Annotated in this window: 99 protein-coding genes, 1 tRNA gene and 4 pseudogenes (1 of these 104 only partly in view); 56 read left to right on the top strand and 48 right to left on the bottom strand. The window is 67.4% G+C overall.

From position 1 onward, the window contains the following. Window positions 1–6 carry the 3' portion of an RES family NAD+ phosphorylase gene (locus LGN10_RS13385; protein WP_060311330.1) on the top strand. Its footprint begins 696 nt before the window's first position, so the window shows 6 of its 702 coding nt (coding positions 697–702); its start codon lies off the left edge, out of view; it ends in the stop codon at window positions 4–6. A gap of 55 nt (window positions 7–61) precedes the next feature. Here the strand turns inward: LGN10_RS13385 and LGN10_RS13380 are convergent, their stop codons facing one another. Continuing rightward, window positions 62–793, bottom strand: coding sequence for a metallophosphoesterase (locus tag LGN10_RS13380; protein WP_099317217.1), 732 nt, complete (start codon window positions 791–793; stop codon window positions 62–64). A 133-nt stretch (window positions 794–926) separates the two neighbouring features. Here LGN10_RS13380 and LGN10_RS13375 point away from each other — a divergent pair. Then, window positions 927–1,578: pseudogene (locus tag LGN10_RS13375) on the top strand (DUF1345 domain-containing protein). 6 nt (window positions 1,579–1,584) lie between these two features. Here LGN10_RS13375 and LGN10_RS13370 read toward each other — a convergent pair. Next, on the bottom strand, window positions 1,585–2,253 hold the full coding sequence (locus tag LGN10_RS13370; protein ID WP_226223945.1) for a glutathione S-transferase: 669 nt from the start codon (window positions 2,251–2,253) through the stop codon (window positions 1,585–1,587). A 97-nt stretch (window positions 2,254–2,350) separates the two neighbouring features. Further along, window positions 2,351–3,058 (bottom strand): class I SAM-dependent methyltransferase, encoded by a 708-nt coding sequence (locus LGN10_RS13365; RefSeq protein ID WP_124860714.1) that lies wholly within the window; start codon window positions 3,056–3,058, stop codon window positions 2,351–2,353. Between the two features lie 320 nt (window positions 3,059–3,378). Between LGN10_RS13365 and LGN10_RS13360 the strand changes: the two genes are divergently transcribed. Next, the gene (locus tag LGN10_RS13360) at window positions 3,379–5,031 is read left to right on the top strand and encodes a DUF3459 domain-containing protein (RefSeq protein ID WP_124657392.1); all 1,653 of its coding nucleotides are present in this window, start codon (window positions 3,379–3,381) and stop codon (window positions 5,029–5,031) included. A 69-nt stretch (window positions 5,032–5,100) separates the two neighbouring features. Here LGN10_RS13360 and LGN10_RS13355 read toward each other — a convergent pair whose 3' ends face one another. The 5 genes from LGN10_RS13355 to LGN10_RS13335 all read right to left on the bottom strand — a co-directional run bounded on the left by LGN10_RS13355 (window position 5,101) and on the right by LGN10_RS13335 (window position 9,797). Next, window positions 5,101–5,685, bottom strand: coding sequence for a thiamine phosphate synthase (locus tag LGN10_RS13355; protein ID WP_226223816.1), 585 nt, complete (start codon window positions 5,683–5,685; stop codon window positions 5,101–5,103). Between the two features lie 22 nt (window positions 5,686–5,707). Beyond that, entirely contained in the window at window positions 5,708–7,051 is a 1,344-nt protein-coding gene (locus LGN10_RS13350; protein WP_059639118.1) for a hemolysin family protein, read from the bottom strand. 77 nt (window positions 7,052–7,128) lie between these two features. Further along, window positions 7,129–7,908: a sensor histidine kinase gene (locus LGN10_RS13345; RefSeq protein WP_226094087.1), complete on the bottom strand. Its 780-nt coding sequence runs from the start codon at window positions 7,906–7,908 to the stop codon at window positions 7,129–7,131. A 67-nt stretch (window positions 7,909–7,975) separates the two neighbouring features. Beyond that, window positions 7,976–8,899, bottom strand: a complete 924-nt coding sequence (locus tag LGN10_RS13340) for a DMT family transporter (RefSeq protein WP_226223813.1) — start codon at window positions 8,897–8,899, stop codon at window positions 7,976–7,978. A gap of 40 nt (window positions 8,900–8,939) precedes the next feature. Continuing rightward, complete coding sequence (locus LGN10_RS13335) at window positions 8,940–9,797, bottom strand: LysR family transcriptional regulator (protein ID WP_124860710.1); 858 nt, start codon at window positions 9,795–9,797, stop codon at window positions 8,940–8,942. A 113-nt stretch (window positions 9,798–9,910) separates the two neighbouring features. Here LGN10_RS13335 and LGN10_RS13330 point away from each other — a divergent pair, with 113 nt between their 5' ends. The 3 genes from LGN10_RS13330 to LGN10_RS13320 all read left to right on the top strand — a co-directional run bounded on the left by LGN10_RS13330 (window position 9,911) and on the right by LGN10_RS13320 (window position 12,936). Beyond that, entirely contained in the window at window positions 9,911–10,294 is a 384-nt protein-coding gene (locus LGN10_RS13330) for a tautomerase family protein (RefSeq protein WP_226223811.1), read from the top strand. A gap of 139 nt (window positions 10,295–10,433) precedes the next feature. Then, window positions 10,434–12,053: a CHAD domain-containing protein gene (locus tag LGN10_RS13325; protein WP_226223809.1), complete on the top strand. Its 1,620-nt coding sequence runs from the start codon at window positions 10,434–10,436 to the stop codon at window positions 12,051–12,053. Window positions 12,054–12,099: 46 nt separating this feature from the next. After that, entirely contained in the window at window positions 12,100–12,936 is an 837-nt protein-coding gene (locus LGN10_RS13320) for a TOBE domain-containing protein (protein WP_226223943.1), read from the top strand. Between the two features lie 188 nt (window positions 12,937–13,124). Here the strand turns inward: LGN10_RS13320 and LGN10_RS13315 are convergent, their stop codons facing one another. The 4 genes from LGN10_RS13315 to LGN10_RS13300 form a co-directional block, all read right to left on the bottom strand. Next, on the bottom strand, window positions 13,125–13,826 hold the full coding sequence (locus tag LGN10_RS13315; protein WP_089465461.1) for a sulfate/molybdate ABC transporter ATP-binding protein: 702 nt from the start codon (window positions 13,824–13,826) through the stop codon (window positions 13,125–13,127). A gap of 64 nt (window positions 13,827–13,890) precedes the next feature. Continuing rightward, entirely contained in the window at window positions 13,891–14,568 is a 678-nt protein-coding gene (gene modB, locus LGN10_RS13310; protein ID WP_089465462.1) for a molybdate ABC transporter permease subunit, read from the bottom strand. Window positions 14,569–14,578: 10 nt separating this feature from the next. Then, window positions 14,579–15,373: a molybdate ABC transporter substrate-binding protein gene (gene modA, locus LGN10_RS13305; protein WP_060311310.1), complete on the bottom strand. Its 795-nt coding sequence runs from the start codon at window positions 15,371–15,373 to the stop codon at window positions 14,579–14,581. Window positions 15,374–15,501: 128 nt separating this feature from the next. After that, entirely contained in the window at window positions 15,502–16,200 is a 699-nt protein-coding gene (locus LGN10_RS13300) for a phosphatase PAP2 family protein (RefSeq protein WP_226094082.1), read from the bottom strand. A 259-nt stretch (window positions 16,201–16,459) separates the two neighbouring features. On the opposite strand from LGN10_RS13300, the gene LGN10_RS13295 reads away from it, so the two are divergent. Further along, entirely contained in the window at window positions 16,460–17,566 is a 1,107-nt protein-coding gene (locus LGN10_RS13295) for a PHB depolymerase family esterase (protein WP_226094081.1), read from the top strand. Window positions 17,567–17,646: 80 nt separating this feature from the next. After that, window positions 17,647–17,823, top strand: a complete 177-nt coding sequence (locus LGN10_RS13290) for a DUF3563 family protein (RefSeq protein ID WP_069618521.1) — start codon at window positions 17,647–17,649, stop codon at window positions 17,821–17,823. A gap of 164 nt (window positions 17,824–17,987) precedes the next feature. Here LGN10_RS13290 and LGN10_RS13285 read toward each other — a convergent pair whose 3' ends face one another. The 5 genes from LGN10_RS13285 to LGN10_RS13265 all read right to left on the bottom strand — a co-directional run bounded on the left by LGN10_RS13285 (window position 17,988) and on the right by LGN10_RS13265 (window position 21,454). Beyond that, window positions 17,988–18,353 (bottom strand): organic hydroperoxide resistance protein, encoded by a 366-nt coding sequence (locus LGN10_RS13285; protein ID WP_226223807.1) that lies wholly within the window; start codon window positions 18,351–18,353, stop codon window positions 17,988–17,990. A gap of 154 nt (window positions 18,354–18,507) precedes the next feature. After that, entirely contained in the window at window positions 18,508–18,960 is a 453-nt protein-coding gene (locus tag LGN10_RS13280) for a MarR family winged helix-turn-helix transcriptional regulator (protein ID WP_059582960.1), read from the bottom strand. A 185-nt stretch (window positions 18,961–19,145) separates the two neighbouring features. After that, complete coding sequence (locus LGN10_RS13275; protein WP_226223805.1) at window positions 19,146–19,955, bottom strand: BPSS1780 family membrane protein; 810 nt, start codon at window positions 19,953–19,955, stop codon at window positions 19,146–19,148. Further along, entirely contained in the window at window positions 19,946–20,944 is a 999-nt protein-coding gene (locus tag LGN10_RS13270) for a homoserine kinase (RefSeq protein WP_059582956.1), read from the bottom strand. The genes LGN10_RS13275 and LGN10_RS13270 overlap by 10 nt, the downstream gene beginning before the upstream one ends. A gap of 99 nt (window positions 20,945–21,043) precedes the next feature. Continuing rightward, window positions 21,044–21,454, bottom strand: coding sequence for a hypothetical protein (locus tag LGN10_RS13265; protein ID WP_059582953.1), 411 nt, complete (start codon window positions 21,452–21,454; stop codon window positions 21,044–21,046). A gap of 129 nt (window positions 21,455–21,583) precedes the next feature. Here LGN10_RS13265 and LGN10_RS13260 point away from each other — a divergent pair, with 129 nt between their 5' ends. Continuing rightward, window positions 21,584–23,110: an AMP nucleosidase gene (locus LGN10_RS13260; RefSeq protein ID WP_011548157.1), complete on the top strand. Its 1,527-nt coding sequence runs from the start codon at window positions 21,584–21,586 to the stop codon at window positions 23,108–23,110. 114 nt (window positions 23,111–23,224) lie between these two features. On the opposite strand, the gene LGN10_RS13255 is transcribed toward LGN10_RS13260, so the two are convergent. Continuing rightward, entirely contained in the window at window positions 23,225–23,515 is a 291-nt protein-coding gene (locus LGN10_RS13255; protein ID WP_059582944.1) for a hypothetical protein, read from the bottom strand. Between the two features lie 380 nt (window positions 23,516–23,895). Then, on the bottom strand, window positions 23,896–24,657 hold the full coding sequence (locus LGN10_RS13250; protein ID WP_059582942.1) for a TIGR00730 family Rossman fold protein: 762 nt from the start codon (window positions 24,655–24,657) through the stop codon (window positions 23,896–23,898). A 1-nt stretch (window position 24,658) separates the two neighbouring features. On the opposite strand from LGN10_RS13250, the gene polA reads away from it, so the two are divergent. The 3 genes from polA (at window position 24,659) to LGN10_RS13235 (ending at window position 30,260) form a co-directional block, all read left to right on the top strand. Further along, window positions 24,659–27,412, top strand: coding sequence for a DNA polymerase I (polA, locus tag LGN10_RS13245; RefSeq protein ID WP_226223798.1), 2,754 nt, complete (start codon window positions 24,659–24,661; stop codon window positions 27,410–27,412). Window positions 27,413–27,689: 277 nt separating this feature from the next. Further along, window positions 27,690–29,024, top strand: a complete 1,335-nt coding sequence (locus LGN10_RS13240; protein WP_060967768.1) for an NAD(P)/FAD-dependent oxidoreductase — start codon at window positions 27,690–27,692, stop codon at window positions 29,022–29,024. A 360-nt stretch (window positions 29,025–29,384) separates the two neighbouring features. After that, on the top strand, window positions 29,385–30,260 hold the full coding sequence (locus tag LGN10_RS13235) for a dienelactone hydrolase family protein (RefSeq protein WP_059582935.1): 876 nt from the start codon (window positions 29,385–29,387) through the stop codon (window positions 30,258–30,260). Between the two features lie 99 nt (window positions 30,261–30,359). On the opposite strand, the gene LGN10_RS13230 is transcribed toward LGN10_RS13235, so the two are convergent. Next, a complete protein-coding gene (locus LGN10_RS13230) occupies window positions 30,360–31,229 on the bottom strand; it encodes a sulfurtransferase (protein ID WP_059582932.1) in 870 nt (289 codons plus the stop codon). A gap of 116 nt (window positions 31,230–31,345) precedes the next feature. Continuing rightward, a complete protein-coding gene (locus LGN10_RS13225; RefSeq protein WP_059582927.1) occupies window positions 31,346–32,452 on the bottom strand; it encodes an aromatic ring-hydroxylating oxygenase subunit alpha in 1,107 nt (368 codons plus the stop codon). Window positions 32,453–32,722: 270 nt separating this feature from the next. Between LGN10_RS13225 and LGN10_RS13220 the strand changes: the two genes are divergently transcribed. The 4 genes from LGN10_RS13220 to folE2 all read left to right on the top strand — a co-directional run bounded on the left by LGN10_RS13220 (window position 32,723) and on the right by folE2 (window position 36,847). Next, on the top strand, window positions 32,723–33,016 hold the full coding sequence (locus LGN10_RS13220) for an exodeoxyribonuclease VII small subunit (protein ID WP_006479428.1): 294 nt from the start codon (window positions 32,723–32,725) through the stop codon (window positions 33,014–33,016). Beyond that, entirely contained in the window at window positions 33,013–33,897 is an 885-nt protein-coding gene (locus LGN10_RS13215) for a polyprenyl synthetase family protein (protein ID WP_050011336.1), read from the top strand. Before LGN10_RS13220 ends, LGN10_RS13215 begins: the two co-directional genes overlap by 4 nt. An 81-nt stretch (window positions 33,898–33,978) precedes the next feature. Continuing rightward, window positions 33,979–35,883, top strand: a complete 1,905-nt coding sequence (dxs, locus tag LGN10_RS13210) for a 1-deoxy-D-xylulose-5-phosphate synthase (RefSeq protein ID WP_059582921.1) — start codon at window positions 33,979–33,981, stop codon at window positions 35,881–35,883. 154 nt (window positions 35,884–36,037) lie between these two features. Continuing rightward, window positions 36,038–36,847: a GTP cyclohydrolase FolE2 gene (gene folE2, locus LGN10_RS13205; protein ID WP_226223797.1), complete on the top strand. Its 810-nt coding sequence runs from the start codon at window positions 36,038–36,040 to the stop codon at window positions 36,845–36,847. An 87-nt stretch (window positions 36,848–36,934) separates the two neighbouring features. On the opposite strand, the gene tsaD is transcribed toward folE2, so the two are convergent. Further along, the gene (gene tsaD, locus LGN10_RS13200) at window positions 36,935–37,975 is read right to left on the bottom strand and encodes a tRNA (adenosine(37)-N6)-threonylcarbamoyltransferase complex transferase subunit TsaD (protein ID WP_059582919.1); all 1,041 of its coding nucleotides are present in this window, start codon (window positions 37,973–37,975) and stop codon (window positions 36,935–36,937) included. Window positions 37,976–38,105: 130 nt separating this feature from the next. On the opposite strand from tsaD, the pseudogene LGN10_RS13195 reads away from it, so the two are divergent. The 7 genes and pseudogenes from LGN10_RS13195 (at window position 38,106) to LGN10_RS13165 (ending at window position 46,751) form a co-directional block, all read left to right on the top strand. Next, window positions 38,106–39,322 (top strand): annotated as a pseudogene (locus LGN10_RS13195) (NAD(P)/FAD-dependent oxidoreductase). 105 nt (window positions 39,323–39,427) lie between these two features. After that, on the top strand, window positions 39,428–39,640 hold the full coding sequence (gene rpsU / locus LGN10_RS13190; protein ID WP_006479415.1) for a 30S ribosomal protein S21: 213 nt from the start codon (window positions 39,428–39,430) through the stop codon (window positions 39,638–39,640). A 194-nt stretch (window positions 39,641–39,834) separates the two neighbouring features. Next, entirely contained in the window at window positions 39,835–40,281 is a 447-nt protein-coding gene (locus tag LGN10_RS13185; RefSeq protein ID WP_006479409.1) for a GatB/YqeY domain-containing protein, read from the top strand. Between the two features lie 70 nt (window positions 40,282–40,351). Beyond that, a complete protein-coding gene (gene dnaG / locus LGN10_RS13180) occupies window positions 40,352–42,229 on the top strand; it encodes a DNA primase (protein ID WP_089465474.1) in 1,878 nt (625 codons plus the stop codon). Window positions 42,230–42,317: 88 nt separating this feature from the next. Beyond that, window positions 42,318–44,735, top strand: coding sequence for an RNA polymerase sigma factor RpoD (rpoD, locus tag LGN10_RS13175; protein WP_081066417.1), 2,418 nt, complete (start codon window positions 42,318–42,320; stop codon window positions 44,733–44,735). A gap of 140 nt (window positions 44,736–44,875) precedes the next feature. Beyond that, window positions 44,876–44,954: transfer RNA gene (locus tag LGN10_RS13170), tRNA-Ile, on the top strand. 246 nt (window positions 44,955–45,200) lie between these two features. Continuing rightward, window positions 45,201–46,751 carry a phospholipase D family protein gene (locus LGN10_RS13165; protein WP_226223795.1) on the top strand — a complete coding sequence of 517 codons (1,551 nt, stop codon included), beginning with the start codon at window positions 45,201–45,203 and terminating at the stop codon, window positions 46,749–46,751. 7 nt (window positions 46,752–46,758) lie between these two features. Here LGN10_RS13165 and LGN10_RS13160 read toward each other — a convergent pair. Beyond that, a pseudogene (locus tag LGN10_RS13160) lies at window positions 46,759–46,943 on the bottom strand (PLP-dependent aminotransferase family protein); the annotation flags it as partial. 122 nt (window positions 46,944–47,065) lie between these two features. Continuing rightward, window positions 47,066–48,898: a protease pro-enzyme activation domain-containing protein gene (locus LGN10_RS13155; RefSeq protein ID WP_059582906.1), complete on the bottom strand. Its 1,833-nt coding sequence runs from the start codon at window positions 48,896–48,898 to the stop codon at window positions 47,066–47,068. Between the two features lie 174 nt (window positions 48,899–49,072). Between LGN10_RS13155 and LGN10_RS13150 the strand changes: the two genes are divergently transcribed. After that, a complete protein-coding gene (locus LGN10_RS13150; RefSeq protein WP_226223791.1) occupies window positions 49,073–49,384 on the top strand; it encodes a hypothetical protein in 312 nt (103 codons plus the stop codon). A 158-nt stretch (window positions 49,385–49,542) separates the two neighbouring features. On the opposite strand, the gene LGN10_RS13145 is transcribed toward LGN10_RS13150, so the two are convergent. The 10 genes from LGN10_RS13145 to LGN10_RS13100 form a co-directional block, all read right to left on the bottom strand. Continuing rightward, on the bottom strand, window positions 49,543–50,166 hold the full coding sequence (locus LGN10_RS13145) for a histidine kinase (RefSeq protein ID WP_226223790.1): 624 nt from the start codon (window positions 50,164–50,166) through the stop codon (window positions 49,543–49,545). Continuing rightward, entirely contained in the window at window positions 50,163–50,855 is a 693-nt protein-coding gene (locus LGN10_RS13140) for a response regulator (protein ID WP_059582901.1), read from the bottom strand. The genes LGN10_RS13145 and LGN10_RS13140 overlap by 4 nt, the downstream gene beginning before the upstream one ends. Before the next feature lie 100 nt (window positions 50,856–50,955). Further along, a complete protein-coding gene (locus LGN10_RS13135) occupies window positions 50,956–52,386 on the bottom strand; it encodes an efflux transporter outer membrane subunit (protein WP_226223788.1) in 1,431 nt (476 codons plus the stop codon). Window positions 52,387–52,390: 4 nt separating this feature from the next. Beyond that, complete coding sequence (locus LGN10_RS13130; protein WP_226223786.1) at window positions 52,391–55,534, bottom strand: multidrug efflux RND transporter permease subunit; 3,144 nt, start codon at window positions 55,532–55,534, stop codon at window positions 52,391–52,393. A gap of 20 nt (window positions 55,535–55,554) precedes the next feature. Continuing rightward, window positions 55,555–56,715, bottom strand: coding sequence for an efflux RND transporter periplasmic adaptor subunit (locus tag LGN10_RS13125; RefSeq protein WP_059582893.1), 1,161 nt, complete (start codon window positions 56,713–56,715; stop codon window positions 55,555–55,557). A 347-nt stretch (window positions 56,716–57,062) separates the two neighbouring features. Further along, the gene (locus LGN10_RS13120) at window positions 57,063–57,674 is read right to left on the bottom strand and encodes an ankyrin repeat domain-containing protein (RefSeq protein ID WP_226223784.1); all 612 of its coding nucleotides are present in this window, start codon (window positions 57,672–57,674) and stop codon (window positions 57,063–57,065) included. A 77-nt stretch (window positions 57,675–57,751) separates the two neighbouring features. Beyond that, a complete protein-coding gene (locus LGN10_RS13115; RefSeq protein ID WP_226223783.1) occupies window positions 57,752–59,287 on the bottom strand; it encodes a catalase in 1,536 nt (511 codons plus the stop codon). A gap of 234 nt (window positions 59,288–59,521) precedes the next feature. Continuing rightward, window positions 59,522–61,009, bottom strand: a complete 1,488-nt coding sequence (locus LGN10_RS13110; RefSeq protein ID WP_226223777.1) for an efflux transporter outer membrane subunit — start codon at window positions 61,007–61,009, stop codon at window positions 59,522–59,524. 13 nt (window positions 61,010–61,022) lie between these two features. Beyond that, complete coding sequence (locus LGN10_RS13105) at window positions 61,023–62,609, bottom strand: MDR family MFS transporter (RefSeq protein WP_059582883.1); 1,587 nt, start codon at window positions 62,607–62,609, stop codon at window positions 61,023–61,025. Beyond that, the gene (locus tag LGN10_RS13100; RefSeq protein WP_226223775.1) at window positions 62,602–63,726 is read right to left on the bottom strand and encodes an HlyD family secretion protein; all 1,125 of its coding nucleotides are present in this window, start codon (window positions 63,724–63,726) and stop codon (window positions 62,602–62,604) included. Before LGN10_RS13100 ends, LGN10_RS13105 begins: the two co-directional genes overlap by 8 nt. Before the next feature lie 91 nt (window positions 63,727–63,817). Between LGN10_RS13100 and LGN10_RS13095 the strand changes: the two genes are divergently transcribed. Continuing rightward, complete coding sequence (locus tag LGN10_RS13095) at window positions 63,818–64,654, top strand: CerR family C-terminal domain-containing protein (protein WP_226223773.1); 837 nt, start codon at window positions 63,818–63,820, stop codon at window positions 64,652–64,654. 33 nt (window positions 64,655–64,687) lie between these two features. Here the strand turns inward: LGN10_RS13095 and LGN10_RS13090 are convergent, their stop codons facing one another. Both LGN10_RS13090 and LGN10_RS13085 read right to left on the bottom strand, forming a co-directional pair. Continuing rightward, window positions 64,688–67,135, bottom strand: coding sequence for a mechanosensitive ion channel family protein (locus tag LGN10_RS13090; RefSeq protein ID WP_226223771.1), 2,448 nt, complete (start codon window positions 67,133–67,135; stop codon window positions 64,688–64,690). Between the two features lie 349 nt (window positions 67,136–67,484). Further along, window positions 67,485–68,444 carry an LLM class oxidoreductase gene (locus LGN10_RS13085; RefSeq protein WP_226223764.1) on the bottom strand — a complete coding sequence of 320 codons (960 nt, stop codon included), beginning with the start codon at window positions 68,442–68,444 and terminating at the stop codon, window positions 67,485–67,487. Between the two features lie 1,062 nt (window positions 68,445–69,506). Here LGN10_RS13085 and LGN10_RS13080 point away from each other — a divergent pair. The 4 genes from LGN10_RS13080 to LGN10_RS13065 all read left to right on the top strand — a co-directional run bounded on the left by LGN10_RS13080 (window position 69,507) and on the right by LGN10_RS13065 (window position 73,099). Continuing rightward, window positions 69,507–70,409, top strand: a complete 903-nt coding sequence (locus LGN10_RS13080) for an NAD-dependent protein deacetylase (protein ID WP_319001229.1) — start codon at window positions 69,507–69,509, stop codon at window positions 70,407–70,409. Beyond that, window positions 70,406–71,047, top strand: a complete 642-nt coding sequence (locus tag LGN10_RS13075) for a DUF938 domain-containing protein (RefSeq protein ID WP_226223752.1) — start codon at window positions 70,406–70,408, stop codon at window positions 71,045–71,047. Before LGN10_RS13080 ends, LGN10_RS13075 begins: the two co-directional genes overlap by 4 nt. 97 nt (window positions 71,048–71,144) lie before the next feature. Beyond that, the gene (gene gndA, locus LGN10_RS13070; protein WP_226223750.1) at window positions 71,145–72,557 is read left to right on the top strand and encodes an NADP-dependent phosphogluconate dehydrogenase; all 1,413 of its coding nucleotides are present in this window, start codon (window positions 71,145–71,147) and stop codon (window positions 72,555–72,557) included. A gap of 197 nt (window positions 72,558–72,754) precedes the next feature. Next, window positions 72,755–73,099: a DUF4148 domain-containing protein gene (locus LGN10_RS13065; protein WP_059582861.1), complete on the top strand. Its 345-nt coding sequence runs from the start codon at window positions 72,755–72,757 to the stop codon at window positions 73,097–73,099. Window positions 73,100–73,209: 110 nt separating this feature from the next. Here the strand turns inward: LGN10_RS13065 and LGN10_RS13060 are convergent, their stop codons facing one another. After that, the gene (locus tag LGN10_RS13060; RefSeq protein WP_011694691.1) at window positions 73,210–73,530 is read right to left on the bottom strand and encodes a hypothetical protein; all 321 of its coding nucleotides are present in this window, start codon (window positions 73,528–73,530) and stop codon (window positions 73,210–73,212) included. A gap of 414 nt (window positions 73,531–73,944) precedes the next feature. Between LGN10_RS13060 and LGN10_RS13055 the strand changes: the two genes are divergently transcribed. Next, a complete protein-coding gene (locus tag LGN10_RS13055) occupies window positions 73,945–74,679 on the top strand; it encodes a peptidoglycan DD-metalloendopeptidase family protein (RefSeq protein ID WP_226223748.1) in 735 nt (244 codons plus the stop codon). A gap of 66 nt (window positions 74,680–74,745) precedes the next feature. Here the strand turns inward: LGN10_RS13055 and LGN10_RS13050 are convergent, their stop codons facing one another. Then, window positions 74,746–75,384: a Pr6Pr family membrane protein gene (locus LGN10_RS13050; RefSeq protein ID WP_124860666.1), complete on the bottom strand. Its 639-nt coding sequence runs from the start codon at window positions 75,382–75,384 to the stop codon at window positions 74,746–74,748. Window positions 75,385–75,608: 224 nt separating this feature from the next. Between LGN10_RS13050 and LGN10_RS13045 the strand changes: the two genes are divergently transcribed. The 5 genes from LGN10_RS13045 to LGN10_RS13025 all read left to right on the top strand — a co-directional run bounded on the left by LGN10_RS13045 (window position 75,609) and on the right by LGN10_RS13025 (window position 81,236). Next, window positions 75,609–76,145 (top strand): cytochrome b, encoded by a 537-nt coding sequence (locus LGN10_RS13045; RefSeq protein ID WP_059582855.1) that lies wholly within the window; start codon window positions 75,609–75,611, stop codon window positions 76,143–76,145. A gap of 155 nt (window positions 76,146–76,300) precedes the next feature. Continuing rightward, entirely contained in the window at window positions 76,301–76,669 is a 369-nt protein-coding gene (locus LGN10_RS13040) for a DUF2946 domain-containing protein (RefSeq protein ID WP_226223746.1), read from the top strand. A gap of 83 nt (window positions 76,670–76,752) precedes the next feature. Further along, a complete protein-coding gene (locus LGN10_RS13035; protein WP_226223744.1) occupies window positions 76,753–78,882 on the top strand; it encodes a TonB-dependent copper receptor in 2,130 nt (709 codons plus the stop codon). Window positions 78,883–79,103: 221 nt separating this feature from the next. Next, window positions 79,104–80,198, top strand: a complete 1,095-nt coding sequence (locus LGN10_RS13030; RefSeq protein ID WP_060311245.1) for an esterase/lipase family protein — start codon at window positions 79,104–79,106, stop codon at window positions 80,196–80,198. Between the two features lie 3 nt (window positions 80,199–80,201). Next, window positions 80,202–81,236 (top strand): lipase secretion chaperone, encoded by a 1,035-nt coding sequence (locus LGN10_RS13025; protein WP_226223742.1) that lies wholly within the window; start codon window positions 80,202–80,204, stop codon window positions 81,234–81,236. A 27-nt stretch (window positions 81,237–81,263) separates the two neighbouring features. Here the strand turns inward: LGN10_RS13025 and LGN10_RS13020 are convergent, their stop codons facing one another. Then, complete coding sequence (locus LGN10_RS13020; RefSeq protein WP_226223740.1) at window positions 81,264–82,784, bottom strand: PLP-dependent aminotransferase family protein; 1,521 nt, start codon at window positions 82,782–82,784, stop codon at window positions 81,264–81,266. Between the two features lie 107 nt (window positions 82,785–82,891). Here LGN10_RS13020 and LGN10_RS13015 point away from each other — a divergent pair, with 107 nt between their 5' ends. From LGN10_RS13015 to LGN10_RS12995, 5 genes are all read left to right on the top strand, one after another. Further along, window positions 82,892–83,998, top strand: coding sequence for an ABC transporter ATP-binding protein (locus LGN10_RS13015; RefSeq protein WP_059582835.1), 1,107 nt, complete (start codon window positions 82,892–82,894; stop codon window positions 83,996–83,998). Between the two features lie 76 nt (window positions 83,999–84,074). Further along, window positions 84,075–85,121 carry an ABC transporter substrate-binding protein gene (locus LGN10_RS13010; RefSeq protein ID WP_060967745.1) on the top strand — a complete coding sequence of 349 codons (1,047 nt, stop codon included), beginning with the start codon at window positions 84,075–84,077 and terminating at the stop codon, window positions 85,119–85,121. Between the two features lie 111 nt (window positions 85,122–85,232). After that, complete coding sequence (locus tag LGN10_RS13005; RefSeq protein ID WP_226223941.1) at window positions 85,233–86,498, top strand: ABC transporter permease; 1,266 nt, start codon at window positions 85,233–85,235, stop codon at window positions 86,496–86,498. A gap of 37 nt (window positions 86,499–86,535) precedes the next feature. Continuing rightward, window positions 86,536–87,372: an ABC transporter permease gene (locus tag LGN10_RS13000; protein ID WP_059583143.1), complete on the top strand. Its 837-nt coding sequence runs from the start codon at window positions 86,536–86,538 to the stop codon at window positions 87,370–87,372. 257 nt (window positions 87,373–87,629) lie between these two features. Beyond that, complete coding sequence (locus LGN10_RS12995) at window positions 87,630–89,048, top strand: MFS transporter (protein WP_226223738.1); 1,419 nt, start codon at window positions 87,630–87,632, stop codon at window positions 89,046–89,048. 64 nt (window positions 89,049–89,112) lie between these two features. On the opposite strand, the gene LGN10_RS12990 is transcribed toward LGN10_RS12995, so the two are convergent. Further along, window positions 89,113–90,846 carry a protease pro-enzyme activation domain-containing protein gene (locus LGN10_RS12990; RefSeq protein ID WP_226223736.1) on the bottom strand — a complete coding sequence of 578 codons (1,734 nt, stop codon included), beginning with the start codon at window positions 90,844–90,846 and terminating at the stop codon, window positions 89,113–89,115. 647 nt (window positions 90,847–91,493) lie between these two features. On the opposite strand from LGN10_RS12990, the gene LGN10_RS12985 reads away from it, so the two are divergent. From LGN10_RS12985 to LGN10_RS12975, 3 genes are read left to right on the top strand one after another with little or no spacing between them, the layout of a single operon-like run. Then, window positions 91,494–91,817 (top strand): ArsR/SmtB family transcription factor, encoded by a 324-nt coding sequence (locus LGN10_RS12985; RefSeq protein ID WP_059582824.1) that lies wholly within the window; start codon window positions 91,494–91,496, stop codon window positions 91,815–91,817. Beyond that, entirely contained in the window at window positions 91,817–92,248 is a 432-nt protein-coding gene (locus LGN10_RS12980; protein WP_226223734.1) for an SRPBCC family protein, read from the top strand. Before LGN10_RS12985 ends, LGN10_RS12980 begins: the two co-directional genes overlap by 1 nt. Further along, a complete protein-coding gene (locus LGN10_RS12975; protein ID WP_226223733.1) occupies window positions 92,245–92,682 on the top strand; it encodes a DUF1801 domain-containing protein in 438 nt (145 codons plus the stop codon). Before LGN10_RS12980 ends, LGN10_RS12975 begins: the two co-directional genes overlap by 4 nt. Before the next feature lie 103 nt (window positions 92,683–92,785). Here LGN10_RS12975 and acnA read toward each other — a convergent pair whose 3' ends face one another. The 5 genes from acnA to LGN10_RS12950 form a co-directional block, all read right to left on the bottom strand. After that, on the bottom strand, window positions 92,786–95,503 hold the full coding sequence (gene acnA / locus LGN10_RS12970) for an aconitate hydratase AcnA (RefSeq protein ID WP_059582818.1): 2,718 nt from the start codon (window positions 95,501–95,503) through the stop codon (window positions 92,786–92,788). Between the two features lie 52 nt (window positions 95,504–95,555). After that, the gene (locus LGN10_RS12965) at window positions 95,556–97,007 is read right to left on the bottom strand and encodes a bifunctional 2-methylcitrate dehydratase/aconitate hydratase (protein ID WP_059582817.1); all 1,452 of its coding nucleotides are present in this window, start codon (window positions 97,005–97,007) and stop codon (window positions 95,556–95,558) included. 29 nt (window positions 97,008–97,036) lie between these two features. Further along, window positions 97,037–97,552, bottom strand: a complete 516-nt coding sequence (locus LGN10_RS12960) for a hypothetical protein (protein WP_059582813.1) — start codon at window positions 97,550–97,552, stop codon at window positions 97,037–97,039. Between the two features lie 229 nt (window positions 97,553–97,781). Continuing rightward, window positions 97,782–98,789, bottom strand: a complete 1,008-nt coding sequence (locus LGN10_RS12955) for an HpcH/HpaI aldolase/citrate lyase family protein (protein ID WP_226223940.1) — start codon at window positions 98,787–98,789, stop codon at window positions 97,782–97,784. Between the two features lie 183 nt (window positions 98,790–98,972). Beyond that, the gene (locus tag LGN10_RS12950) at window positions 98,973–99,959 is read right to left on the bottom strand and encodes a malate dehydrogenase (protein WP_006487742.1); all 987 of its coding nucleotides are present in this window, start codon (window positions 99,957–99,959) and stop codon (window positions 98,973–98,975) included. Between the two features lie 297 nt (window positions 99,960–100,256). Here LGN10_RS12950 and LGN10_RS12945 point away from each other — a divergent pair, with 297 nt between their 5' ends. From LGN10_RS12945 to gltA, 7 genes are all read left to right on the top strand, one after another. Continuing rightward, window positions 100,257–101,072 (top strand): GntR family transcriptional regulator, encoded by an 816-nt coding sequence (locus tag LGN10_RS12945; RefSeq protein ID WP_059583137.1) that lies wholly within the window; start codon window positions 100,257–100,259, stop codon window positions 101,070–101,072. 168 nt (window positions 101,073–101,240) lie between these two features. Beyond that, the gene (gene sdhC, locus LGN10_RS12940) at window positions 101,241–101,657 is read left to right on the top strand and encodes a succinate dehydrogenase, cytochrome b556 subunit (protein WP_059582807.1); all 417 of its coding nucleotides are present in this window, start codon (window positions 101,241–101,243) and stop codon (window positions 101,655–101,657) included. A 4-nt stretch (window positions 101,658–101,661) separates the two neighbouring features. Further along, window positions 101,662–102,030 carry a succinate dehydrogenase, hydrophobic membrane anchor protein gene (gene sdhD, locus LGN10_RS12935; protein ID WP_006487767.1) on the top strand — a complete coding sequence of 123 codons (369 nt, stop codon included), beginning with the start codon at window positions 101,662–101,664 and terminating at the stop codon, window positions 102,028–102,030. A gap of 3 nt (window positions 102,031–102,033) precedes the next feature. Continuing rightward, window positions 102,034–103,809 carry a succinate dehydrogenase flavoprotein subunit gene (sdhA, locus tag LGN10_RS12930; protein WP_059582803.1) on the top strand — a complete coding sequence of 592 codons (1,776 nt, stop codon included), beginning with the start codon at window positions 102,034–102,036 and terminating at the stop codon, window positions 103,807–103,809. A gap of 21 nt (window positions 103,810–103,830) precedes the next feature. Next, window positions 103,831–104,532 (top strand): succinate dehydrogenase iron-sulfur subunit, encoded by a 702-nt coding sequence (locus LGN10_RS12925; protein WP_006479352.1) that lies wholly within the window; start codon window positions 103,831–103,833, stop codon window positions 104,530–104,532. Between the two features lie 6 nt (window positions 104,533–104,538). Then, window positions 104,539–104,811, top strand: a complete 273-nt coding sequence (locus tag LGN10_RS12920; protein WP_059582797.1) for a succinate dehydrogenase assembly factor 2 — start codon at window positions 104,539–104,541, stop codon at window positions 104,809–104,811. Window positions 104,812–104,877: 66 nt separating this feature from the next. Beyond that, window positions 104,878–106,179 carry a citrate synthase gene (gene gltA, locus LGN10_RS12915; protein WP_011881720.1) on the top strand — a complete coding sequence of 434 codons (1,302 nt, stop codon included), beginning with the start codon at window positions 104,878–104,880 and terminating at the stop codon, window positions 106,177–106,179. A gap of 90 nt (window positions 106,180–106,269) precedes the next feature. Here the strand turns inward: gltA and LGN10_RS12910 are convergent, their stop codons facing one another. Continuing rightward, window positions 106,270–107,247: a helix-turn-helix domain-containing protein gene (locus tag LGN10_RS12910; RefSeq protein WP_226223731.1), complete on the bottom strand. Its 978-nt coding sequence runs from the start codon at window positions 107,245–107,247 to the stop codon at window positions 106,270–106,272. 71 nt (window positions 107,248–107,318) lie between these two features. On the opposite strand from LGN10_RS12910, the gene LGN10_RS12905 reads away from it, so the two are divergent. The 5 genes and pseudogenes from LGN10_RS12905 to LGN10_RS33670 all read left to right on the top strand — a co-directional run. Next, a complete protein-coding gene (locus tag LGN10_RS12905) occupies window positions 107,319–107,708 on the top strand; it encodes a VOC family protein (protein WP_226223730.1) in 390 nt (129 codons plus the stop codon). 111 nt (window positions 107,709–107,819) lie between these two features. Further along, window positions 107,820–109,070 (top strand): DUF1479 domain-containing protein, encoded by a 1,251-nt coding sequence (locus LGN10_RS12900; protein ID WP_226223722.1) that lies wholly within the window; start codon window positions 107,820–107,822, stop codon window positions 109,068–109,070. 175 nt (window positions 109,071–109,245) lie between these two features. Then, window positions 109,246–110,004 (top strand): dimethylarginine dimethylaminohydrolase family protein, encoded by a 759-nt coding sequence (locus tag LGN10_RS12895; protein ID WP_059639859.1) that lies wholly within the window; start codon window positions 109,246–109,248, stop codon window positions 110,002–110,004. 101 nt (window positions 110,005–110,105) lie between these two features. Beyond that, window positions 110,106–110,570 carry an Lrp/AsnC family transcriptional regulator gene (locus LGN10_RS12890; protein WP_226223720.1) on the top strand — a complete coding sequence of 155 codons (465 nt, stop codon included), beginning with the start codon at window positions 110,106–110,108 and terminating at the stop codon, window positions 110,568–110,570. Window positions 110,571–110,769: 199 nt separating this feature from the next. Then, a pseudogene (locus LGN10_RS33670) lies at window positions 110,770–111,046 on the top strand (hypothetical protein); the annotation flags it as partial. A gap of 13 nt (window positions 111,047–111,059) precedes the next feature. Here LGN10_RS33670 and LGN10_RS12880 read toward each other — a convergent pair. Then, window positions 111,060–111,785 (bottom strand): glutathione S-transferase, encoded by a 726-nt coding sequence (locus tag LGN10_RS12880; RefSeq protein ID WP_226223719.1) that lies wholly within the window; start codon window positions 111,783–111,785, stop codon window positions 111,060–111,062. A gap of 435 nt (window positions 111,786–112,220) precedes the next feature. Between LGN10_RS12880 and LGN10_RS12875 the strand changes: the two genes are divergently transcribed. After that, window positions 112,221–112,826: a TetR/AcrR family transcriptional regulator gene (locus LGN10_RS12875; RefSeq protein WP_226223717.1), complete on the top strand. Its 606-nt coding sequence runs from the start codon at window positions 112,221–112,223 to the stop codon at window positions 112,824–112,826. Here LGN10_RS12875 and LGN10_RS12870 read toward each other — a convergent pair. After that, window positions 112,823–113,331, bottom strand: a 509-nt coding sequence (locus LGN10_RS12870) for an IS630 family transposase (RefSeq protein WP_226223716.1), incomplete at its 5' end; no start/stop codon positions are given. The two genes, LGN10_RS12875 and LGN10_RS12870, sit on opposite strands and share 4 nt — an antisense overlap.

Raw genomic sequence — 113,331 nt, 5'->3', positions numbered from 1 at the left:
GGCTAGCGTTCGCCCGGCTTGGCCGAGCTTGGCGCGGTGTGCCGTTGCGCGGCCCGGCGCGTCAGGGCAGCGGCCAGTCGCCCGCGTGGCGTTCGCGCGCTTCGGCCTGCGTCATCGACCACGTGCGGCCGGTGCGCGGCTCGGCGAGCGTCAGCCGCCCGGCCGGCGCGAACGCACCCGTGTCGATGAACCATTGGGCGCCGATCCGCTGCGGCGCACGCACGGGCGTGTGCCCGGTGCACGTCAGCGACAGCCCGGCCTGCCACCCGGGATCCGCCAGCCCCTGCACGAGATCGCGCCCCCAGATCAGCCGCTCGCGCACGTCGTGCGCATAACTGCCCGTATCGAGATCCGCATCCGAGCCGAAGAATTCGGCATGCAGCACGTTGAAGCGCGCCGGGCCGTCGCCGATCACGCGCACGAGCGGCAGCGCGTCGACGCGCGCCGCATGCGCGCGCAGCCGCTCCGGCGGCAGCTCGGCCCCCCAGTCGCCGCCGATGCCGCGCCACGCGTCGAGTGGCAGCTTGCCGTGCGCGACGAGGCTCAGCACTGCCTCGTGATTGCCGCGCACGACGTGGCACCACGGCCGGTCGAGCAGGTCGAGCGCGGTTTCGGAGGCCGGGCCGCGGTCGACGAGATCGCCGACCGAGAACAGCCGGTCGCGGGCCGGATCGAAGCGGACGTCGTGCAGCAGCGCGCGCAGCACGTCGACGCAGCCGTGCAGGTCGCCGACGACGAAGTCGCGGCCGGCCGTGTTCGCGGGATGGCGGCAGAGCAGGGCGGTGGCGGTCATCCCCTTATCTTAGGCGCTCGCGCCCATCGCCACGCCACGATGGAATGAGGATAATCGGGGCGCGTTACCTGCCGGCGCCGGGGCTCTCCCGCGCACCGGCCGAATCCTTTCCATCCGCTTTCGGAATCACACGATGACGTTTTATCCGCAGGTATTACGCAACCGGCCGCGCATGGTCGCGGCATTCGTCGCCGGCGTGCTGTGCGCGGTGGTGCTGCCATTTCCGCTGCGTCCGACCGCGCGCGCTGATCGGCTGGGATTGCGCGGTCTGGCTGTATCTGGTGCTGATGTGGGTGCGCATGGTCACCGCGCATCATCACAAGGTGCGCGAAGTCGCGATCCGCGAGGACGAAAACGCGACGACCGTGCTGACCGTCGTGTGCCTCGCCACCGTCGCAAGCGTGGCGGCGATCGCGATCGAACTCGCGACCGCCAAGAGCGTCGGCTTTAGGGCGGGGCTCAGCCACTACGCGATCACGGGCGCGACGCTGTTCGGCGCTTGGTTCCTGATCCCGACGATTTTCACGCTGCACTACGCGCGCCTCTATTACGGCTCGCCGAGCGGCGATCGTGCGCTCCGTTTCCCGGACCAGCACCCCGAGCCCGATTACTGGGATTTCCTGTATTTCGCGTTTACGCTCGCGGTCGCGTCGCAGACTGCCGACGTGTCCCTCGCGAACCGTTCCGCGCGCCGATCGGTGCTCGCGCAGTCGATCCTGTCGTTCTACTTCAACATGGCCGTGCTCGGCTTGTCGATCAATGTCGCAGCGGGGCTGCTGAGCTGACGCCGGTTACTTGAGCAGGTCGTACCGGCCGCCGCGTTCCAGCGCACGCCGGTACGCGGGCCGTGCATGGATCGCGTCGAGAAAGCGCGCGATCGCGGGATACCGGCTGCCGCCGCCGCGTGCGGTCGCGGCTTCGAGCGGAAAGCTCATCTGGATGTCGGCCGCGCTGAAGCGGTCGCCGACGAACCAGCCGGTGCGCGCCAGCGCGCTGTCGACGTGGCCGAGATGCAGGTCGATCTGCGGATCGACGAAACCCGACTGCAGCGTCGCGGCGATCTTGCGTGCGATCGGCCGCGCGAAGAACGGCATCGGCGCATGCGCGATCCGCAGCGCGACGAGCTTGAGCAGCAGCGGCGGCATCGCCGACCCTTCCGCGTAGTGCAGCCAGTATGTGTAGTCGTGCCGCTCCGGCGAGCCGGGCGGCGGCGCGAGGCGCTCGTCGCCGTAGCGTTCGACCAGGTATTCGATGATCGCGCCCGATTCGGCGAATGTGCGCCCGTCGTCGGTCACGACGGGCGACTTGCCGAGCGGATGGATCGCGCGCAATTCGGCCGGCGCGAGCATCGTCTTCGGATCGCGTTCGTAGCGCACGATCTCGTACGGTACATCCAGTTCTTCGAGCAGCCAGAGCACGCGCTGCGAACGCGAGTTGTTCAGGTGATGGACGGTAAGCATGTCGAGGCCGGAAGGGGGCGGGAACGACATCATACCGAGCGCGGGCGGCGCGTTCGCGAATGGCGTGACGCGTGCCGTCGCACGTCGCGTCGAACCGTCACGCGCGCCGCACCGCGATCCACGCGCCCCAGAACAGGCTCGCGAAAAAACGCAGCGGCGCATCGAAGCCCGCGTCGCGCAGCAGCGCGAACACGGCTTCCTCGGACGCGGGCGGATCGGCGCCCTGCAGGATCTTCGCGAGTTGCGCGCGCACGGCGTCGGGCGTGGCGCCCTTCATGCGCCAGCGCTGCTGCCACGCATCGAGCAGGCGCGGGTGATCCGCGTAGCGGCGATGGTTGCCGGCGAGCACGAGCGGCGCGCCGGGCTTCAGGCGTCGCGCGATCGCGCGCAGCAGCGCGGCTTTCGCGTCGTCGCCCGGTACGTGATGCAGCACGCCGATCAGCGTCGCGCCGTCGAACGCGGGTGCGTCGGGCAACGCGTCGACGGCATCCTCGACGAACGTCGTCCGCGCGCCGAAACCCGCGGCTTCGACGTTCGAGCGCGCGAGCGCGAGCATCGGCGCCGACGGGTCGACGGCCGTGAATTGCCAGCCCGGTTCCAGCGCGGCCGCGACGCAGATTTCCTGGCCCGTGCCGCCCGCGCCCGCGACGAGCATCCGTGCATCGGCCGCACCGATCGCCGACGCGAGCATGCAGGCGGCGAGTTCGTGGCAGGCATCGTAGCCGGCGAGCGCGATGCGCGATTGCTCTGCATATTCGTGTGCGCGTGACGGATCGAATTTCGCGGCGCTGGCGGGAAGCGACATGGCGGAGTCCTCGGGTCGGGGCGGACGACGTGTCCGCGAACGTGACGCAGAGCGTAGGTGCGCGAGGCCGGCGCAACAAGGCGAGCAGTCATTCCGGTATGCCGACTACCCGACTCGCCGGCGCGTGCCGGCCGGCGGTTACGACCGCTGGTTTGCCGGGGTCGATTCGCATTTAAAAATGTCTGACCACGCCGCATCGCGGCGGCAAATCCGGCGCATACTCGTTTCTCCCCCCCCCCCGCCTGGCCTTCGCATGCCGGGCCTCGATGCGCTGCGCCATTGGCGCGGCCATGCCGCTCGGTACGCACGAGGAGCGCATGATGTCCGATTGTCCGCACGATCCGTACGCGCAGCACTACATCCACTGCTTGCCGTTTGGCGCGCAGCCTTGCGGCGCGCTCTGCACGACGCCGCGCACGCATTTCCGCGTGTGGGCGCCGGGCAGCACGCACGTCGAGCTCGAACTCGATACCGGCTACGGCCCGACGCTCATCCCGATGACGAGTGCCGGCCCGAACTGGTTCGAAGTCTTCGTCGATTGCGGCGCGGGCGCGCGATACCGCTATCGTCTCGACGATACCGTGTCGATTCCCGATCCCGCGTCGCGCTCGCAGCCCGAAGGGCTCAACGGCCCGAGCGAGGTCGTCGATCCGCGCGCGTTCACGTGGCGCAATACGTTCTGGCACGGGCGCGCGTGGGAGGACATCGCGCTCTATGCGATCCGCCCGCACGCGGTGGGCGGCTTCGACGGCGTGCGCCGCCGCCTGCCGCGGCTCGCGCGCCTCGGCGTGACCGCGCTGGAGCTGCTCGCGTCGCCGCACGACAGCCTGCCGTTCGCGCCGCTCGCGGCCGAAGGCGGCCCGGCCGCGTTGAAGGCGCTGATCGACGACGCGCATGGCTACGGTCTCGCGGTGCTGCTCGAGCTCGACTATGCGCGCTTCGGCAGCGGCACCGATGCGCTTCGCCACTACGCGGGGCCGTTCTTCCATACGCGCGACGATCCGTTGCAGGCCGCGCCGCTCGCGCTCGATCATCCGGAAGTGTGCGATTTCTTCTGCGACAACGCGCTGTACTGGATCGACGAATACCGCTGCGACGGGCTGCGCCTGCGCGAAGCCGACCGGATCGGCGTGTCGTGGCTGCGCGAGATCGCGGATCGCGTGCGCGCCGCCGTGCCGGCCGACCGGCTGATCCACCTCGTGCTCGGCAGCGAGCGGCATCCGGCGCATCTCGCCGATACCCATTTCGATGCGCAGTGGAACGGGTGCGGCGAGCGGGCGCTGCACCGGCTCACGGGGCGCGACACGTCGGCGCATGAAGGCATTTCCACGCATCAGTCGATTCACACGCTCGCCCGCGCGCTGACCGCGGCCGGCGCGGCGTACCAGCCGGCCGCATCGGCGGACGGAATGGCCGCCGAAGGCGGCCTGTCGCTGACGTCGCTCGTGCTGTCCGATGGCGCCTGGCGCGACACCGACCCGGGCGACAGCGGGCAGGCGGCCGGCCTGGCCGCGCTCGCGCTGTCGCTCCTCACGCCGCAGATCCCGCTGATCTTCGACGAAACCGCGCGCGACATCGATCGTGCGCATTTCGTGCAGTCGGCGCTCGCGGTACGCGCGAAGCTGATCGCGCCCAGGCTGTCCGATTGCCGGCCGCAGGAAGCCCATGCGCTGAAGGCGAACGGCGACGGCGATGCCGACGCGCTGTGCGCATCGTGGCGGCTCGCCGACGACGAGACGTTGACGATCGCGTTGAACCTGTCGCCCGATGCGGTGCCGTTCGACGCGCCGGGCGGGCGGGTGGTGTTCGAGACGCCGGCGCGCGCGCGCGACCGGGTCGATGAAGGGGAGTTGCCGCCGTATTCGCTGGTCGCGTGGCTGACCGGCGACGTCAACCACTATGCGCTGACGCACGACGTGCGTCGCATCGACGACGGTTCATGGCGCGCGATGCGTCCGCACCTGAACGCATGAGCGCATGAACGCCTGAGTCGATGAACGTGTGAAGCGGCGGGGCCGGCAGCGCTGCCGGAGGGGGCCGAATTACCAGAACCCGCGAATGCCCGCGATCCCGTACGCGCCGTGACGGCGCGCGTCGTCGAGGTGTGCATGCGTCAGGCCGCCGAGCGCGAACACGGGCATCGCGGCCTGTGCGGCCAGCATGCCGAATTGCGCCCAGCCGAGCGTCGGCGCGCCGGGATGACTCAACGTGGGCAGCACCGGCGACAGCGTGACGAAATCCGCGCCGGCGCGCGCGGCCAGCAGCAGATCTTCCGGTGAGTGGCACGCGGCGGACACCCATCGTCCGGCCGGCAGCGGCCGTTGCGCGACGGCGCGCAACGCGGCGCCGTCGAGATGCCAGCCGGCGCCGTCGAGCCGCATCACGCCGGCTGCCTCGATCGGGCCGTTCAGCATCAGGTGCGCGCCGGCCGCGTCGCAGCGCGCGAGCGCCGCGGCGGCCAGCGACGCGAACGCGGCCGCGTCGAGCGATTTGACGCGCAGTTGCACGAGCGTTTCTCCGCGCGCGAGCACGGCCGACAGCCGGTCGAGGAACGCGGCCCGATCGGCCGCCGACGCGGACGGCGGTTCCGGCGTGATCACGCAGCAGCGCGGCAGCGGCGCGTTCATCGCGCGATGCGACGCGCGGCCGTCATTCGTCGGCCTCCTTCGCGATTTTCGGATAGACGCGCACGAGCACGATGCGCGGCCCGTTCATCTTCTTCACGACGATGTCGAAGCGGTCGAACGACACGCGCTGCCCTTCGGTCGGCAGGTCGCTGAGTGCCTGGATCACGAGGCCGCCGACCGACTCCGCGCGGCCTTCGTCGATGTCGATGCCGAGCGCCTGCTCGAGCGACACGACGGGCAGGCTGCCCTTGCCCATCAGCGTGCCGTCGTCGAGGCGGCTCCAGTCGGCGTCGCCCTGGCGGAATTCGTCGTGGATCTGGCCGACCAGCGCGCCGAGCAGGTTGTCGAGCGTCAGGAAGCCGATCGGCTTCTCGCCCTTGCTGCCGACCAGCGCGAAGTGCGGGGCGCCCTTGCGGAAGCGGCGGAACAGCTCCAGCGCCGGCGTATCGGGCTTCACGTACTGGACCGGGCGCACGTAGTCGGAGAGATCCTCGAGCGCGGCGCCCGCGTGACGCGCGAGCAGCAGGTCCTTCAGGTGGATCAGCCCGCTCACCTGTTCGCGCGACGCATCCTCGAACAGCGGATAACGGCTGAAGCGGTGCCGCGCGACGATCTCCATGTTGTCGGGCAGCGGCAGGTCGCGCCGCAGGCCGATCATTTCATGGGCCGGCCGCATCAGGTCCGACACGGTCATCGACGAAAAATCGAGCGAATGCGCGAGCGTGTTCCACTCGTCGTTGCTGTACGTGCCGCGCGCCGGCTGCGCTGCATTGCCGGCCGCGCTGCGGCGGCTGCGCAGGATCAGCTTCAGCTCGTCGGTCGAATAGTGCGCGTCGCCGCCGTGGTCGGCCGACAGCCCCGCGAGCCGCAGCACCGCGTTGGCGCTGGTGTTGAGCACCCAGATCGCCGGATACATCGCCCAGTAGAACGCATAGAGCGGCAGCGCGACCCACAGGCCGACCTTCTCCGACTGGCGGATCGCCATCGATTTCGGCGCCAGTTCGCCGACGACGATGTGCAAAAACGAGATCAGCGAGAACGCGAACACGAGCGAGATCAGGTGCACGATGCGTTCGGACTCGACGCCGATCAGGTCGAGCAGCGGGCCGATCAGTTGCGCGAACGCAGGTTCGCCGACCCAGCCGAGGCCGAGCGACGCGAGCGTGATGCCGAGCTGGCACGCGGAAAGATATGCGTCGAGCCGGCCGTGCACGAGGCCGAGGATGCGCCCGCGCAGGCCGTGCTTGCGGGCGAGGGTCTTGACGCGCGTTGCGCGGAGTTTGACGAGGCCGAATTCGGCCGCAACGAAGAACCCGTTCAGGGCCACCAGGAACAACGCGCCGATGAGCGCGAAGATCTGTAACAAAGAATCGCTCCGGTTATGACAGGCCCGTCAGTATAGGGCGCGGAAAGGAAGTTGTAATGTATCGGGCGGCCGATCGCTTACACCGGCGCCTCGCACGGAATCGAGAACGTGATGGTGGCGGGCGCGCCGTCGGCGAACGCGTCGTGCGCGAGCGTGCCGCCGTGCGCGAGTGCGACGCGCTGGCACAGCGCCAGCGTCCACGCGCTGCGTTTCGCGTCGCGCTCGCGCAGCATCTCGCGCCGCGCGAACGATTCGAATACGTGCGGCCGCGCGGGATCGACGAGCACGTCGGCGTTCACGGTGCACGTGGCGCGCGCGGTGAACTGCGCGCCGTCGCGCGTGCATGCGAACGCGACGCGGCTGCCCGCGGCGCTGGCCTCGACGGCTGTCGTCAGCAGGGTCCAGAGCGCCTGCGCGACGCGTTCGCGATCGACGGCGAGCGACGGCTCGCCGTCCGGCAGCGTCGCGTCGAGCGCGACCTCGCGTGCGTCGGCGAGCGCGAAGCGCACGAGCGCCAGCGTGTCGTCGAGCAGCGCGCGCAGCGCGAACCGCTGCGGCGCGAGCGCGAGCGTGCGCGTTTGCGCGCGCGGCGCGTCGAGCACGTCGTCGATCAGCGCGACCTGCTGGTCGATGCCGGTGCGGATGCCCGCGAGCGCGCGCTGCAGGTTCGGATCGGCATTGGCGAGCTGGCGTTCGAGCACGTAGGCCCAGCTGTGCATCGCATTCAGCGGGCTGCGCAGGTCGTGCGACGCGGTGGAGAGCGCCTGGTCGCGCAGGAACAGCGCCGCCTGGGCGGCGTAGTGCGCTGCGCGTTCGCGCAGCAGGTCGGCGGCGGGATCGACGGAATGGGGCGTCACGGAGCTGGCCTGTCGGAAACGGTTGGCGTAAGGGTCACGCGAATCGTCATTATAGGGACGGTGGCGATCACGCCGGCAGCGCGTCCTCGTCCTTTTTCCGCGCGGCGCCGTTCGGCAGCAACTGGCACGCGAGCAGGCCGGCCAGCATCAGCGCGCAGCCGACGAGCGCGCGCAGCGTCAGCGTTTCGCCGAGCGCGGCCCACCCGGCGATCGCCGCGAACACGCCTTCCATGCTGAAGATCACGGCTGCGTGCGCGGGCGCCGCGTCGCGTTGCGCGACGACCTGCAGCGTATAGCCGACGCCGACCGACAGCAGCCCGCCGTACAGCAGCGTGGGCAGCGCGCCGCGCAGCATCGCGACGCTGACCGGCTCGACCGCCAGGCCGACGGCGAGGCACGCCACGCCGCACACGGCGAACTGCAGGAACGCGAGCACGAGCGGATCGTGGCGTTTCGCGAGATGGCCGACCGCCATCACGTGCGCGGCGATGATGACGGCGCCCGCGAGCTGGAACCAGTCGCCGTAGAGCACCGAGAAGTGCTCGTCGATGCTCAGGAAATACAGGCCGATCGCGGCCAGCAACGCACCGAACCACGTGCCCGCGCCGATCCGGTGCCGCGCGAATACGCCCATCAGCGGCACGATCACGACGTACAGCGAGCTGATGAAGCCGGCATTGGCGATCCGCGTGTATTGCAGGCCGACCTGCTGCAACGAGATCGACACGGCGAGCAGCCCGCCGAGCGCGAGGCCCGGCAGCAGCCGCGCCGGGCGGCGGCGGATCGCCGCGAGCTGCGCGCGCGACGCCGGATTCAGCATCAGCAGCGGCGCCAGCACGAGCGCGCCGAGCAGGAAGCGCAGCCCGGTGAAAAGGAACGGCCCGATCACGTCGAGGCTCAGGCGTTGCGCGACGAACGCGGAGCCCCAGATCGCGGCGGCGCCGAGCATCAGCAGGTTGGCGCGGAGGTGCTTGCGGGCGTCGGGCTTCATCGGCATTCGTCTGGAGATTACGGGCGGCGGGGCCGCTAGTTTACGCCGAGATTGCCAGGCTGTCGGCAAACCTGCGCAGCGCGGCGGCGGCGCGGGCGTCGCGGACGCGCGAATACAGCACGACCTGCGATTGCGGCAGCGCCGGCAGCCCGAATTTCGCGCCGACGTCGACCAGCGTGCGCGGGGCGACGCGCCGCGCGAGCGGGCAGACGGCCAGCCCCGCCGCGGCGGCGGCCGAGACCGCCGCGACTCCGCCGCCCGTGAAGCGCTCGCGCCACGGCAGCCCCGCGCGGTCGAGCGCGCGCAGCGCGGCGGCCCGCACGCCGCAGGGGCCGGCCAGCACCGCGAGCGGCAGCGGCTCGCCCGCGCGCGGGGCCCAGTCGGGCGCGGCGAGCCAGGCCAGCGGCTCGGTGAACAGCGGCGTGCCGTCGTCGCGCGGCGGATCCTCGCCGGGCTCGTGCCGGACGATCACCGCGTCGAACCGCCGTTCGTCGTATTGCGGGAGCAGGCTCGTCGACGCCCCGAGATGCATTTCCAGCGACAGCCCCGGATCCTGGCGGTGCAGGCTCGTGAGCACGGCCGGCAGGTCGGGCACCGCGACGTGCTCGCTGACGCCGAGCGACAGGCGCACCGTGCCGGTCGAGATCGCGCCGAGCGCATGCTCGTGCGCGTCGAGCAGCGCGCGGGCGGCCGGCAGGAAATGCTCGCCGTCGGCGGTCAGCTTGACGATGCGCGGCGTGCGCGCGAGCAGCGGCTTGCCGAGATGCGCCTCCAGCCGCTTCAGCTTCAGGCTGACGGCCGATTGCGTGGTGCCGAGCGCATCGGCGGCGCGCGTGAAGCTCGCGAGATCGGCGACCAGCACGAACGCGCGCACGGCATCGAGATCGAGTACTTTCATTTCCAATGAAAATGGATGAAATATTGATCAATGACTGTTCATTATAGATCGGCGGGCCTAACCTGACGCCGTGTTTTCGTTCTTCAACGTCATTCACCGACAGGAGCAGGACCATGCCATTCACCCGTATCGCCGTACGCGAAGGCAAACCGGCCGCCTACCGCGCGGCACTCGTCGACGGCGTGCATCGCGCGCTGATGCAGACGTTCAACGTGCCCGAGGACGACATCTTCATGGTCGTGACCGAGCATGCGCCCGAGAACTTCGTGTTCGGCCGTCATTACTACGATATCGAACGCAGCGACGATCTCGTGATGATCCAGATCACCGCGAACAACACGCGCACGCTCGAGCAGAAGCGGGCGCTGTACCGGACGATCGCCGAGAACCTCGCGCAACAGCCGGGCGTGCGGCAGGAAGACGTCTTCATCAGTCTTGTCGAGGTGCTGAAGGAGAACTGGTCGTTCGGCAACGGCATCGCGCAATACGCGGTCTGACGCGCCGGCTTGATCCGCCACGGCGCGACGGGGCCGGATCGGCGCCTGCGCGTTTGGGCGGCGTGTACTATGGAAGCTGCTTCACGAGCGACGCCGGCGCGGTCGATGCGCCGGCGATCCTTGATGTGCGGGAGCCTCCATGTCGCGTGCGCTGGAAATCGTGTTGTCGTTGTCGCTGGAAGGATGGCCGGGAAAGGGCGCGGGCCGCACCCGCGGTGCGCAGCGCGACTTCGGCGCCGAGCTCGTGCGTGCGTGGCGGATCTGCCCGCCGGTCCGGATGCGGCGCGGCCACGAGCGCGTGACGATCGAGCCGTGCCAGATCGACGAGGCCGAGCGTAGCCCCGGCGCGAGCTGGTGGACCTGGGTCGAATCGAACGCGCATGGCACTCGGGTCGTCGCGTCGCGCACCGAAACGTTCGCCCCCGGCGTCACGCAGCGCGAGCTGTTCGACGCGGAGCACGCGGGCATCGTCGTCGCGGCGCCGCTGCCGATACCCGCGACGCGTGCCGCAGCCGATGCCGACGCGCCGGCTGCCGACGTGAACGGCGTTGCACCGGACACCGACGAAGCGCGATCCCAGGCATCGGCGCCGCGCATCGTCAGCGAACGGCGGCGCGGGCGCTGGGCCGACGACAGCGGCGTCGTGGTCGAAATGACGCTCGACGACATCACGCTGCACGGCGGCGGCGAGCCGCCGCGCCGCTACGTCGAGCTGCGCCTGGCCGCGCCCGACTGGGACACCGTTGCCGCGCGCACGGCCGCGCTGCACGCGCTGTTCGCCGCGGCGCGCGAACTGAGCGGCGCATGGCCCGCGTTCGTGCAACTGACGAGCGTGATCGACCGCGCCTGTGCGGGCGGCCCGGTGGCCGCCATGCTGGTCAAGGCGCAGCCCGTCGACCTGACCGGCATCCGCACGCAGCGCGCCGCGCTGTTCGCGCTGTCCGGCGACATCACCGCGCAGTGGCTCGGCAACGAGCGTGGCGTGCTCGATCGCGACGATCCCGAATTCGTCCACCAGATGCGCGTCGCGCTGCGCCGCCTGCGCACGCTGATGCGCTTCTTCCCGCGCTTCACCGATCGTCGATGGAAGGACACGCTCGGCGTCGACCTGCGCTGGCTCGCCGCGCTGCTCGGCACGGTGCGCGACTGGGACGTGTTCGCGACCGAGAGCCTGCCTGCGCTGATCGCGGCCGACGGCGGCGGCGGCGACTGGGACGGCACGCTCGACGCGGCCCGCGCGCAGTCGATGGCCGCGCGCGTCGAGCTGCGGCAGGCGCTGCATTCGGCCCGCTATGCGCGGCTGACGCTCGGCTGGCTCGAATGGCTGGGCACGCTCGCGCTGCCGGCGGCCGACGGCGACGACGCGCCGTCGCTGCGGCGTCACGCGACCAAGCGCGTGCGGCGGCTGTTCGGTCATCTCTACGGCTCGCCGTCGCTCACGTCGCTCGACACGGCGGCACGCCATCAGGTGCGGATCGATGCGAAGCGGCTGCGCTACGCGCTCGAATTCTTCGCGTCGCTGGCGTCGCGCCGCACGCGCAACGAGACGGTCAAGACGCTGGCGCGCGTGCAGGGCGTCCTTGGCGAGGCGAACGACGCGATGGTCGCGCTTCACCATCTCGAGCAACTGGGGGCACCGCCGTATCAGCTCGGTTTCGTGCGCGGCTACGGCGCCGCGCTCGAACAGCGCGCGGCGCGCGACGCCGAGGCGCTGCTGGCCAGCCTGCGGCCGCCGAAGCTCGACGGCAAGCCGGGCTGAGCGCCGCCTCTATAATGGCCGCCCGTTTTCCATACGCATGCCGATGATGACCGACGCCCCGCATTCTTCCTCGTCCACCGGACCGCTCGAACTGGGCGGCGAGCTGTGGTTGCGCGCCGGCGAACAGACGCTCGGCGGCGCGACGCGCATCGCGCTGCTCGCGGCGATCGGCGACACCGGTTCGATCACGCGCGCGGCCAAGGCCGTCGGCCTCAGCTACAAGGCCGCGTGGGACGCGGTCGACACGATGAACAATCTCGCCGGCGAACCGCTCGTCGCGCGTGCGACGGGCGGCAAGGGCGGCGGCGGCACGACGCTGACGCCGCGCGCGACGTCGCTGATCGCCGCGTTCCGCGCGATCGAGCGCGAGCATCGCCGCTTCATCGAGGCCGCGAGCGCGGCCGTTGCCGGCTTCGACGTCGACTGGGCGCTGATCGGCCGGATCGGGATGAAGACGAGCGCGCGCAACCAGTGGTTCGGCAAGGTTGCGTCGATCGTGCGCGGCACCGTCAACGACGAGGTGACGCTTGTGCTGCCTGGCGGGCAAGCCGTCGTCGCCGTGCTGACGCACGAAAGCGCCGACGCGCTCGGGCTGCGGGAAGGCGAGCACGCGTGCGCGCTGGTGAAGGCGTCGTGGGTCGTGCTCGCGGTCGACGATGGCGGGCCCGACCTGAAAGTTTCCGCGCGCAACCGGCTGCACGGCAGCGTGGAAGCCGTCGCGGCGGGTGCGGTGAACAGCGAGGTGACGCTGGCGCTCGACGGCGGCGGAACGCTGACGGCCGTCGTGACCAACGACAGCGTCGATGCGTTGCAGCTCGACGCGGGCCGGCGGGCCATCGCGCTGTTCAAGGCGTCGAGCGTGATTCTGGCGGTGACGGGCTGACCCGGCGGGCAGCGCGAGCGCGGCACTCGCTTGCCGGCGCCCGTCGTGCGAGGAACGGGGCGAAGCCGCTACCGCCCGCGTGCGCATCGCACCGGCTTCGTTTTCCGCTATCGGCATGTGTCGCGACGCGGCTTCTCCCGGGTTCCAACGTGGCGGCAAACGCCACGATCACGGCCACGGCCGCGTGCTCACGAGACGCGCGTCTGCCACTCCGCGTGCGGCGAGTTCGCCTGCACGCGTCCTTCGCTCAACTGCACGACCTGGTCGCCGAACGCGGCGACGTCGTCGGGGTCGTGCGAGATCAGCACCATCGGGATGTCGAGCCGCGCCTGCAGTTCGGCGAGCTCGTGACGCATGCGCTGGCGCATCGCGCCGTCGAGCGCCGCGAACGGTTCGTCGAGCAGCAGGATGCGCGGCTGCGCGACCAGCGCGCGCGCGAGCGCGACGCGCTGCTTCTGCCCGCCCGATAGCTGCGACGGATATTGCCCCGCGAGCGATTCGAGGTCGAACGCGCGCAGCCAGTACGCGACTTCCGGCGGCACCGTCCTCGCGCGCGGGTTGCGCAGCCCGGACGTGAGCCCGAACGCGATGTTCTGCCGCACGTTCAGATGCGGAAACAGCGCGTAGTCCTGGAACAGGTACGCGACACGGCGTTCGCGGGTCGGCACGTCGATGCGGCGCGCGGCGTCGAACAGCGGCTCGCCGTTCAGCGTGATCGTGCCTGCGTCGGGCGTCAGCAGCCCGGCGATCGCCTGCAGCGTCATGCTCTTGCCCGCGCCGGACGGCCCGAACAGCACGACGCGCTGCATCGCCGCCGTGAACGACACATCGAGCGTGAAGCGGCGCTCGGCGTTCGCGTAGGTCTTGCGGATGTCGACGACGAGGCTCATGCGGGCCTCCGCCGAAGCGGGCCGGCTGCCGGGCGGCACCGGTGATGCGGACAGCACACGCGCGTCATGTCGGTTGGCTCCGCCGTGCGCGCGACGGTACGAGCCAGCCGGTCGCGAGCAGCACCAGCACGCAGGTGATCGACGTCACCAGCACGAGGAAATTGGCCGTGTTGTCGTCGCCGGCCTGCACGGCCGCGTAGATCGCGACCGACAGCGTCTGTGTGCGGCCGGGCAGGTTGCCGGCGATCATCAGCGTCGCGCCGAATTCGCCGAGCGCGCGCGCGAACGCGAGCAGCGCCCCCGCGAGAATCCCGCGCGTGGCGAGCGGCAGCGTCACGCGGAAGAACACCGCCACTTCGCCGAGCCCGAGCGTGCGCGCGGCGCGCTCGAGATGCGGATCGACGCCTTCGAACGCCGCGCGCGCCGATTTCAGAATCAGCGGAAACGCGACGACCATCGACGCGATCACCGCGCCTTGCCACGTAAACACCAGCTCGATGCCGAGCGTGTCGAGCCACGCGCCGAACACGCCGCGCCGGCCGAGCAGCACGAGCAGGTAATAGCCGAGCACCGTCGGCGGCAGCACGAGCGGCAGCGTCAGCACGGCATCGACGACGTCGCGCAGCGGCGAGCGCCAGCGCGCGAGCACGAACGCGGCCGCGACGCCGAGCACGACGTCGAGCGCGGTCGCCCAGCCGGCAACCTTCAGCGACAGCAGCAGCGGGACCCAGGCGTCTTGCATCGCGAGTCGCTCACTGGGCGGGCTTGAAGCCGAACGTCGACAGCACGGCCTGGCCCTGCGGCGACGCGACGAAATCGATGAACGACTGCGCCTGCGCGGCGTGGCGGCTGTCCTTGACCACCGCGATCGGGTAGGTGATGGCCGTCCGGGTCGGCACCGTCAGCGCGACTTTCACGCGGCCCGGCATGATCGCGGCGTCGGTACCGAACACGAAGCCCGCGTCGACCTCGCCGCGCGCGACGTAGTCGAGGCTCTGGCGCACGTTGGCGGCCAGCACGCCTTTCGCGCTGACCGCCTCCCACACGCCGGCCGCGCGCAGCGCGCCCTCGGTGTAGCGGCCGACCGGCACCGATGCCGGGTCGCCGTACGCGATGCGTTTCACGCCGGGCGCGGCCAGGTCGTTCAGCGACGTCGGCGCGGCCGCGTGGCTGTCGGCCGGCACGATCAGCACCAGCGAGTTCGCCGCGAAATCGCGGCGTGTGCCGGGCGCGATCACCTTTTCGTTCACCGCGCGATCCATCGCCTTCTGGTCGGCCGATGCGAACACGTCGGCCGGCGCCCCCTTGGCGATCTGCTGCATCAGCACGTCCGATGCGCCGAAGTTGAGCAGCACCCTGGTGCCCGGATGCTGCTTCTCGTACGCGTCGCCGACGGCCTTGAACGCGTTCGTCAGGCTGGCGGCGGCCGACACGACCAGTTCGTCGGCGGCCGAAGCGGGCGCGCTGAACGCGAACCCGGCGGCAAGGGCGGCGAGCGGCAGCAGGCGAAGCAGGGTGCGGCGAAGCGGGCGGACGGTTGAGCGCATGGCGGATTCGTTTTGAACGGGAGGAAACCGTAATCGTAATATAGGGCGGGTTATAACGCTCGGCATACTGCTCATGCGGCGGTGTGCATGAAATGGTCGGACGTGAAAAGGAGCGGCCCGGCAGCCGGTCACGCGTGAAGCGTATGCGGCGCCGATTCGGTGCGCTGCAGCGACGACGGCTGCGACGCGGGATGGTAGTTCGGGTTGGCCTTCCAGCGCGCGCGGACGAACGGGCGCTCGTGCCCCGACAGTTCCAGCGCGACCTTGGTGACCCAGCGGTGTGACGGCACCGCGATGCCGTGCAGCGCCACGGTGACGAGCGCGAGGCTCGCGACGACCGCGGGCACCGACCAGCGGTGCGGCACCGCGCGCCACGAGCCGGCGATGAACGTGAGCGCGGCGAGCGCGCCGACGATGCAGCCGGTGATCGATTCGGACGGCGAATGCGCGTCGAGCGCGACGCGCGACACGCCGACCGCGATCCCGGCCGTCAGCCCGAGCGCGATGCCGGCGAGCCGCAGCGGCGTGCGCGTGCGGATCAGCGCGAGGAAAATCGCAACCGGATACACCGACGTCGACAGCATCGCATGGCCGCTGAACCCGGTGAAATCCCACGCGCGGATGCCGATGCCCCAGCCGAGGAACGCGATCTTCGTGAGCGCCACCACGCCGATCGCGGCCGCGAGCACGCCGAGCCATGCGGCCGCACGTTGCCACGAATAGCCGAGCGCGAGCCACACGGCAATCGTGATCGCGAGCGGCAAGGTCAGGCCGGCGCCGCCGAACGCGGTGATCATGATCCACAGGTGAGAGGGCAGGTCGAACATCGGGAAGGGGACGAACGAGGGCGGGGAGGATGCTTAAATCAACGCGCGAGCCGGGCGGAACGACTACAACGGATACAAGCGGCGAAACCCCAGTATAGCGCCGCGTCCGCATGAGGCCCGTTTTTTGCGCCGCCGGGAACTATCGGCGCGCAGGAAAAATCCCAGAAACAATGTTATGGTGCATTGCACAAAGTTAAACGGTGCACCCATTGCGGCGCTTTCATGGCGCCCCTATTTTTCCTGACTGCGAGCCCGATCGATGACCAAAAGTCTGACCAAGGTGTGGCTTGGCGGCATGAAACGCATGCTGTCTCCGGCCACCAAGCGCGGCGCGCGCGATGCGCAACGCATCGCACGCGACGCACTCGAGGCCGCCTCTCCCGCCGTGTCCGATCTGTCCCCGCCACGCGAATCGCGCGTACGGCCGCGCGCGGCCGCATGGGCGGCGGGCGAGTGGACACGCGGCGAACATCCGATGACGCCCGCGCTCGGGCGGCTGGTCCAGAACCTCGCGTACGGGCTCTACGTACCGCCCGGCCGGCGGCGCGGCGCGATGCCGCTCGTCGTGATGCTGCACGGATGTCAGCAGTCGGCGGATGAATTCGCGCAGGGCACGCGGATGAACCTGCTGGCCGACAAGCACGGCTTCGCGGTGCTGTATCCGGAACAGTCGCTGCGCGCGCACGCGCACGGCTGCTGGCACTGGTATGAAGACACCGACCGCGCGGGGCGCGGCGAGGCGGACACGGTGGCGTCGCTGGTCGACGCGCTGGTCGACGAGCACGGTTTCGACGCGTCGCGCGTCTACGTCGCCGGGCTGTCGGCCGGCGCGGGGCTCGCGTCGCTTCTTGCACTGCACCATCCGGAGCGCTTCGCGGCGATCGCGTTGCACTCGGGCCCCGCGCTCGGCGAGGCGAACTCCGGCATTACCGCGATGGACGTGATGCGGCGCGGCCTGCGCCAGAACCCGGCCGCGGCGGTCGATGCGCTGGTCGATACCGGTGCGTATCCGGGCATGCCCGTGCTAATCGTCCAGGGCGACGGCGATCATGTCGTCGCGCCGAAGAATGCCGATCAACTGACCGTGCAGTTCATGCGCCTGAACGGGCTTGCCGACAGCCGCGGTGCGCTGCGCGGCGGCGAGCGCGTCGAGACGCGCGAAACGGGCGTGCAGATCACCGATGTATGCCGCGACGGCGAGCCGGTCGTGCGGCTGTGTCACGTGAAAGGGCTCGCCCACGCGTGGGCCGGCGGCGACGAAGCCGTGCCGTTTCACGCGGCGGTCGGCCCCGACGCAAGCGCGATGATCTGGTCCTTTTTCGAAACCTATCGCCGCACTGTGGCGACGGAACGACGCACCGTCTGATCGATGCTGGTCAAAGCCTAGGGTTTTCCCTATAATTCGGGAAAACCCTAGTCCAGAACCTTTGAACAGCGAGATCGACCATGTACCTGCTGAGCCACCTCTTCCTGATGCTGACCAAGAACGCCGAAAAGGCCGCGAAAGAGCGCGCCGACGCGTACCTGGCCGAAGCCACCGACATCTACGATCTCGAATTCCGCATGCGCAAGATCGATCGCGACGCGGCAATGAACCGCCCGTATTCGATCGGCGCGCGCTAAGCAGCGCGCGCGGGCCTTGCCGGCCCGCCAGTTCGACGAATCGCGCAAAAGGGCGCGTGCGGCACGATGCCGCACGCGCCCTTTTTGCATCCTGCCGGAACCCGCGGCCGTCAGACGAGCGTCAGGCGCACCGGCACGTTGTTGCGCGTGGCGTTCGAATACGGTCACACGTGGTGCGCCTTGTCGACCAGCGCCTGCGCGTCGGCCTTGTCGAGCCCCGGCAGCGACACGCGCAGCTCGATGTCGAGCCCGAAGCCGCCTGCGTCGTTCGGGCCGATGCCCACCTCCGCCGTGACTTGCGTGTCGGCCGGCAGCGTCTGCTTGTTCTGGCCCGCGACGAATTTCATCGCGCTCAGGAAACAGGCCGAGTAACCTGCGGCAAACAGCTGCTCCGGATTCGTGCCTTCCGCACCCGTGCCGCCGAGTTCGCGCGGCGCGGCCAGCTTTACTTCCAGCTTGTGGTCGGCGGATACCGCGCGGCCGTCGCGGCCGCCCGTGCTCGTGGCGCTGGTCTTGTACAGAATGTTCATCGTGCTGCTCCTGTCGGGAAGAGAGGGAGAAAGCGGTCCGGTCCAACGGGGTGTCGCCGGCCACGAAGCAAATATAGAGCACAAATCATTAGTGTGCAAATTAAATTTCGAAGAAAAAGCCCGGCACGCCGGGCGGTCGATCCGAGCTCGAGCGTCAGCGTTCGTTGGCCGCCGACAAAGCGTCGCGCAACTGCTGGAGATCGGCGCGCAGCCTGATCAGGAATTCGGGTGTCTGTTGCATCGCGCAAAAGAGGTCGGCGGGCACCGAGCGCGCGCGCTCCTTTAGCGCACGGCCTTCCGGCGTCACGCGCACGTTGACGACGCGTTCGTCGGTCGCGCTTCGCGCGCGCTCGACGTAGCCGAGCGCCTCCAGTCGCTTGAGCAGCGGCGTGACCGTGGCCGGATCGAGGTCGAGCCGCGCGGCGATGTCCTTCACGGCCATGTCGTCGCGCTCCCACAGCACGAGCATCGCGAGATATTGGGGATAGGTCAGCGACAGCTTGTCGAGCAGCGGCTTGTACGCCTTCGTCATCGCGTGCGAAGTCGAATAAAGCGCGAAGCAGAGTTGCTCGTCGAGTGTCTGGGGCAGCGCGGGCAGGCGATCCATGGTTCGGAAAGCGCATCGGATGCGCGAACGATTTGCACACGAATTATTTTGCGCGCAAAAGGTTTGGCTGAACAGGGGGGCCGGAGAGCAGTCGATATGGAAAAAGGGGAGACCAGAAGCGCGCCGGCGACGACCGGGGGCCGAACAGCGGAGCGGCCGGCGACATGCGCCGGCCGGAAGCAGGATCAGCGGCCCGGCATCGTCGTCGTCGCACCCGGTTCCTGCACGCCGAAGCAGCCGCGATAGGTCGCGTAGAACGAGCAGTACAGCATCGTGACGATGATGATCGTCACCGGCATCATGATCGTCAGCGCATACGCCCCCGCGCCCAGCGCTTGCAGCAGCAGCGACAGCGCGAGCGACGTGCCGAGCGCGACGGCGAACCACAGCACGCCGTACACGACGAACGCGCCGCGATTGCGCCAGCAGCTGACGACGCTGAAGAACAGCGCCTTCGCGGGCGGGACGTCATGCCATGCGACCAGCACCGGCGCGAACCAGAACAGCATCGCGACCGGCAGATAGAGCAGCGTCGCGAAGAACAGCGCGCCGAGCGCGCCTTGCGCGGCGAGCGTCTCGGGCGTCGTGTTCGCTTCGTCGGCCGCGCCCATCATCATGTGGAACAGCGCGCCGCCGTCCACGAACGACGAAGCGGCGAACACCAGCACCATCGACGCGACGTAGATCACGCCGAGCGCGAGCAGCCGCTGGGTCGCGATGGTGCCGTACGAGCGAAAGCCGTCCACGAGGATCGTCGGCATCACGGTCTTGCCGGCCACCGTGTCGCGGCATGCGGCCATGAAGCCGACCGCGATGCCGGGAATGAACACCAACGGCAGCGCCGAGCCGATCACGGGCACCATCGACACCAGCGTGATCGCGAGCAGGTACGTGAAGAACAGCGTGATGAACGCGAGCGGATTCCGGCGGAACAGCCAGATGCCTTGACGGAACCAGACATAGCCCGTTTTGGCGGGCACTTCGATCAGTTGCATGCGGTTTGGATCTCGGGAAGCGCGGGCGTATGCGCGATACGCTCACGCAGAATGCGTTCGAAATGGCCGGGGTCGTGCGGCTTGAGCATCTCGGCCGCGCGCGGCAGGTAGAAGTCGTACAGGCGCGACACCCAGAAGCGGTACGCGCCGGCGCGCAGCATGTCGCTCCAGTGGCGGCGCTCCTCGGCCGTGAACGGCCGAACCGTCTGGTACGCGCGCAGCAGCGCATCGGCGCGTGCGACGTCGAGCGCGCCGGTCGCGAGGTCGACGCACCAGTCGTTGACGGTGACCGCGACGTCGAACAGCCACTTGTCGCAGCCCGCGAAATAGAAGTCGAAGAAACCGCCGAGCCGGACGTCGTGGCCGGTGCCGGGCGCTGCGTGCGCGAACAGCACGTTGTCGCGGAACAGGTCGCAATGGCATGGGCCGGCCGGTAGCGCCGCATAGTCGTCCGACGCGAAGAAGCCGGCCTGGTGCGCGAGCTCGCCTTCGAGCAGCGTGCGTTGCGCGTCCGTGATGAACGGCACGATGGCCGGCACGTTCTCCTGCCACCACGGCAGGCTGCGCAGGTTCGGCTGGCTGCGCGGATAGTCGCGCCCCGCGAGATGCAGGCGCGCGAGCATCTGCCCGACCTCGATGCAGTGTTCGACCCGGGGCGCGAGTTCGGCCGCGCCGTCGAGCTTCGTGACGATCGCGGCCGGCTTGCCGTGCAGCTCGCCGAACAGCGCGCCGTCGTCACGCGGGACCGGGTCCGGCACCGGCACGCCGTGGGCGGCCAGATGGCGCATCAGGTCGAGGTAGAACGGCAACTGCTGCGCCGTGAGCTTTTCGAAGATCGTGAGGACGTATTCGCCGCGCGTCGTCGTCAGGAAGAAATTGCTGTTTTCGATACCGGACGGAATGCCGCGGAACGCCAGCACGTCGCCCAGTTCGTAGTGGCGCATCCATTGCGCGAGATCGGAGTCGGAAACAGCGGTGAAAACGGCCATGCGGGATGCGTCAGGTCAGGGTGTCGGCACGCGGGCGGCGTGCAGCGCGACAGCAGGTGAAGGGGCGGCGCGGCGCGATCGACGCGCCGCGCCACGGAATCAGTAGCGCAGGTTCAGCGACGGCAGGCGCGTAATCGGGATGCCGGCGTCGTGCGGCTTCGGCGACGTGTCGGGCGTCGAGCTCATCTGGTAGCGCGTGCCGAAGTTCGACTTCACGTCGATCTCGACCGGCTTGCCGCGGTCGCGGTACTCGGTGACTTCGGTGCCGTTCTTGCTCTTTTCGTGGAAGCTCGGCGTGCGGCGGATGTCCGCGAAGTCGACTTTCGACGTGACTTCGGCGCCGGGCCGGTTGATCTTGCGGAGATCGGGCAGGCCGGCGGCTTCGTTGGCCTCGGCCCGGGCCTGCGCGTCGGCGCCCGGCGCGTCGGCCTCAGGCGTGCCGCCGGCGGCGTGAGCGACGCTGGCGGCGGCAAACGCGACGGCAGCGGCGACGAAAATGAGCGGCTTCATGATGAGTCTCCAGTGAACCCACCGATTTTAGCAAATACTGCGCGCCATCCGGCCCCTGCGTGCGCGTGGGCGGCCATAAAGGCGCCCGGGTTCCGTGGTAATGTCGTCGGATCAGACGAGGTGATGAAAATGAAGAACGATTTGAGCCGCCGGCACCGTGTGCTGTCGCCCGAAAGCCCGTCGGTCGAGGCTTTCGACGATCCGATCGCCGCGGTCGCGCGGCTGTCCGCCATCTACGACACGAACACGGGCTTCCTGCGCGATGCGTTCGCGCGCTATCGCCGCCACGAAGCGATTACCGAGCACGTGCGCGCATGCTATCCGTTCGTGCGGATCCGCACCGACGTCAACACGCACGTCGATTCGCGCCGCTCGTACGGCTTCGTCGCGGGCCCCGGCGTATTCGAGACGACGGTCACGCGCCCCGATCTCTTCGCGAACTACTACCGCGAGCAACTGCGCCTGTTGGCGAAGAACCACCATGTCAAGATCGAGATCGGCGTGTCGTCGCAGCCGATTCCGATCCATTTCGCGTTTCCGGAAGGCATTCATCTCGAGGGCGAACTCGATCGCGACCGGCTGCTCGCGATGCGCGACATCTTCGACACGCCCGACCTGTCGTATCTCGACGACCGCATCGTCAACGGCACGTTCGAGCCGGCGCCCGGCGAGCCGCATCCGCTCGCGCTGTTCACGGCCGCGCGCGTCGACTTCTCGCTGCACCGGCTGCGCCACTACACGGCGACGTCGCCCACGCACTTCCAGAATTACGTGCTCTACACGAACTACCAGTTCTACATCGACGAGTTCGTGAAGCTTGGCCGCACGATGATGACGGAAAGCGACGATCCCGAGGTGCGCGCGTACCGCAGCGAGTACAGCGCGTTCGTCGAGCCGGGCGACGTCGTCACGTACAACGCGAACCTCGGCGGCGAGCCGGCCGAGGGCACCGCGCCGCCGCGCCTGCCGCAGATGCCCGCGTATCATCTGAAGCGCGCGGACGGCAGCGGGATCACGATGGTCAACATCGGGGTCGGCCCGTCGAACGCGAAGACGATCACCGACCACATCGCGGTGCTGCGTCCGCACGCGTGGGTGATGCTCGGCCACTGCGCAGGGCTGCGCAACACGCAGCGTCTCGGCGACTACGTGCTCGCGCACGGTTACGTGCGGGAAGATCACGTGCTCGACGCCGACCTGCCGCTGTGGGTGCCGATCCCGGCGCTGGCCGAAGTGCAGCTCGCGCTCGAGCGCGGCGTGGCCGAGGTCACGCGGCTGGAGGGCGTGGAACTGAAGCGCGTGATGCGCACGGGCACGGTCGCGAGCGTCGACAACCGCAACTGGGAGCTGCGCGACCATCGCGAGCCCGTGCAGCGGCTGTCGCAGAGCCGCGCGATCGCGCTCGACATGGAAAGCGCGACGATCGCCGCGAACGGCTTCCGCTTCCGGGTGCCGTACGGCACGTTGCTGTGCGTGTCGGACAAGCCGCTGCACGGCGAGCTGAAGTTGCCGGGCATGGCCGACACGTTCTATCGCGGGCAGGTCGACCAGCATCTGCAGATCGGCGTGAAGGCGATGGAGATCCTGCGCACGAACGGGCTCGACAAGCTGCATAGTCGGAAGCTGCGGAGCTTTGCGGAAGTGGCGTTCCAGTAACGGCACGGCGCAACGGCATCCATCACGACAAAGGCCGCATGCGAACTTGCGTTCACGTGCGGCCTTGTTCTTTTCGTTTCGGTGCGAAGGCCGGGCGGCCCCGCGCCCGGGCGCTCAGCATTCGCCCTTTTTCGCGTGTCCCGGCGGGCAGTGATAGCCGCCACGCCCGCGATAGTGCTGGTGCTCTTCCCATTCGCGGCGTTCCCAGTAGCGGCGGCCGTCCCAGTAGCGATCGCCGTGCCAGCCGACGATGACCGCCGGTGCGGGGGCGACCACGACGGGGGCGGGCGCGACGACGACCGGCGCGGGCGTGCCGATGTTGACGTCGACGTTGACGGCGTGAGCGAGGCCGGACAGCGAAAGGCCGAGGCCGGCGAAAGCGAGGGCGATCAGCGAGCGTTGCATGTTCTTTTCCGTGGTGTCGTGATGAATAGGCCGACGCGACGCGATGGAAGCGAGGGGGCCGCTCCACCGGGGGAACGCCGCGCCGACAGAATGCAGTGTGCTGCCGCGCGACGGAAAAGGCGAGTCGTGATTATTACGGAGGATTGGCGGTGCACAGGCGCGCGAAGGGCCATCCATTTGACATTGGCGGGCCGCCGGTGCGGCTGATCCCGCCGCATGACGCAGCGCCGACTGCGGGATTTGACATTCGACCGCGCGCGGCGGCGAACGGGCATTAACAGCGCGTTACAAAGTCCCGCCCGGCGGGCCACCGGATCGCGCTGCCCTTTGCGTGCAAAGCACGACAGCCGGCCGTCGGGCCGGCTGTCGTCACTGACCGGTTACAGATAGAACATCCGGTCTTCTTCAGGCCGCGGCGGTTGATCGTCGCCGTCCGAACCTTCTTCTTCCTCGCCGCTGTCCTCGTAGAACGCGAGCACCGCGTCGAGCACCTGGTCGGGATCGTCGATCACCTGCATCAGGTTCATGTCTTCCGGATTGATCAGGCCCATCGGAATCAGTTGATCGCGGAACCATTGCAGCAGCCCCTGCCAGAATTCGCTGCCGACCAGGATGATCGGCACGAGGCGCGACTTCTTCGTCTGGATCAGCGTGAGCACTTCGGACAGTTCGTCGAGCGTGCCGAAGCCGCCCGGCATCACGATCACGGCATCCGAGTTCTTCACGAACGTGACCTTGCGCGTGAAGAAATGGCGGAAGCGCAGCGAGATGTCCTGATAGTGGTTGCCGGCCTGCTCGTGCGGCAGCTCGATGTTCAGGCCGACCGACGGCGCCTTGCCGGCGTGCGCACCCTTGTTCGCGGCTTCCATGATGCCGGGGCCGCCGCCGGAGATCACCGCGAAGCCGGCGTCCGACAGCTTGCGCGCGATCTGCGCGGCAAGTTTGTAGTGCGGGTTGTCGGGTTTGAGGCGGGCAGAACCGTAGATGCTGACAGCCGGGCGGATCTCCGACAGGTACTCGGTCGCCTCGATAAACTCTGCCATAATCGTGAACATCTGCCACGATGCGCGCGCCTTCTTGGCCGTCGCGCGTTCTTGATCTGCGAGCGAACGCAGACTCGGAATCACTTTTCTCTTGTTCATAATGCCTGAAGAACGAAATCTGGAAGGTAAGACCCTGCTATTGGTTGACGGTTCGAGCTATCTGTATCGGGCTTACCATGCGATGCCTGATTTGCGTGGCCCTGGCGGGGAGCCGACCGGAGCGCTCTACGGAATCATCAACATGCTGCGCCGTATGCGCAAGGAAGTCAGTGCAGAGTATAGCGCTTGCGTGTTCGATGCAAAGGGCAAGACGTTCCGCGACGACCTTTATGCCGACTATAAGGCAAACCGCCCGTCGATGCCGCCCGATCTCGCGTTGCAGGTCGAGCCGATCCACGGCGCGGTGCGCGCGCTCGGCTGGCCGCTGCTGATGGTCGAAGGCGTCGAGGCCGACGACGTGATCGGCACGCTCGCGCGCGAAGCCGAACGGCACGGGATGAACGTGATCGTGTCGACCGGCGACAAGGATCTCGCGCAGCTCGTGACCGATCGCGTCACGCTCGTCAACACGATGACCAACGAAACGCTCGATCGCGACGGCGTGATCGCGAAGTTCGGCGTGCCGCCCGAGCGGATCATCGACTACCTCGCGCTGATCGGCGACACCGTCGACAACGTGCCGGGCGTCGAGAAGTGCGGGCCGAAGACGGCCGTGAAGTGGCTGTCGCAATACGACAGCCTCGACGGCGTGATCGAACACGCGGGCGAGATCAAGGGCGTGGTCGGCGACAACCTGCGCCGCGCGCTCGATTTCCTGCCGCTCGGCCGCAAGCTCGTGACCGTCGACACGTCGTGCGATCTCGCGCCGCATCTCGAGTCGATCGAGGCGTCGCTGAAAACGGACGGCGAAGCACGCGAGCTGCTGCGCGACATCTTCGCGCGCTACGGCTTCAAGACCTGGCTGCGCGAAGTCGACAGCGCACCCGCGGAAGGCGGCGGCGCCGATGCGCCGGAAGGCGATCCCGCACCGGTCGTCGCAGCGGACATCGCGCGCGAATACGACACGATCCAGACCTGGGCGCAATTCGACGCGTGGTTCGCGAAGATCGACGCGGCCGCGCTGACCGCGTTCGACACCGAGACGACCGCGCTCGATCCGATGCTCGCGCGGCTCGTCGGGCTGTCGTTCTCGGTCGAGCCGGGCAAGGCGGCCTATCTGCCCGTCGCGCACCGCGGCCCCGACATGCCCGAGCAGCTTCCGCTCGACGAAGTGCTCGCGCGCCTGAAGCCGTGGCTCGAATCGGCCGATCGCAAGAAGGTCGGCCAGCACCTGAAGTACGACGCGCAGGTGCTCGCGAACTACGACATCGCGCTGAACGGCATCGAGCACGACACGCTGCTCGAATCGTACGTGCTCGAATCGCACCGCACGCACGACATGGACAGCCTCGCGCTGCGTCATCTGGGCGTCAAGACGATCAAGTACGAGGACGTGGCGGGCAAGGGCGCGAAGCAGATCGGTTTCGACGAAGTGGCGCTCGACCAGGCCGCTGCGTACGCGGCCGAGGATGCGGACATCACGCTGCAGCTCCATCACGCGATGTATCCGCAGGTCGCGCGCGAACCGGGCCTCGAGCGCGTGTACCGCGACATCGAGATGCCGGTGTCGCTCGTGCTGCGCAAGATGGAGCGCACCGGCGTGCTGATCGACGATGCGCTGTTGCAGGCGCAAAGCAGCGAGATCGCGACGCGCCTCATCGAGCTCGAGGGGCAGGCGTACGAGCTGGCCGGCGGCGAATTCAATCTCGGGTCGCCAAAGCAGATCGGGCAGATCTTCTTCGAGAAGCTGCAGTTGCCGGTCGTGAAGAAAACGCCGAGCGGCGCGCCGTCGACCGACGAGGAAGTGCTGCAGAAGCTGGCCGAGGACTACCCGCTGCCGAAGGTGCTGCTCGAGCATCGCGGGCTGTCGAAGCTGAAGTCGACCTATACCGACAAGCTGCCGCGCATGGTGAATCCCGTCACCGGCCGCGTGCACACGAACTATGCGCAAGCGGTCGCGGTCACGGGCCGGCTTGCGTCGAACGACCCCAATCTTCAGAACATTCCGGTGCGCACGGCCGAAGGTCGGCGCATCCGCGAGGCATTCATCGCATCGCGGGGCCACCGGATCGTGTCGGCCGACTACTCGCAGATCGAGCTGCGGATCATGGCGCACATTTCCGGCGACGCGTCGCTGCTGCGCGCGTTCTCGCAGGGCGAGGACATCCATCGCGCGACGGCCGCCGAAGTGTTCGGCGTGACGCCGCTGGAGGTCAATTCCGACCAGCGCCGGATCGCGAAGGTGATCAACTTCGGGCTCATCTACGGGATGAGCGCGTTCGGGCTTGCATCGAACCTCGGCATCACGCGCGACGCGGCGAAGCTCTATATCGACCGCTATTTCACCCGCTATCCGGGTGTCGCGCAGTACATGGAAGACACGCGCGCGACCGCGAAGGAGAAGGGCTACGTCGAAACCGTTTTCGGTCGCCGCCTGTGGCTGCCCGAGATCAACGGCGGCAACGGCCCGCGCCGCCAGGCGGCCGAGCGCGCGGCGATCAATGCACCGATGCAGGGCACGGCGGCCGACCTGATCAAGCTGTCGATGATCGCGGTGGACGACTGGCTGACGCGCGACAAGCTCGCGTCGCGGATGATCATGCAGGTGCACGATGAACTGGTGCTCGAGGTGCCGGAACGCGAGCTGCCGCTCGTGCGCGAGAAACTCCCGGAAATGATGTGCGGCGTCGCGAAGCTGAAGGTGCCGCTGGTCGCCGAGGTGGGCGCCGGCGCGAACTGGGAAGAGGCACACTGACGCACCCCCGCGCGGTTCCCGTTTCCCGCGGCATATTGTTGCAGGGATGCCAAATATCGAGATGGTTTGCTTGTGGTCAACGCGCAAGCTCCCGGACAATGCATGTGAGTCATGTCATTGACGCGGGGCGGCGCGCCCTGCGTTCCGGATCGGACGCATCGAAGTGCTTCGAACTGCACATCGATGACGTCCGAACCGGTTAATCCACCGGGCGGCGCGCGTATAGGCGTTTGCTTCATCCGGCGGCAGCAGTTTCGAATCGCAAAGGGGGAATCAGATGCATCGGATCATCATCGTAGGCGGAGGCGCCGGCGGCCTGGAACTGGCGACGCGGCTCGGCGACCGTTACGGCGCGCGCGGCAATCGTCCCGCGCGTGCGCTTGTCACGCTCGTCGACCGCAATCCGACGCACATCTGGAAACCGTTGCTGCACGAGGTCGCGGCAGGCAGCATGGACCCGTTCACGCAGGAGCTCGAGTATGCGGCGCAGGCGCGCTGGCACGGCTTCGAGTTCCAGCAGGGCGAGCTGACCGGGCTCGATCGCGCGGCGAAGCGCGTCACGCTGTCGCCCCTCAACGACAGCGACGGCGCGGAACTGTTGCCGGCGCGCGAGCTGGAATACGACACGCTCGTGATCGCGATCGGCAGCACGACCCACTTCTTCGGCGTGCAGGGCGCACCGGAAAACGCGATCGCGCTCGACACGGTCGGGGAGGCCGAACGGTTCCGCAAGCGGCTGATCGCGGCGTGCATGCGCGCCGAGCACCAGGCGCCGGCGCCGAGCGCGCCGGGCGAGTCGGCCGAACCGCGCATCCAGGTCGTGATCGTCGGCGGCGGCGCGACGGGCGTCGAGTTGTCCGCGGAACTGCGCAATACCGCGCAGGTGCTGTCCGCGTACGGGCTGCACAAGCTCGATCCGCGCCATGACGTCGGCATCGTGCTGATCGAATCGGGGCCGCGGATCCTGCCGGCACTGCAGGAGCGCGTGTCGGCGGCGACGGCCGAACTGCTCGAGAAGCTCGGCGTGCGGCTGATGCTCGGCGAGCGCGTGACCGAGGTGGCGCCCGGGTTCGTGCATACCGCGAGCGGCAAGGCGGTGCGCGCGGACCTGACGGTCTGGGCGGCGGGCATCAAGGCGCCGTCCGTGCTTTCGCACCTCGACGGCCTCCAGGTCAACAAGCTCGGGCAGCTCGACGTGCGCCGCACGCTGCAGACCTTCACCGACGACAACGTGTTCGCGCTCGGCGATTGCGCGGCCTGCGCATGGCCCGGCAACGAACGCAACGTCCCGCCGCGCGCGCAGGCGGCGCACCAGCAGGCGAGTTTCCTGCTCAAGGCGATCGGCTGCCGGCTCGAGGGGCGCCCGCTGCCCGAGTTCACGTATCGCGATTTCGGTTCGCTCGTGTCGCTCGGCCACTTCAGTGCGGTCGGCAACCTGATGGGCGGGCTGATCGGCGGCAACATGCTGATCGAAGGGCTGTTCGCGCGCTTCATGTACATGTCGCTGTATCGGCTGCACATCGCGGCGCTGCACGGTTATCCGCGGATGATGCTCGACACGGTCGCGCACTGGTTGCGGCGCACGACGCTGCCGCGCGTCAAGCTGCACTGATCGCACGCTTGCGCGCGGAGCGGGCGGGGATGCGCCTGTCGAGCGTGTTCGCCGCCCGTTTTTCGTTTCGATTTGCAACGATTCGGCCGCGCGACGAACCGCGATACGGGCCGCCGCACGGTCGCTCGGCGGCCCGTCGGCAGGCCGCCGTGCGATGATCGATTCGATCGCCTCAACGCGTCGTAATCGAGTCTTACACATCCGACAGTTGACGCGACAACGGATTATTGGGCATCTTGTCCGGGTTTTCGTTTGCGGCGGGGTGCCAACCGCCGCGACATCCGCGCCGTGCGCCGGTGCGATGCCCCGTCATGCCGTATCCGCGATCGTGACGGCGGCGCCCAATCGAGGAGTGCATTCATGTTGAAACCCGAAGTCGACAGCCTGGTCCCCCATGTCCCGTTCTCGCGCCGCAAGTTCATGCAGGCTGCGCTGGGCGGCACCTTCGCGGCGGCCGTGCTGCCCGTGTCGGCGCAGACGGTCACGACCGACAGCGCCGGGCTGGACGTCGACACCATCGAGATCCGCTCGGGCGATGCGAGCGTGCCGGCATATCGCGCGCAGCCGGTCGACAAGACGAACCTGCCGGTCGTCATCGTGATTCACGAGATCTTCGGCGTGCACGCGCATATCGCCGATGTGTGCCGGCGCTTCGCGAAGCTCGGCTATCTCGCGATCGCGCCCGACCTGTTCGCCCGGCAGGGCAACGCGGCGAAGTATCCGACGATCCAGGCGCTGGTCGACAACATCGTCAGCAAGGTGCCGGACCGGCAGGTGACGGAGGATCTCGACGCGACGGTCGCGTGGGCCGGCAAGAACGGCGGCGACCTGACGCGCCTCGGTGTGACCGGGTTCTGCTGGGGCGGCCGCCAGGCGTGGCTGTATGCGGAACACAATCCGCACGTGCGGGCCGCGGTGGCGTGGTACGGGTTCGTCGAGGGCAAGACCGACGAGATGACGCCGTTCAACCCGGTCGATCACGCATCGTTGTTGAAGGTGCCGGTACTCGGCCTGTACGGCGAGAAGGATCAGAACATCACGCAGGCGTCGCTCGCGGACATGCGCAAGGCGATCCAGGCGAGCGATTCGAAGCTCGCGCGCGAATCGGAGATCGTCGTGTATCCGGATGCCGGCCACGCGTTCTTCGCCGATTACCGGCCGAGCTATGTGAAGGCCGATGCCGAGGATGGCTGGAAGCGCGCCATCGAGTGGTTCCACAAGTACGGCGTGATGTGAACGACGAGCGGCGGCATCGGCCGCCGCGGCACCGGCCGCCGCGGCATCGGCCGCCGCGGCATCGGCCGCCGCATCATCCTCATCGCGTCGCGTGGGTGCTCAAGGGTTCGGGCCGGTCGCGATCGGCCGCGACGGATCGGCGCTCCATTCGCTCCACGAGCCCGGGTACAGCGACGCGCCGTGCAGGCCCGCCACTTCCAGCGCCAGCGCGTTGTGGCATGCGGTGACGCCGGAGCCGCATTGCAGGATCACGCGGTTCGGCTCGGTGCCGGCCAGCACGGCGGTGAATGCCTCGCGCAATTCATGACCGGTCTTGAAGCGGCCGTCGGCAGTCAGGTTGTCCTTGAAGAAGCGGTTGCGCGCACCGGGAATGTGGCCGCCTACCCGATCGATCGTTTCATTTTCGCCGCGATAGCGGTCCGGTGCGCGTGCATCGATCACGACGCGCGCGGGCGACGACACGTTCGCGAGCACGGCAGCTGCATCGACCGTCGATTCGAGTGGCGTTGCCGTGCGGAAATCGCCGGCGGCCGGTTGCGGCACGTCGGTCGTCAGCGGCTGGCCGGCCGCTTCCCACGCCTGCAGCCCGCCGTCGAGCACGGCAACCGAATCGTGGCCGAGCCAGCGCAGCAGCCACCACAGGCGCGCTGCATAGGCGCCGCCTTGCGCGTCGTACGCGACGACCTGCTGACCCTGCTTGAGGCCGCGGCTCGCGAGCAGCGTGGCGAGCGCGTCGCGGGTCGGCAGCGGATGGCGGCCGTTGGTGCCCGTCTTGCGGCCGGACAGGTCGCGATCGAGATGAAGATATTGCGCGCCGGGGAGGTGGCCGGCCGCGTAGGCGGCCTCGCCGGCGCCGGGATCGGCGAGATCGAAGCGGCAGTCGAACAGCGCGACGCTGCCGGGCGCCGCGGCCAGGCGCTCGGCGAGATTGGCGGCGGAGATGAGCGTGGTGTAATGAGTGTGTGGCATGACGGCTCCCTGGAGTGCGAATGGCCTGACACTCCAAGTCTAAACAAAAAAGACGGGCCGAAGCCCGTCTTTTCGCTTGCCGGCGGCCGGGCGGCGTCGAGGCGCCGCGGCCGCTGTCAGAGGTCGCCGAGGTGGCGGCGCAGGAACTCGTGGAAGTGCTGCATCCCGTCTTCCATCGGGCTCTGGTACGGGCCGACCTGCGACTCGCCGCGGGCCATCAGCGCTCGGCGGCCTGCGTCCATCCGCATCGCGATCTCGTCGTCCTCGACGGCCGTTTCCATATAGGCGGCGCGCTCGGCCTCGACGAATTCGCGTTCGAACAGCGCGATTTCCTCGGGGTAATAGAACTCGACGATGTTGGTGGTTTTCTGCGGCCCGCGCGGGATCAGCCACGACACGACCAGCACGTGCGGATACCACTCGATCATCAGGCCCGGGTAGTAGACCATCCAGATCGCGCCGAACTCCGGCGGCACGCCGTTGCGGAACTTCAGCACCTGCTCGTGCCATTTCTGGTAAGTCGCGCTGCCCGGTTTCGCGAGGGCGTTGTGCACGCCGACCGTCTGCACGCTGTACCAGTCGCCGAACTCCCATTTGAGATCGTCGCACGACACGAAGCTGCCGAGGCCCGGGTGGAACGGGACGACGTGATAATCCTCGAGGTAGACCTCGATGAACGTCTTCCAGTTGTAATCGCACTCGTGCACTTCGACGTGATCGAACAGGTACTCGGAGAAGTCGAAGTGATGCTTGGTGCCGAGGTTGGCGAGGTCGCGCGCGACGTTGCGGCCCTCGGCCTCGAACAGCAGCCCCTGCCAGTTCTGCAGCGGGCTCTTGCCCAGGTTCAGGCACGGCTTGTCGGGGAAGTGCGGCGCGCCAAGCAGCTCGCCTTCGAGGTCGTACGTCCAGCGGTGCAGCGGGCACACGATGTTCTGCGTGTGGCCGCGCCCGTTGAGCATGATCGCCTGCCGGTGGCGGCACACGTTCGACAGCAGTTCGATCCGGTTCGTCTGGTTACGGACCAGCACGCGGCCTTCCTTCTCGGACGGCAGCGCAAAATAATCCCCCGCCTCGGGCACCATCAGCTCGTGCCCGACGTAACGAGGTCCTTTCTTGAAGAGGGTTTCGATCTCGCGCTCGAGTAGCGCCTCATCGAAATATGCAGTGACTGGAAGCTGGCTGTGGGCCGACTTCAACTGAAGCGCATCGCTCAGATTGGACATTCCCACTCCCGGTGTTAGCGTGAAAGCAGTGAACAACCCAACCATCGAAAAATCGATTTAGGGAAACGGAGAATTATACCCGGTTCGCCTCGCAAGGCTAGGATTAAGTGCCTGATTTGTGTCAATTTTTTGTCGGGCTACCCTCGAAAGGCGCACACTGTGCGTCGAAGATGGGGCCGGAATTGTGCGCGGGCGCCTAAGACGGCAGGTCGGAAAATTCTCTTTTGCCGTAGAATGTCCGACTTGTTTTGAAATTTGACACCCTCGTCCATGGCGAAAACCGCATCCCCAGGCGCCACGCCGCCCGGCAATGGCACCGAACCGTTGCCGGACAATTACGAGATGGCGCTCGCGGAACTCGAGACGCTGGTTGCCCGGATGGAAGGCGGCGCGTTGAGCCTCGAGGATTCACTGGCGGCGTATCGTCGCGGTGCGACCCTCGTTGCGTTTTGCCAACAGCAGCTCGAGAAAGTGGAGCAGCAGGTCCGCGTGCTCGACGGCGCGACGCTGAAGCCGCTTTCGTCCGGAACGGCCGCCACGGACGGCGAAGACGACGATCTATGACATTCGAACAATGGATGCGGTCCGTGCTTGACCGTGTCGAGGACGCACTCGGCCACTATCTGCCGGCCGAAACCGCGACGCCCGCGAAACTTCACGAGGCGATGCGCTACGCGGTCCTCGGTGGCGGCAAACGCGTTCGCCCGCTGCTGTGCCATGCGGCAGGCGAGCTGACCGGTGCGACGGAGGCGGCCCGCAACGCCGCGGCGGCGGCGCTGGAGATGATCCACGTCTACTCGCTCGTGCATGACGACATGCCGTGCATGGACGACGATGCGCTGCGTCGCGGCAAGCCGACCGTGCACGTGCAGTACGACGAGCCGACGGCCCTGCTGGTCGGCGACGCGCTGCAGTCGCAGGCGTTCGTGGCGCTGACCGACGCCGATGCGCTGTCGCCGGTGCAGCAGGCGGCGCTCGTGCGCGAGCTGGCGCTCGCGAGCGGCTCGATCGGCATGGCCGGCGGGCAGGCGATCGACCTGGCGAGCGTCGGCCTGAAGCTGACGCGCGAGCAGCTCGAAACGATGCACCGGATGAAGACGGGCGCATTGCTGCGCGCGGCCGTGCGAATGGGCGCGCTGGCGGGCGAGACGCCTTCGGCGGAAACGATGGCTGCGCTGGACGTGTACGCGGGGGCCGTGGGTCTGGCCTTCCAGGTCGTCGACGACATTCTCGACGTCACGACCGATTCGGCGACACTCGGCAAGACGGCCGGCAAGGACGCGGCGAACGACAAGCCGACCTATGTATCGATCCTCGGTCTCGAGGCGTCGCGCGAGCTGGCAGCGCAGCTGCGCGCCGAAGCGCACGACGCGCTGAAACCGTTCGGCGCACGCGCACAGCGTCTCGCCGAACTTGCCGACCTGGTGGTGAACCGGGTCAGCTGACGCGAAAGCCCGCCGCCGCGCACACGCTACGGTGCGTGCAAAAGAATGCGGGCGCGTTTGATTTCCTACAATGGAACGACGATGTACGACTTGCTGAAAACCATCGACGACCCGGCGGATTTGCGCCGCCTCGATCGTCGCCAACTGCAACCGCTCGCGGATGAACTGCGCGCGTTCGTGCTCGACAGCGTGTCGAAGACGGGCGGCCATTTGTCGTCCAACCTCGGGACGGTCGAGCTGACGATCGCGTTGCACTACGTGTTCAACACGCCGAACGATCGCATCGTCTGGGACGTGGGTCACCAGACCTACCCGCACAAGATCCTGACGGGCCGCCGCGACCAGATGCATTCGCTGCGTCAGTACGACGGCATCTCGGGCTTCCCGCGCCGCAGCGAATCCCAATACGACACGTTCGGCACCGCGCACTCGAGCACGTCGATTTCCGCCGCGCTCGGCATGGCGATCGGCAGCCAGCTGAACGGCGACGACCGCTTCTCGATCGCCGTGATCGGCGACGGCGCGATGACGGCCGGCATGGCGTTCGAGGCGATGAACAACGCGGGCGTGTCGGAGGATGCGAAGCTGCTCGTGATCCTGAACGACAACGACATGTCGATCTCGCCGCCGGTCGGCGCGCTGAATCGCCATCTCGCCCGCCTGATGTCGGGCCGCTTCTACGCGGCCGCACGCGCGGGCGTCGAGCGTGTGCTGAGCGTCGCGCCGCCGGTGCTCGAACTCGCGCGCAAGCTCGAGGAGCACGCGAAGGGCATGGTCGTGCCGGCCACGCTGTTCGAGGAGTTCGGCTTCAACTACATCGGCCCGATCGACGGTCACGATCTCGATTCGCTGATCCCGACGCTGCAGAACATCCGCGAACTGCGCGGCCCGCAGTTCCTGCATGTGGTGACGAAGAAAGGCCAGGGCTACAAGCTCGCCGAAGCCGATCCCGTGCTCTATCACGGCCCCGGCAAGTTCAATCCGGCCGAAGGCATCAAGCCGTCGACCACGCCTGCGAAGAAGACGTACACGCAGGTGTTCGGCGAGTGGCTGTGCGACGAAGCCGAGCGCGATACGCGCGTGGTCGGCATCACGCCCGCGATGCGCGAAGGCTCGGGCATGGTCGAATTCGAGAAGCGCTTCAAGGATCGCTACTACGACGTCGGTATCGCCGAGCAGCACGCGGTGACGTTCGCGGGCGGTCTCGCGACCGAAGGGCTGAAGCCCGTCGTCGCGATCTACTCGACGTTCCTGCAGCGTGCGTACGACCAGCTGATCCACGACGTCGCGCTGCAGAACCTGCCGGTCGTGTTCGCGATCGATCGCGCGGGCCTCGTCGGCGCGGACGGCGCGACGCATGCGGGCGCGTACGATCTCGCGTTCATGCGCTGCATCCCGAACATGACGATCATGGCCGCATCCGACGAGAACGAATGCCGCCAGATGCTGCACACGGCGCTCCAGCAGCCGAACCCGACCGCGGTGCGCTATCCGCGCGGCGCGGGCACGGGCGTGGCGACGGTGAAGGAATTCACCGAGATCCCGCTCGGCAAGGGCGAAGTGCGTCGCCGCACGTCGCAGCCGGAAGGCAAGCGCGTCGCGATCCTCGCGTTCGGCACGATGGTCGCGCCGTCGCTCGCGGCGGCCGACGAACTCGACGCAACGGTCGCGAACATGCGCTTCGTGAAGCCGATCGATGCGGCGCTCGTGCGCGAGCTCGCCGAAACGCACGACTACGTCGTCACGGTCGAGGAAGGCTGCGTGATGGGCGGCGCGGGCTCGGCCTGCGTGGAAGCCCTGATGGAGAGTGGGGTTATCCGACCCGTACTACAATTGGGCCTCCCTGACCAGTTCATCGATCACGGCGACCCCGCGAAGCTGCTGTCGCAATGCGGCCTCGACGGCGCGGGCATCGCGAAATCGATTCGCGAACGCTTCCTGAACCCGGCGGCCGACGTCGCCGGTCAGGCGAAGCGCGTCGCATAAGCTGACGCCGCCTGCGGGCGGCGTCGGTGCGACTGGCGCAACCGGTCTACATTGATGCGGAAAACATGGGCCTGCGGGCCCATGTTGCTTTTCCGGCTGCCGCATGACGCGGCGTGCGCGTCGTCGAACGCGCGGCTTACAAGGATTGAACAAGATGAACCAGATGAATCCCGCCTTCGTGATGCCCGACGTGCAGAGCGCGGTGGATACCCGTCAGATTCCGATTCAGCGCGTGGGCGTGAAGGCGGTCCGGCATCCGTTGACGGTGTGTACCGAAAGCGGCGACGTGCAACCGACGGTCGGCGTCTGGAACCTCGATGTCCGTTTGCCGGCCGATCAGAAGGGCACGCACATGTCGCGCTTCGTCGCGCTGCTCGAAGAGAATCGTGCGCCGCTGACGGTCGAGCGTTTTCGCGCGATGCTCGCGTCGATGCTCGAAAAGCTCGAAGCCGAAGCCGGCCGCATCGAAGTCACGTTTCCGTATTTCGTCAACAAGACGGCGCCGGTGTCCGGCGTGCAAAGCCTGCTCGACTATGAAGTGACGCTCGCGGGCGAAAGCCGCAACGGCGATACGCGCCTGTTCCTGAAGGTGCTCGTGCCGGTAACGAGCCTGTGCCCGTGCTCGAAGAAGATCTCGCAATACGGTGCGCACAACCAGCGCTCGCACGTGACGATCGATGCGGAGCTGGCTGCCGATCTGCCGGTCGAGGCGCTGATCCGCATCGCGGAAGAAGAGGCGTCGTGCGAGCTGTGGGGGCTGCTGAAGCGTCCGGACGAGAAGTTCGTCACCGAGCGTGCATACGAGAACCCGAAGTTCGTCGAGGATCTCGTGCGCGATATCGCGCAGCGCCTCGATGCGGACGAGCGCGTGGCCGCTTACGTGCTCGAAGCCGAGAACTTCGAGTCGATCCACAATCACAGCGCGTATGCGTTGATCGAGCGCGACAAGCGGCTGGCTGCATAACGCCGCGGCGTCTTGTCGCACCCATGAGAAAGGCCGCTCGTTCGAGCGGCCTTCTGTTTTCCGGCTGACGGTGTCGCGTGGTGCGATTCAGCGTGCGAGCGACGCGAGATCCCAGCGCGGCTTCACCGTGAACGCGTAGTCGGCATTCGCCTGTTCCGGCCAGCGGCCGAGCCGCAGTGCGCCCGCGAGCGCGATCATCGCGCCGTTGTCGGTGCAGAGCGCGAGATCGGGGTAGTGCACGTCGAAGCCGCGCTTGGCCGCAGCCGCCGACAGTGCCGCGCGCAACTGGCGGTTCGCGCCGACGCCGCCCGCGACCACGAGGCGCTTGAGCTTCGTCTTCTTCAGCGCGGCGAGCGACTTCGCGACGAGCACGTCGACGGCCGCATCGACGAAGCCGCGCGCGAGGTCGGCCTTCGCGCGTTCGAGCGCTTCGCCTTCCAGCTTCGCCGCTTCGAATTTCTTCATCTGCGTGAGCACGGCCGTCTTCAGGCCGCTGAAGCTGAAGTCGAGATCGCCCGAGTGCAGCATCGGGCGCGGCAGCACGACCGCGCCCGGCGTGCCCGTTTCGGCCAGCTTCGATACTTCAGGGCCGCCCGGGTAGCCGAGGCCGATCAGTTTCGCCGTCTTGTCGAACGCCTCGCCGGCCGCGTCGTCGAGCGTTTCGCCGAGCGTCTCGTACACGCCGACGTCGGTCACGCGCATGAGTTGCGTGTGGCCGCCGGACACCAGCAGCGCGACGAACGGGAACGGCGGCGGCTCGTCGACCAGCAACGGCGACAGCAGGTGCCCTTCGAGGTGATGGATGCCGACGGTCGGCTTGTTCCATGCGAGCGCGAGCGCATTCGCGATGCTCGCGCCGACGAGCAGCGCGCCGGCGAGGCCGGGGCCTTGCGTGAATGCGATTGCGTCGATGTCGTCGCGGCGCGTGCCGCTTTGCGCCATCACTTCCTCGAGCAGCGGCAGCGCGCGCCGGATGTGGTCGCGCGACGCGAGCTCCGGCACGACGCCGCCGTAGTCGCGGTGCATCGCGATCTGCGAATGGAGCGCGTGCGCGAGCAGGCCGCGCTGCGTGTCGTAGAGCGCGAGGCCGGTTTCGTCGCAGGAGCTTTCGATGCCGAGAACGAGCATGGGTGAGGGCAGGACGCGCCGTTTCGGACGCGCCTCGGGTAGGTCAACGTAACCGGAAAGTATAGCAGGCGAGGGCGGGCCGCCGCTGGCGGCGGCCCGGGCCCGATGCCGGGCAGGTACAATCCGCGCCATGGAAACTTATGACATCGCCGTGATCGGCGCGGGCGCCGCCGGCATGATGAGCGCCGCGGTCGCCGGGCAGCTCGGCCGTCGCGTCGTGCTGATCGATCACGCGCCGCGGCTCGCCGAGAAAATCCGCATCTCGGGCGGCGGCCGCTGCAACTTCACGAACCTGTATGCCGGGCCCGACAACTACCTGTCGTCGAATCCGCATTTCGCGCGCTCGGCGCTGGCGCGCTATACGCCGCGCGACTTCCTCGGGCTGCTCAAGCGCCATCGCGTGACCTGGCACGAAAAACACAAGGGCCAGCTCTTTTGCGACCACGGCAGCGACGCGATCATCGACGTGCTGAAACACGAGTGCGACGCGGGCGGCATCGCATGGCGCCGGCCCGTCGTCGTCGACGCGGTGCGCCATGCGCCGTCCGACGGCTTCGTGCTCGATACGCAGCAGGCCGGGCCGATCGGCGCGCGCTGATCATTGCGACCGGCGGCCTGTCGATCCCGAAGATCGGCGCGACCGACTTCGGCTACCGGCTCGCGAAGCAGTTCGGTCACAAGCTCGTCGATACGCGGCCCGCGCTCGTGCCGCTGACGTTCGCGCCGCAGGACTGGGCGCCGTTCGCGCCGCTGTCTGGCGTGTCGCTCGAAGTGCGCGTATCGACCGGCGACAGGAAGCGCGGCGGCGAATTCGTCGAGGACCTGCTGCTGACCCATCGCGGCCTGTCCGGGCCCGGCATCCTGCAGATCTCGAGCTACTGGCAGCCCGGCGACCCGATTCGCATCGACCTGCTGCCGCAGCGCGACACGGTGGCCGACCTGCTCGAGGCGAAACGCACGTCGAAGCGCCAGATCGGTTCGCTGCTCGCCGACTGGGTGCCGGCGCGCCTCGCGCATGCGTGGCTCGACACGCATCGCGTCGCGGCCGACGCGCGGCTCGCCGATCTGCCCGACAAGACGCTGCGCCAGATCGGCGACGCGCTGTCGGGCTGGACGCTGACGCCGAACGGCACCGAAGGCTACAGGAAGGCCGAAGTGACGAAGGGCGGGGTCGACACGCGGGAGCTGTCGTCGGCGACGATGATGAGCGCGCGCGTGCCGGGGCTGTTCTTCGTCGGCGAGGCGGTGGACGTGACGGGCTGGCTCGGCGGGTACAACTTCCAGTGGGCGTGGGCGTCCGGCACGGCGGCCGGGCAGGCCGCGGCCGAGTATGCGCGCGGCGCCTGACGCGCCGGCCGGCGCCGTTCCGGCGGGGCCCGGCCCCGTGCCTTTGAGCAATCGCTCTGCTATACTCGGTAGTCTTTCCCTGCAAACCTTTATTCGTGTCGGATCATGACGATCATTCGCGTTAAAGAGAACGAGCCGTTCGAAGTTGCAATGCGTCGCTTCAAGCGCACGATCGAAAAGAACGGTCTGCTGACCGAGCTTCGTGCGCGCGAGTTTTACGAGAAGCCGACCGCGGAACGCAAACGCAAGAAGGCTGCTGCGGTGAAGCGTCATTACAAGCGTATCCGCAGCCAGACGTTGCCGAAGAAGCTGTACTGAACGATTGGGCGCCGCGCGGTTCACTGAGCGGCGCACCGGCGATTCCGTGCGATCGGGTGCGATCGCGCAGCCGATCAGGCGGCGAGTCGCCGATGCCGGATTCGAGCAACCCGCTTGAGACAATGTCCCAAGCGGGTTTTTGTGTTGACGCCCGTTTGCGGGCGTCGGATTCACGTTTCCATCCCGGGTGAAAGATGAGTTTGAAAGAGCAGATCAGCGAAGACATGAAGGCCGCGATGCGCGCGAAGGAAAGCGAGCGCCTGGCAACGATTCGCCTGCTGATGGCCGCGATCAAGCAGCGCGAGGTCGATGATCGGGTCACGCTCGACGACGCCGGCATCACGGCCGTGATCGACAAGATGATCAAGCAGCGCAAGGATTCGATCAGCCAGTTCCAGGCGGCCGGCCGCGACGATCTCGTCGCGAAGGAGCAGGCCGAGCTGACCGTGCTGGGCGGCTACATGCCCGCGCAACTGTCGGACGCCGAAGTGGCGGCCGAAGTCCAGGCGGCGGTCGCGCAAACGGGCGCGGCGGGCCCGCAGGACATGGGCAAGGTAATGGGCGTGCTGAAGGGCAAGCTCGCCGGCCGCGCCGACATGACGGCCGTTTCCGCGCAGGTCAAGGCCGCGCTCACGAAGTAAAACCCGTTCCCGGCGCGCCCAGCGATGCGTGCGCCGGGCGTCGTATCGTCCTTTTTCGCTCGATCCCACGGTGATTCCGCATTCGTTCCTGCAGGATTTGCTGAACCGCGTCGATATCGTCGACGTGGTGGGCCGGTACGTGCAGCTCAAGAAGGGCGGCGCCAACTTCATGGGGCTGTGCCCGTTCCATAACGAGAAGAGCCCGTCGTTTACCGTCAGCCCGACCAAGCAGTTCTATCACTGCTTCGGTTGCGGCGCGCACGGCACGGCGATCGGCTTCCTGATGGAGCACGCGGGGCTCACGTTCCCGGAAGCCGTGCAGGAACTCGCGCAATCCGTCGGGCTGACCGTGCCGCACGAGCCGTCGATGCGCGGCGGCGGTGGGGGCGGAGGCGGTGGCGGCGACTATCCGGCGCCCGTGTCGAAATCGGTGGCGACCGCGCTGTCCGACGCGATGACGGCGGCGTGCGACTACTACCGCAAGCAGTTGCGCGGCGCGACCGTCGCGATCCAGTATCTGAAGAACCGGGGCCTGACCGGCGAGATCGCCGCGCGCTTCGGTCTCGGCTATGCGCCGGACGGCTGGCAGAACCTCGAGGCCGCGTTCCCGGATTATCGCGACGAGTCGCTGGTCGAAGCGGGGCTCGTGATCGTCAGCGAGAAAACCGACGCGCAGGGCGTCGCGCGCCGCTACGACCGGTTCCGCGAGCGGATCATGTTCCCGATCCGCAACGTGAAGGGGCAGGTGATCGGTTTCGGCGGCCGCGTGCTCGGCAGCGGCGAACCGAAGTACCTGAACTCGCCGGAAACGCCGCTGTTCAACAAGGGCAGCGAGCTGTACGGGCTGTTCGAGGCGCGGCTCGCGATTCGCGAGCGCAAGTACGTGCTGGTCGTCGAAGGCTACATGGACGTCGTCGCGCTCGCGCAGCTCGGCTTTCCGAACGCGGTCGCGACGCTAGGCACCGCGTGCACGCCGATTCACGTGCAGAAGCTGCTGCGCCAGACCGACACGGTCATTTTCAGTTTCGACGGCGATTCGGCCGGGCGGCGCGCGGCCCGGCGCGCGCTCGAGGCCTGCCTGCCGCATGCTGGCGACAACCGGACGATCCGGTTCCTTTTTCTCCCGCCCGAGCACGATCCGGACAGCTATGTGCGCGAGTTCGGCGCGGATGCGTTCTCCGACCAGGTCGAACGCGCGATGCCGCTGTCGCAATTTCTGTTGAACGAAGCAATTGCCGGCAAGGCGCTCGATCAGCCGGAAGGCCGCGCGAAGGCGCTGTTCGATGCGAAGCCGCTGTTGCAGGCGCTGCCCGCGAATGCATTGCGCGCGCAGATCATGCACATGTTCGCCGACCGCCTCGATATCCCGTTCGAGGAAGTCGCGGGGCTGTCGGAAGTCGATACGCGCATCGCGGCGGCGCCGCGCCAGGCGCCCGCGCGCAGCGAGCGGCGACGCGTGACGGACAGCGAAAAGCGCGCGTTGCGCACGCTGGTGATGCATCCGCGCATCGCATCGCAGCTCGACGACGAACAGATCGCGACCCTGCGCGCGCTGCCGCGCATCGGCGAATTGTTCGCGGAAGTCGTCGATCATGCGCGTGCGCTGGGCGACGGCGCGGAGTTCCGGCTGCTGTCGGATGTCCTGAGGGCGTCCTCGAACGGGGCGACTTACGAGGAAATCTTCCGCGAAATTCTGGACTATGATGAAAACGTCCGCGATCTGCTGTTACAGAATCCGGAAGACGAGACGGTGCTCGAGCGGCAACGCGAGCAGGAGCGGATCGCGGGGGAGGAACTGCAGGCAGCGGTGCTCAAGATGCGTTATGACGCCTGCTGCGACCGGCTGGACAGGCTGGCGCGGCAATCCACCTTCACCCCCGAGGAGTTGGCCGAATTGACGGAATTGAACCAGCAGCGAACCGACATGAAGCGTCGGCTCGGGCTGTAGGCGGCCGGGGCGCTTAGAGAGGGCTCCCCAGCGTGCTATAATATAAGGTTTCCAGCGGTTTGTTTTCCAAGCAGAGGCGAGAATCGCGATGGCAAAGACGACAGGCGGAAAGAAAGCAACAGGCAAGGGCTCGACGGAGCCGACCAAGAAGGTCACAGCGGCCAAGTCTGCTTCTTCCACCAGGACAACGTCTTCAGCCACGTCAGCCCCTGCAGGAAAGAAAACCGCGGCCGGCACCGCTCAGGCTGCGCCGGCACCGGCAGCCAGAACACGGGCTGCCGCCAGACCCGACTCCGGGCCGGCCAAGCCGGCGGCGAAGCGGGCAAGTGCGAAAAGCGCAAGGGACACGACTGCCGCCGCGGACGAAACGGCAGTACGTACTACTCATGCACCCACGGTTCAACCGGCTGTCGTCCAGCAGCCGCGAGTCGATATAGCCGGTACGGCGAACTCCATGACCAAAAAGCTGAACGAAGTATCCGTCGAAGACGACGCAAATCAGAGCGACGAGCAGCCCGCAGCCGCGGCTGCACCGGGCAAGTCCAAGGTGCGTGATCGTCGCGCCAAGGAAAAGGCGCTGCTGAAGGAAGCGTTCGCGACGAGCACGCCGGGCACGGCCGAGGAGCTCGAAGAGCGCCGCGTGAAACTGCGCGCGCTGATCAAGCTCGGCAAGGAGCGCGGCTTCCTCACGTACGCCGAAATCAACGACCACCTGCCGGACAACTTCACCGAGACCGAAGCCCTCGAGGGCATCATCGGCACGTTCAACGACATGGGCGTGGCGGTTTACGAGCAGGCGCCGGACGCGGAAACGCTGCTCCTGAACGACAACGCGCCGGCCGCGTCGTCGGACGATGAAGTCGAGGAGGAAGCGGAAGTCGCGCTGTCCACCGTCGATTCGGAATTCGGCCGCACGACCGATCCGGTCCGGATGTACATGCGCGAGATGGGCACGGTCGAGCTGCTCACGCGCGAAGGCGAAATCGAGATCGCGAAGCGGATCGAGGACGGCCTGCGCCACATGGTGATGGCGATCTCCGCATGCCCGACGACGATCGCCGACATCCTCGCGATGGCCGAACGCGTCGCGAACGAAGAGATCCGCGTCGACGAGCTCGTCGACGGCCTGCTCGATCCGAACGCCGCGGATGCCGCCGATACGGACGGCTTCTCCGCGAAGGAAGCGGAAGCCATCGAGAACGAGGACGAGGAAGCCGAAGAGGAAGAGGAAGAAGAGGAAGAGGAGGAAGACGACGGTGCCGCGCAGGCATCGGCGAACGCCGCCCAACTCGAAGCCCTCAAGCGTGCGTCGCTCGAGAAGTTCTCGCAGATCAGCGAGTGGTTCGACAAGATGCGCCGCGCGTTCGAAAAGGAAGGCTACAAGTCGAAGGCCTACCTGAAGGCGCAGGAAACGATCCAGAGCGAGCTGATGACGATCCGCTTCACCGCGCGTACCGTCGAACGCCTGTGCGACACGCTGCGTGCGCAGGTGGACGAAGTGCGTCAGGTCGAGCGCCAGATCCTGCACATCGTCGTCGACAAGTGCGGCATGCCGCGCTCGGAATTCATCGCACGCTTCCCGGGCAACGAGACGGATCTCGACTGGGCCGAGAAGATCACCGCGGAAGGCCATCCGTACAGCGCGGTGCTGTCGCGTAACGTCCCGGCGATCCGCGAACAGCAGCAGCGTCTGCTCGACCTGCAGGCGCGCGTCGTGCTGCCGCTGAAGGACCTGAAGGAAACCAACCGTCAGATGGCGGCCGGCGAACTGAAGGCGCGCCAGGCGAAGCGCGAAATGACCGAGGCCAACCTGCGTCTCGTGATCTCGATCGCGAAGAAGTACACGAACCGCGGCCTGCAGTTCCTCGACCTGATCCAGGAAGGCAACATCGGCCTGATGAAGGCGGTGGACAAGTTCGAATACCGTCGCGGCTACAAGTTCTCGACCTATGCGACGTGGTGGATCCGTCAGGCCATCACGCGCTCGATCGCGGACCAGGCGCGCACGATCCGGATTCCGGTTCACATGATCGAAACGATCAACAAGATGAACCGCATCTCGCGGCAGATCCTGCAGGAAACCGGTCTCGAGCCGGATCCGGCCACGCTCGCCGAGAAGATGGAGATGCCGGAAGACAAGATCCGCAAGATCATGAAGATCGCGAAGGAGCCGATCTCGATGGAAACGCCGATCGGTGACGACGACGATTCCCATCTCGGCGACTTCATCGAGGACACCAACACGGTCGCGCCGGCGGATGCCGCGCTGCATGCCAGCATGCGCGACGTCGTGAAGGACGTGCTCGATTCGCTGACGCCGCGCGAGGCGAAGGTGCTGCGGATGCGTTTCGGTATCGAGATGAGCACCGATCACACGCTCGAGGAAGTCGGCAAGCAGTTCGACGTCACGCGCGAGCGGATCCGTCAGATCGAGGCCAAGGCGCTGCGCAAGCTGCGTCACCCGAGCCGTTCCGACAAGCTGAAGTCGTTCCTCGAAGGGAACTGATTTCCGGCGTTTCTCTTGCGAACGCCGCCGGTATCCGCATGATGCCGGTGGCGTTCGTTCCCTTTGTCGTCTTTGTTGTTACAATGCCGGCCCGGCTTCGTTGCCGGGGGGGGGCGTGTAGCACGCCGTGCTTCTCGTCTGGGCCCCTAGCTCATGCTTGGTTAGAGCAGCGAACTCATAATTCGTTGGTGCCGGGTTCGACTCCCGGGGGGCCCACCAGATTCCATGCCGCGCCGCGCTGTGTCGCGGTATGCCGAAAACCCGCGATCGCGTCATGCGCCGCGGGTTTTTCTTTGGGCGCACGCGCAGCAACAACGAAGCCCTGCCGCGCCGATGGCAATCGAAGTATGCTGTGGCGCGGCCGGCCTCGGCGCGATACTCGCGCACGTCGGGACCGCCGATCGATGCCGCCTCCATCCGGCGGCCAGAACAAACGGATTTCACCCGGGAGCGGGGACGGCGATCATGATCAGGCTGCGTTGGTGGGGTGCGATTCTGTCGTTGCTGATGCTTGCCGCGTGCGCAAGCCTGCCGCCGCAGGCCGATCGCGCGCCGACGCATGCGTACACCGATACCGACGATACGCGGCTGGGCGCCGCGTTTCAGCAGCAGGCCCGCACGCACCCGGGGCAGGACGCCTTTCATTTGCTGACCGATCCGGTCGATGCGCTGGACGCACGCGTGCTGCTTGCCGACCGCGCCGACCGCTCGCTGGACCTTCAATACTACATCTGGCACGACGACCTGACCGGCCACGAACTGGCCGACGCGGTCATTCGTGCGGCCGACCGCGGCGTGCGCGTGCGCGCGCTGCTCGACGATCTCGGCACCAACGCGGACGACCGCAAGCTGCTCGAGATCAGCGCGCATCCGAACATCGAGATCCGGCTGTTCAATCCGGTGGCTACGCGCCGGTTCAAGAAGATCGGCACCGTGTTCGAGTTCTCGCGCGTCAACCGGCGCATGCACAACAAGGCGATGATCGCGGACAACCAGGCGGCGATCGTCGGCGGCCGCAATATCGGCGATGAATACTTCGGCGCATCGTCGATGCTGGAGTTCGGCGATCTCGACGTCGTCGTTCACGGCCCGGTCGTGAAGGACATCTCGACCGAATTCGATACGTTCTGGAATTCGCCGTATGCGTATCCGATCGATACGCTCGTCGGACACGATGCGGCGCCGGGCGGCCTCGACCGCGAGCGCGAACGGTTGCGCGACTACCTGCGGGCCATGGAGGACAATCCATACGTGCTCGAGGCACGGCAGCGGCTCGACCGGATCGTTCACGGAGAGGGCACGGCGCTGTCGTGGGGGCATGCGACGGTGCTGTACGACGATCCGTCGAAGATCGCGCACCCGCCGAAGGACAGCGACGGGCACCTGATGCCGCAACTGCGTGCGCTCGCGTTGCAGCCCAGGCACGACCTGCTGATCGTGTCGCCGTATTTCGTGCCGGGCAAGGAGGGGATCGAGCGGCTGCGCGCGCTCACGGCGCGCGGCGTGCGCGTGACGGTGCTGACCAATTCGCTCGCGTCGACCGACGTGGCGGCCGTGCATGCCGGCTACCGGCGCTATCGAAGCGATCTGGTGAACGCCGGCGTGCGGCTCTACGAGCGCCGGCCATCGGGCGACAAGAGCATTTCGAAGCAGGTCATCATCGGCTCGTCGCGCGCGTCGCTGCATGCGAAGACCTACGTGTTCGATCACACGAGCATCTTCATCGGGTCGATGAATCTCGATCCGCGTTCGCTGAACCTCAATACGGAGATCGGTGTTTACTGCGAGAGCCCCGCGATTGCGTCGCAGGTGGCCAACGATCTGGAAGCGCGGCTCGACCAGATCGCGTGGCGTGTCGAGGCGAGCACCGACGCGGCCGGCAACGGGCGGCTCAAGTGGATTCAGACCGATGCGGACGGGAAGGTCACCGAGATCGATCACGAGCCGGAGGTATCTGCCGGGCGGCGGATGGAAGTCTGGTTCCTCGGGCTGTTTCCGATCGAATCGCAACTGTGAGCGACGCTCAGCGTCGCGCGCGGCGGTGCGGCTCGATGACGTTCGCGAACTGTGTCGCCGCTGTCTCGATCGTCGCGTCGTTCAGCCCCGAATAGCCGAGCACGAAGCCGTCGTAGCGGCGGCCGTCGCCGCGAGATCCGCGCAGAGAGGCATGCCGCCCGGGCTCTCCCGCACGCTCAGCGACGTACCGATCGGCAGAGGCGAGATGACGCGGCATGCAGACAACCCGCGCAGGCTTGGCAGCCTTCGCGGGTCGTCAGACGCGGTTGCGTACGATACGTCGCGCTTGCGCAACCGCAACGGTCAGCAGCGCGTCAACGCGCGAAATCCGACGTGCTCTGGATGAACGCGTTCAGCTTCGAGATGTTCACGCTGCCGAAGCCCGTCGTCGCATCCCAGCCGGCCTTTGCCTTGTAGCCGTAAGTGCCGCTGCCGTTGTTCCCGGACGTGACGTCGTGCAACAGCGCGGCGTTGGTCGGGAAGTACTTGTAGATGCTCGACGCGGGGAACCCGAGCGCATTGTTGTTGGCCGATTGCAGCCGCGCCCAGATGCCCGTGAAGATCGGCGCGGCGAGGCTCGTGCCGCCTTCGTTGTTCAGGTAGCCCGAACCCCACAGCGTGTCGGACGTCTGCCCGTTCACGACCAGAATCGCACCCGTGCGCAGGTCGGCGTCGAAGCCGACGTCGGGCAGCGCACGCTTGGTCGAGCCGGTGAGCGTCGACGACTGCCACGCCGGCGCGGCCTCGTACTTGCTGTACCCGCCGCCGGTCGACCACACGGTGCCCGACTGCCAGCTCGGATCGTTCCAGACGATTTCGCTGTTGTACGCATTGGTCGACGTATTCGTGAACAGCGTCGTGCCGCCGACCGCGATCACGTACGGCGACGTGGCCGGCTCGCTCACCGTGTAGGTCGAGCGCGACGGCTTGCCGCTCGCGCATTCGTACGCGCCGTGGTCGCCGGCGGAAACCGAGAAGGTTTGCCCTTGCGCGACCGCCTGCTTGAAGATGGTGTCGTCGGTCGCCTGCGAGCCCGTGCTGTACGCGGACGATTCGCACACGCCGAGCGACACGTTGATCACCTTCGCGACGTTGTCGGTCACGGCCTTGTTGTACGCGGCCGTGATCGCGGTGAGCGTCATCGACGGCGCGGTGTAGAACACGACCTGCTTCACGCTGCCGCCGGCCGTGCCGACGATCGACTGGCTGTCGAGGTTCCACTCGACGGTGCCGTCGGTGTCGGTGTACGAACTGCCGGCCGGGCCCGTCTTCACGATGCTGCTGCTGATCGTGCCGAGGCCGTTGTTCGCGGCGAACGTATTGAGGTCGCTCACCGTCTGCGACAGGTCGCCTTCGGAGATGATGCCGACGGTGGTCTGCGAGGCCGTCGGCGTGCCGTCGCCGCCGTAGATCGACGAGAATTCGGTCGGGTTGTGCGGGACCGCCGACGCGCCGGCCGGGATCGTCAGGTTGCTGGTGTTGCCTTGCGGCTTGCCGCCCGCACCCGTATGCATCAGCTCGACGTTCTGCAGGCCGAGTACCGCGCCGACGATGTTGCCGATCGCGTTCGGCACTTGCGCGGCGTCGGTGTTCGCATAGACGCTGCGGCCGTTGCGGGTGAAGCGCTTGAGCGTCGTGCGGAACGCGGACTGGACGGTTCCCGCGGTGCCGGATGCGGAGACGAGCAGCCGGTTGGGTGCGACCACGATGTTCACGAAGCCTGCCTTGCGCAGGTGGGCGACGACGGAGGCGACCTGCTGATCGGTCGGCGCATATTGCGCGGCGAATTGCGCAGGCGTGAGGAACTGCCGGTAGTGCGGCGAGCCGGGCGTATGCAGGTCCCGCAGGTACTGGTCGAGTTGAGCTTCGTTGCGCAGGTTTAGCCCGAGCACGATGTCCACCGATTCGCCGGGCGCCATGTCGATGGCAGAGGCGGCAGCGGCCGCCGTGCTCGCGGCGGGCGCGCCGGCCGTACCGGCTTCGTTCTGCTGCACGAGCGGCAGGAATCCCTTGGTGCGTGTTTCCGTCCAGCCGGCCGCGGGCGCGGCATGGGCGGTCGCCATGCCGAACGAAGCGGCTGCTGCGGCGGCGAACGCGAGTTTGACGATGCGAATGTGCTTGTGTTTCTTGTTTGCAACCTGATTCATTTGAATTACCCCTCCGGTTGAACATCGAACGGCACGAACAACGACGGTCGACAGCGGTGCGGGTCATGCACCGCCGCTTTCTGTCGCATGCGGGCGGATGGCACGGACGCGACAGGGCCTTTCACCCGATCCGGAAAGCGGTTTTTTCTCCGGGGGCGAAATACGGAAAACACGATGACGGGAAGGCTGCGCCGCGGGGCGGAGCAGTCGCGCCGGATTCGGCGCGGGCGGATTGCTAGAGCAACAGCTTCGTTGTCCTGCTCATTTGATTCGATCCTTCGGCCCGCTGCCGAATGGCAGCCGTCCAGTGAAATGCATCGGGATGCCGCGCGCGCCGGCGTGCGAACGAATCGTTCGGCGGCGCGTACTTCGGTGCAGCGGAAGCAAAAAAACGTGGAGCGGAATCGATTGCGTGGCGGGCAAACCGTCGGATTGCTTGCATCGGACGGTATCAAGAACGAAAGCGCGGTGTCAAACTTTTTTTGATTATATGAAATAAAATTAAACCGAATTAACCGCAATGGTTTTGAAAAGATCGGCGGCATTTTGTAATGTTCGAAACCCGCAACGCAGGTAATGCCGAATGCGATTCGCCGATCATTTCCGATGCGTGTTGAAACGGCCCGGGGTTAGACGGCCAATCGTCATCGAGGAAATGCTCGAATCGTCGCGGCCTGTCGTTCGGCCGCCTGAAGGTCGTCGACGAACCGGAACAGCGCGTCGACATGCTGAAGCAGCGCGTCGCGCGAGGGCGCATTCGTATCGGCGGCAAGCGCCTTGATCGTGTCGAGCCGGGTTGCGAGTTCGGCGAGCTGGGTGCGCGTGACGTGACTGCTGGTGGCGACGGTGGCCGTCGCATCGGATGGATTTGCCGGTTTCATTGAATGAGTGATCGCGTTGAAGTGCTCGATGAAGCGGGACAGGTCGGCCGAGCAGCCGTCGACGGAAACCGCGCGCGCCGACGGATCGCCGGCCACGATCCGGCCAACGGTGTCCGCCATCGCGTCGAGCGTCGCGAGCATGCGGCGGATCAGCCTGATCAGGTCGAACGCGGCGGCCAGCAGGCAGACGGACAGCGCCGCCGCGAGCACCACGTAAGTAAACGCATTGCGGAGCATCGCTTCGGCCGTCGCGTCGTGCGGCAATGCGGCCGGCGCATGCAATGCATGGACGAAGAACGCGACGGTGCAGGCGGGCAGCACGACGACGATCGCGGCGACGCCGATCGCCCGCCCGATTTGCCGGCCGGGCCGTGCCGGGAGCGTCACTGCACGCCCCGCAGCCGGTAGCCGACGCCGCGCATCACTTCGGGCATGCCTGGCGCGCCGGCCCGTTCGAGTTTCTTGCGCAGCCGGCAGATGTGGCTGTCGACCGTGCGCTCCAGCGCGCTCACGTCGGCCATGCACGCATCGAGCAGCTCGCCGCGCGTGAACACGCGGCTCGGCGATCTCGCCATGTGCGCGAGCAACCGGAACTCCGTCAGCGTCAGTGGGATCGGCACCTCGGCGCCCGCCGTGCGCACGCGGGCCAGATAGCTGTCGGTATCGATCTCCAGGTCGCCGACGCGCAGCATGCGCGTGGTGGGCGGCGCGGCCGACCGGCGCAGGATCGCGCGCAATCGCGCGACGACCTCGGCCGGGTTGAACGGCTTGACGATGTAGTCGTCGGCGCCGGCGTGCAGCGCCTGCAGCCGGTCGAGGTCGCGGTCGAACGCGGTGACGACGACGACGGGCGTATTGTCGCGCCGTCGCAGCTCGGCGAGCACGTCCCAGCCGTTTTTCCGCGGCATCTTCACGTCGAGCAGGATCAGGTCGGGCTTCAGGCGCGGTTGCATGTCGAGCGCCGCTTGCCCGTCGGCGACGCGGTAGGTGCGAAAGCCGTCGTGCTTCAGGTACGCATCGAGGATGTCCGAGATGTCGGGCTCGTCTTCTGCAATGAGTATCAGGGAATTCGTCATGGAGTGTGCCGTGCGATGGCGAACAGTCGGGGCGGCCCGTCGCCGGGCCGGGGCGCGCCGTTCCGCCACGCTGCCGCGCGGGCGGAACGGCGCCGTTCGTTCAGTTCTGCGCCACGCGCTTCGACGGTGCGACGTCCTGATCCGTCAGGCCGCCGCCGAGCGCCTTGTACAGCGCAACGGCATTGCTCAGTTCGCTGCGGCGCAGGTCGAGCAGCGCTTGCCGTGCCGCATAGAGTTGCCGCTGCGAATCGAGCAACTCCAGCCGTCCCTCGACGCCCGCGCGATAGCGCAGGGTCGACAGGTCGGTGCGGCGTTCGGCCGAACCGACCACGCGGGTCTGCGCTTCGATCTGGCGGCCGAAGGTTTCGCGTCCGGCGATGCCGTCGACCACTTCGCGGAACGCGGCCTGAATCGCGCGTTCGTATTCGGCGACCGCACCGGACTTGCGCACTTCCGCGAGGCGCAGCTCGGCACGCAGCCGGCCGCCCTGGAAGATCGGTACCGTGACCTGCGGCGCGAAGCTCCACACGCGCTGGCCGCCGTCGAACAGGCTGCCCATCGCGGGGCTGAGGAAGCCGATCGACGACGTCAGCGACAGGCGCGGGAAGAACGCGGCGCGCGCGGCGCCGATGTCCGCATTCGCGGCGACGAGGTTTTGTTCGGCCTGCTGGATATCCGGGCGACGAAACAGCAGCTCCGACGGCAGGCCGGCCGGCAGTTGCGTCATCACCGGTTGCTGCTGAAGCGGCAGCGGCTCGGGCAGATCCTTCGGCAGCTCGGCGCCGACCAGTAGGCGCAGCGCATTGCGCGCCTGCTCGACGGCGCGCGTGCGCGCCTCGAGATCGGCCGTCGCGCTCGCGACCTGGCCTTCGGCCTGCGCGATGTCGACGCCGCTCGCCTGATGCGCGTCCTTCAGGCGGCGCGCGAGATCGAGCGACTGCCGCCAGTCGGCGAGCGTGCGCTCGGACAACTGGCGTTGCTCGTGCGCGAGGCGTTCCGCGAAGTACGCGTCGGCCACGCCGCCGACGAGCGAGATCTGCACCGCACGGCGGCCGTGATCGGTCGCGACGTAGCGCGCGAACGCGGCATCCGACTGCGACTTCACGCGGCCGAACAGGTCGATCTCGAACGCGCTGATGCCGACGTTCACGCCGTACTGGTTCTGCGTCGTGCCGAACAGCGGCGGATTCGACTGCGTGTCGTCCGACGTACGCTGACGCGTGAAGTTCGCGCCCGCGCCGATCGACGGCAGGCGCGCGGCGCGCTGGATGCCGTACTGCGCTTCCGCGGCCTCGACGTTCAGCGCGGCCACGCGCAGGTCGCGGTTGTTGTCGAGCGCGAGCTCGATCAGGCGCTGCAGGCGGCGATCGCCGAACATCGTGCGCCAGCCCAGATCGGCGGCGTTCGCGTCGAGATCGGCGGCAGCGGCGGCGGTGTAGGCCGTCGGCACCGGCATCGCGGGTTTGACCAGCGTCGGCGCGAGCGAGCAGGCCGACAGCGCGAGGATGAGGGGAAGAACAAGCAATCGCATGGCATCAACCTTCCTGTTCGCGAGTCGGGGTAGCCGGCTGCTTGCGGGACGCCCGCCATGCGCCGATGCGCTCCTGGATGCTCATCACGAACACAAAGAAAACAGGGACGAAGAAAATGGCCAGCACCGTGGCGGTCACCATGCCGCCGAACACGCCGGTGCCGATCGCGTGCTGCGTTTCGGCGCTGGCGCCGGTCGCGATCATCAGCGGCACGACGCCGAGGCCGAACGCGAGCGAGGTCATCAGGATCGGGCGCAGGCGCAGCTTCGACGCCTGCACGGCCGCCTCGATCAAGCCCTTGCCTTCCTCGCGCAACTGCTTCGCGAACTCGACGATCAGGATCGCGTTCTTCGCGGACAGGCCGATCACGGTGATCATCCCCACCTTGAAGAACACGTCGTTCGGCAAGCCGCGCAGCAGCACCGCGCCGATCGCGCCGATCAGGCCGAGCGGCACCACGAGCATCACCGACAGCGGAATCGACCAGCTTTCGTACAGCGCGGCGAGCACCAGGAACACGACGATCATCGACAGCACCATCAGCATCGGCGCCTGCGACGCCGACTGGCGTTCCTGCAGCGACTGGCCGGTCCACTCGACCGCGAAGCCCGGCGGCAGTTGCGCGGCGAGCCGCTCCATCTCGGCCATCGCCGCGCCGCTCGATTGGCCCGGGGCGGCGTTGCCCGAAATCCGCGCGGACGGGTAGCCCTTGAAGCGCACCATCTGCAGCGGCGTGTCGGTCCACACCGGGCGCACCACTTCCGACAGCGGCACCATGCCGCCGGCCGCGTTGCGCACGTACAGCTTCATCACGTTGTCGATCTGCATGCGTGCCGGTGCGTCGGCCTGGATGATCACCTGCTGCATGCGGCCCGCGTTCGGGAAATCGTTCACGTAGGTCGAACCCATCGCGGTCGACAGCGTGTCGCTGAGCGTCGTGAACGACACGCCGAGCGCCTGCGCCTTCGCGCGGTCGATCTCGAGGCGGATGCTCGTGCCGGCCGGCAGGCTGTCCGGGTACACGCCGGTCACGACCTTGCTTTGCGCGGCGAGTTCGAGCAGCTTCGCTTCGGCCGCCTTGAGCGCCGCCGTGCCCTGGTTGGCGCGGTCTTCCAGGCGCATCGAGAAGCCCGAGCTGTTGCCGAGTTCGTCGATCGCGGGCGGCAGCAGGCTCATCACCGTGCCTTCGGTCACGCCGGCCATCGCCTGTTGCGCGAGCATGCCTTCCTCGAGGGTCGATGTGCCGCCGCGGTTTTTCCAGTCCTTCATCACGGACCAGTTGATCGCCGCGTTCGGCCCTTGTCCCGAGAAACCGTAGCCGATCACGGAAATGCTCGACTGGATTGCCGGACGCGAGGCAAGATGTTTTTCGAGCGTGTTGACCACGTCATGCGTGCGCTCGGCGGTAGCGTCCGCGGGCAGCAGGAAGCTGGTGATGAAGTAGCCCTGATCCTCGTCCGGCAGGAACGACGACGGCAGGCTGCGAAAGCCGAACACCAGCGCACCCGCGATCGCGACGAACACCAGCATCACGCGGCCGGTGCGGCCGACCAGGCGGCCGACGCGCGTCTCGTACCATTTCGTCAGGCGATCGAAGCGACGGTTGAACCAGCCGAAGAAGCCGCGCTTCTCGTGATGGCCCGGTGCGAGCGGCTTGAGCATCGTCGCGCACAGGGCCGGCGTGAGCGTCAGCGCGAGCAGCGCGGAGAACAGGATCGACACGGCCATCGACAGCGTGAACTGCTTGTAGATCACGCCGACCGAGCCGCTCGCCATCGCCATCGGCAGGAACACCGCGGTCAGCACCAGCGTGATGCCGACGATCGCGCCGGTGATTTCCTTCATCGCCTTCGACGTCGCGTCCTTCGGCGACAGCCCTTCCTCGGCCATCAGGCGCTCGACGTTCTCGACGACGACGATCGCATCGTCGACGATGATGCCGATCGCGAGCACCATGCCGAACATCGTCAGCACGTTGATCGAGAAGCCGGCCAGCAGCATCACCGCAAAGGTGCCGAGCATCGCGACGGGCGCGACGATGGCCGGGATCAGCGTATAGCGCACGTTCTGCAGGAACAGGTACATCACGAGGAACACGAGCACCATCGCCTCGAACAGCGTGGCCAGCACTTTCTCGATCGAGATCTTCACGAACGGCGACGTGTCGAGCGGGATCGAGTAGCGCATGCCCGACGGCATCGACTTGCCCAGTTCGGCCATGCGCGTGCGGATCGCGTCAGCCGTCTTCACGGCATTGGCGCCCGGTGCGAGCTGCACGCCGGCGAGGGTGGCCGGCTTGTTGTTCTCGCGGCTCACGAACATGTAGTTCTGCGAGCCGAGTTCGACGCGCGCGACGTCGCCGAGCACGACCTTCGAGCCGTCCGCGTTCGCGCGCAGCACGACCTTCGCGAATTCTTCCGGCGTCGTGAGCTGACCCTGCGCGGTGAGCGGCACGGTCACGCGCTGGCCCGGCAGCGCGGGCAGCGCACCGAGGCTGCCCGGCGCGATCTGCACGTTCTGCTGGCCGATCGCGGTCGTCAGGTCGTTCATCGACAGGCCGAAATTGATCAGCTTCTGCGGATCGACCCAGATGCGCATCGCACGCTCGGAGCCGAACTGCAGCACGCGCCCGACGCCGTCGATGCGCCGCAGCCCCTCGGACACGCTGCGCGCCATGTAGTCGGCGAGCGCGCCTTCGTCGAAGCGGCCGTTGTCGGAGCGCAGGCCGATCAGCATCAGGAAGCCGGACGACGCGGATTCGACGATCAGCCCGTTCTGGCGCACGGCGGCAGGTAGGCGCGGCTCGATCGACTTGATCTTGTTCTGCACGTCGACCTGCGCCAGCGCCGGATCGGTGCCGGGCTTGAACGTCACGGTGATCTGCGCCGAGCCGGACGTATCGGCCGACGATTCGAAATACAGCAGGTTCTTGACGCCGGACAGTTCGCGCTCGATGAGGCTCAGTACGCCGTCGTTCATCGTCTGCGGCGTGGCGCCCGGGTAGTTCGCGGTGATCGTGACGGACGGCGGCGCGACCGACGGGTAGCGCGCGACCGGCAGTTGCGGGATCGCGATCACCCCCATCAGGATGATGAAGAGGGCGATCACCCACGCAAACACCGGGCGGCGGATGAAGAATTCAGCCATGGCTGGAGGCTCCTCGTGACTCAGTGCGCGGACGCGGCGGCGGCCGCGTCAGGCGACTTCCAGTCGGTCGCGGCGGCCGGCGCGCCATCGGTCAGGCGTTCCATGCCCTCGACGACGATCTTCTGGCCGGCCTGCAGGCCCGACTTGATGCGGTAGTGGCGGTTCGTGAGCTCGCCGATTTCGACGGCCTTCAGACGCGCGTGCCCTTTCGCGTCGAGCACCCACACCTGCGGCTTGCCGCCGGCGCGCACGACGGCCTGTTGCGGCACCATCACCGCGTTGGCGTAGTGCGCGCGCGGAATGCGGGCACGCACGTACATGCCCGGCAGCAGTTGGCGTTTCGGGTTGTCGACCAGCACGCGCAGCAGCACGTCGCCGGTGCCCGGATCGACGTTGACGCCCGAGAACAGCATGCGGCCCTTTACGTCGTAACGCGTGTCGTCGTCGCGCAGTACGTCGACCGGCAGGCCGTTGCCGTCCGACGCTTGCGGCTGCGACGCGAGCGCGCCGCGCAGCGCTTCGAGCGACGCGGCCGGCTGGCGCACGTCCACATAGACCTGGTCGATTTGCTGGATGCGCGCCATCGGCTGACTGTCGCCGCTCGACACCAGCGCACCTTCCGTCACGAGCGCCTGGTCGATGCGGCCGGCGATCGGCGCTTCCACGGTCGCGAATTTCAGATCGAGCTGGCGGCGCGCGAGCGTCGCGCGGGCCTGCGCGACGTCGGCCGCGGCCTGGTCGCGTTGCGATACGGCGTCGTCGTACACCTGGCGGCTGATCGCATCGGCTTCGACGAGCGGCTTGAAGCGCGCGGTCTGGACCTTCGCGCGTTCGAGCGCGGCCTGCGCCCGCAGCAGCGAGGCGGCGGCCGTATCCATCTCGGCCTTGAACGGCGCCGGATTGATCTGGAACAGCGGCTGGCCCTGGCGTACTTCGGTGCCCTGCTCGAACAGCCGGCGTTGCACGATGCCGCTCACCTGCGGCCGGATCTCGGCCACCCGCACGGCCGCGACGCGGCCGGGCAGATCTTCGGTCACGTCGACGCGCGTGGCGGCCACCGCCATGGCCGCCACCGGGGTGGCCGGCGCGGCGGCCTGCTGTTCGGACGGCCCGCAACCGGCCAGCATCGCCGCCACCAGCACACATACGGCGCCGTGGCAGCATCGGTTCTGATTGTTCATAACGACTCCAGGAAGCGCAGGCAGCCCACTGCCTGCTTTGACGGGGCGGAGTGTGCTTGGAGTAGTTGGCGGCTTTTATGCGGAAAGATGGAGATTCGATGGAGGCGGCGAAAGGCGCCGAAAAGCAGGGAGTGAGCCGAAGCGGAATGCTCGGACGAACGGGATGCCGCGCGGTGTCATGCGCGTGATGTTTCGACTCGATGCGGGCGTCGGCTCGCGCCGGTATTTAAAGATCGAGCCGGCAGGGCCGCCGGGCGAACCGCCCGACGACGCGGCGCCGGCGTCGCGCGATGGCGAAGCGGGCGGGGGGGCAGAGAATGGGGCGCGCCATTTGACGCGCCGTCGCGCTACGGTCTGGCGCCGGCTTCCCGCAGCGCGTCCGCGGCGTACGTGTTGTCGTGCGTCAGCGCGAGCTGAAGCAGCGACTGGCCGCGCCGGTCGACATGGTTCGGATTTGCGCCACGCGCGACGAGCAGCGGAATCAGCTCGAAGCGGTTGAACAGTGTCGCGAAGCCCAACGCGGTTTCGCCGGCGCCGTTGGTCTGGTCGATCGGGCAGCGTGTGTCGATCAGGCGCCGTGCGATGTCGCGCTCGTTCCTGAAGAGCGCGCCCATCAGTGCGGTGTTGCCGTGACGATCGCCGACGCACGCGTCGGCACCGGCCGACAACAGGTAGTCGAGCGCCGCGGGCTGGCCGTCGTACGACGCGAGGATCACGGCCGTATAGCCGTGGCTGTCGGTCGCGTCGACCGGATAGCCGGCCTCGTGCAACGCGCGCAGGATATCGACGCGGCCGACGCGCGCGGCGTCGAACCAGTCGTCGTCATAGCGACGCAGCGCGGCGGGATCGGCCTTGCCGTACGCCGGCTGGTCGGGCAGGTGCGTGCAGCCGGCGAGTGCGGCGAGCGCGAGCGCCGCCGCGGCCGCGCGGATCGCATGGGGGAAGCGTTCGGATCGCATGAGGAAGTCCTGATGAGGTGGCCGGGCCGACGTGCGCGGCGCAATCGCGCACGTCGGCAGCGACCGGCGTCGCGGGATCAGTTGTCGCTCAGCTTCGCCGCGAGCGACTGCACCTGCTGGACGTTCGCGTGAACGGCCTGGGCGAGGCGCGTACCGTAGTCGGCGTCGGCCTTGTAGAAGTACGAGAGCATCGCGTACTGGTTCTGCGCGTTCTTCACCTGGCCGAGGTCGCCGGACAGCGCGGTGACGAGGTCGTCCTTGTCCTGCTGCGACAGGCTGCGGTAGTACTCGCCGGCCTGACGGAACGGCAGCTTCTTGCGGATCGCTTCCTGCTGCGTCGTGCCGCTGAGCGCCATGCGGACCGACTTGTACTGCGGATCCTGCGCGAGCTCGTTCAGCGTCGACGGTTCGTAGTTCACCTCGCCCTTGCGGTCGCCGGCATTCATCGTGCCGTCCTGGTTGTTGTTGACCACCGGCACGACGGGGCGGTTGATCGGCAGATCCATGTAGTTCGCGTCGAGCCGGTACATCTGCGTGTCGGCGTACGCGAACAGGCGATCCTGCAGCATCCGGTCCTCGGACGGCTCGATGCCGGGCACGAGCCGCGACGGCGCGAACGCGGATTCCTCGGTCGACTGGAAGTAGTTGTCGGGCACGCGGTTGAGCGTCATCGTGCCGATCTTGCGTTCAGGCACGCCGGTCCACACCTTCGTGTCGTCGAGCGCGTCGAAATCGAAGCGGTTCAGGTCCTTCGGCGTGAGCACCTGGACGTACAGGTCCCACTTCGGGAAATCACCCTGTTTCAGCGCGCCGTACAGATCGTTCGTCATCATGTTCCAGTCGCGGCCGATCGACGCGGCGATTTCTTGCGGGCGCAGGCCGTGCACGCCTTGCTGGCTCTTCCAGTGGAACTTCACGTAGTGCACGTCGCCTTGCGCATTGACGAACTTGAACGCATGCACCGCGAAGCCGTCCATGCGGCGATACGAATCGGGCATGCCCTCGTCCGTGTACAGCCGCGTCAGCATGTGGGTCGCTTCGGGCGTGTGCGCGAAGAAGTCGAACGCGAGGTTCGGATCCTGCACGCCGGTCACGGCGCTCGGCTTGTTCGCGTGCACGAAGTCCGGGAACTTGATGCCGTCGCGAATGAAGAACACCGGCCAGTTGATGCCGACCATGTCCCAGTTGCCCTGCTGCGTATAGAACTTCACCGCGAAGCCGCGCGGGTCGCGCGCCTGCTCGGGCGAGCCGCGATAGCCCATCACGGTGGAGAAGCGCACGAACACCGGCGTGCGGGTGCCCGGCGTGAAGACTTTCGCTTTCGTCAGGTCGGAGATGTCGGCGCTCGGCACGAACTCGCCGAATGCGCCCGTGCCGCGTGCATGCACGACGCGTTCCGGAATGCGTTCGCGATCGAAGCGCTGCAGTTTCTCGATGAGCGCGGAGTCCTGCAGCAGCACCGGGCCGGCGGGGCCGGCCGTCTGCGAATTCTGGTTGTCGCCGACGGGTGCGCCGGTGTCGCGCGTGAGTTCGGCGGCGTACGGGGAAGCGGAGAGTGCCACGCAGATTGCGGCGACTGCGTGCCGCAGCACGCGATGGGAAGACGAGGACATGACGATGGAACTCCTTGATCCGATCGGTGGTGGGGAAGCCGACTGAATTAGAAGAGATCGTCAGACGATTGGCTAATTGATATTCGATATGTCATCGATAGCCGTGGGCACGATGCGGCGCGAACCGTTCGTTGCGCACGAAACGAAGCAGTATTGTTGCGCGCGCAATGAGTTGTTGCCGAATTGTTTCGATGAGCATGATGCATCGGTCGTGCATGATTTGCGGCGGCGCCGTCAACCGGCGCCTGTTTGCCATCCGAGCCCGAGACTCTTCTGCACCGACACGTAGTCCTTGATCAGTTCGGCTTGCCCGGCGATCACGTTCTGCTGCGCGGCTAGCGCTTCGCGTTGCGTATCGAGCAGGTCGATCATCGACGCGACGCCCGCGCGATAGCGCTGGTCCATCAGCGCGCGCGAATGCACGGCCGACGTCTGCACCTTCGTCAACGCGACCACATGTTCGCGCTGATGCCCGTAACGCTGCAGCGCGGTGTTGGCATCCTGTAATGCATCGAGCACGGCTTTCTGATAATTCGCTTCCGCTTCGTCGCGCGATGCTTCGGCCGCACGTACCGCGCCGCGCGTGCGTCCGAAGTCGAGAATGTTCCATTGCAAGTACGGCGCGCCGACCCACGTGAAATTCTGCTTGCGCAACAGGTGGCCGGGGTCGGTCGCGCTGAAGCCGAGATCGCCGAGCAGCGTCACCTTCGGGAAGTAGTCGGCCACATGCTCGCCGATCTGCGCATTGCTCGACGCGAGCCGGCGTTCGGCCGCGCGAATGTCGGGGCGCTGTTTCAGCAGCGTGGCCGGATCGCCGATCGCGACGCTGCCGGGCAGCGTCGGCAATGCCGCGTCCGGCGTCGACAGCGCGGCGTCGAGCGCGCCCGGCGCGCGGCCCGTCAGGATCGCGAGCCGGTCGAGCGATTCGGTCACCTGGGCATCGAGCGGGATCAGCGAGGCGCGCGTGTTCTCGACCTGCGTCGTCAGGCGCTCGATGTCCGCATCGGCCGCGACGCCGCGCGCGCGGCGCTGCTGCGTGAGTTCGAGCATCTGCTGCTGCAATTGCGCGGTGCGCCGCGACAACGCAAGCCGTTGCTGCTGGTCGCGCAGGTCGACGTAAGCATTCGCGACTTCGGCCGCGATCGACACCTGCGTGTCGGCAAGATCGGCATCGACCGCTTCGGCTTGTGCGGATGCGGCTTCGATCGTGCGGCGCGTGCCACCGAACAGATCGATTTCCCAGGTCGCGTCGAAGCCCGCCGAATAGAGTTGCAGCGGCCCCGAGCCGCCGAGCGACGGCGACGTGCCGCCCGACTGGCCCGAGTCGTTCGACGGTAGCAGCGAGCCGAGCGCGCCGACGTCCGGTTCGCGCATGCGGATGGCCGCGACGGTGGCCGACGATTTCGGCATTCGCGCGGCGCGCTGTTGCGAGAGCTGCGCGCGTGCCGCGCGCAAGCGCGCCTGCGCCGCGTGCAGATCGGGGTTGTAGACGAGCGCGGCGACGATCAGTTCGTCGAGCTGGCGGTCGTTCAGCGCGTGCCACCACGCGCTCGGCGCGGGCGCGGCGGTGTCGATGCCGGTGGCCGGTGCGCGCACGAAGGTCGGCGCATCCGGTGCGGCGGGCGCGCCGCGGTAGTCGGGGCCGACCGTGCAGCCGGCGAGCAGGCACGCGGCCGCGCACAGGGTGAGCGCGGGGCGGCGGGGCAGGGTGAAGGGTTTCATCGCGTAAGACGGGTCAATGGCCGGACGACATCGGTTGCGGGCCGCGCGGCGTGCGCAGCAGCAGCGCGAGCGGCACGCAGGCGAGCAGCGCGAGGCCGAGCAGATAGAAGGTTTCGGAATAGGTCATTACGACGGCCTGGATCTGGATCTGCTGCGCCAGTTGGCCGAGCGCGCGCATGTTCGAATACGCGAGATCGCCGGTGTGCGCGAACCAGTTGGCCGCATAGGCCGACAGGCGATCCTGCCCGATCAGCGAGTTCGCGCTCACCGATTCGCGCAGCGCGGCCGTATGGAAGGTCGTGCGCCGATCGATCACGGTGCCGATGATCGCGAGCCCGATCGAGCCGCCGAGGTTGCGCGCCATGTTGTAGAGCCCGGCCGCATCGCCTGAATCCTCGCGCGCGACGGCAGCCATCGACGCCTGGTTGAGCGGCATCATCGCGAGCATCTGCGCGAGGCCGCGGATCAGTTGCGACCACACGAAATCGTGGCCGACGCTCTGCGCGGTCAGGCTGATGTCGAGCATGCAGCTCAGGCAGAACAGCAGCAGCCCCGCGATCACGAGGATGCGGAAATCGACCTTGCCGAGCAGGCGCGGCAGGATCGGCATCACGAGAAAGGCCGGCAGCCCCGACAGCAGCATGATCGCGCCGGCCTGTTCCGCGTTGTAGCCGGCGACGATCGCGAGGAACTGCGGCAGCAGGTAGGACACGCCGTACAGCCCGGCGCCGACCGCGGACACGATCACGATCACGCTCGCGTAGCGCGGGTTGCGCATCAGCGACAGCCGCATGATCGGCCGCTTCGCGAAGCGCTGCGACAGCGCGATCAGGATCATCCCGACGAACGACACGACGCTCAGCGTGACGATCATCTGCGATTCGAACCAGCGCTCGCGCTGGCCTTCCTCGAGCACGACGGTCAGCGAGCTCAGGCCGATCGCGAGGCCGAAGATGCCGAGCCAGTCCGCGTTGAAGAATGCGCTCCATTGCGGGCGGTCCGACGGCAGCCCGAACACCAGCAGCGCCATCAGCAGCAGGCACACGGGCAGGTTCAGGAAGAAACACCAGCTCCAGTTCACGTTTTCCGCGAGCCAGCCGCCGAGCACCGGGCCGAACAGCGGCCCGAGCAGCACGATCAGGCCGAACAGCGTCATCCCGACCGGCAACTGCGACAGCGGCAATCGCGTGCGGATGATCGTCTGCGCGGTCGGGATCAGCGCGCCGCCGGTGAAGCCCTGGCCGATCCGGCCGGCGATCATCATCGGCAGCGAATGCGACCAGCCGCACATCATCGAGAACGCGATGAACAGCGCGGAGTTCGTCAGCAGGAAATTGCGCAGCCCGAACACGCGCGTGAGCCACGCGGCGAGCGGGATCATCACGATTTCCGACATCAGGTAGCCGGTCGAGATCCACGTGCCTTCGGTGCCGGTCGCGCCGATTTCGCCCTGGATCTGCGGCAGCGCGGAGTTCGTGATCGAGATGTCGAGCGTCGCCATCAGCGCGCCGAGCGCGCCGGCCGCAACCGCGATCCAGTCGGTCACGCTCGCGCGGCCCTCGTGCGGCGGCATGGGTATCGTGGCGGACGTATCAGCCATGATGCGTCTCGTCGCGGGCCGAGCGCGTATCGACGTCGACCGTCACCGACAGCCCGGGCAACAGCATGCGCTGCGCGCGGGCATCCGCGGCGAGACGGATGCGCACCGGCACGCGCTGGACGATCTTCGTGAAGTTGCCGGTCGCGTTCTCGGGCGGCAGCAGCGCGAACTGCGCGCCGGTGCCGGGCGCGAAGCTGTCGACGACGCCGGACAGCGGGCCGTCCGGCAGCGCGTCGACATGCAGCTCGACGGGCTGGCCGATGCGCATGTTGCCGATCTGCGTTTCCTTGAAGTTCGCGACGAGATAGATCGAGTCGACCGGCACGACGGTCAGCAGACGCGTGCCGGGCTGCACGTATTGACCGACGCGCACCGTGCGATCGCCGACACGGCCTGCGAGCGTGCTGCGCACGATCGTGTTGTCGAGGTCGAGTTGCGCCTGTGCGGCGCTGGCCTGCGCGGCCTCGAGCTGCGCGCGCGCCTGCTGGAGCTGTGCGGTGAACGACGCGATCTGCGTGCGGGCGGCGGCGATCGACGCGTTGTTCGCGGCGAGCGTCGCCGCCGCCTGGTCGCGCGTGCTTTTCAGGTCGGCCACGCGTTCGTGCGTCTCGGCGCCGGTCGCCGCGAGCGGCGCGTAGCGCGTGTACTCGTCGCTTGCGTGCTGCGCGTTGATGCTCGACACCTTCGCCTGCGCTTCGGCCTGCTCGAGATTCGCGCGCTGCTGGCTGATGTCGGCTTCGGCGCGCGCGATATCGGCGCGGCGGGCGTCGACGGTAGCGAGCGCCTGCGCGAGCGCGACCTGATACTGGCGCACGTCGAGCCGCACGAGCGGATCGCCGGCTTTCACGGGCTGGTTGTCGCGTACATAGACGTCGGTCACGTAGCCGGCGACCTTCGGCGCGGCGGTCATGCTGTCCGCTTGCAGGTACGCGTCGTTGGTGCTCTCGATGAAGCGGCCGACCGTCCACCAGCGGCCGAGCCAGACCGCGCCGCCGACGGCCGCGAGCACGGCGACCGCGAGCAGGATGCGCCGCCTTCTCCCGCCGTTTCCGTTGCGGGGCGTTGTTCCGTTTTCCTGACGATCTGCTTTCTGTGGCGGGTCTTGTGGCGTCGACATGCTGGGTCCAATTTATTCCAAGTGGAAGAATTATTCCAGTTGATAAAATTGTGTCAAGTAGAATGTCGATCGATCGAATGACGAGGAAGGCATGAACGAAGCGAAGAAGCTGCGCCGCACGTCGGCGGGCGGCTACGCGCGCGGCGACGAAACGCGTCAGCGGATCATCGAGGCGGCGCTCGAACTGTTCGGCGAACGCGGGTTCGCGGGCGCGTCGACGCGCGAGATCGCCGCGAGGGCGGGCGTGAACGCGCCGGCGCTCCAGTACTACTTCGAGAACAAGGAAGGCGTGTACCGCGCGTGCGTCGAGACGATCGCCGAGCACGGCTGGGCGGTGTTCGCGCCGGCGGTCGGCCATGCGCGGGCGATGCTCGACACGGACGCGAGCGTCGACGAGCTGATCGAAGCGTTCGTCGGGCTGCTGCGCGCGCTGTCGGACCGGATGTTCACCGCACCGAAGACGATGAACCAGCGGATGTTCTTCGCGCGCGAGCAGGGCGGCCAGGAGCCGGCGAGCGCGAGCGAAATCCTGATGAAGCGCTTGCGCAAGCCGCTCAACGACGTGAGCGCCGAGCTGATCGGCCGCATCTCCGGCCGGCCTGTCGACGATCCCGTCACGCGATTGCGCGCGCTCAGCCTGTTCGGGCAGATCACGGTGTTTCACATCGCGCAGCGTTCGGCGCTGCAGTTGCTCGAATGGGACGCATTCGAGGGCGAGCGTGCGGCGCTGGTAACCGACACGATTGCCGAGCAGACGCGCGTGCTGCTCGAGCAATGGCATGCGCAGCGCGATGCGGGTGCCGCTGCCCCGGCAACCGCTGCGAAGCGCGGGCAGCGTGCCGCGGCGAAACCACGTGCCGCGAAGCCGGGGGCGGTACCCCCCGCCGCGAAAAGCACGGCGCGCGTGAAGAAGCCTGCCGCGCGTTGAGCGCGGCCGGTCGCCGGCCCCGGGCGAGCGCGATCAGCCCGGCTTGCGCTCCGCTCCGTCGGGCGACGGCGGCCGGGCTGCCGATTCGGCGGCATTCCGCGTATCGGGGCGCGCGTCGTTCTCATCGTTGCCGGCAGGCCGCGATCCATCCGCATAGGCTACGACGCTGCGCTGCGGATTGGCGATCCGGATCCCGCGTTCGCGGAACGTTTCCGCGATCCGCCGGTTGAATTCGCGCTGCACGCTCCAGCGTGCCGAGTCCGTACATTGCATCTGCCCGGCCAGCGCGAGCGCCGCGCCATCGACCTGATCGATACCCCAGTAGCTGAAATCCGACAGGATGCCGTCGTGGTATTTCGGATCGTCGCGCAACGCGGCGCCGATTTCCTTCAGCGTCGCGATCGCCCGGTCGATGTCCTCGCCGTACGCGATGCTGACCTTGACGGCCGCGTTGCCGAGCCCGCGATTCGTGTTGTTGACGGTCGTCACCGAGCTGAACGGGATCGTGTACAGCGACCCGTCGCCGGCGCGCAGCCGCACGGTGCGGATCGACAGGTATTCGACCGTGCCCGATACGCCGGCGAGCGTGACCCAGTCGCCGACCTGCATCGCGTTTTCCATCAGCAGGAAGATCCCGGTGATGAAATCCTGCACGAGCTTCTGCGAGCCGAACCCGAGCGCGACGCCGAAGATGCTGGCGCCGGCCAGCAGCGGGCCGACGTTTACGCCGAGTTCACTGAGGCCCGTCAGCACGACGACGAGCGCGATCATCACGAACAGCAGCGAGCGCAGCATCGGCAGCAGCGTGCGCAGCCGCGCCGCGCGCACCAGGTTGCCCTCGCGCGTCCAGCGTTGCAGGCGGCGCTCGATCGCGATGTTGGCCGCTTCCCACACGACGAGCGCGACGATTGCCGCGATCGCGATCGTCACCAGCGCGGACGCGAGGCGGTGGCCGATCGTGCCCGTCTCGAACGCGCGGAAGATCGGCACGCCCCAGATCTGCAGCAGCAGTACGACGGTCACGATGCCGATCGCGCCCGACACGATCTGGCGCAGCAGCGGGTAGTAGCGGTACGCGTGCAGATGAACGAGCGTGCGGTCGTCCTCGCGGCGCTGGAACAGCCGCGCGAGCGCGCCGAACACGACGATCGACACCATTCGCATCACGATCATCACGGCGATCGAGCGGCCCCCGAGCGCGATCAGCACGCGGTAGCCGTTGTGGACGTCGAGCGCCCACACGAACCACAGCGCCATCACGATGAAGACCGAGACAGGCGCCCACGCGTCCGCGAGCGCGTTGGCGACGACGGTGAAGGTCGGCCGATCCGCGCCGGCGGCGCGGATGCGTGCCGCCACCGGCCGGCGGCACTGCAGGATCAGTACCGAGATCATCACGTGCCCGACGAGCGCGACGGCCTTCAGCAGCGCGACATGGCCGGCTTCGGTCAGGCCGAAGTTGGCCGCGATCTCGACGGCCGCCGTGCACGCGCCGACCACGATCACGATCCGCGCGATCGAGCGTTGCGCGAAATCGGCCCATGCGTCGCTGATATGCAGCAGCCGCAACTGCCGCGCATCGGGCTGGAAGAACAGCCGGCTGACGATGGTGACGAGCCGGCAGATCACGTAGATGTCGATCAATGCTTCGAGCGCGGATTCGATCGGCGTGTCCGCTTCATCGAGCAACGACATCGTCAGGCTCGCGACGCCGACGAACACGAGCAGCGGCACCGCGCGCAGCGCGAGACTCACGAGCGCGCGCGGCATCCGGTGCAGCAGCGTGGTGTGTCGGCGTGCGTGGCCTCGGCTTTGCGAGGACGGAGGGGCGGTGTCTGCCGTGCCTGCGGTTGCGGTGTCGGGCGCGGTGGACGTATCGGGCGGCGGCGTGTTGCCCTCGTCCGACGCGGCGGAATCGGACGCCGCGCGGCGCGCGGCCAATGCAGCCAGCGCGCGTCGCAGCAGCCGCTTCGCGAGCCATTCGACGAAGAGCGCGGGCACGAGCACCGCGAGGAGGATCACGAGCGTGTGAGTGAGGTCCGCGCGCTGGTCGGCGCGCACGAGCCTGTCGTGCCACCAGCTTCCCACCGACCCGATATCGAGCAGCGAGCGCAGCGATTCCTGCAGTGCATTGCCGATCTGGACGGCCCAGCGCGATCCCTGGCGAACGAGCATCGATGCGAGCCCGTTCGACGTGAGCGCCGCCGGCGCTGCAGCAGCCGATGCGCCGCTGGCAGGCGCGGCGCTTGCCGGCACGGCGGGCGCGCTCAACGCGCCGACGGCCGCGATGGCGCGCAGCGTCGTTTCGACCTGTGCGCGCTCGCGCGGGTTCTCGAGCACATTCAATGCCTGCCGCGCCTGCTGCGGCGTCAGTGCGGGCTCGGCGCCGGAGGCGGCCGACGCGGCGGCCGGAGCGGGCGCGGCCGCGTGGGCGGCCGAGACGACGGCGGCGAGCAGCCAGCCGAGGAGAAGATGTCGCATGGAGTGGAGAGGCGGGTGCGTATCGTCACGCGGCCCGCCGGGCTGAACGATGGACGGAAGTTAACATGATTGCGACCGGGAGCGAATAGTTCCGTCGCAGACTATTCGGATCGGGTATGAGCGGGGCTGTGCGGGCGCTGGCGGTGCATGTCCGCAAGCCATGTACCTGATACCTGATGCAGGCTGCCGCCGTCCGGCATCGGCGGGAACGTCCCGCTTTCCCGATCGCAGGGGGGCCGCCTGTAACGCGTGTCTTTCGATGCCGGCTCGCGATGCGTTGCCCGGCGAGCGTTCGTCCGGCCGCGACCCACGCTCGCATCGCGTCATCTGAATTTGGATTCCTGATGAATCACGCTTGCTCGTCGTGAAATACCGGCAGGACATGTTCGGCGATTTCTTCGATGACATCGCGCACGGGCCGGTCCGATCCGAGGTTCAGCGTGACATGGTGCGTACCTGCCGCACGCATGTCCCGCAGGATATCGACCAATGCGCGGCGCCCGGTTGCATAACCGAGCGGCAGCGCGGTGGCGGGCGTATCCGGACGGGCGGCGAGGTCGAGCCGCATCGCGACGCCGAACGCGCGAAATGCCGGCGAGGCGAGCCGGTCGACCGCCGTGCGCCACATCGAATAGCGGGCGCGCTGCGTTTCCGGATCGCGGTGATACGTCATCCAGCCGATCGAATGCCGTGCGATCCAGTCCACGCTCTGTCCGCCCGAGCCGACCGCAAGCATCGGCACCGCGTCGGCGCTGCGCGGCAGCAGCGTGAATTCGGGCGCATCGGGCGGCGCTTCGTCCGGCCGCACGCGCGACGGCACGCCGAGTGCGGCCGCGACGACGTCCCAGTGCGCGCGATAGCGGTCGCGCCGCGTTTCCGCGTCGACGCCGAACGCCGCATATTCGGGCGGCCGGTCGCCGGAGCCGAGCCCGAGGATGAAGCGCCCGCCCGACAGCGTCGCGACCGACAGCGCGCCTTTGGCGATATGCAGCGGATGACGCAGCGGCAGCACGATCGCGCCGCTGGCGAGCGCGATCCGGCGGGTGCGTGCCGCGAGCGCGCCGAGCAGCACCCACGGGTCGAGGTGGCCGACCGGGTCGGGATAATCCGCGCTATTCAGCGGCACGTCGCGAATCCACAGCGCGCGAAAGCCGAGCGAATCGGCCCGCGCCGCGAGTTCGAGCTGTTCGTTGAAGTCCGCGACGACGCGGCCGCTGCGCAGGAGCGGAAGCGTGAGGCCGATCGACAGCCGCCCGGCCGAAAACACGGGATGCGCGACGTCGGGGTGGGCGGCAGCAAGTGCGGTCATGGCGGGTCCTTGGAGGCGAGGCGGCGGGAACGCGCGGCGTTCCCTATGGAAAGAGACTCTAGCGTGTTTGCGCGACGGACGAGCGGGACGGCCAAGCTCGCGCTATCCGGCCCGCGGGGGGCGTGCCGCGCGGCGCCAAACGTCGGGCGATCTCAAGGCGATCGTAAGGTGATCGACCGCCCGGCTCGGAGGCCGCACGACGACGCCCGGCGGGCCCGGCGATGCGTTTCAGTTTCGAAACGTTCGCGCTTTCTGGCGGGGTGCGATGCTTGTTCGCGGTCTTGCAGGCGCCCGCGAGGCCTTGCGGCATGAAGCATGGTGCGCTCCTTGCATGGTTGTATGTGCCGTGAGCGCGATCGCGGGCGCAGTCGATCCCGGCAATCGCTTCAGTGGGTCGGATGTATCGGAGACGGGGACAAGAGAATGAAAAAAGACCGAAACGCAACGAATCGTGTTGCAAACATGAATCGCCGACCTGCCAGGGTAGTCGCTTCGCCGTTGATGACGGCGACGTGAACGAGCGGCTTTCCGTTTCATCCGGGCAATCTGGTTCGTTCTGAACGACGGCGCGCATACGTGACGCACGAGGCCGACCAGTGCCGCTCGGCCGTCGACGATGAACAGCGACGCAGGCGGATGGCCGCAGCCTGGATCCCGGAATCGTCATGCCATGGCGCCACGCACGTCGTCGCGCGGCGAATCCATTTGCACGCCGGGCATCGTGTCGGCGTGACGAGCCAGCCGAACAGGATCGAATCGGGAAAGCCGGTGACGCGCCGATGTGCGCGGCAGCGCGGAACACGAAGTCCGGGGAACGTCCGTCAATCGCGGTACGACGGGCGTCGCAACATTGTGCTGTCAGTTGATCCACTACCCCGATGGATCAATTGTTGAAGCGCCCGTCGCCGAGCGGCGATGGGCGTCTTTTTGCGGGTTTTTCGTGCCCCGGCTTACCGCGGCGGCGGCCCACCCGATCGCGCGGCGTTCTGTATCATGTGCTGGCATGCGTGGCCAGCCCGTGCGGGCGTACGGCCTGCCGGCACGACCGATCACGTTGCCAACATGAACGATAAAGCCTTGCCCGATTCCTCCCTCGCCGACGTCGATCCGGCCGCGCTCGATGCGCTGCACACGTTCGTCGAGCGTCATCCGCGCCTGCTCGTGCTGACCGGCGCGGGCATCAGCACCGATTCCGGCATTCCCGGCTACCGCGACCGCAACGGCCAATGGATGCGCTCGCCGCCGATCCAGCTCCAGGAATTCCTCGGCTCCGATGCCGTGCGGCGCCGCTACTGGGCGCGCAGCATGATCGGCTGGCCGGTCGTCGGGCGCGCGCGGCCGAACGGGTCGCATGTCGCGCTGGCGCGGCTCGGCGGCGCGGGCCGGATCGAGCGCCTCGTCACGCAGAACGTCGACGGCCTGCATCAGCGCGCGGGCAGCGACGACGTGATCGAGCTGCACGGCGGCATCAACGGCGTGACCTGCCTCGACTGCGGCGCGCATCACGCACGCGCGACGATCCAGGCCGTGCTCGAAGCCGACAATCCGGATCTGCTAGGCGCGCAGGCCGAGCCGGCCGCGGACGGCGACGCGCATCTCGAATGGGCCGCGCTCGATACGTTCCGCATCCCGGCGTGCCCCGCGTGCGGCGGGCTGCTGAAGCCGGCGGTGGTGTTCTTCGGCGAGAACGTGCCGCGCGAGCGCGTGGCGCTGGCGTCGCAGGCGCTCGATGCGGCCGACGCGCTGCTCGTCGTCGGCTCGTCGCTGATGGTGTATTCCGGCTACCGCTTCTGCGTGTGGGCGCAGGCGCAGCACAAGCCGGTTGCCGCGCTCAATCTCGGCCATACGCGCGCGGACCCGATGCTGACGTTGAAGGTCGAGGCGCACTGCGCCCCCGCGCTCGACGCGCTCGTGGCGCGGCTGGGGCTCGGAAGCAACAGCCACACGACGGAGCATGCATCGTGACGGGCGCCGCTTCCTCGCCCGATCCGTCCGCGCGGCTGTCGGCGCCGGCGGCCGAACGCAATCGCGGGCCGATCCTCGACGTGCTGCGCCGCGTGCTGCCGGCGAGCGGCAGCGTGCTCGAAATCGCGAGCGGCACCGGGCAGCACGTCGTTCACTTCGCGCAGGCGTTGACGGGCCTGCACTGGCAGCCGAGCGATCCCGACGCGCAGGCGCGGCGCTCGATCGCGGCGTGGATCGCGCACACGGGCCTCGCGAACGTCGCCGGCCCGCTGGCGTTCGACGTGCGCGACACGCCGTGGCCGGTCGCGGCGCTCGACGCGATCGTCTGCATCAACATGATCCACATCTCGCCGTGGGCCTGTACGGAAGCGCTGTTCGCGGGCGCGTCGCGCGTGCTGAGGCCGGGCGGCGTGCTGTTCCTGTACGGCCCGTACCGTCGCGAAGGCCGCCATACGGCGCCGTCGAACGCGGCCTTCGACCAGCAGTTGCGCGGCCGCGACCCGTCGTGGGGCGTGCGCGATCTCGAGACGGTGGTCGCGCTCGGGCTCGATCGCGGGCTCGACTGCCGCGAGGTCGTCGAGATGCCGGCGAACAACCTGAGCGTCGTGTTCCGGCGCCTGCCGCACGCGGAGCAATGACACGCAAGCGCGCAGCGCCGCCGGGTTTCCTCTATCCTTTCGCCTGTGCGCGCGGCCCGGCTCGGGTCGCGCCCCGTTTTTTCCGGAGAATTGACTAATGGGCAAACAAGCAATCGGTGTGATCGGGCTCGCGGTGATGGGCCGCAATCTCGCACTCAATATCGAGAGCCGCGGTTACGCGGTATCGGTGTACAACCGCAGCCGCGAGAAAACCGACGAACTGATCGCCGAATTCCCCGGCCGCAATCTGGTGCCGACCTATACGCTCGAAGAGTTCGTCGCGTCGCTCGAAACGCCGCGCCGGATCCTGATGATGGTGAAGGCCGGGGAAGCGACCGATGCGACGATCGCATCGCTCAAGCCGCTGCTCGAGAAGGGCGACGTGCTGATCGACGGCGGCAACACGCACTTCACCGACACGATCCGCCGCAACCAGGAACTCGCGCAGTCGGGCCTGCATTTCATCGGCACCGGCGTGTCGGGCGGCGAAGAGGGCGCGCTGCGCGGCCCGTCGATCATGCCCGGCGGCCAGCGCGACGCGTACGACCTCGTCGAGCCGATCCTCAAGCAGATCGCCGCGAAGGCGCCGTCGGACGGCGAGCCGTGCGTCGCGTACATGGGCCCGGACGGCGCGGGCCACTACGTGAAGATGGTGCACAACGGCATCGAATACGGCGACATGCAGCTGATCGCCGAGAGCTACTCGGTGCTGAAGGACGTCGCGGGCCTGACCAACGACGAACTCGGCGCCGTGTACACCGAATGGAACCAGGGCGAGCTCGACAGCTACCTGATCGAGATCACGTCGAAGATCTTCGGGAAGAAGGACGAAGAGACCGGCAAGCACCTCGTCGACGTGATCCTCGATCGCGCCGCGCAGAAGGGCACGGGCAAGTGGACGAGCCAGAACGCGCTGGATCTCGGCGTGCCGCTGCCGCTCATCACCGAGTCGGTGTTCGCGCGCGTGCTGTCGTCGCTGAAGACCGAGCGCGTCGCGGCCAGCAAGATCCTGTCGGGCCCGGCCGCCGCGCCGTTCGACGGCGATCGTGCCGCGTTCGTCGAAGCGGTGCGCCGCGCGCTGTATCTGAGCAAGGTGATCTCGTACGCGCAGGGCTTCGCGCAGTTGCGCACGGCGTCGGAACAATACGGCTGGAACCTCGACCTCGGGACGATCGCGAAGATCTTCCGCGCGGGCTGCATCATCCGCGCGCGCTTCCTGCAGAAGATCACCGACGCCTATGCGAAGGATCCGGCGCTCGCGAACCTGCTGCTCGACCCGTATTTCAAGGACATCGCCGCGAACTACCAGACGGCGCTGCGCGACGTCGTGGTGGCCGCGGTGAAGGCTGGCGTGCCGGTTCCCGCCTTCGCATCGGCGGTCGCGTATTTCGACAGCTATCGTTCCGAGCGGCTGCCGGCGAACCTCGTGCAGGCGCAGCGCGACTTCTTCGGCGCGCACACGTTCGAGCGCACCGACAAGCCGGGCAGCTTCCACGCGAACTGGTCGTAACCGGCTTGCGGCGGCATTGTTGCGAAAATCTATTCTTTGAATAGGGTTTCTCTATCCCGGATGCTGACATTGTTGGCTCCGGGGAAACAGTGTTTTCGCTCTTTCATGGTTTTCCCTAGGTGCTGTCGGGACTAAACTCTGTTCCATCGCTGCAGACATGGTGTGTGCGGCGGAGCAAAAAAATCCCGGAGGTAATCATGAAATCGCTGATCGCAACGTTCGCTGCTGCTGCTGTCCTCGCCGTTCCCGCCGTCTCGTTCGCCCAACAAAACGCGCCCGTCACCCGTGCCCAGGTGAAGGCCGAGCTGGTCCAGCTGCAACAGGCCGGCTACAAGCTGGGCAGCGACCGGACGAACTACCCGGAAGGCATCCAGGCTGCTGAAGCCCGCGTGAACCCGCAACAGAACGTCGCCGCGGCCGACACGACCGGCTACGGTGCGCAACCGGCCGCTGGCCAGGAATCGGGCGCGCCGGCTCCGGCCAAGACCGGCTGGCAAGTCAAGCGCGTCTCGGACGGCGCACCGGTCTACAAGGGTCGTTAATGGTACGGCCGCGCTGGCGACCGCATCCGACCCTCTGTCGTACAAAAGCCCGTCGTACCGCATAGCGGTACGGCGGGCTTTTTCATTGGCGGCGCGCGATGCGCGGCCGTTCAGTGCAGCGGGCGCCTGCCGCGCCCGATATCGCGGAACAGCGCTTCGGCCGGTTCCAGTACCTGCAGCCACGTTTCGTCGTAACCGCTCAGCGTATCGAGCGCGTCGCGCAGCCGCTCGATCGCGAGGACCGGCAGCTCGACGCTGTGGCGCGTGGCGCCGGTCAAATGCGTGACGCTCGCCAACTGGACGAGCGCATCGGCCGCTTCGGCGACGTCGGTCGCGAACAACAGGTGCCGGTTGAGCAATTCGACCAGACCGCTGGAACCGGCGAAATCGTCGGCGTCGAGCTGCACGGAGAGAAACGTCGCGTTGTTCATTGTCATCCTCGTCGTTGTCGTTGGATTCGCGCTGCGCATCACCGAGTATAGGCGGGGATCGAAGCGGACAATATGACGGCGCCGAGACGGCGGGCAAGGGCGGCCGCGCCAGCGGAAAAACCCCAAACCGCCCGCCGGCACGGCCCGCAGGCGACCGGCGCCCCCCGTGCGACGCCGCAGGATTGTTTCCGGGTCGGGCAACTGTGGGGGCGTTGACCGCGACAAATGGTATCTTTGCCGATCGGGACGACGCGAAAAAGGGGCCGGTGAGCTCATTCGCGTCGACGTTCCGCTGTGGAAACTGACGGCCGCGCAAGCGGTCGGATACTGATTGATCCGGCCGTTCGGCCGGACATCGTGCGTCGCGCGCCGGAGGGCGGTGGGCGGCGCAACGACGCAAATCCGGGAGGACCCTTGAGAGAAACTATTCCCATCCACGACGCGCTCACGCGCTGGCTGCCGCAGGCGGCGCTCGTTGCCGCGGCCATCGCGCTGACGGGCTGCACGATGACACCGTGGACCGACAACTGGCAGCCCGCCCGCCAGCCGGCGTCCACGTCGGCGGCGACGCCGGGCGTGATCGCCGGCTATTACCGCGTGAACCCGGGCGATACGCTGGCGGGCATCGCGAGCGCCTACGGGCAGCGCGTGCAGGACGTCGCCAGTTGGAACCACATGGCGCCCACCGATGCCGTGTCGCCCGGCCAGGTGCTGCGGGTCGCGCCGCCGCCGGCTGCGACCTCGTACGGGCAGCCGCCCGCGTCGGCCGCCCAGCCGGGCTCGCTCGCATGGCCGGCCACGGGTGTCGTCGCGACGCCGTTCTCGGCCGGCAAGACGCGCGGCGTCGTGATCGCCGCATCCGGGCCCGACCGTTCGGTGCGGGCCGCGGCGAACGGGCGCGTGGTGTACGCCGGCTCCGGCGTCCAGGCGTACGGTCCGCTCGTGATCCTGAAGCACGACAACGGGCTCATCACGGCCTACGGGCACAACGGCAAGCTGCTCGTCAACGAAGGCGACGCGGTGCGCCAGGGGCAGCCGGTCGCCGAAATGGGCACCGACGCGAGCGGTCGTTCGACGTTCGAGTTCGAAGTCCGCCAGAACGGCAAGGTCGTCGATCCGATGAACTTCCTGCCGCGCAACGGCCGCTGATCGCCGGCATCGCCACGTGTGCGCCGGGCGGCGCACACGTTCCCGCTTCTTTCCTCTTTTCCGTCTTCATCCTTCCTTAAGCGTCGCGCTGCCAGACTGTCTCGCATGATTCCCGAGCCAGCAAATGCCCAGCGCGAGCGCCGCCGCGCCGAGCGCGATCATCGAACACTGGATCGCGACCGGCAGGTACCCGTGCGGCCGCGGATCGACGAACGGATACGGATACCAGTCCTCCACCGCGCCGCGCACGAGCGTATAGCCGAGATAGACGACCGGAAAGCCGAGCCACGCGAACGCACTGCGGCGCGGAATCGGCGAGCGCGGTTCGACATACAGCCAGTCGCACAGCACCACGAGCGGCACGATCCGGTGCAGCACCCAGTTGTTGAACGCCGGCGTGACGTGGCGGAGCGCATCGAGCCGCGCGAGCAGCAGCTCGTAGACGATCGCGGTGATCAGCACGTACAGCACCGCCGCGCCGCGCATCGATTCGTAGCGGGCGGAGCCGGGGCGCGCGATGCGCGACAGCCCCGCGGCCAGCATCGCGGCCGCGTAGAGGCTGCTCAGTTGCGTGAAGTAGCTGAGGTAGTTGCCGAGATGAAAGTCCGGCAGGCGCCAGTAGTCGGCGACGCTGTGCAGCGTGGTGGACACCGCGAGCAACGCGGCGATCAGCCGGTAGGCCGCAACGAAGAACGCCTTGCTCATGATGCCCGCGCGCCGTCGCACCAAAGCTTCATCGTGCCACAGCCGCCCGGGCGCGCGATGCGGATTTTCCATAGGGCGGCCATTGTGCGGCGCGCGTCGACGATAGATCGGATATTTGACCGCGTCGTGCAAAGCCGGACGCCCGTGCGGCTACAATCGTCACAGCTTTGCCGGGCGCAGGCCGGTGGCCCGCACCTCTCCCCGAATACGACACGAGACGAAGCATGAAAAACATCCTCGCGAAACAGACGCGCTACAGCTCGCCCGCGATCTTCTTCCACTGGGCCGTCTTCCTGCTGGTCGCGCTCGCCTATCTGGCCATCGAGATCCGCGGACCGAAGGGCAGCGACAGCCGCGCGTTCTGGATGAACGTGCATGTGACGGCCGGTACGTGCGTCCTCGTGCTGTCGGTGCTGCGCGTGCTGTGGCGCGTCGTCAGCCGCGTGCCGGAACCGGTTGCGCAGGCGGCGCTGCTGCGCTGGCTGTCGAAGCTCGCGCATTTCGCGCTTTATGCGTTCATCATCGCGCAGCCGCTGCTCGGCATCATGACGATCAACATGGGCGGCAAGCCGGTGTCGCTCGACTGGCTCGGCGTGTCGTTTACGCTGTTCGGCCCCGACAAGGCGCTGCGGCCGACGATCAAGGAAGCGCACGAGCTGATCGGCAACGCGTTCTACTTCGTGATCGGTCTGCATGCGCTGGCCGCGCTCTATCATCACTTCATCCGGCGCGACGACGTGTTGCGGCGCATGGCGCCCTGATCATCCGCCGCCGGCGCGCACCGCATGCGGGGGGCGCATGGTTGTGTTGACAACCATGCGCCCCCGGTTCGTTTACGGTCGTCCGCACTGGTCATCACGTTGAACATTCTGTAACATCTCGGCTGTTTTTACGTTCCGCTTACGCGTCGCCGTCCATGCTGTACCGACATCGTCACCTGACTGCCTGGCTTGGCCTGCTCGCGATCTGGATCGCGATCGCGGCGCCGCTGGTGTCGCAGTGGCGTATCGCGCAGGCGGCCACGCCCGAGGCGATCGTCTGCAGTACCGAGCATGGTGCGCATCGTTCATCCGGTGCGGGCGGCGTGCACGATCATGCGCTGCATCTCGACGCGTGCGGCTACTGCGCTTTCTTCGCGCATAGCCCGGCGATCGGCGCGCCTGCCGCCGCATCGGTCGAATCCATTCCCGTCGTTTCCGTTGCCGCCGCCGCGTCGCCTGCCGTCGCGGCGCGCGGCGACCGCTATCCGCGCGCCTATCCGCGCGCGCCGCCCGAGCGCGCCTGACGCGTTTCTTTCCGTTCCTATCACCGCCGATATCCGTGCGGCCCGCCAAGGCCGCGTGGAGGGCGTCACTCGGGCTTTCGATCATGACCCATTCCCGGTTGCGTGCGCCGCAGGCGCCCCGCAATGCCAGTGCGCGGCCTCTGCCGCGCATGCTGAAATTTACCGTTCCCGCGCTGGCCGCCGGCGCGCTCGCCGCGAGCACCGCCGCGGCCGAAACCGTGCATGCTGCCGGTGCGGCGACGGCCGACGCGGCCGCGCTGTTGCCGCCCGTCGAAGTCGTCGCGTCGCCGCTGTCGACGCCGCTCGTCGTCACGGATCCGAAGGCGCCGCGCCAGCCGCTGCCCGCCAGCGACGGCGCCGATTACCTGAAGACGATCCCCGGCTTCACGTCGATCCGCAGCGGCGGCACGAACGGCGACCCCGTGCTGCGCGGGATGTTCGGATCGCGGCTGAACATCCTGGCGAACGGGATGCCGACGCTCGGCGCGTGCCCGAACCGGATGGATGCGCCGACGTCGTACATCGCACCGGAAAGCTATGACAAGGTCACCGTCGTGAAGGGGCCGCAGACCGTGCTGTACGGTCCGGGCGCGTCGGCCGGCACCGTGCTGTTCGAGCGCGTGACGCCGCGTTTCGAGCGCCCCGGCATGCGCTTCGACGGCAGCCTTGTCGGCGGATCGTTCGGCCGCAACGACCAGAACGTCGACCTGAGCGCCGGCACGCCGGACGTCTATGGCCGCGTGACCGCGAACCACGCGCATTCGCAGGACTACCACGACGGCAACGGCAACACCGTGCCGTCGCAGTGGGACAAGTGGAACGCCGATGCGGCGCTCGGCTGGACACCCGACGACCATACGCGCGTCGAGCTGACCGCCGGCACCGGCGACGGCTATGCGCGCTACGCCGGCCGCGGGATGGACGGTGCGCATTTCCGCCGCGAGACGTTCGGTCTGTCGTTCGACAAGCGGCATCTCGGCGACGTGCTCGACCGGATCGAGGCACGCGTGTACTACAACGAAGCCGATCACGTGATGGACAACTACACGCTGCGGCAGCCCGACCCGGCGAGCAGCATGCCGATGCGGATGGCCGCGGACGTGCGGCGCCGCACGGTCGGCGCGCGCGCGGCCGCGACGTTCCGCTTCGGCGACGACGTCAAGCTCGTCACGGGCGTCGATGCGCAATCGAACCGGCTCGATTCGCGTTCGGCGATGGGGCGGCAGAACTACCGCGACCAGCCGTGGAATGCGCAGGCGACGATGTGGAACGCGGGCGTGTTCGGCGAGCTGACCTGGTATGCGAGCGACGTGTCGCGCGTGATCGGCGGCGCGCGCGTCGACTATGCGAGCGCACGCGACAAGCGCGCGACGACGAGCGGCATGATGAAGAGCAAGCCGAACCCGACTTTCGACGACGACCGGTCGAGGGTGCTGCCGAGCGGCTTCGTGCGCTACGAGCGCGATCTCGCGTCGCTGCCCGTCACGTGGTACGCGGGGATCGGCCATGCGGAGCGTTATCCGGACTACTGGGAACTGTTTTCCGCGACCCGCGGGCCGGCCGGCTCGGTCAACGCATTCTCGGCGGTGCAGCCGGAGAAGACCACGCAGCTCGATATCGGCGCGCAATACAAGAGCGACCGGTTCGATGCGTGGGTGTCCGCGTATGCGGGTTACGTACAGGACTTCATCCTGTTCAACTATGCAGCCGGCATGATGGGCGCGACCACGCAGGCCACGAACGTCAACGCGCAGATCATGGGCGGCGAAGCCGGCTTGTCGTGGCGGCCGGTCGCGCCGCTGCGCGTCGAGACGTCGCTCGCGTATGCGTGGGGGCGCAACGTGGCGAGCGGCGATCCGCTGCCGCAAATGCCGCCGCTCGAGGCGCGCATCGGGCTCGAATACACGCGCGGTGCATGGTCGGCGGGCGGCCTGTGGCGCATCGTTGCGCCGCAGCATCGCTATGCACTCAACGCGGGCAACGTGGTCGGGAAGGACTTCGGCCCGAGCGCCGGATTCGGCGTGCTGTCGCTGCATACGCAGTACAACGTCAGCAAGACCGTGCAGATCTCGGTCGGCGTCGACAACGTGCTGAACAAGGCCTACACCGAGCATTTGAACCTCGCCGGTAACGCGGGCTTCGGCTATCCGGCGAACGCGCCGGTGATGGAGCCGGGGCGTACCGCGTGGGTGCGCGTGAGCGCGAAGCTGTAGCGAGCCACGCGTGTGTGCGTCGCAGCATGCGCGTGCCTGGGCGCCGCACCGCCCGAACGGGCGGCGCGCGTCAACCGATTAGAGAACCGTATCTAGTCGGGGCGCAAACGTTCGCGAGTCGTGCTTCACTCCCGCATTCGACACACGCGGCGCGCGCGATGCGGCGTGCGTGTCGATCCGGTGTCATTCGCACCGGCAGCACAATAACCAGGAGAACATGCATGGCCAAATCGATGCGTTCCAGGGTAATGGCAGGGGCAGTGGCATGCGCGATGAGCGTCGCGCCGTTCGCGGGGACGACCGCATTGACGACGCTCGCGACGACGCATACGGCGATGGCGGCAACCGCGCCCGCCGACGACTATGCGACGACGCGCTATCCGATCATTCTCGTGCACGGGCTGACCGGCACCGACAAGTATGCGGGCGTACTCGACTACTGGTACGGCATCCAGGAAGACCTGCAGCAGCATGGCGCGACCGTCTACGTCGCGAACGTGTCGGGCTTCCAGAGCGACGACGGCCCGAACGGGCGCGGCGAGCAGTTGCTGGCCTACGTGAAGACGGTGCTCGCCGCGACCGGCGCGACCAAGGTCAATCTCGTCGGTCACAGCCAGGGCGGGCTGACGTCGCGCTATGTCGCGGCCGTCGCGCCCGATCTCGTCGCGTCGGTGACGACGATCGGCACGCCGCATCGCGGCTCCGAGTTCGCCGACTTCGTGCAGGGCGTGCTCGCGTACGATCCGACCGGATTGTCGTCGACGGTGATCGCCGCGTTCGTCAATGTGTTCGGGATCCTGACGAGCAGCAGCCACAACACGAACCAGGACGCCCTCGCCGCACTGAAGACGCTGACGACCGCGCAGGCGGCCACCTACAACCAGAACTACCCGAGCGCGGGCCTCGGCGCGCCCGGCAGTTGCCAGACCGGCGCGCCGACGGAAACCGTCGGCGGCAACACGCATCTGCTGTATTCGTGGGCCGGCACGGCGATCCAGCCGACGCTTTCCGTGCTCGGCGTGACGGGGGCGACGGACACGAGCACCATTCCGGTCGTCGATCCGGCGAACGCGCTCGACGTGTCGACGCCCGCGCTGTACGGCACGGGCACGGTGATGATCAACCGCGGCTCGGGCCCGAACGACGGGCTCGTGTCGAAGTGCAGCGCGCTGTATGGCCAGGTGCTGAGCACGAGCTACAAGTGGAACCATGTCGACGAGATCAACCAGCTGCTCGGCGTGCGCGGCGCGTATGCGGAAGATCCGGTCGCGGTGATCCGCACGCATGCGAACCGATTGAAGCTCGCGGGCGTGTGATCGATGGCGGCACGTGAAGGGCGCGCGCCGCTCGCGCGGCGCGCTGCAATCTATGGTGTCGTGGCGCTGGCGTCGATTGCCGGCGTCGCGATGTGGAGCGGTGCGGGATCGCATCGAGGCACGGGCGCGACGAGTGATGCGCAGGATGCGGCCGCGGTCGGGGGCGTAGCCACGGCCGCACCGCAGGCCGCCGCGCCGGCGAGGGCGGGCCTGCCGCCGTCGCTCGCCGGCTCCAGCGCGCCGCGGTTGCCGCTCGATGCAGGCGGCCATCTCGCGAAATCGCGCGCGGTGCGCGATTTCTTCGACTATTGCCTGACCGCGCAGAGCGACCTGAGCGCGGCCGCGCTCGACGCGTTCGTCGTCCGCGAAATCGCCGCGCAGCTCGACGGCACGGTCGCGCAGGCCGAGGCGCTCGACGTGTGGCACCGGTATCGCGCGTATCTCGACGCGCTCGCGAAATTGCCCGATGCCGGCGCGGTCGACAAGTCCGACCCGGGTGCGTTGCAGCTCGCGCTCGACCAGCGCGCGTCGCTTGTGTACCGCACGCTCGGCGACTGGAGCCAGCCGTTTTTCGGCGCGGAGCAGTGGCGGCAGCGCTACGACCTCGCACGATTGAAGATCGTTCAGGATCGCTCACTCACGGACGCGCAGAAGGCCGAGCGGCTCGCGGCGCTCGAACAGCAGATGCCGGCCGACGAACGCGCGGCGCGGCAGCGGGTGGAGCGGCAGCGCGCCGCGATCGACCAGATCGCGCAATTGCAGAAGAGCGGCGCGACGCCCGACGCGATGCGCGCGCAACTGACGCAGACCCTCGGCCCCGAGGCGGCCGCACGCGTCGCGCAGATGCAGCAGGACGACGCGTCGTGGCAGATCCGTTACGCGGACTACGCGGCGCAGCGTGCGCAGATCGAGTCGGCCGGCCTGTCGCCGCAGGATCGCGACGCGCAGATCGCCGCGCTGCGGCAGCGTGTGTTTACGAAGCCCGGCGAAGCCGTGCGCGCGGCATCGCTCGATCGTGGAGCGGGAAGCGCGCATTGATCCGCGCGCCGCCGCGCGCAGCGGGCGTCATGCCGCGCGCGGGATGTTGCGTGGCAGATGTTGCTCGATGGCACGGGCGAGCGTGTCGAACGCGGGCCGGATGCCTTCGTGCGGGACGCATGCATAGCCGAGCAGCAAACCCTGCCGCGCGGTGTCGGCATTGCTGTAGTAGCTGGTGAGCGGGCGCACGATCACGCCGGCGTCGAATGCACTCTGCGTGACCGTGCGATCGTCGCACGCATCGGGCAGGCCGAGCACCAGGTGCAGGCCGGCCTCGTCGCCCATCACGGGCAGCGCGTCGCCGAAGCGCGCGCGGATCGCGTCGATCATCAGTTGCCGGCGCTCGCCGTACAGCGTGCGCATGCGTCTGACGTGCGACGTGAGGTGGCCGTCCATGATGAATTCGGCCAGCACGGCCTGCTGCATCAACTGGCCTTCGCGGTACAACTCCGACAGCCCCGTGCGGAAGGTGTCGACCAGATGCTCGGGCACGACCATGTAGCCCATCCGCAGCCCCGGGAACAGCATCTTGCCGAGACTGCCGACGTAGATCACGCGGCCGCCGTCGTCGAGCCCCTGCAGCGACGCGAGCGGGCGGCTGCCGTAGCGGAATTCGCTGTCGTAGTCGTCCTCGATGATCCAGCAGCGGTGCTGGCGCGCATATTCGAGCAGCATGCGGCGCCGCGCGAGGCTCATCACCATCCCGAGCGGGTACTGGTGCGACGGCGTGACGAGCACGAGCCGCGGCGGATGCTGCATGTCGCTCGCGCGCGGGTCGAGCCCTTCCTGGTCGACCGGCACCGGCGCGAGCGTGAGGCCGGCCGCCTGCAGCACGCTGCGCACGCCCCAGTAGCACGGCTCCTCGACCCACGCGCGATCGCCGATGTCGGACAGCAGCCGCACCGCGAGATCGATCGACTGATGGATGCCGGTCGTGATGATCACCTGGTCCGGCGAGCATTTGACCGAGCGCGCGACGCGCAGGTAATCGGCGAGCGCGCGCCGCAGCGGGCGGTAGCCGCCGCCCGGCGCATAGGTCAGCAGCTCCGGATTGGCCTCCTTCCACAGCCGTGCCTGCAGGCGGCTCCACGTGCGGCTCGGGAATTCCGACACGTCCGGCACGCCCGGCATGAAGGCGCCCCACTGGCGCCGCGAGACGCCCGCATGCTCGACCAGTTGCTGCCCGCGCATCGACAGGCTGCCCTGCGCGTCGGGCGGCGGGAGTTCGCCGGCCGTTGACGGCGGCGCGGCGCCCGGTACGCGGATCGCGGCGGCGTCCGGCCGCGTGTCGGCCACGTAGGTGCCGCTGCCGGTGGTCGTCAGCACGTAGCCTTCGGCGGTCAGCTGGTCGTACACGTGCAGCACGGTATTGCGCGCAATCGACAGGTCGCCCGCGAGCGTGCGCGAACTCGGGAGCTTCGTCCCTGGCCCCAATTCCCCGGTCAGGATGGCCTGCTGCATCAGTTGCAGCAGTTGCCGGTACATCGGCTCGGACGAGCTGCGGTCCAGACGGGCGGACAGCCAGTCGGCGAGGATCACGGTATCCAAAGTGGTCCTACTAGGAATATTGAAATGGTTCCCTAGTATAGAACCGTGCGGGCCGTATAGTGGCTCGCATCTCAAAATCAATTGGCGCGGAACCAGGGGACAGCACGATGAAGTCCGATGATGTAATCGTCAGCTTTCGCGGCGTGCGGAAGACCTACGACGGCGAGACGCTGGTCGTCAAATCGCTCGACCTCGACATCCACCGAGGGGAATTCCTGACGCTGCTCGGGCCGTCCGGCTCGGGCAAGACCACCTGCCTGATGATGCTGGCGGGCTTCGAGTTCCCGACGGGCGGCGAGATCCGCCTCGACGGCGAGCTGCTGAACAACGTGCCGCCGCACAAGCGCAACATCGGCATGGTGTTCCAGAACTACGCGCTGTTTCCGCACCTGACGGTCGAGCAGAACGTCGCGTATCCGCTGACGGTGCGCAAGCTGCCGGCCGGCGAGCGTGCGGAGCGCGTCGCGCATGCGCTGAAGATGGTGCAGATGGAGCGCTTCGCGAAACGCTATCCGGCGCAACTGTCGGGCGGCCAGCAGCAGCGCATCGCGCTGGCGCGCGCGCTCGTGTTCGAGCCGAAGCTGGTGCTGATGGACGAGCCGCTCGGCGCGCTCGACAAGCAGTTGCGCGAACACATGCAGTACGAACTGAAGGCACTGCACGAAAAGCTCGGCGTGACCTTCGTGTACGTGACGCACGACCAGGGCGAGGCGCTGACGATGTCCGATCGCGTCGCCGTGTTCGACAAGGGCATCGTGCAGCAGCTCGACACCGTCGACCGCCTGTACGAATCGCCGTGCAACGAATTCGTCGCGAACTTCATCGGCGACAGCAACCGGCTGCGCGGCACCATCGCGCGCGTCGACGGCGAATTCTGCGAGTTCCGGCTCGACGACGGCACGAAGCTCGTCGGCCGCCATATCGGCGAGGCCGCCGAGGGCGCGGCGGCCGTCGCGTGCATCCGCCCCGAACGCATGAGCCTCGCCAACGGCCTCGCGAACGGTCACCAGAACGGCGCCGCCGCCAACCGCGTGACCGGCGAGGCGCGCAGCCTCATCTATTTCGGCGATCACGTGCGCATGCGCTGCGCGCTGCCGGGCCAGGACGAATGCTTCGTGAAGGTGCCGCTTGGCACCGGCGCGCTCGACGCGTTCTCGCCCGGCGCACCCGTCTCGCTTGCGTTCTCGCCCGAACACCTGCGCGTGTTCGCGTGAGCATGGCTCACCCGGTTTCCCGTAGCACGTCGTCAACAACAAAGCCCACTTCCACCACGAGAGGAGAGGAACCATCATGAAACGAGCAAGCTTTACCGCGCGCCGCACGGCGCTCGCGCTGGCGCTGGTCGCGTTCGGCGCATCGGCCGCCGCTGCCGAACTCACGGTCGTCAACTTCGGCGGCGCGAACGGCGATGCGCAGAAGGTCGCGTTCAATCAGCCGTTCGAGAAGGCGACCGGCAACAAGGTCACGGCCGTCGAATACAACGGCGAGCAGGCGAAGGTGAAGGCGATGGTCGAGGCCAAGCACGTCAACTGGGACGTGGTCGAAGTCGAATCGGGCGACCTGAACCGCGGCTGCGACGAAGGGTTGTACGAGAAGCTCGACTGGTCGAAGATCGCGAAGAAATCCGACCTGATTCCGGAAGCGCCGCAGGTGTGCGGCGTCGGCTTCTTCGTGTGGTCGACCGCGCTGTCGTACAACGCGGACAAGCTGAAGACCGCGCCGACCGGCTGGGCCGATTTCTGGAACGTGAAGAAATTCCCCGGCAAGCGCGGGATGCGCAAGGGCGCGCGCTACAACCTCGAATTCGCGCTGATGGCCGACGGCGTCGCGACGAAGGACGTCTACAAGGTGCTCGGCACGAAGGCCGGCCAGGATCGCGCGTTCAAGAAGCTCGACGAGCTGAAGCCGTACATCCAGTGGTGGGAAGCGGGCGCGCAGCCGCCGCAGTTCCTCGTCGCCGGCGACGTCGTGATGTCGACCGCGTACAACGGCCGCATCGACGCCGCGCAGAAGGAAGGCAAGAACCTGAAGGTCGTGTGGAACGGCAGCATCTACGACCTCGACTACTGGGCGATTCCGAAGGGTTCGCCGAACAAGGCGCTCGCCGAGCAGTACATCGCGTACACGCTGACGCCGAAGCCGCAGCAGGCGTATGCACAGCACATCGCGTACGGCCCGACGAACGTCGCGGCGATCAAGTCGCTCGACGCGAAGACGCTCGCGAACCTGCCGAACTCGCCGGCCAACGGCAAGAACGCGGTACTGGAGGACATCGGCTTCTGGACCGACCACAGCGACGAGCTCGAACAGCGCTTCGCCGCGTGGGCAACGAAGTAACCGGTCGGGCATCCTGAAGGATGCCGTGATGCAACCGGCCGCGCGACGCGTCGAACCCGTCGCGCGGCCTTCCGCCGGAACGTGCCCGGCCGGAGAGAACCGTTGAATACGATCACGATCGCGCCTTCCTCGCCGTCGACCGCCGCGCTCAAGCGCGAGCTGAAGGCCGCCGAGGCGCGCAAGCGCACGATGGCGCTGCTGCTGGTCGCGCCGCTCGCGATTTTCCTGCTGCTGATCTTCGTCGTGCCGATCGGCACGCTGCTCACGCGCGCGGTGCAGAACCCGGAAATCGCGACCGCGTTGCCGAACACGGTCGCCGCGTTGTCGGGCTGGGATCGCAAGACGCCGCCGGCGGACGCCGCGTATGTCGCGCTCGCGGCCGACATGACGAAGGTGGCCGACAGCGAGGCGATGGGCGCGCTCGCGCGGCGCCTGAACACCGAGATCCCCGGTTATCGCTCGCTCGTCGCGAAGACGGCGCGCGCGATGCCGATGAAGGGCGACGGTAACGCGGGCGACGCGGCGCTGACGCCCGCGCAGACGCGCGCGAAATTCATCGATCTCGATGCGCGCTGGGGCGAGCTCGCGTACTGGCAGGCGATCGCGAAGAACGGCAGCCAGGTGTCGCCGTTCTATCTGCTCGCCGCGCTCGACCACAAGCAGGACGGCTTCGGCCATATCGTGCAGGCCGATCCCGATCAGTCGATCTACCTCGCGATCTTCGGGCGCACGTTCGTGATCGGCATCGCCGTCACGCTGTTCGCGCTGCTGCTCGGCTATCCGCTCGCGTACTGGATCTCGACGCTGTCGGAACGGCGCGCGAACCTCGTGATGATCCTCGTGCTGATTCCGTTCTGGACGTCCGTGCTGGTGCGCGTCGCCGCATGGATCGTGCTGCTGCAGAGCGAAGGGCTCATCAACACGGCGCTGATCGGCAGCGGGCTGATCTCGCATCCGCTCACGCTGCTGTTCAACCGCGTCGGCGTGTACATCTCGATGACGCACATCCTGCTGCCGTTCATGATCCTGCCGCTTTACAGCGTGATGAAGTCGATTCCGCCGACCTACCAGCGTGCGGCCGTGTCGCTCGGCAGCCATCCGTTCGCCGCGTTCTGGCGCGTGTACGTGCCGCAGACGTATCCGGGCGTCGGCGCGGGCGCGCTGCTCGTGTTCATCCTCGCGATCGGCTACTACATCACGCCCGCGCTGCTCGGCGGGCCGAACGACCAGATGGTCAGCTACTACGTCGCGTACTTCACGAACGTGACGATCAACTGGGGCATGGCGTGTGCGCTCGGCGGGCTGCTGCTCGCGGCCACGCTCGTGCTGTACGCGGTGTACGGGCGCTTCACGCGCACCAACGTGAGCCTCGGCTGAGCGCCGGGCACAGGGAAACGGGAAGGGGATGCCGACCATGAAACTCGCCAGGCCGCTGTTCGCGCCGCACATGTCGTTCGTCGAGCGCGCGTGGTACGTCGCGTTGCGCGTGCTCGTCGTGCTGACGCTGCTGTACCTGATCCTGCCGGTGCTCGCGATCGTGCCGCTGTCGTTCTCGTCGAGCACGTTCCTCGTGTATCCGATTCCAGGCTTTTCCACGCGCTGGTACGAGAACCTGATCGCGTCGGACGAGTGGCGGATGGCCGCGAAAAACAGCTTCATCGTCGCGCCGTCGGCGACCGTCGTCGCGACCGTGCTCGGCACGCTCGCGGCCATCGGCCTGACGAAGGCCGACTTCCGCGGCAAGGCGTTGCTGATGGCCGTGCTGCTGTCGCCGATGATCGTGCCCGTCGTCGTGGTCGGCGTCGGCATGTACCTGTTCTTCGCGCCGCTCGGGCTCGCGAATACCTACACGGGGCTGATCGCCGCGCACGCGGCGCTCGGTGTGCCGTTCGTCGTGACGACGGTGGCCGCGACGCTGCAGGGCTTCAACCAGAATCTCGTGCGCGCGAGCCTGTCGCTCGGCGCGAACCCGGTGTCGACCTTCTTCCGCGTGACGCTGCCGGTGATCGCGCCGGGCGTGATGTCGGGCGCGCTGTTCGCGTTCGCGACGTCGTTCGACGAAGTGGTCGTCACGCTGTTTCTCGCGGGCGCGGACCAGACGACGTTGCCGCGCCAGATGTTCACGGGCATTCGCGAGAACATCAGCCCGACGATCGCCGCGCTCGCGACGATCCTGATCATCTTCTCGACAAGTTTGCTGCTCGCGCTCGAATGGCTGCGCGGCCGCAATGCGCGGCGTGCGGTGTCGTAAATGGCGGCGGCCGGCCGCGTGCCGTCCGGCGGGGCCGCGAGTGCGCGGGTCGTTGCGTCTGCATCGATGCCGCGCGCCAGCCGCGGCGCGCCGAATCTTTCGTTTCGCTGACTGACGAGGCGGCCGCCTGCACGTTCGATGCGGCTCTGCAACAATACGGCTCGGGGTGCCGCGCGTTCCCGTGCTGCTGCACGGAGCGTCCGGCGCCGCGCCGCTCAATCCGCGACGCCGCGCGTCGCTCGTCAGCCGAGCCCATCTTGTCCGAATTCGCTTCCCCCGCCGGCGCGCACGAGCCGGCCGTCAACTGGCGCGCGATGTCCGCCGTGCTGCTGGCCGTCGCGCTCGCAACGCTCGACACCGCGATCGCGAACACCGCGCTGCCCGCGATCGCCGCCGACCTGCACGCGTCGCCGGCCGCGTCCGTGTGGATCATCAACGCGTACCAGCTCGCGATGGTCGCGACGCTGCTGCCGTTCGCATCGCTCGGCGACATCGTCGGCCACAAGCGCGTGTATATCGCCGGGCTGGCGGTGTTCACGCTGGCGTCGCTCGGTTGTTCGCTCGCGGCGACGCTGCCGATGCTGACGGCCGCGCGCATCGTGCAAGGCTTCGGCGCGAGCGCGATCATGAGCGTGAACGTCGCGCTGATCCGCGGCCTGTTCCCCGCGCACCGGCTCGGGCGCGGCGTCGGCTTCAACGCGCTCGTCGTCGGCGTGTCGTTCGCGGTGGGGCCGACGATCGCGTCGCTGATTCTCTCGGTGGCCGCATGGCCGTGGCTGTTCGCGGTGAACGTGCCGCTCGGCGTGTTCGCGCTCGCCGTGGCGATTCCGTCGCTGCCGCGGACGGCGCGCGGCAAGCATGTATTCGATCCGGTCGCCGCGCTGTTCAACGTGATCACGTTCGCATCGCTGATCTTCGCGCTCGGCGAATTCGCGCAGCGCGGGCCGCGCTCCGTCGTGTGCGCGGCGGCCGCGGTGGCGTTCGCGTTCGGCTGGCTGCTGATCCGCCGCCAGGCCGGGCACCCGGCGCCGATGCTGCCGGTCGACCTGTTCCGCCGGCCCGTGTTCACGCTGTCCGCGCTGACCGCCGTGTGCGCGTTCGCCGCGCAGGGGCTTGCGTTCGTGTCGCTGCCGTTCTATTTCGAAACCGTCCTGCATCGCAGCGCGGTCGAAACGGGCTTCCTGATGACGCCGTGGTCGGCGGTCGTCGCGCTCGCCGCGCCGATCGCGGGGCGGCTGTCGGATCGTTATCCGCCCGGGCTGCTCGGCGCGATCGGCCTCGCGTTGCTGAGTGCGGGGATGGTGTCGCTCGCCGCGCTGCCGGTGTCGCCGGGCGTCGTCGACATCGGCTGGCGGATGATGCTGTGCGGCGCGGGCTTCGGCTTCTTCCAGTCGCCGAACCTGAAGGCGCTGATGTCGAGTGCGCCGCCCGAACGCAGCGGCGGTGCGAGCGGGATCATCGCGACCGCACGGCTGATCGGGCAGGCGACGGGCGCGGCGCTGGTTGCGCTGTCGTTCGGGATCGCGGGCCGCCACGGGCCGACGCTTGCATTGATGCTCGGTGCGGGGTTCGCAGGCGCGGCGAGCGTCGCGAGCGGGCTGCGGCTGTTCGCGCCGTCGCATCGGGCCGGCGCGCCGGTCGTGTCGGAGCGCGTGAAGGAGCCGGCGGCGGAGTAGCGCGCGGCACGGTCACAGCCGGCGCGCGGCAAGCCATCGCCGCGCGCCGGCTTTCATGCATCGCTCAGAAGCCGCCCGACTTGATCGGCTGGTTGAGGTTCGCGATGTTCAGGCTGCCGAACCCTGTCGTCAGATCCCAGCCGGTGCCGGCCTTGTAGCCATACCCCTGATAGCCGTTGTTCCCGGACACGACGTCATAGCGCACGAGCGACGGATGCGACGGAATGTCCGCATAGAAGTTGCCGGCCGGGAAGCCGAGGCCCGTGCCGTTCGCCGCGAGCAGCCGCGCCCAGAAGCCCGTGAAGATCGGTGCGGCGAGACTCGTGCCGCCGATCTGCTGCAACTGGCCGTAGTTGTAGATGTACGCGCCCGTGCTTTGCGCGGCATCGAACGCGACGTCCGGCAACCGGCGATTGCTGCCCGATTGCCACGACGGCGCGGGCAGGATCGAGCTGACGCCGCCGCCCGTTGCCCACAGCTTGCCGTTCGAATCGAGCCCTTCGTTCCACACGGTCTCGTTCGAGAACGCACCGGCCGACGTCGTGTACAGCGTCGTGCCGCCGATCGCGAGCACGTGCGGCGACGAAGCCGGCCACGACACCGTGTAGTTCGAGCCGTCCGGATAGCCGCGGTTGTTGCACTCGTACACGCCTTCGTCGCCCGACGATACCGAGAACGTCTGGCCCTGCGCGGCTGCCGTCGTGAAGATCTGTTCCTCGGCGTCGAGCGTGCCGTCCGCGTCCGCATCGGTTTCGCACCAGCCGAGCGAGACGTTGATCACCTTCGCGGTGTTGTCCGACACCGCGCGGTTGAACGCCTGCGTGAGGCCGGTGTTGCCGGCGGCGTTCAGATCGGCCATGTAGAACACCAGCTTGCCGACCTGGCCGCCGGCCGAGCCGACGATCGACTGGCTGTCGAGATCCCATTCGCCCTGGCCGTCCTGGTCGTCGGCGTAGCTGCCGCCCGTGCCGTTGGTCTTGACGGTCTGCGTGGAGACCGTGCCGTAGCCGTTGCTCGACGTGAACTGCTTCAGGTCCTGCAGCGTCTGCGACACGCCGCCGATCGTGATGATGCCGACGGTCACGCCGGCGGCGGTCGGCACGCCGGTCGCGTTGTAGAGGCCCGGGAATTCCTTCGGATAGTGGCCCGTCGCCGTGCCGGCGGCGAGCGCCTGCGGCTTCGCGACGTTGCCGATGCGCAGCATCGGCCGCGCCCGTGCGACGCTTTGCAGCCCGAGCACCGAGCCGACGACGTCGCCGAGTGCGCGCGGCACCTGCGCGGTCGACGTGTTCGCGAAACCCGAGCGGCCCGCGTACTGGAAGTGCACGAGCGACGTGTTGAAGGCCGTCTTCACCGTGCCGGCCGTGCCGCTGGCGGAGACCAGCAGGCGGTTCGGCGCGACCTCGACATTCGTGAAGCCGCTCTTGTGCAGATAGTCGACGACCGACTTCACCTGCGCATCGGTCGGCGCGTAGTCCGCGAGGAACTGCTCGTGCGTCAGGTACTGGCGGTAATGCGCGCTGCCGGGCCGGTTCACGTCGCGCGCCAGCTGCTTGAGCTGCGCGGCGTTGCGCAGCTTCAGGCTGACGACGACGTTGGTCGTCTCGCCGGCCGCGAGTTCGAGCGACGGCGCCGCACTGCGCGCCATCAACTGCGGGCCGGTCAGAAAGGCTTTCGTATGGGTATCGACCCAATCCGTCGCCGCATGCGCCGCAGCGGCGGCGAACACGAGCGGAGCCACGCACGCCAGGCGGCGGGGCGACGGAAGGGGAAGGGCAAACCAGGCGTTCCTTTTCATCGGGAGTCCTTTTTTAGGAGAGGCGACGTTACTGGAACCCCCGGCCCTTGTGGGGCCGCGAGCGGTGACGAGCGTAGGGCGTCGATGCCGTTCGGGTAGCTGCCAGTTTCCATAGCTGTCAGTTCTGACAACCGGACGCATGGCGGGCACGCGCGGCGTCGTACGCGACGGCGATGGTGGGCCCGGTGAGCGAACCGGTTTGCGGTACGACGGCGCAGCAACGCGCGTCGCTCGCACACACGAGCCGTTCGTTGCAGCATCGGAATGTGCGCGGTCTCGGAAGGGCGTGCCGCATGGATGCATGGCGTGTGCGTGTCAATGGCTGCGCGCCGTATCGCACTATGTGGTCATTGGAAGCGACTCGTCAGGAACGGATTCGCGCATGCACAACGACGGGGCCGGTGGAGCCCGGATGTTTCCCGAACTGTGGAACAGCGCGCCGGGCAGTCTTGCAGGCGGCTTTCGGATCGCGTGGCGCGACTGCGGATTAGAGGAGAGTCTCGAATTCGACGAAGGCCGCGCGCCGGCGCGACCGAGCGACGCGTGCGCCGAATCGAACGGCGCCGTTCGCGAAATCCCGCCTTGACTCGAGCCGATCAGCGAATATTCTTGAATCCATAACCACAGAGTTATGAATTGTGACCGATATGCAGAATGCACACGACACGCTTTTCCGGACACTCGCCGATCCGACGCGCCGCGCGCTTTTCGAGCGGCTGTGCGCGGAGGGCGAGCTGACGGTTGCTGCGCTCACGGCCGATGCGGGCGTGTCGCAGCCGGCCGTGTCGAAGCACCTTGGCGTACTGAAGCAGGCCGGGCTCGTGAACGACCGTCACGAAGGCCGGCAGACGCACTACAGCGCGCAGCCGCAGGCGCTGGCCCCGTTGATCGACTGGACGAGCCAGATGGCGGGCTTCTGGCGGAGCCGGTTCGATGCCCTTGAAGATCTGCTCAAAAGGATGGATCAGTAATGAACCAAGCCACTACCGAAACACGCTCCGTCGTCGTCGACCGGGAGCTGCCCCATCCGCCGGAGAAGATCTGGCGCGCGCTCACCCAACCGCACCTGATCGAGGCGTGGCTGATGAAGAGCGACTTCGAGCCCGTCGCGGGCCGGGCGTTCAGCTTCCGGGCGGACTGGGGCTCGGTCGACTGCACGGTCCTCACGATCGAGCCGCACCGCGCGCTGTCCTATACGTGGGCGGCCCACGGCCTCGAAAGCGTCGTGACGTGGACACTCACGCCGACGCCGGCCGGCACGCGCCTGCGCATGGAGCAGGTCGGCTTCCGGCCCGATCAGGAGCAGGCGTATCGCGGCGCGCAGTACGGCTGGGTACGATTCCTCGACGCGCTCGAACAGGTGCTGGCGCGCCCCGACGCGCAAACGCAGGCCCGCGCATGAGTACGCGTGCCAACGAGCTGCAACCGTCCGAGCGCATCGACGCGCTGATCGCCGGCATCGCCGACTGGCGCGGCGAGACGCTCGCCGACCTGCGCCAGACGATCCTCGATGCGCAAGCGGGCATCGTCGAGGAATGGAAGTGGATGGGCAGCCCCGTGTGGTCGTGCGACGGGATGATCGCGGTCGCGAACGCGCACAAGGGCAAGGTGAAGCTCACGTTCATGCACGGCGCGCACCTGCCCGATCCCGACGGGCTGTTCAATGCGGGCCTCGAAGGGAACGCGCGTCGCGCGATCGATCTTGTCGAAGGCGACGAGATCGACAAGCGGGCCTTGAAGCACCTCGTGCGTGCGGCAATCGAATACAACCGCATGCATTTGAAGAAGAACGCGCGAGGGGCGGCCGCGAAGGCGCGCGGCGACAAGGCGGCGTAAGGCCGCATCGAGCACCGGCGAAAAAAAGCCCGACACGAGGTCGGGCATCCAAATCGGCCGCAACCGCCCGCGAGGCGGCTGCGGCACCTGCAACAGGCAGCGCTTACGCTGCGAGCAGCGAGCGCAGCACGAACGGCAGGATCCCGCCGTGCTTGTAGTAGTCGACTTCGATCGGCGTATCGATGCGCAGCAGCACCGGCACGCGCTGCGTTTCGCCGTTCTTGCGATGGATCACGAGCGTGACGTCCTGCTGCGGCTTGAAGTCGTCGCCGAGGCCTTCGATGTCGTACGTCTCTTCGCCGGTGATGCCGAGCGACTGGACGCTGTCCGCGCCCTTGAACTGCAGCGGCAGCACGCCCATGCCGACCAGGTTCGAGCGGTGGATGCGCTCGAAGCTGCGTGCGATCACGGCCTTCACGCCGAGCAACTGCGTGCCCTTCGCGGCCCAGTCGCGCGACGAGCCCGTGCCGTACTCCTCGCCCGCGAACACGACGGTCGGCGTGCCGGCGGCGACGTACCGCATCGCCGCGTCGTAGATCGACTGCTGTTCGCCGCTCGGCTGGTGGATCGTCAGGCCGCCTTCGACGCGCGTGCCGTCCGGCTTCGCCGGGATCATCAGGTTCTTGATCCGGACGTTCGCGAACGTGCCGCGCATCATCACGTCGTGGTTGCCGCGGCGCGAGCCGTAGCTGTTGAAGTCGGCCTTCTGCACGCCGTTTTCCTTCAGCCACTTGCCGGCCGGCGAATCTTCCTTGATCGAGCCTGCCGGGCTGATGTGGTCGGTCGTGACCGAATCGCCGAAGATGCCCAGCGCGCGCGCGCCCTTGACGGTCGGGATCGACGCGGCCGGCTCCATCGAGAAGTCGTTGCCGAAGAACGGCGGCTCGGCGATGTACGTCGATTTCGGCCAGTCGTAGACCTCGCCCGTTTCGCCCTCGATCTTGCTCCAGAGGTCGCCCTTCTTGGTCAGCTTCGAGTAGTTGTCCTCGAACTTCTTCGGATCGAGCGCGAACTTGAGCAGCGCGTGGATCTCGTCGCTCGTCGGCCAGATGTCGCCGAGGTAGATGTCGCGGCCGCCCTTGCCCTTGCCGACCGGCTCGGTCATCAGGTCGCGCGTGATGTTGCCGGCGATCGCGTACGCGACGACGAGCGGCGGCGACGCGAGGAAGTTCGCGCGGATGTTCGGGTGGATGCGCGCTTCGAAGTTACGGTTGCCCGACAGCACGGCCGCCGCGACGATGTCGTTCTTCGTGATCGCTTCGTTCAGCTCCGGCGTCAGGTCGCCCGCGTTGCCGATACAGGTCGTGCAGCCGTACGCCGCGACTTCGAAGCCGAGCTTCGACAGGTAGGGCAGCAGGCCCGTCTTCGTCAGGTATTCGGTGACGATGCGCGATCCCGGCGCGAGCGAGGTCTTGATCTTCGGATCGACCGTGAGGCCGGCCTCGACCGCCTTCTTCGCGAGCAGGCCGGCCGCCAGCAGCACGCTCGGGTTCGACGTGTTCGTGCACGACGTGATCGCGGCGATCAGCACGTCGCCGTTCTTCACGTCGACGCCGTTGCTCGTCGTGTACTGCGTGTTCAGGTCTTCCGCCTTCTTCGCGAAGCCGTTTTCCGCGACCGGCTTCGAGAACAGGTCGGTGAACGTCGACTTCACGTGGCCGATCTCGATGCGGTCCTGCGGGCGCTTCGGGCCCGCCAGCGACGGCGCGACCGTCGCGAGGTCGAGCGTCACCGTCTTCGTGTAGTCGATGTCGCCGGCCTTCGGAATGCCGAACAGATTCTGCGCCTTGAAGTAGTTTTCGAACGCGGCGATTTCGGCCTTCGTGCGGCCCGTGCCTTCGAAGTACTCGATCGTCTTTTCGTCGACCGGGAAGAAGCCCATCGTCGCGCCGTATTCCGGCGCCATGTTGCCGATCGTCGCGCGGTCCGGCAGCGACAGCGAGCGCGTGCCTTCGCCGAAGAATTCGACGAACTTGCCGACGACCTTCTCCTTGCGCAGCATTTCCGTGATCGTCAGCACGAGGTCGGTGGCCGTCACGCCTTCGCGCAGCTTGCCCTTCAGCTCGACGCCGACGACGTCCGGCGTCAGGAAGTACACCGGCTGGCCGAGCATGCCGGCTTCCGCCTCGATGCCGCCCACGCCCCAGCCGACCACGCCGATGCCGTTGATCATCGTCGTGTGGCTGTCCGTGCCGACGAGGGTGTCCGGGTAGTACACGGTGTCGGCGCCGTCCGTCTTCTTGTGGACGCCGCGCGCGAGGTATTCGAGGTTCACCTGGTGGACGATGCCCACGCCCGGCGGCACGACCTTGAACGTGTCGAACGCCTGCATGCCCCACTTCATGAACTGGTAGCGCTCGTTGTTGCGCTGGAATTCCAGCTTCATGTTCAGGTCGAGCGCGTCCTTCTGGCGGAAGTAGTCGATCTGGACCGAGTGGTCGACGACGAGATCGACCGGGACCAGCGGCTCGATCTTCTTCGGGTTCTTGCCCGTGCGCTCGGCGACGCCGCGCATGGCCGCGATGTCGGCGAGCAGCGGCACGCCCGTGAAATCCTGCAGCACGACGCGCGACACGACGAACGGAATCTCGTCGACGCGCTTCGCGGTCGGCTTCCAGTTCGCGAGCTGCTCGATGTGCTCTTCGGTGATTTTCTTGCCGTCGTAGTTGCGCAGCACGGACTCGAGCACGATGCGGATCGACACCGGCAGGCGTTCGATCTTCGTCTTCAGTTCCTTGCCGAGCTGCGGCAGCGAGTAGAACTTGCCTTTGCCGGAACCGCTGTCGAATTCCTTGAGGGTCTTGTGGAGATTGTGGGCCATGGTGATTTTCCTGGGTTTGAGGCTAGGAAACAAAGAGTCCTGTATCTGACGGCTAGATCATATACAGATCGACGTACTCATCGACCGGCATCGCTTCGAGCTTTGCCTGGTCCAGCGACACGTCGAGAATCGCTTGTTGCTGCTTGGCCGGAAAGCGGCGGGCGAGGTTGGTCCTGAACTTCTCGACCAGCAGCGGGATGCCGTCCGCACGGCGCCGCCGATGGCCGAGCGGGTACTCGACCGCCACTTCGGCAAGCTTCGATCCGTCCGTGAACTCGATCGTCAGCGCATTCGCGATCGATCGCTTGTCCGGATCGTGATAATCCTTCGTGAACTGCGGATCCTCGACGCACACGGTCTTCGCGCGCAGCGCGTCGATGCGCGGGTCCGCCGCGGCCGAGTCTTCGTAGTCGGCCGCGGTCAGCCGGCCGAACAGCAGCGGCACGGCGACCATGTACTGGATGCAGTGGTCGCGATCGGCCGGATTGGCGAGCGGGCCCTGCTTGTCGATGATGCGGATCGCGGCCGCATGCGTGCGGATCGTGATCCGGCCGATGTCGTCGGTCGTGCGGCCCGCCGCGGCGAGCCGTGCGTGCAGCAGCAGCGCGGCCTCGGCGGCCGTCTGCGCATGGAATTCGGCGGGGAACGCGATCTTGAACAGCACGTTTTCCATCACGTACGTGCCGTACGGGCGCTGGAAGCGGAACGGCTTGCCGTCGAACAGCACGTCGTAGAAGCCCCAGGTCTTCGCGGTGAGCGCCGACGGATAGCCCATTTCACCCGTTTTCGCGATCAGCGCGAGGCGCACCGCGCGGGACGTGGCGTCGCCGGCCGCCCAGGATTTGCGCGAACCGGTGTTCGGCGCATGGCGGTAGGTACGCAGCGCGTGGCCGTCGACGAACGCGTTGGAGACCGCGTTGATCAGCTCGTCGCGCGTAAGCCCGAGCAGGCGCCCGACGACGGCCGTGGACGCGACCTTCACGAGCAGCACGTGGTCGAGCCCGACCGCGTTGAACGAATTCTCGAGGGCAAGGCAGCCCTGGATCTCGTGGGCCTGGATCATCGCGACCAGCACGTCGCGCATCGCGAGCGGCTTGCGGCCGGCCGCGCGGGCCGTGCGGGAGAGCCAGTCGGCCGTCGCCAGGATCCCGCCGAGGTTGTCGGACGGATGACCCCATTCGGCGGCGAGCCAGGTGTCGTTGAAGTCCAGCCAGCGGATCATCGCGCCGATGCCGAACGCGGCCTGGACGGGATCGAGCTGGAAGGACGTGCCGGGCACCTTCGCGCCGTTCGGCACGATCGTGCCGGGCACGACGGGGCCGAGCAGCTTGGTGCAGGCAGGGTAGGACAGCGCCTCGAGTCCGCATCCGAGCGTGTCGATCAGGCAATGACGCGCCGTCTCCAGCGCGAGCGCGCTGTCGATGCCGGTGTTCAGCACGTAGTCGACGATGTCGACGAGTACCGTATCCGGAGCAGGGCGGACGTTGGAGACCGGGGCGGACATCGAGGGGCCGAGAGCGGAAAAACGCGCGCTTAGTTCGTTGCCGGCTTCAGTTCGTTCGCCTGCGTCGGCGCTGCGCCGCCTTGCGCCATTTCCGGCGTCACGCACTCGTCCGCGAGGCGCTCGCCGCCGTTCGCGTCGGAGAACAGCATCGCCTTGGTCGGGATCACGACCAGCTTGAAGCCTGCTGCCGGATCGTAGAACGTGTCGGCGCCCGTCGTCGTGGTCTGGCGCGGCAGCTTGTAGTTCTTCTTCGCCCAGTGAACCGTGACGACCTGGTCGCGCTTCATGTCGCCGGCGAGGTCGAACGACAGACCTTCCTTGCAGGACCACTTGACCGCGCCTTCCGGCACCGGATCGACCTTGGCGGCCGCGCGCGCCTGCGCCTTCTTGCTGCGCGGGATGATGCGCTTGGCCGGCGCCGGGCGCTTGGCCGCTGCCTTCTTCGCGGTCGTGGTGGCCGTACCCTGGGCAAACGCGCTCGGAGCCGACACCAGCATCGTGGCGGACAAGGCGCCGATGGCGGTAGCGATCAGGAGTTTCTTCATGGAGTCAGAACCTTTCGATAATCAGTTGACAAGGGCCGGCAATCGACACTGCCGGCCGGTTTGAAACTGCACGCGCCCCGAAAGCGCGCAGCGGCCGCTATTTTCACCTATTTGGCCGCGCATATATCAGGTTTTCGGGCTCCGTTACGTTTTTTGTCGTTTCGCAAACGTCTGCCGGCTCGCGTGCCGGCGGATGCATGCAACGCGTGACTCGGCCGGCGGCGCGCACTCAATGCGCGACGCCCGCGGCGGCCGGGCCGAACAGCGGCGCGGCCTCGGACGGTACGGGCTGGCCGGCGGCCCGCGCACGGCGCAGCACCGACCAGTAATAACGATAACTCGCGCGATCGTGCAGCGTATCGCCGTGGCGCGTCGGGCCCCAGTCGGCGGCCTGCGCGGCCAGCAGGATCTCGGCGGCCAGCGTGACTTCGTCGGTGCGCGGGGCGAACGCGTCGACGATCGGGCGGATCTGCGCGGGGTGAATGCTCCACATCCGCGTGAAGGCGAATTCGTCGCGCGCGCGGCGCGCATCGCCGGCGACGACAGCCATGTCGCGCACCTCGGTCGTCACATTGTGTGACGATGTTTTGCCGTGTGCGTGACAGGCCGCGGCGATTTCCAGCTTCGCGCGGCGCACGAGCGGGTGGTCGAACTGGCCGGGCGAGCGCATCGCGGAGTCGGGGATCGCGCCGTGGTGCGCGGAGACGAAATCCATCAGCCCGAAGCTCAGCGTGCCGACCGTCGGCAGCGCGGCGAGGGCGGCCGCCTGCGCGAGCGCGCCGTGCGTCTCGACCAGCACGTCGACAGGGATCGGTTGCGCGATGCCGAGCTCGCGGCGCGTGCCTTCGATGAACGCGGTCATTTCGGCCGCGTCGGCGGCGTTCGCGATCTTCGGCAGCGTGATGTAGGCCGGTACGCGCGCCGCGCGCAGCACGATGCGCACGTCGTCGCGCCAGTGCGGGTGGGAAAAGTCGTGGATGCGCACGCCGACGCGGCCGAAGCGGTTCTCGGCGCTGCCGAGCAGGTCGGCCACGAGCGCCGCGTGCGCGGCTTCCTGGCCGACGGCCGCGCCGTCCTCGCAGTCGAGCGTGAGGTCGAACACGGGACCCAGCTCGGCCTGCAGCGCGAGCGACTTGCGCATCAGCTTCTCGCTGCCCGCGTAGTGATCGCAGCAGGGCAGGATCGCGGGCGGGGACGCCCCGTCGTAGAGCACTTGTGCAGGAGTGAGCGCGGCCATCTCTTCTACGTCAGGGAAGCGGGTCAACGTGGAGAAAATCGGATTCGGGCAGGTTCTGGGCCGGCGAGAGGTGGCGCGAGGCGGCAAAACGGGCGCGAATCGGATCGCTCGGCGCGGGCCGGCGGCATGCCGGCCCGCGCCGAAGCCGGGCGCCCGAAGGCTGCCCGGCCCGATGCGTGATGCTTAGTTCTTCAGCAGGTGGGCGACGCCGTCGCGCTCTTCGAGCAGCTCGGCCAGCGTGCCGTCCATCTTCTCGCGCGAGAACGCGTCGATTTCCAGGCCTTCGACGCGCTTGTATTCGCCGTTTTCGCAGGTGACCGGCACGCCGTAGATGATGTCTTCGGGGATGCCGTACGAGCCGTCCGACGGGATGCCCATCGTGACCCACTTGCCGTTCGTGCCGAGCACCCAGTCACGCACGTGGTCGATCGCCGCATTCGCCGCCGACGCTGCCGACGACAGGCCGCGCGCTTCGATGATCGCCGCGCCGCGCTTGCCGACGGTCGGGATGAACGTGTCGCGGTTCCACACGTCGTCGTTGATCAGCTTCAGCAGCGATTCGCCTTCGGCGGTCGCGAAGCGGAAGTCCGGGTACATCGTCGGCGAGTGGTTGCCCCACACGGCGAGCTTCTCGATCGACGCGACCGGCTTGCCCGACTTGGCGGCGAGCTGCGACAGCGCGCGGTTGTGGTCGAGGCGCAGCATGGCCGTGAAGTTCTTCTTCGGCAGATCCGGCGCCGACTTCATCGCGATGTACGCGTTCGTGTTCGCCGGGTTGCCGACGACCAGCACCTTCACGTCGCGGCTCGCGACTTCGTTCAGCGCGGCGCCCTGGACCGTGAAGATTTCGGCGTTCGCCGACAGCAGGTCCTTGCGCTCCATGCCCTTCGAGCGCGGACGTGCGCCGACCAGCAGCGCGACGTCGGCATCCTTGAACGCGACCTTCGGATCGTCGGTGATCACGACGCCCGCGAGCAGCGGGAACGCGCAATCGTCGAGTTCCATCACGACGCCTTTGACGGCGGCTTGGGCTTGCGGGAGGTCGAGCAGTTGCAGGATGACCGGCTGGTCCTTGCCGAGCAGGTCGCCGTTCGCGATGCGGAACAGCAGGGAGTAAGCGATTTGACCTGCGGCGCCGGTGACGGCAACGCGCTTTGCGGGCTTAGCCATTGAAAATCTCCAGGACGGGTGAAGCGTTGGACGCGAGCGAAAACGCCATTCTATGCGCGTTGTGCGTAGCGTTGCATTGAAGCAGGGCGGAGGACTCGCGATGGCGGACGCGGTGAACCTGGAGACGGCCGTGGCACGTAGCCGGGGACGCGCTGTTGCACCCGCGAACCCTTGCTCGACCGGGAGTGTAGGAGCCGTCACGCGCAAAGTCAAACGGTATCATATGTCTTATATAAGACAGATGTTTTGCGGAAATTGAGTGGACGAAAAAGTGCGGTTTGTGATGAAATGCGCGCCATGACATCGAACCAGGCGAACACCGCGAATCAGACCGGCGCAGGCGGCCCAGGGCAGCCGGGCGCGGGCGATCCCGCGGCTTCGCCCGCGGCGGCCGCGTCGCCGACGTTCAGCCCGTTATACCAGCAGATCAAGTCGTTGATCACGCAGAGTCTCGAATCCGGCGAATGGAAGCCGGGCGAGATCATCCCCAGCGAAGTGGAGCTCGCGGCCCGTTACAAGGTCAGCCAGGGCACCGTTCGCAAGGCGATCGACGAGCTGGCCGCCGAAAACCTGGTGGTCAGGCGGCAGGGCAAGGGTACTTTTGTTGCAACGCACAACGAGGATCGCGCGCAATTCCGCTTTCTGCGTCTGCTGGCCGACGACGGCGCCGAGCACCCGCACGTGAGCCGTCTGCTCGAATGCCGGCGCCTGCGCGCGCCGGCCGAGATCGCACGGCAGCTGGACCTGAAGCCCGCCGACCCCGTCGTGCAGGTGCGCCGCCTGCTGGAATTCGACGGCGAAGTGACGGTGCTCGACGAGATCTGGCTGCCGGGCGCGATGTTCCGCGGGCTGACGTTCGAGCGGTTGAGCGAATACAAGGGGCCGCTCTACGCGATGTTCGAGACGGAGTTCGGTACGCGGATGATCCGCGCGACGGAGAAGATCCGCGCGGTCGCGGCGGATCCGGCGGTGGCCGACCTGCTGCACGTGCCGGCCGGTTTCCCGCTGCTGTCGGTCGAGCGCGTGTCCTATACGTACGGGGATCGGCCGGTGGAAGTGCGTCGCGGCTGGTATGTCACAACCGGGTACTACTATCAGAATGACTTGAGCTGACGACGTTCGGTTCAGCCGCGTGCATTCGCGTTTCCCACGCTCGCGAAGCACGTTTCGGGCCGCCTTTGTTCGTGTTCGCGCAATTATCCAGAGCAGACTTTCGCTGCAGCGCGATATGAAAAGGCGCTAAAATCGCGGATTAGTGTGACAACATAGTAGGGGTCTAGCATGACTGACGCAGTAAGAAAGCCGAGGCCGGAATACCGGAACATCGGAATCGGCGACATCACGTTGAAGTATCGCATGCCGCTGGCGGCGATACTGTCGATTCTCCACCGAGTCAGCGGCGCGCTGCTGTTCCTGTTCCTGCCGTTCCTGCTGTTCCTCTTCGACCAGAGCCTCACCTCCGAGCTCAGCTTCGAAGTCTTCAAGGCTTTCCTCTCCAACATCGTCGTCAAGCTGATCGTCCTCGCGTTGTCGTGGGCCTTCTTCCACCATTTCTGCGCCGGCATTCGCCACCTGCTGATGGACGTCAACCACGACGCCGTCTCGAAGGAAGGCGGCAAGCGGACGGCCGTCGTCGTCTTTGTCGTCTCGATCGCGCTGACGATCGCCATGGCACTCAAACTGTTCGGAGCATTCTAAGAAAATGGCAGCCAACAACCGAATCGGCTCGAAGCGCCTCGTCGTCGGCGCACACTACGGCCTGCGCGACTGGCTCGCGCAGCGCGTCACCGCCACGATTATGGCGGTCTACACGGTCATTCTGCTCGTCCTGTTCTTCGGCGCGCACGATTTTTCGTACGAAGGCTGGGCATCGATCTTCGCCGCGCAATGGATGAAGCTCGCGACCTTCGTGATGCTGCTTTCCCTCTTCTACCACGCATGGGTCGGCGTGCGCGACATCTGGATGGACTACGTGAAGCCCGTCGGTGTGCGCCTGCTGCTGCAATCGCTGACCATCGTCTGGCTGCTCGCATGTGCGGGCTACGCCGCGCAGATTCTCTGGAGAGTGTAAAGAATGGCTGCAATCAAAACTTCCCTCCCGCGCCGCAAGTTTGACGTCGTGATCGTCGGCGCGGGCGGCTCCGGCTTGCGCGCGGCGCTGCAACTGTCGCGCGCGGGCCTGTCGGTCGGCGTGCTGTCGAAGGTGTTCCCGACCCGTTCGCACACGGTCGCCGCGCAAGGCGGGATCGGCGCGTCGCTCGGCAACATGAGCGAAGACAACTGGCACTACCACTTCTACGACACGATCAAGGGTTCCGACTGGCTCGGCGACCAGGACGCGATCGAGTTCATGTGCCGCGAAGCGCCGAACGTCGTGTACGAACTCGAGCACTTCGGCATGCCGTTCGACCGTAACGCGGACGGCACGATCTACCAGCGTCCGTTCGGCGGCCATACCGCGAACTACGGCGAGAAGCCGGTCCAGCGCGCTTGCGCGGCCGCCGACCGTACTGGTCACGCGCTGCTGCACACGCTGTACCAGCAGAACGTCGAGGCAAAGACGCAGTTCTTCGTCGAATGGATGGCGCTCGACCTGATCCGCGACGCGGACGGCGACGTGCTCGGCGTGACGGCCCTCGAGATGGAGACGGGCGACGTCTACATCATGGAAGGCAAGACGACGCTGTTCGCGACGGGCGGCGCAGGCCGGATCTTCGCGGCATCGACGAACGCGTTCATCAACACCGGCGACGGCCTCGGCATGGCGGCCCGCTCGGGCATCGCGCTGCAGGACATGGAGTTCTGGCAGTTCCACCCGACCGGCGTGGCCGGCGCGGGCGTGCTGATCACCGAAGGCGTGCGCGGCGAAGGCGGCATCCTGCGCAACGCGAACGGCGAGCGCTTCATGGAACGCTACGCACCGACGCTGAAGGATCTGGCGCCGCGTGACTTCGTGTCGCGCTCGATGGACCAGGAAATCAAGGAAGGCCGCGGCGTCGGTCCGAACAAGGATCACGTGCTGCTCGACCTGTCGCACATCGGCGCCGAGACGATCATGAAGCGTCTGCCGTCGATCCGCGAAATCGCGCTGAAGTTCGCGAACGTCGACGCGATCAAGGAGCCGATCCCGGTCGTCCCGACGATCCACTACCAGATGGGCGGCATCCCGACCAACATCCACGGTCAGGTCGTCGGCACGTCGCGCGATCACAAGGAACCGGTCAACGGCTTCTACGCAGTGGGCGAATGCTCGTGCGTGTCGGTGCACGGCGCGAACCGTCTCGGCACGAACTCGCTGCTGGACCTCGTGGTGTTCGGCCGCGCGGCCGGCAACCACATCGTCCAGCACGTGAAGAACCAGAAGGAACACAAGCCGCTGCCGGCGGATGCGGGCGAGTTCTCGCTCGCGCGCCTGAACAAGCTCGACAAGTCGAGCTCGGGCGAGTACACGCAGGACGTCGCGAACGACATCCGCGCGACGATGCAGAAGCACGCAGGCGTGTTCCGCACGTCGGCGCTGCTGAAGGAAGGCGTCGACCAGATGGCCGGCCTGAAGGCGCGCGTGGAAAACATCCACCTGAAGGACAAGTCGAAGGTGTTCAACACCGCGCGCGTCGAAGCGCTCGAGCTGGAGAACCTGATCGAAGTGGCCCGCGCAACGATGGTGTCGGCGGAAGCGCGCAAGGAAAGCCGCGGCGCGCACGCGCACAGCGACTACGAACACCGCGACGACGAGAACTGGCTGCGCCACACGCTGTGGTACAGCGAAGGCGATCGCCTCGACTACAAGCCGGTTCAAATGAAGCCGCTGACGGTCGATTCCGTGCCGCCGAAGCCGCGCACGTTCTAAGCCGAGTCAAAGGAATCCGAAATGGCAAAACGCATTTTTGAAGTCTACCGCTACGATCCGGACAAGGACGCAGCGCCGCGCATGCAGACGTACGAGCTCGAGATCCAGCATGAGCGCATGCTGCTCGACGCACTGGTCAAGCTGAAGGCACTGGACGAGACGCTGTCGTTCCGCCGTTCGTGCCGCGAAGGCGTGTGCGGTTCGGACGCGATGAACATCAACGGCAAGAACGGCCTCGCGTGCCTGACGAACCTGAACGACCTGCCGCAGAAGATCGTGCTGCGCCCGCTGCCGGGCCTGCCCGTCGTGCGCGACCTGATCGTCGACATGACGCACTTCTTCAACCAGTACCACTCGATCAAGCCGTACCTGATCAACGACGCGCCGCCGCCGGAGAAGGAACGCCTCCAGTCGCCGGAAGAGCGCGACGAGCTCGACGGCGTGTACGAGTGCATTCTGTGCGCGAGCTGCTCGACGTCGTGCCCGAGCTTCTGGTGGAACCCGGACAAGTTCGTCGGCCCGGCCGGCCTGCTGCAGGCTTACCGCTTCATCGCGGACAGCCGCGACACCGCCACCGGCGAGCGTCTCGACAACCTGGAAGACCCGTACCGTCTGTTCCGTTGCCATACGATCATGAACTGCGTCGACGTTTGCCCGAAGGGGCTGAACCCGACGAAGGCGATCGGCAAGATCAAGGAACTGATGGTTCGGCGCGCGGTATAAAGTTTGATGAGCGACGAATCGCATCAATCCGACCCGCACCGCCGCGCGCGCCTGCGCTGGCGCGCGCGGCGGGGTCTGCTGGAGAACGACATCGTATTCGAGCGATTCTTCAGCCGATACGAGCATGACCTCACCGATGCAGACGTAGGCGCGTTGTCGCGCCTGCTCGATCTGAGCGACAACGACCTGATGGACTTGCTCCTCGCGCGCAAGGAACCAGAAGGCGACCTAGACAGCCCGGACATTCACCGGCTGTTGGAGATGCTGCGCAACGTGTGACGCCAAGGTGTAACGCGCTGCGCCCGTTATCGAATCCCGTTTCTTTATTTCGATTGAGGATGTGCCATGACTCCGTCTGATGTTAAAGCCACGCTATCGTTCAGCGACAACTCGCCGAGCGTCGAAATGCCGATCTACAAGGGCACGATGGGCCCGGACGTGATCGACATCCGCAAGCTGTACGGCCAGACCGGCAAGTTCACTTACGACCCGGGCTTCATGTCGACGGCTTCGTGTAATTCGGCGATCACGTACATCGACGGCGACAAGGGCGAGCTGCTGTACCGCGGCTACCCGATCGACAACCTCGCACAAAACGCGGACTTCCTCGAAAGCTGCTACCTGCTGCTGAAGGGCGAACTGCCGAACGCCGCGCAGAAGAAGGAATTCGTCGACACCGTCACGAAGCACACGATGGTGCACGAGCAGATGCACTTCTTCTTCCGTGGCTTCCGTCGCGACGCACACCCGATGGCGATCCTGGTCGCCGCGGTCGGCGCGCTGTCGGCGTTCTACCACGACTCGCTCGACATCAACGACCCGCGTCACCGCGAAGTGTCGGCGATCCGCATGATCGCGAAGCTGCCGACGCTCGTCGCGATGGCGTACAAGTACAGCATCGGCCAGCCGTTCGTGTATCCGAAGAACTCGCTGTCGTACAGCGCGAACTTCATGCACATGATGTTCTCGAACCCGTGCGAAGAGTACAAGGTCAACGACGTGCTCGTCCGCGCGCTCGACCGCATCCTGATCCTGCACGCCGATCACGAGCAGAACGCATCGACGTCGACGGTCCGTCTGGCCGGCTCGTCGGGCGCGAACCCGTTCGCGTGTATCGCGGCCGGTATCGCGTGTCTGTGGGGCCCGGCGCACGGCGGTGCGAACGAAGCCGCGCTGAACATGCTCGAGCAGATCGGTTCGCCGGACAACATCCCCGAATTCATCAAGCAGGTGAAGGACAAGAACTCGGGCGTGAAGCTGATGGGCTTCGGCCACCGCGTGTACAAGAACTACGACCCGCGTGCGAAGCTGATGCGCGAGACGTGCTACGAAGTGCTGAACGAACTGGGCCTGCACGACGACCCGCTGTTCAAGCTCGCGATGCAGCTCGAGAAGATCGCGCTGGAAGACGAATACTTCGTGTCGCGCAAGCTGTACCCGAACGTCGACTTCTACTCGGGTATCGTCCAGCGCGCGCTGGGCATCCCGACGTCGATGTTCACGTGTATCTTCGCGATGGCACGTACGGTCGGCTGGATCGCACAGTGGAACGAAATGATCGCCGATCCGGAACAGAAGATCGGCCGTCCGCGCCAGCTGTTCATCGGCGATACGCCGCGCGAAGCGAAGCCGCTCAACGCACGTTAAACCGCGTGCGGCGCGAGCGGCCGGCAGGTCACTCGCGTCGGGCGACCGCAACGCCACGACACCCCGACGGGTCAGCCCGTCGGGGTGTTTTCATTTGCGCGGCCGGCGTTGGCCCGAGCCGGCGCGGCGCTCCAGCGACGGCGGCCGCGTGTCGAGCGCGGGCGCGTCGTCGTCCGGTGCATGGCCGTGCTGCTTGAAGAACTGCCGGTACGCGCCGGGCGTCGTGCCGCGCGCGGCGAGGAACTGGCGATTGAAGTTCGCGGCATTCGGAATGCCGCAGCGCGCGGCGACCGTCGCGATCGGCCAGTCGGTGCCGACGAGATGGCGGCATGCATGCGCGAGGCGCAGCCGCTGCACGTAACGGCCGACGCTTTCGCCGAGATGCCGGACGAATAACCGTTGCAGCGTGCGTTCGGACAGGTGCGCGGCAGCGGCGAGTGCGTCGATGCGCAGCGGTTCGTGGAAATGCCGGTCGATCGCGTCGAGCACGCGGTCGAGGCGTTCGGCTTCGGGCGCGCCCGGCCCGCCGGGCGACGGCGCGCCGTCGGGCCGGTCGTACGCATGCGCGGTGGCGAGCGGTTCGCCGCCGGCTTCCGCGAGATCGGCAAGCGTGTCGAGCGTGGCTGCAAGCCGTACGCGCGGCGACGGATCGAGCAACCGCGGCAGCCGCGCGCGCATCGCGCGGGCCGTCTCCACGTCGAAGCGCAGCCCCGGCGCCGCGCGCCGCAGCAGCGAGCGCAGCGGCGCGTATTCGGGGCAGCAGTCGGCCAGCCGCCGCGCCCAGTCTCCGTCGAACCAGACGACGAGCGCGACTTCGGGCGCGTCGCGATCGATGCGCGCGTTCGACGACCACGTATGCGGCAGGTTCGGCGGCACGAGCACGAGATCGTCGTCCGCGTAGCGCGCGACGTGATCGCCGATGAAGCGCTGGCCGCGGCTGTTGAGCGTCAGCGTCAGTTCGTACTCGGGATGGCGATGCCATTCGAACGGAATGCGCGCGAGCTGGCGGTGATAGACGCGGATCGAACAGCCGGACGCGAACGTCACGTGCTCGTATTGCGGTTTCATCGCGGCCTCCGGTAGGGGCGGGCAGTGCGCCGTGGCATGATCGTGGGCGATTCTCACCAAGGAGCGATGCCATGTTTTCACATGTGTGCGTGGGCGTCGGTGATACGGCGCGCGCCTACGATTTCTATGCGCCGCTGTTCGCGGCACTCGGGCTGCGCCTGAAATTCCGCGAGCCGGACCGCTGGTCGGGCTGGATGCCGGCCGACGCCGAGCGGCCGCTGTTCTTCTTCGGCAAGCCGCTCGACGGCCGCCCACCGGAGCCGGGCAACGGCCACACGATCGCGTTCGATGCGCCGACCCGCGCGCACGTCGATCGTTGCCACGTACTCGCGCTGCGGCATGGCGGCACCTGCGAAGGGCCGCCGGGCCTGCGGCCGCACTATCACCGCGACTATTACGGCGCGTATTTCCGCGACCCGGACGGCAACAAGCTCTGCGTGGTCTGCCATCGTCCCGAATGACGCACGATTGTCAGGATTGTATCGATCATTGGCCGGATAGTGGCGATGGCGGCCGTGTGCCGGCCGTACGCTGACAGCACATCACGACACGCTTTCAGCGAGGGGACGACGATGCAACTGACGATTGACGACCTGCCTGCCGCGATCCGCGCGGCGAAACGGGCGCTGCGCGCCGATTTGCCCGGTTATGCGGCCACGTTCCGCGAAGTGGAGGGCGACGTCGCCCGGCAGGTCGATGCGATCCGCCGCGCGCACGCGCACGGCCACGACGTGATTCCGGTCGTGCCGTTCGCGGATATCGCGGGCGGCCGGGTCGATCCGCATGCGGTTGCGGCGATCCGCACGCATGGCGCGGTCGTGATCCGTGGCGTGTTCGATGCGAGGCAGGCACGCGACTGGAACGACGAGATCGGCGCGTATCTGGATGCGAACCGTTTCGCCGACCGGCTGCACGCGCGCGCGGAAGACCGCTATTTCGGCAATCTCGCGTCGGGCAAGCCGCAGATCTACGGCGTCTACTGGTCGAAGCCGCAGGTGGCCGCGCGCCAGTCGCCGGCGCTCACGCAGGCGCGGGTGTTCCTGAACCGCCTGTGGCGACATGCGGACGGCGCACGTGCGCATTTCGATCCCGATCGGGTGCCCGCGTATGCGGACCGGATCCGCCGCCGGCCGCCCGGTTCGACTTCGCTCGGGCTGTCGCCGCATGTCGACGGCGGCTCGGTCGAGCGCTGGCTCGGCGCGAATTTTCGGCAGGTCTATCGCCATGTGCTGGCCGGCCGCTGGCGCGAGTACGATCCGTTCGATGCGGCGTTCCGGCCCGACGTCGAAGAGATTCCGTCGCCGGCCGTGTGTTCGATGTTCCGCACGTTCCAGGGCTGGACCGCGCTGACACCGCAGGGGCCCGGCGACGGCACGCTGCAGCTGATCCCGGTTGCGAACGCGATGGCCTATGTCGTGCTGCGCGCGCTGCAGGACGACGTCGCCGACGACGACCTGTGCGGCGCGCGTCCCGGCCGCGCGCTGTCGATTCGCCCGGAATGGCACGCGTTGCTGCTCGATGCGCTGGTGCCGATCCCGCATATGGAACCGGGCGACGCGGTGTTCTGGCACGGTGACGTCGTGCATGCGGTCGAGGATGCGCATCGGGGCGGCGGCGACAGCAACGTGATGTACATTGCGGCCGCGCCCGGCTGCGCGAAGAACGACGCGTACCTGCAACGCCAGCGTTGCGCGTTCCTGCGCGGCGACAGCCCGCCCGATTTCCCGGCCGACCATTTCGAAGTCGATTTCGACGGGCGCGCGGGGGAGGCCGAACTCACGGCGCTCGGCCGCGCGCAGATGGGATTCGAGCCCGGCGCATGACGCGCGGGCCGCCCGTTCGCCGAATCGGCTGCGTGGTGCGCGCAATTCGACGCAATCGGCTGTCGGCGCCACCGAAATCGACGCGAATGGCGCAATTTGGCTTCCGATAATGGTCCGGTCACGACGCCGCCGGCCCGTGCACGGCACGGGTGCGGCGCAGATCATGGAGGAGTCGATGCAATTCACGCAAGCGATCGTTCGCCGTCCCGCGCCGTCCTGCGGCGCGGGCCTGACCACCGCCGAACTCGGCGCACCCGACTACGACAAGACGCTCGCGCAGTTCCACGCTTACTGCGACGCGCTGCGCATGCTCGCGGTCGAGCTGACCGAACTGCCGCCGCTCGATGCGTTTCCCGATTCGCACTTCGTCGAGGACGTCGCCGTCGTCACGCCGGAGTTCGCGGTGATCACGCGCCCCGGCGCGCCCGCCCGGCGCGGCGAGACCGCGCACATCGAAGCGGCGCTGCGCGTGCATCGCGAGCTGCTGCCGATGCAACAGGGCCGCCTCGACGGCGGCGACGTGATGCTGGTCGGCAAGCGCTTCTTCATCGGGCTGACGAGCCGCACCGACGCGCAAGGCATCGCCGCGTTCGAGTCGCTGGTGTCGCGCCATGGCTATTCGGTCGTCGCGGTGCCGGTTGGCGCCGGCCTGCACCTGAAATCGGTCGTCAATGCGCTTGGCGACGACACGCTGCTCGTGACCGACGCGCTGGCCGCGCATCCGGCGTTCGCCGACTATCGAAGGATCGCGATTTCCGCCGCCGACGAATATGCGGCCAACACGCTGCGCGTGAACGGCACGCTGATCACGCCGGCCGGCTATCCGCGCGTGCATGACGCGATCGCGTCGCTCGGCATGCCGCTGCACGTGATCGACACGAGCGAGTTCCGCAAGATGGACGGCGGCCTGACGTGCCTGTCGCTGCGGTTCTAGTCGATTGGCGCGCGGCGGCGGCGGCGGCCGGATAATATGGCCCGCGTGTGGAACGGCAGACGTTCCTCCCATGAGCCACGACCCGACCGGAGCGAACGCGGATGACCGACAAGAAGATGCAGTTGGACAAGATCGATCTCCGGATTCTCGACATCCTGCGCACCGACGGACGGATTTCCTACCGGAAGCTGTCGGAACGCGTGAATCTCACGCCGCGGCCGTGCCAGGCGCGCGTGGAGCGGCTCGAGGCGCTCGGCGTGATCGAAGGGTACCGCGCGGTGATCAACGCGCCGCGCGCGACCAAGCCGATCGTCGTGATCGCGCAGATCGTGCTGGCCGACCACGGGCGTTCGCAGGCGCCGTTCGAGGAGGAAATGCGCGCGAATCCGGCCGTGCTCGATTGCTGGCTGGTGAGCGGCACGTTCGATTTTCTCGTGCGGCTCGCGTGCGAGGATCTCGACGAGTACCGGCGGATCGCCAACGTGTGGCTGGAAAGCCTGCGATTCCGGATCGAGAAGATCGTGACGACGGCCGAACTGCAGACGATCAAGCGCAGCGTCGTGTGAGGCGACCGGCCAGCCAGGGCCGGTTTCGATGCGAATGACCGGCGCGATCGATTTGCATCCCGAATCGAATCGACTGTCCCGGATCACGATCGGGGTGAACATTATGGATGCCGCGCAAGCGGCAGCGCAGACGGCCGCGCCGTCCGGAGCGACGCTGAAACGTCGTCTGCAGGGCCGTCGCATCGCGATGATCGCGATCCCGCTCGCCGCCGGCGCGATGAATCCGTTGATCCTGACGGCCGTGCTGTCGGCCGGCAATTCGGGTGCCTACGCGGCGGCACGGACGCTGTACAACCTCGCATCGGAAGGGCACGCGCCGATGTTCGCGACGCTGTCGCCGCGCGCGCAAGAGCCGGCTCGTGCGCTACGAGGAAATGGACGTCGGGCCGTGGCTCACGCGCTCGGTCGAGGCCGTCGACGCGACCGCCGCGCGGCACGGGCCACCGCGCCGGTCGGTCGCTGCGGCGACGGGGTAACGGCAGCCGGCCGTTACTTGTCCAGCTCCGGATAGTGCCGGAAGATCCCCATGTCGTTGAACGGGATGCGGCGTTCCGACTCGAGGTAGTGCGCGACGGGCGGATGCCGTGCGACGCGATCGTGCAGCGCGACGAGCCCGGCGATCTTGCGTTCCGCGCGCTTCATCGCTTTCGGAAACGCATAGCGCAGGCCCTCGATCAACTGGAACATCGTCAGGTCCGCGTAGGTGAGCGTGCTGCCCGCGATATAACCGCTCTTGTGCGGATTCTGTTCGAGCACGCGATCGAAGTAGCCGAGGAATTTGGGCAGCCGGTTCTCGAGGAAATCGGCCGCGCGCTCGGCCGCTTCCGCCTTCTGGTCCTCGTAGTACAGGCCGCTGCCGATCGGATGGTGCGTGTCGTGGATCTCGGTGATGAAATCGGCGGCGGTCAGCTGGAGCTGGTGCACCCACAGCCGGCCGGCTTCGTCGTCGGGCGCGAGTCCGAGCCGCGCGCCGAGAAACAGCAGGATGTTCGCGGTCTGTCCGACGACCACGTCGCCCGCCTTCAGGAACGGCGGTGCGAACGGCACGCATTCCGCTTTCGTGTCGTCCATCATGCGCATCATCGCCGCCACGCCCATCCCGCGTCCCGATTCGCGCGCGACGTCGACGTAGTCGGCCTCGGCTGCTTCCAGCGCGAGGCGCACGTACTCGCCGCGGCCCTGGATTTCAGGCCAGTAATAGAGTTCAAATCGCATGCAGTGCTCCTGTCCGGTCGATGCGCCTGGATGCACGCACCGCGATGGCGGGGAGGGCGGCCGTGCGCCGCCCGTTGCGAATAGACAGTCTACGAGATCGAGTGCGAAATGCCAGCGGCGCCGCGTGTCATGCGCGGCGTTCGTCGCGCCCACACGCCTTCGTGGCTGCGTTCGACCAGCTCACCGCCGATCATGCCAGGGTGCGTGTCGCCGCCGGCGAAGCGGGTCAGCGCCAGCGCAAGCCCGTCACCTATGGGCGCGAACAGGCCCCGACCTTCCCCGTCGGTCGGAAGCCGCCCCGATGCGGAACCCGCGAGGACGAACCCTGCAAGAAACGGAAGGAAAGGCGCGTTTTCGGCCGGTCGTTTAATCGTATGCCTCGTTGCGCGGTTCCGGATCGCTTGATTTGGAAATGATCATTTCCTATAATGCCGCATGGCGACGAAAAATGCACCGAACGTTGGCAGGCCACGAGAATTCGACATGGAGCAAGCGCTGGACGGCTTCATCCGCGTCTTTCGCGAGCGTGGCTATCATGCGACTTCCATCGGCGATCTGTCCCGGGAGACAGGGCTCACCACCGGCAGTCTTTACAAGGCTTTTGCGGACAAGAACGCCATATTCGTTGCCGCGTTGAACCGGTACGTCGATCGGCGCGCGAGCGCACTCAACACGATCCTTGCCGATGAAGGGAACGGACGGGACAAGGTGCGCGCGCTGCTGCGCTTTTATGCGGACGTCTCGCATGGAGACGAGGGCCGAAAGGGCTGTCTGGTCGTGGGCGGCGCTATTGTTCTCGGTACGTTGGATAGCGAGATCGCCGACATCGTTCACAAATCGATGCAGCGGGTCGAGCGTCTCCTTCGCGATCTGATCAGGCAGGGGCAGGCCGATGGGTCCGTCGATGCCACGCTGAACGCACAAGCCACGTCGAGCTGTCTGTTCGCCATGGTGCAGGGGCTTCGAGTGGTGGGTAAGCTCGGCCAACGCCGCAGCGATATGTCGATGCTGGTCGACGAGGCCATGCGGCTGCTCAACTAGTGTCCTGTTCCGCTGATTCGCGAGCAAAGTCGATGCAGCTTTTCGAGGATGGAATCGGCTGACGCGGTCCAGACGAACGGTTTGCAGTTTTCGTTGTAGTGGGAGACGAATTGATCGATTCGCTTGACCAGTTGTTTGACCGAGCCGAACGAGCCTCTACGAATCGCCTTGTCGGTGATCAACGCAAAGAAGCGTTCGACCTGGTTGAGCCACGAACTGTAGGTGGGAATGAAATGCATATGCCAGCGGGGGCGTGCCGCCAGCCACGCCTTGACCTTCGGATGCTTGTGACTGCCGTAGTTGTCGACGATGCAGTGCACGTCGAGTTCGGCTGGCACGGCCTTGTCGATTTCGCGCAGAAACGACAGGAATTCCTGATGTCGATGGCGCGGCTTGCAGGTAGCGAGCACGGCGCCATTGAGGACATTCAGGGCGGCAAACAACGTCGTGGTGCCATGACGGACGTAGTCGTGAGTAACGCCTTCGACGTAGCCGAAACCCATCG

The sequence above is a fragment of the Burkholderia sp. AU32262 genome (genome assembly GCF_020419985.1).
GTDB lineage: Bacteria > Pseudomonadota > Gammaproteobacteria > Burkholderiales > Burkholderiaceae > Burkholderia > Burkholderia semiarida.
The sequence above is the reverse complement of the archived record's forward strand: the minus strand, read 5'-3'. Positions and strand labels throughout refer to the sequence as shown.

Bases quoted from the DNA above. Each gene is read 5' to 3' on its own strand.
- LGN10_RS13100 (WP_226223775.1), bottom strand. From the start codon at position 63,726: ATGTCGACGCCACAAGACCCGCCACAGAAAGCAGATCGTCAGGAAAAC.
- LGN10_RS13185 (WP_006479409.1), top strand. From the start codon at position 39,835: ATGAGTTTGAAAGAGCAGATCAGCGAAGACATGAAGGCCGCGATGCGC.
- LGN10_RS13150 (WP_226223791.1), top strand. From the start codon at position 49,073: ATGACGGGAAGGCTGCGCCGCGGGGCGGAGCAGTCGCGCCGGATTCGG.
- LGN10_RS12880 (WP_226223719.1), bottom strand. From the start codon at position 111,785: ATGCGATTTGAACTCTATTACTGGCCTGAAATCCAGGGCCGCGGCGAG.
- LGN10_RS13335 (WP_124860710.1), bottom strand. From the start codon at position 9,797: ATGAAAGTACTCGATCTCGATGCCGTGCGCGCGTTCGTGCTGGTCGCC.
- LGN10_RS13125 (WP_059582893.1), bottom strand. From the start codon at position 56,715: ATGAACAATCAGAACCGATGCTGCCACGGCGCCGTATGTGTGCTGGTG.
- LGN10_RS12990 (WP_226223736.1), bottom strand. From the start codon at position 90,846: ATGAAAAGGAACGCCTGGTTTGCCCTTCCCCTTCCGTCGCCCCGCCGC.
- LGN10_RS13260 (WP_011548157.1), top strand. From the start codon at position 21,584: ATGAAGAACGATTTGAGCCGCCGGCACCGTGTGCTGTCGCCCGAAAGC.
- LGN10_RS13325 (WP_226223809.1), top strand. From the start codon at position 10,434: ATGTCGCGTGCGCTGGAAATCGTGTTGTCGTTGTCGCTGGAAGGATGG.
- sdhC (WP_059582807.1), top strand. From the start codon at position 101,241: ATGACTGACGCAGTAAGAAAGCCGAGGCCGGAATACCGGAACATCGGA.
- LGN10_RS12875 (WP_226223717.1), top strand. From the start codon at position 112,221: ATGGCGACGAAAAATGCACCGAACGTTGGCAGGCCACGAGAATTCGAC.
- LGN10_RS12925 (WP_006479352.1), top strand. From the start codon at position 103,831: ATGGCAAAACGCATTTTTGAAGTCTACCGCTACGATCCGGACAAGGAC.
- LGN10_RS13255 (WP_059582944.1), bottom strand. From the start codon at position 23,515: ATGCAACGCTCGCTGATCGCCCTCGCTTTCGCCGGCCTCGGCCTTTCG.
- LGN10_RS13115 (WP_226223783.1), bottom strand. From the start codon at position 59,287: ATGTCCTCGTCTTCCCATCGCGTGCTGCGGCACGCAGTCGCCGCAATC.
- LGN10_RS13035 (WP_226223744.1), top strand. From the start codon at position 76,753: ATGACCCATTCCCGGTTGCGTGCGCCGCAGGCGCCCCGCAATGCCAGT.
- LGN10_RS13165 (WP_226223795.1), top strand. From the start codon at position 45,201: ATGATCAGGCTGCGTTGGTGGGGTGCGATTCTGTCGTTGCTGATGCTT.
- LGN10_RS12890 (WP_226223720.1), top strand. From the start codon at position 110,106: ATGACCGACAAGAAGATGCAGTTGGACAAGATCGATCTCCGGATTCTC.
- sdhA (WP_059582803.1), top strand. From the start codon at position 102,034: ATGGCTGCAATCAAAACTTCCCTCCCGCGCCGCAAGTTTGACGTCGTG.
- LGN10_RS13365 (WP_124860714.1), bottom strand. From the start codon at position 3,058: ATGTCGCTTCCCGCCAGCGCCGCGAAATTCGATCCGTCACGCGCACAC.
- LGN10_RS13220 (WP_006479428.1), top strand. From the start codon at position 32,723: ATGGCGAAAACCGCATCCCCAGGCGCCACGCCGCCCGGCAATGGCACC.
- LGN10_RS13045 (WP_059582855.1), top strand. From the start codon at position 75,609: ATGAAAAACATCCTCGCGAAACAGACGCGCTACAGCTCGCCCGCGATC.
- LGN10_RS12985 (WP_059582824.1), top strand. From the start codon at position 91,494: ATGCAGAATGCACACGACACGCTTTTCCGGACACTCGCCGATCCGACG.
- LGN10_RS12910 (WP_226223731.1), bottom strand. From the start codon at position 107,247: ATGAAACCGCAATACGAGCACGTGACGTTCGCGTCCGGCTGTTCGATC.
- LGN10_RS12975 (WP_226223733.1), top strand. From the start codon at position 92,245: ATGAGTACGCGTGCCAACGAGCTGCAACCGTCCGAGCGCATCGACGCG.
- LGN10_RS13000 (WP_059583143.1), top strand. From the start codon at position 86,536: ATGAAACTCGCCAGGCCGCTGTTCGCGCCGCACATGTCGTTCGTCGAG.
- modA (WP_060311310.1), bottom strand. From the start codon at position 15,373: ATGCGCTCAACCGTCCGCCCGCTTCGCCGCACCCTGCTTCGCCTGCTG.
- LGN10_RS13095 (WP_226223773.1), top strand. From the start codon at position 63,818: ATGAACGAAGCGAAGAAGCTGCGCCGCACGTCGGCGGGCGGCTACGCG.
- LGN10_RS13275 (WP_226223805.1), bottom strand. From the start codon at position 19,955: ATGCAACTGATCGAAGTGCCCGCCAAAACGGGCTATGTCTGGTTCCGT.
- LGN10_RS13240 (WP_060967768.1), top strand. From the start codon at position 27,690: ATGCATCGGATCATCATCGTAGGCGGAGGCGCCGGCGGCCTGGAACTG.
- LGN10_RS13320 (WP_226223943.1), top strand. From the start codon at position 12,100: ATGACCGACGCCCCGCATTCTTCCTCGTCCACCGGACCGCTCGAACTG.
- LGN10_RS12900 (WP_226223722.1), top strand. From the start codon at position 107,820: ATGCAACTGACGATTGACGACCTGCCTGCCGCGATCCGCGCGGCGAAA.
- LGN10_RS12960 (WP_059582813.1), bottom strand. From the start codon at position 97,552: ATGAAGAAACTCCTGATCGCTACCGCCATCGGCGCCTTGTCCGCCACG.
- LGN10_RS13270 (WP_059582956.1), bottom strand. From the start codon at position 20,944: ATGGCCGTTTTCACCGCTGTTTCCGACTCCGATCTCGCGCAATGGATG.
- LGN10_RS13370 (WP_226223945.1), bottom strand. From the start codon at position 2,253: ATGCTTACCGTCCATCACCTGAACAACTCGCGTTCGCAGCGCGTGCTC.
- modB (WP_089465462.1), bottom strand. From the start codon at position 14,568: ATGCAAGACGCCTGGGTCCCGCTGCTGCTGTCGCTGAAGGTTGCCGGC.
- LGN10_RS13140 (WP_059582901.1), bottom strand. From the start codon at position 50,855: ATGACGAATTCCCTGATACTCATTGCAGAAGACGAGCCCGACATCTCG.
- LGN10_RS13215 (WP_050011336.1), top strand. From the start codon at position 33,013: ATGACATTCGAACAATGGATGCGGTCCGTGCTTGACCGTGTCGAGGAC.
- LGN10_RS13330 (WP_226223811.1), top strand. From the start codon at position 9,911: ATGCCATTCACCCGTATCGCCGTACGCGAAGGCAAACCGGCCGCCTAC.
- LGN10_RS12950 (WP_006487742.1), bottom strand. From the start codon at position 99,959: ATGGCTAAGCCCGCAAAGCGCGTTGCCGTCACCGGCGCCGCAGGTCAA.
- tsaD (WP_059582919.1), bottom strand. From the start codon at position 37,975: ATGCTCGTTCTCGGCATCGAAAGCTCCTGCGACGAAACCGGCCTCGCG.
- LGN10_RS13110 (WP_226223777.1), bottom strand. From the start codon at position 61,009: ATGAAACCCTTCACCCTGCCCCGCCGCCCCGCGCTCACCCTGTGCGCG.
- folE2 (WP_226223797.1), top strand. From the start codon at position 36,038: ATGAACCAGATGAATCCCGCCTTCGTGATGCCCGACGTGCAGAGCGCG.
- acnA (WP_059582818.1), bottom strand. From the start codon at position 95,503: ATGGCCCACAATCTCCACAAGACCCTCAAGGAATTCGACAGCGGTTCC.
- LGN10_RS13025 (WP_226223742.1), top strand. From the start codon at position 80,202: ATGGCGGCACGTGAAGGGCGCGCGCCGCTCGCGCGGCGCGCTGCAATC.
- LGN10_RS13360 (WP_124657392.1), top strand. From the start codon at position 3,379: ATGTCCGATTGTCCGCACGATCCGTACGCGCAGCACTACATCCACTGC.
- LGN10_RS13235 (WP_059582935.1), top strand. From the start codon at position 29,385: ATGTTGAAACCCGAAGTCGACAGCCTGGTCCCCCATGTCCCGTTCTCG.
- gltA (WP_011881720.1), top strand. From the start codon at position 104,878: ATGACTCCGTCTGATGTTAAAGCCACGCTATCGTTCAGCGACAACTCG.
- LGN10_RS13285 (WP_226223807.1), bottom strand. From the start codon at position 18,353: ATGAACATTCTGTACAAGACCAGCGCCACGAGCACGGGCGGCCGCGAC.
- LGN10_RS13085 (WP_226223764.1), bottom strand. From the start codon at position 68,444: ATGACCGCACTTGCTGCCGCCCACCCCGACGTCGCGCATCCCGTGTTT.
- LGN10_RS13155 (WP_059582906.1), bottom strand. From the start codon at position 48,898: ATGAATCAGGTTGCAAACAAGAAACACAAGCACATTCGCATCGTCAAA.
- LGN10_RS12920 (WP_059582797.1), top strand. From the start codon at position 104,539: ATGAGCGACGAATCGCATCAATCCGACCCGCACCGCCGCGCGCGCCTG.
- LGN10_RS13120 (WP_226223784.1), bottom strand. From the start codon at position 57,674: ATGCGATCCGAACGCTTCCCCCATGCGATCCGCGCGGCCGCGGCGGCG.
- LGN10_RS13300 (WP_226094082.1), bottom strand. From the start codon at position 16,200: ATGTTCGACCTGCCCTCTCACCTGTGGATCATGATCACCGCGTTCGGC.
- LGN10_RS13030 (WP_060311245.1), top strand. From the start codon at position 79,104: ATGGCCAAATCGATGCGTTCCAGGGTAATGGCAGGGGCAGTGGCATGC.
- gndA (WP_226223750.1), top strand. From the start codon at position 71,145: ATGGGCAAACAAGCAATCGGTGTGATCGGGCTCGCGGTGATGGGCCGC.
- LGN10_RS13065 (WP_059582861.1), top strand. From the start codon at position 72,755: ATGAAATCGCTGATCGCAACGTTCGCTGCTGCTGCTGTCCTCGCCGTT.
- polA (WP_226223798.1), top strand. From the start codon at position 24,659: ATGCCTGAAGAACGAAATCTGGAAGGTAAGACCCTGCTATTGGTTGAC.
- LGN10_RS13380 (WP_099317217.1), bottom strand. From the start codon at position 793: ATGACCGCCACCGCCCTGCTCTGCCGCCATCCCGCGAACACGGCCGGC.
- LGN10_RS13105 (WP_059582883.1), bottom strand. From the start codon at position 62,609: ATGGCTGATACGTCCGCCACGATACCCATGCCGCCGCACGAGGGCCGC.
- sdhD (WP_006487767.1), top strand. From the start codon at position 101,662: ATGGCAGCCAACAACCGAATCGGCTCGAAGCGCCTCGTCGTCGGCGCA.
- LGN10_RS13295 (WP_226094081.1), top strand. From the start codon at position 16,460: ATGACCAAAAGTCTGACCAAGGTGTGGCTTGGCGGCATGAAACGCATG.
- LGN10_RS12965 (WP_059582817.1), bottom strand. From the start codon at position 97,007: ATGTCCGCCCCGGTCTCCAACGTCCGCCCTGCTCCGGATACGGTACTC.
- LGN10_RS13130 (WP_226223786.1), bottom strand. From the start codon at position 55,534: ATGGCTGAATTCTTCATCCGCCGCCCGGTGTTTGCGTGGGTGATCGCC.
- LGN10_RS13090 (WP_226223771.1), bottom strand. From the start codon at position 67,135: ATGCGACATCTTCTCCTCGGCTGGCTGCTCGCCGCCGTCGTCTCGGCC.
- LGN10_RS13355 (WP_226223816.1), bottom strand. From the start codon at position 5,685: ATGAACGCGCCGCTGCCGCGCTGCTGCGTGATCACGCCGGAACCGCCG.
- LGN10_RS13230 (WP_059582932.1), bottom strand. From the start codon at position 31,229: ATGCCACACACTCATTACACCACGCTCATCTCCGCCGCCAATCTCGCC.
- LGN10_RS12980 (WP_226223734.1), top strand. From the start codon at position 91,817: ATGAACCAAGCCACTACCGAAACACGCTCCGTCGTCGTCGACCGGGAG.
- LGN10_RS13315 (WP_089465461.1), bottom strand. From the start codon at position 13,826: ATGAGCCTCGTCGTCGACATCCGCAAGACCTACGCGAACGCCGAGCGC.
- LGN10_RS13280 (WP_059582960.1), bottom strand. From the start codon at position 18,960: ATGGATCGCCTGCCCGCGCTGCCCCAGACACTCGACGAGCAACTCTGC.
- LGN10_RS13060 (WP_011694691.1), bottom strand. From the start codon at position 73,530: ATGAACAACGCGACGTTTCTCTCCGTGCAGCTCGACGCCGACGATTTC.
- LGN10_RS13010 (WP_060967745.1), top strand. From the start codon at position 84,075: ATGAAACGAGCAAGCTTTACCGCGCGCCGCACGGCGCTCGCGCTGGCG.
- LGN10_RS13080 (WP_319001229.1), top strand. From the start codon at position 69,507: ATGAACGATAAAGCCTTGCCCGATTCCTCCCTCGCCGACGTCGATCCG.
- rpsU (WP_006479415.1), top strand. From the start codon at position 39,428: ATGACGATCATTCGCGTTAAAGAGAACGAGCCGTTCGAAGTTGCAATG.
- LGN10_RS13050 (WP_124860666.1), bottom strand. From the start codon at position 75,384: ATGAGCAAGGCGTTCTTCGTTGCGGCCTACCGGCTGATCGCCGCGTTG.
- LGN10_RS13015 (WP_059582835.1), top strand. From the start codon at position 82,892: ATGAAGTCCGATGATGTAATCGTCAGCTTTCGCGGCGTGCGGAAGACC.
- LGN10_RS13225 (WP_059582927.1), bottom strand. From the start codon at position 32,452: ATGTCCAATCTGAGCGATGCGCTTCAGTTGAAGTCGGCCCACAGCCAG.
- LGN10_RS12955 (WP_226223940.1), bottom strand. From the start codon at position 98,789: ATGGCCGCGCTCACTCCTGCACAAGTGCTCTACGACGGGGCGTCCCCG.
- LGN10_RS13290 (WP_069618521.1), top strand. From the start codon at position 17,647: ATGTACCTGCTGAGCCACCTCTTCCTGATGCTGACCAAGAACGCCGAA.
- LGN10_RS12895 (WP_059639859.1), top strand. From the start codon at position 109,246: ATGCAATTCACGCAAGCGATCGTTCGCCGTCCCGCGCCGTCCTGCGGC.
- LGN10_RS13265 (WP_059582953.1), bottom strand. From the start codon at position 21,454: ATGAAGCCGCTCATTTTCGTCGCCGCTGCCGTCGCGTTTGCCGCCGCC.
- LGN10_RS12945 (WP_059583137.1), top strand. From the start codon at position 100,257: ATGACATCGAACCAGGCGAACACCGCGAATCAGACCGGCGCAGGCGGC.
- dxs (WP_059582921.1), top strand. From the start codon at position 33,979: ATGTACGACTTGCTGAAAACCATCGACGACCCGGCGGATTTGCGCCGC.
- LGN10_RS12905 (WP_226223730.1), top strand. From the start codon at position 107,319: ATGTTTTCACATGTGTGCGTGGGCGTCGGTGATACGGCGCGCGCCTAC.
- LGN10_RS13250 (WP_059582942.1), bottom strand. From the start codon at position 24,657: ATGAACAAGAGAAAAGTGATTCCGAGTCTGCGTTCGCTCGCAGATCAA.
- LGN10_RS13340 (WP_226223813.1), bottom strand. From the start codon at position 8,899: ATGAAGCCCGACGCCCGCAAGCACCTCCGCGCCAACCTGCTGATGCTC.
- LGN10_RS13135 (WP_226223788.1), bottom strand. From the start codon at position 52,386: ATGCGATTGCTTGTTCTTCCCCTCATCCTCGCGCTGTCGGCCTGCTCG.
- LGN10_RS13040 (WP_226223746.1), top strand. From the start codon at position 76,301: ATGCTGTACCGACATCGTCACCTGACTGCCTGGCTTGGCCTGCTCGCG.
- rpoD (WP_081066417.1), top strand. From the start codon at position 42,318: ATGGCAAAGACGACAGGCGGAAAGAAAGCAACAGGCAAGGGCTCGACG.